Below are 115,343 nucleotides of genomic sequence, written 5' to 3'. Positions count from 1 at the left end.
GATCCATTTCTGCTGCGGCTGACTCACTCGGCATGGCGCAACCCTCGCTTTCGGAAAATATTGCAAAACTCGAACGCAGTCTTGGCGTCAAGCTTGCGATACGCGGCGCGCGTGGCGTGGAACTGACCGAAGCCGGTGTCGCACTGACAGCACGCGGCAAGCAGATTCTACAAATGTCGGAAAGCATGGTCGAAGGCGTGCAAAGCATTGGCACCTCGACAACTGGTCAGGTGACTGTGGCGTTGCCCCCTTCCGTAGGGCTCGTGCTGTCGGTGCCGCTGGCAGAAACGGTTCAAACTGAAATGCCGTCGATCAGGATGCATTTGACCGAAGCGATGTCACGGATCATTCTGGAAAAAATCGACCGGGAAGATGTCCATATCGGTTGTGTCTATGAAACGCCGGATCCGTCTCAATTCGTGACCCAACCACTTTATACTGAAGAGTTGTTTCTATGCACGGCCCCCGACAATTGGCCGGGAGAAATCGGTTCGAATGGCGTGGCTCTTCAGCCCGTGCCAGTCGACGTACTTGAAAAGCTGCCCCTCGTGATGCCCAACAATTCGCATGGCGGACGCACCGTGGCGGAAAAATATGCGCGCTCGTTCAACACCTCGCTGAACGTGGTGATGGAGATCGATCCTTTGCCTTCGCTCATTGAAATGGCCTGTCGTGCCAGCGCCTATACAATTCTCTCCGAGGCCGCTGTCATGCATCATGTCAACGCCGGAACGCTAGCGCTCGTCCCGATTGAAGGCGTCAAGATGGAGCGCACGGCTTATCTTGTGCGCAAGCGTTCTCGCCCCATGTCACGCGCGGCGTTCTGGGTTCAAAACATGATTATCAGCATCACCGAAGAGATGATCCAGCGCTACAAGCTTTCTGCGAGATTACACCCCGCGCGTGAAAACAGTGAGACAGCCTGAAGGTCGCCTCAAGGCTTTCCGGCTGTATTCCCCCCGTCGACGGGCAGCACGACGCCGCTGATGAAGGCTGCATCGTGAGACCCCAGAAATGCCACTGCCGAAGCAACATCTTCGGGCCGCCCCACACGGCCTAGTGGATAGTTTTTCAACACCTCCGCGATCCGCTGCGGATCGTCGAAATAGGATTCTGTCATGGGCGTACGGATCACCGCAGGTGCAACTGCGTTGACGCGAATACCCTTCGGCCCAAGATCATAGGCGAGCTGTTTGGTAAGGCCCACCACACCGTGCTTTGACGCCACATAAGCTGCACGGTTGCGGCTGGCGACAAGCCCGGCAGTGGAGGCAATATTAACAATCGCTCCGGATGTACCCGCCGCAACAATCTGACGTCCGAAGGCCTGCGCCATCATGAATGATCCCGTCAGATTGATATCCAGCACGCGGTTCCACTCCGAGATCGGCAAATCGAGTGGAGCAATGATTTCGCGAATACCTGCTGAATTCACCAGCAGGCCAATGCTGCCGAAACGCGCCTTCACATTGGCAAATGCGGCCTCCACGGCCTGACCATCCGTCACGTCCAGACCAAGGGCAAAGGAATCTCTTATATCCACACCTTTGGCTGCGATTTCGCGCAGCACACCTTCGCTTTTCGCGGGATAAAGATCAGCAACCACAACGCTCGCGCCCTCGACTATCAAGCGCTCAACCGTTGACTTTCCAATACCGCTCGCGCCTCCGGTTACCAGAGCGATGACACCACTATATCGTCCCACTTTATCCCCTCCATCAGAAACATTTTCAGGATAGAGCGGTGCGTCGAACCCGCCAACAGGAACAGCCAGCGGTTCCGGCTATCGCTGCTATTGCCTCATCCGCTGTATGCCCTCGGGATAGCGAGACTATCATGAGAACACACGGTGATAGTTTGAGTACACATCGTCGCGATGTCGATGCGGGTTACATTCAGGCGGCTGCCCATAGCCTAAACCTTATGGGCATCTAGGACCGGACTTTACCAGCTTTCACAAGGGTTTACGCGTCGCAATTTCCGGCCGACAAAAAGCACAAGCAAAAGCAGATTGGCCTTGGGAGGGCCGTATCCATGAAACCTATGCGCTCTGTTCTCTTTGTTCCCGCCCATCGCGAAGGCTGGGCAGTCAAGGCCATGCAGAAGGGTGCAGACGGGGTCATCATCGATCTTGAAGATTCCGTACCGACCCATCTCAAAGCACAAGCCCGCGACGTCGCTGCTGCTACCATCCGCGAGCTTGCGCAGTCCTACCCGGATCGCGGGGTCTATGTACGCCTGAACAGCCTCGACACCGGTATAGCTGGAGACGATCTGGAGAAGGTCGCTATCGCAGGATGTCACGGCTTTGCACTGCCAAAAACTTTCGGCTCACGCGATATCATCGCATTTGATGCGCTCACCACACATTTCGAGCGCAAGAACGGGGTTGCCGAAGGCACGTTCGAGTTCGTGCTCAATCTCGAAACTGCGCAGGCCTATGCCGATTGCGAGAACATGATCAATGCCTCGCCCCGCTGCGCGACACTGTTTGCTGGCACCGCGCGAGATGCGGATGTTTCGCGTTCCATCGGTTTCGAGTTCAGTCCTGACGGGCAGGAAACGCTCTATTTGCGCTCGCGTGCTGTACTGGCCAATCGTGCGGCAGGCAAAAATCATCCCCTGGTGGGCGTCTGGCAAGACCTGAACAATCTGGAAGGCGCATGGAACTTCGCACGCCAGAACCGGGCTCTTGGTTATCGTGGCATGGTTCTCATCCATCCGTCGCATATCGAAGTTGCCAACGAGGTTTTCACTCCTTCGGAACAGGATGTCATCTTCTATCGCGGCATGATCGAAGCCTTCAACGAAGCAGAAGCCAAAGGTCTCGCCGCCCTTCTCTATGAAGGCCAGCACATTGACTATGCGCATATCAAAACTGCGCGCGAGGTTGTCGGCCTTTACGAAATGCTGACCGCGAGCCGAAACGTTGCCTGATCCCTTCGAGATTCCATCAACTTCGCTCCACCCGAACAGAGGTGGAGAGCGCAGGAGAACAAACTGATGAAGGGCATATCCGAGTTCGGCAGCGCCAAAGGCGCAGCCTGGATCCCTCCCGCAGAATATGTCGCCCGCAGTCGCCTGGCGAAGGCCATGAAGGGCTGGGAACATGATACGCTGAGTGACCTGCAGCGCGCAGCCATCGACAATCCTGACTGGTTTTGGGCGGCGGCGGCAGACAATCTCGGCATCAATTTTACCCGGCCATGGGAAACGATACGCGACGATAGCGCCGGCAAGGAGTTTCCACGCTGGTTTGTCCGCGGAGAATTGAATGCGTCATGGCACTGTGTCGACCGCCATGCAGAAAACCCCGATTTGGCTGATAAGTCCGCCATTGTCTATGAAGGCGATCAGGGTCAGACTCGCACCTATACCTATCGCCAATTGCGCGATGAGGTGGTGCGCGTGGCGCGTGGTCTTGCCGATCACGGTGTCGTCAAAGGCGACCGCATCGGCATATTTGCACCCGTTTCGCCTGAAGCAATTGCGACCATTCTAGCCGTTGGTCGACTGGGCGCAATCGCCGTTCCGGCATTTTCCGGCTACGGCCCTGAGCCACTGGCGGCGCGACTTAATGCTTGTGAAGCAAAGATACTCGTCACGGTGGATGCGACCTCGCGGCGCGGCAAAGTCGTGCCGATGAAAGATATCGCCGATCAGGCGCGCGCACTTGCGCCGTCGGTCGAGAAACTGGTGATGATCCGTCACTCCGGCGTTGATGCGCCTTTCGATACCGCTAACGATATAGAGTGGGCGGAACTTGGCACCGCCGATAATCGCCCGGTTCCACCCGTTGCGATGGAAGCCAATGATCCACTGCTGATCATCTTCACCTCCGGCACAACCGGAGCGCCGAAGGGGATCGTGCATTCGCATCTCGGCTATCTTCTAAAGCCGGCTATCGATTTCGGCTATGCCTTTGACATTCAGTCGGACGATACCGTTGCCTGGATTGCCGATCTCGGCTGGATGCTCGGCCCGTTGATGACCTACGGTATTTTGCAATTCGGTGCCACGGCGGTGTTCATCGAAGGTCTGCCGGATTATCCAATCGAAAATCGCCTCTGGGATATTGTCGAACGCCATAAGGCAACGCTTCTCGGACTTGCACCGACGGCAGCGCGCGGCCTGAAGAACGGTGCTCCCACGGAAAATATCTCAAGTCTGCGCGCCTTTATCTCGACGGGTGAAGCATGGGACACTCCAACCTGGCAATGGCTGTTCGAGACGGTCGGCGAAAAGCGTCTTCCAATCCTGAACTATACCGGCGGCACCGAAACGGGCGGCGGCCTCCTGAGCTGCTACACCATCGCGCCACAGAGCCCCGGCAGTTTCTCCGGCCCACTTCTGGGGCAGGATATCGACGTGCTGACGCCTGATGGCGCCCGTGCCGAAGGAATCGGTGAGCTGTGTGTCCACAATAGCTGGCCAGGCATGACCCACGGCTTCTGGAACAACAATGAGCGTTACAAAAACACCTATTGGACACAATTGCCGGGCACCTGGCTGCATGGCGATCTTTGCTCGGTGGACGCGCAAGGCTTCTGGCACATCCACGGTCGCTCGGACGATACGATCAAAGTTTCCGGCCGACGCATCGGCCCTGCTGAAATTGAATCTGCCCTCGTCACCCATCCGCAGATCACCGAAGCTGCGGTCATTGGCGTTCCGGATCAGGATCGTGGCCAACGCATCGTCGCCTTTGTTACTTTGACCAAAGATGCTGCGGCCCTTGATGAGGCGGACGCATCCGCCTGTGTGATCAAGGCGGTTGGCAAGGCAATGGCCCCTTCAGCGCTCATCGCAGTGCCGGGCCTGCCAAAAACCAAAAACGGAAAAATCATGCGGCGCGCAATCCGCGCCCGTTATCTCGGCGAGCCGGCGGGCGACATGTCCGCGCTGGATGCCGCGACCCCTCTCGATCTCATCCCGGTCATGGCCTGACCGAAAACGGAGTAATGCGCATGGCATTGGACACATCAGAGCTAGACCTGATACGCGAGTCGATCCGCAAGATCGCCGATCAGTTCGGTAACGATTATTGGAGCAAAAAGGACAAGAACAAGGAATATCCCTGGGACTTCAAGCAAGCGCTCGCCGATGGCGGCTGGCTCGGCATTTTCATGCCCGAGCAATATGGCGGCATGGGCCTTGGCATGCAGGAAGTTGGCATCGTCCTGAACGAATTGGGTCAACGTTGCGGCTTCAACGGCAATTCGGTTCTGCAGTACTATGTCTTCCCTCCGGGCCCAATCATTCATCACGGTTCGGAAGAAATCAAACAGGAATTCTTGCCGAAACTGGCAAGCGGCGAAGAGATGATGTGCTTCGGCGTGTCGGAACCGGACAATGGTGTCGACACGTCGCGTCTTTCGACCTTCGCAAAAAAGGCAGGCAACGGGCGCTATCTCGTCAATGGCCGCAAGGTGTGGATTTCGAATGCGAAAAACGCCGACCGCATCCTGTTGTTGACGCGCACTGCGCCACGCAATCCTGAACGTCCCTATGATGGGATGACCCTGTTTCTGACCCGACTGAAGGGCAAAAAGGGCGTCGAGATCAATCGTATCGACAAGATCATGCGCAATGCCGTTGACAGCAATGAAATGGTCTTTGACGATTTCGAAGTTTTCGAGGGCGAAATCATCGGCGAAGAAGGCAAGGGCTTCCGGTGCCTGCTCGATGGCTTGAATCCGGAGCGTATTGCTGTGGCCTTCACCGCCATCGGCCTTGGCCGAGGTGCTCTGAACCTCACGGTACAATACGCAAAGGATCGCGTCGTGTTCGATCGCCAGATCGGCAAGAACCAGGCTGTTGCCCATCCGCTGGCCGATGCGTGGATCCGTCTGGAGGCTGCCGAACTGATGGCGCAGAAAGCTGCCCGCCTATTCGACGAAGGCTTGCCCTGCGGCCCCGAGGCCAACGCCTCCAAGTTTCTGGGTTCGGAAGCAGGCTTCAATGCTGCTGACTGCGCCATGCAGTTTCACGGCGGCTACAGCATGGCCACCGAATATCACGTCGAGCGTTACTGGAAGGAATCCCGCCATCTGAAGATCGCTCCGATCAGCCAGCAGATGGTTCTGAACTTCATCTCCGACAAGGTTCTCGGCCTGCCGAAATCTTACTAACCTCATCAATTGTGGGGGCCACACAAGGCCCCCATACGACCATCCAACCTCATCCAAGGTATGTTATGCGCGACGCCTATATCTGTGAGCCGCTCCGCACGCCCGTCGGGCGTTATGGCGGCACGTTGAAAGACATCCCCACCGCCGATTTGGCTGCGGCCGTTGTGAAAGCGCTTGTCGCTCGCTCAGGGATTACCTCAGGCGATGTTGACGATGTCATCTTCGGCCAATGTTATCCCAATGGTGAGGCTCCGGCGATTGGCAGAGTTGCGGCGCTGGATGCTGGGCTTGATATTTCGGTTCCCGGATTACAGCTCGACCGCCGTTGCGGATCAGGCCTGCAAGCCGTGATCGACGCCGCCATGCGTGTACAGACAGGGATCGCCGATCTGGTGATTGCAGGCGGCGCGGAAAGCATGAGTCAGGCGGAACACTACGTTCTGGGCGGGCGATTTGGCCTCAAGGGCGACAGCCAGCCATTCTGGGACCGTATCGCGCGCGGGCGCATCACGGCTGGCGGGAAATATTACCCCGTGCCGGGCGGCATGCTCGAAACGGCCGAAAATTTGCGGCGCGAATATTCGATACCACGCGAAGAGCAGGACGAATTCGCCGCAAACTCTCACGCCAAGGCGATCAAGGCGATCGAGTCCGACATCTTTGCCGAAGAGATCGTTCCAGTCGAAATCAAGACGCGCAAGGGCGCCGTTCTATTTGAACAAGACGAACATCCACGCGCCGATACGACCATCGCCTCGCTCTCAGCATTGAAAGCCGTGATGTTGAAGTATGACGCTGACGCGACGGTCACGGCTGGCAATGCATCAGGGCAAAACGATGCAGCGGCCGCATGCATCGTGACGACATTGGAAAAAGCAAAGGCGATCGGTCTGCGCCCGCTCGCAAAACTCGTGACCTGGGCAGCAGCTGGTGTCGAACCCTCCCGCATGGGCATTGGTCCAGTCCCTTCCTCGGAAAAGGCACTGGCGCGTGCTGGTCTCGCCATGACGGACATGGACCTTATCGAATTGAACGAAGCTTTTGCCGCACAGGTGCTCGCCTGCACGCGTGAGTGGAAGCTGACCAAGGCCGATTTCGAACGGCTCAACGTGAATGGTTCCGGCATTTCGCTTGGCCATCCGGTAGGCGCAACCGGTGTGCGTATTCTTGCGACCATGCTGCGCGAACTGGAACGTCGCGATGGCCGTTACGCGCTCGAGACGATGTGCATCGGCGGCGGTCAGGGTCTGACGGCCATTTTCGAGCGAACCAAAATATAAGAATTCCGGAGGACAGACAGTGATCAAGCACTATCAAGCTAAATATAGCCACGCGATGAAGTTCGAAGAAAACGTGCCTGGCGTTCTCGAAATCATCTTCGATGGCCCCAATCTGAATGCTGTGGACGAAAAGCTTCACACCGATATTCCTGAAATCTGGCGTGACATCGACCGCGATCCGAAAGTTCGCGTAGCACTGGTGCGCGGTGCGGGCAAAGCCTTTTCAGCGGGCGGTGATTTTGCGCTTATCGAAGCGCAGAACCGAGATTATGCAACACGAATCAAGGTTCTGCGTGAAAGCCGCGACCTGTTCTATAACATGATCAACTGCAGCAAGCCGATCATTTCGGCCATTCACGGCGCAGCAGTTGGTGCAGGTCTGGTCATCGCATTAATGGCCGACATTTCGATCGCCGCCAAGAATGCGAAAATCGTTGATGGCCACACACGGCTAGGGATCGCAGCTGGCGATCATGCGGCAATGGTCTGGCCATTGCTGTGCGGAATGGCAAAAGCCAAGTATCTGCTTTTCACGTGTGACAAGATCACCGGCCAGCAGGCCGATGATTATGGCCTTGTTTCGATGTCGGTTGACGAAGACAAGCTTTTGGAAACAGCACGCGATGTCGCCCGAAAGCTCAGCTTCGGCGCGCAGGAATCGATCGCCTTCACGAAGCACTCGATGAATATGTGGTACCGCCAGAACGCAGGAATCTTCGAAGCGTCGCTCGGCTACGAATTCATCGGTGTCTCGGGCCCCGATGTTATGGAAGGCGTCGCCTCCCATCGGGAGAAGCGAGCACCTGTCTTCGTGCGGGAAGCTTAATCCTCAAATTCAGCGTAAGGCCCGCATTGTCTGCGGGCCAGCCTTTTTTAATGCCGGAGGGAGGCCGCTATGACAGATCTGGAACTACGGCTGATCCGCTTGGAAGCGGAAGCAACAATTCGTAACGAACTGGCGCGTTACGCACGTTCAGTGGACCGCAAGGACTGGAAAACTGTCCGCGACTGCTATCATGAAGACGCAACCGATCAGCATGGCACCTATAGTGGAGGCCGAGATGGCTTCATTGAATGGGTGGATGCGCGCCATGCAGCGACCAGACGTTCCGTGCATTTTTTGGGCAACATTATGATCGACTGGATCAATACGGAGAATGCTTTTGTCGAGACCTATTTTGTGGCCATGAAGCGTCAGGACGACCCCGAGCCCGACATAACAAGCCGCGATGATCTGATCGTCGGTCGCTACCTCGATCATTTTCAAAAGCGCGAAAACAACTGGCGGGTCGCCAACCGAATGGTTGTTTACGATCTGACCCAGAAGCTGATTGCCGATGGCAGCGAGCCGCCAATGAATGGCAGTCGCGGACGGCGGGACAGCAATGACCCGGCCATCGCCTTTCGTGCGAAAATCGCGACGCAATAGGTGCAGTGACGCGGCCACTTACCGAGGAGAGTGTGATGAGTGCAGGCCAGCGGCTTGAGGGAACCCCGGAACCGCATGGGTATATTGAAACGCGTGACGGTCTGAGCATCGCCTATGATCGTTATGGTGACGTAAACAGCCCTGCATTGGTTCTGCTTCATGGGGGCGGCCAGATGCGCGCTTCATGGGACGGGATTGCCCGAAAACTTGTTGATGCCGGGTTCAGTGTCACCACGTTCGATGCACGCGGGCACGGCGACAGTGACTGGTGCCCAATAGGCGACTATGGCCAGCTGAAACTCACAATTGATCTGGAAACGATCCTCTCGAAACTCCACATTCGCAAGCCGATTCTGGTCGGCGCGTCCATGGGTGGAATGACGGGAATAGTCGCGGCAGGCGCCGGACTAGAAGTCGCTGGACTTGTGCTTCTCGATGTTGCGCCCATGACCGAGGAGAAGGGTTTCAATCGCATCCGCTCCTTCATGAGTTCAGCGCCCGATGGTTATGAAAATCTTGAAGCGGTGGCACTTGCCGTTGCCCATTATCGCGGTGAACCGCCGCGCCAGCCAGGACGTGGATTGGTCCGCAGCCTGCGGCAGACGCCGGATGGTCGTCTGCGCTGGCACTGGGATCCGCGTCTGCTTGCCAGCCGAACCGCCGAACTGGAGGGACGGCGCAGCAGATTGTCGGATGCATTGGCGCGGATCGAAAGGCCGGTCTTGCTGCTGCGCGGAGAGCATTCGGACTTTCTCTCCGAGGAAGGGGCGCGGGACTTTCTGAACATCGCCCGCAATGGAAGATACATCTGCATCAAGGGCGCGGGGCACATGGTGCAGGGCGAAGACAATGATCCGTTCATCACCGAGATATTGAACTTCGCGCGTGCATTACGAGATGACGCGCGTCTGGCGTCAGCGCCTTCCTGAAATCGGACAATTCTGTTCTTAAAAACTGCCGGGATCGGAAAGTCGATCCCGGCAGTTTTGGGTGTGTCCTTCATATGGCTTGGCAGCCACATTACGATAGCGGGGAAAGCTTGCACCATTGCGAGACAGCAGATTGCTTCTCGCAGCTTGTTATCAGGCAGCTTCAACCTTGACCGGGCGCTTGAGCATCAAGCCAGTACGGCGCAGCGAGACGACCAGCTCACTGCGTTGATTGATGCCGCGTAGTTCAAATTCGACAATGCCAGTGCCCGGACGAGACTTCGATTCACGCTTCGAAATAACCTCCGTTTCGGAGTAAATCGTATCGCCGAAGAAAACCGGCTTCGGAAATTTCACATCGGTGAAGCCGAGATTGGCAAGTGTGGTGCCAAGGGTCATTTCGTTGACGCCAACACCGCACACAAGTGTCAGTGTGAACAGCGAATTGACAATCCGCTTGCCGTAAATGGACGTCTTGCAATATTCCTCATCCATATGCAGCCACGCGCAATTATAGGCCAGCGCCGAAAAGAGCAGATTGTCCGTTTCGGTTACAGTGCGCGTGATAGCGTGCCGATAGGTTTTTCCAGGTTCGAGGTCTTCATAGTATTTTCCGGTGGCCAGTTCTTCGTAATTGACGGACATGGGCTGTTCTCCTCCAGCAGAATTATTGATGGATCGGCACACGTTTCATCCCTCGCTCAGTCGTCCAGTTGCGACGGAAGGCGAGATATGCAGGCCGTGCGATAAGACTATCGACCGGATCAAAAGCGGCCGTGGCTTGACGATACGATCACTTCTGCCGGTCCCGCAACGATGTTTAGGCAATGTGGGGGCTAACATAGACCCTTCTGTTTTGTGTTATAGGGAACGCCTATAATCTCCCATTCACCTGACGAGCAAAATCAAACTTGCTGCTTAACAATACCCTTTGCCAAAGCATCAGCGATCTGCGTGTCGTCAATTCCCCAGTCCTGCAAAACGGCTCGCGACTGCTCACCTTCGGAAGGGGGAGAGAGGACAAGTTCGCCCAGACTGCGCGAGAAACGCGGTGCGGGAGCGGGATGGGCAACACCATTAAACATCTGGGTCGCGCCTCGGGCCACATTATGCGGATGGCTTGCCGCTTCTGAGAGGCTCAGTACTGGCGTGACGCAAGCATCGGTGCCATCGAAAACGACTTCCCAATTGGCGCGCGTTTTTGTGGCGATTATGTCGGCAAAGCGCTGGCGCAGTGTGAGCCATTGACTACGGTCATTTTGAGCCGGAAGACTTTGCGGATCAAGACGCAGACCTTTGAGAAACTCAACGTAAAAACGCGCTTCAATACAGCCGACCGCCAGCCAACCGCCATCCAGCGTCTGGTAGGTCGTATAATAAGGCGCGCCTCCATCGAGAATATTTCCGCCTCGTTCCGGATTGAGTTTGCCGGCTGCTTGAAATCCGTAAAACACCGTCAAAAGCGACGTCACGCCGTCCACCATCGCCGCATCGACAATCTGCCCCTCGCCTGACCGCTGTGCTTCGTAATGGGCGGCGAGCAGCCCGAATGCTAGATACATCGCACCACCGCCATAATCGCCCACCAGGTTTAATGGTGGCACCGGCGCGTGTCCCGCCTCGCCGATCATCGACAATGCTCCCGTCAAAGCAATGTAATTGATGTCGTGACCGGCGGTCAGGGCAAGCGGACCGTCCGAGCCCCAGCCGGTCGCCTTGCCATAGATGATCTTACGTTGGACAGCGCGGCAGGCGTCATAGCCGATGCCAAGCCGATCCGCGACGCCGGGCCGCCATCCTTCCAGCACGACATCGGCCTTGCCTACCAGCTCCAGAAACAACCCGCGTCCCTCAGGCGATTTCAGGTCGATTGCAACCGAGCGTTTGTTGCGCCCGCGCAGCTCAGCGCTGGTTTCATGGGCGATGCCAAGATCGGTATCGACTGTGCGATCCACCCTGATCACCTCCGCACCCATGTCGGCAAGCAACATGCCGGTGAAGGGAACTGGACCCATTGCGGCAAGCTCGATCACCCGCAGGCCTTTTAGTGGTCCGGTCATAGTCGTTCCTCTCATGAAGTCCGTGAGATGTCTGTTCTCCAACACATAGCCTGCGCTGAGGAACCCATTCTAAAGTGTGGTTGCCAGTCCGCCATCGACGGGGATCATAGCAGCCGTGACATAGGCCGAAGCAGCGGAGGCCAGATAGATCGCGGCGCCCGCCATATCATTCGGTCCCGTCAGGCGCTTCAGCGGAACCGGTTCGATCAGCACCTCTTCGCCCTTTGTCTCTAGTGAGTTGGCCAGCATTTTCGACGGAAACAAGCCGGGAGCAATGACATTGACGGTGATATGCTGCGGCGCAAGCTGTGCAGCCAGATGGGCCGACAGATGGTGCACCGCCGCTTTCGATGATGAATAGGCATAGGTTTCGTGCTTGGGCACATGAAAAGCATCAATAGAGCCAACATTGATCACCCGCGCTGGAGCGCCATGACGACCGGCCTTCGCCAGCATCGGCACAAGGTCACGAATGAAGAAGAAAAGCCCTTTCACATTGAGATCAAAGACCTTGTCCCATCCACTTTCGGGATATTCGGCCAAAGGGGCCGCCCAGATGGTGCCAGCATTGTTGATCAGCACATCCAGACTGCTCTCATGTTGCGACAGATCAGCGATAAATGCCTTGCGCCCTGCTTCCGCAGACAGATCTGCCGAAAGGCCTTTGCAATGACCGAATTCCGACAGGCGTGCAGCGGTCGCGTTCACCTCTTCCGCCCGACGGGCGCAGATATAAACACGCGCGCCAGCCTTTACAAAAATCTCGGCAATCGCCTCACCGATGCCGCGGCTGCCACCGGTGATGACCACGCTTTTGTCGCGCACACCGAATAGTTCTTCAATTACAGACATGATAGGCCCTCAATCACTCAAACAGGTTCTGCTAGTTTTTCGGTCGCGCTTTCGACAACACCGCGCGCGAGATAGTCCTGCAATTGGGCATCCGAGAGCCATTCACGCAGGACTTCGGTTGTTCCATCGCCAATCTCGGGTGCGGCACCAGGAATATGCGGACGCGCACCACCAAAGCGCCACGGCGGACGAACGAAGCTCTGGCCATCCCGCGGGGTTTCCAGCAAATCCAACCACTCCGTCTGTGGGTGGTATATCGCTTCAGCTATCGTCAGAACCGGCGCGAAAGGCACATCCGCTGCTGCCAGAATGGCTTCCCATTCAGCACGGGACCGTTTGAGAAATTCCGTTTCCATAAGGGTTTTCAGCTGAATATAATTGTCTATCCTATTGGGAAACCGCGCAAATTCGGGCCGCGAGATCAGATCTTCACGCCCGATCGCGCGCGCCAGCGCCTGCCAGAACTTCTCGGACGACGACATATGCAATGTGATCGAACCACCGCTAGCTGTGGCAAGACAGAAATTCTGCGCCTGCGGATGGCGGCTGGATCGCGTGGGCACAATGTCCTCATCGAAATGCTGCACAACCGCATCCACAGTCAACACCGACATGGCTTCAAGCAGCGAAGTCTCCACCACACGTGTACCCGCACCTGCCCCCGTATCGCGCCCAACCAGCGAAGCCAGAATTCCCATTGCCGAAACCACGGCTGTCATGAGATCCGCCACGCAGGTTCCGGACAGGCGGGCATTACTCTCATCGTTCATGATTGAGTAAAAGCCAGACATGCTTTGGCCTATGGAGTCATATGCTGCGCGATCCCGGAAAGGACCGCCGTCACCAAAACCCGAGACCGAAGAATAGACCAGCCGTGGGTTCAGCGCTAGGAGCGCCTCACGGCCCAAGCCCATCGCTTCCATTTTACCCGGACGCGAGTTTTCCATGAAAACATCGAATTGGGGCACCATCTGCTTGATCAAAGCCACACCTTCGGGCTTTTTCAGATTGATGACCACCGACCTTTTGCCAACATTATACTGACGAAAATATTTGGAACCGGTGCCAATACCCCGTCGAAATGCCTCACCCTTTGGCGGCTCGATCTTCACCACCTCGGCTCCCAGCGCACCCAATAGCGCCGAAGCATAGGGCCCCGAAATATAGGCCGTTGTATCCAGTATTCTCAAGCCTTTAAGCGGAGATGCCATTGCTCTCATTCCCATATTGATATGCTTGCCAAGGTGTTGGAAGCCCCGGCTATTCCAGCAGTCGGCGCGCAATCACCTGCGCTTGGATTTCACCGGCGCCTTCGAAAATGTTCAGAATGCGCGCATCGGCCAAAAGTCGCGAAATGACGTATTCCTGCGCAAAGCCGTTGCCGCCATGGATTTGAAGTGCACTATCGGCGGTAGTCCACGCCACGCGAGCAGCCAGCAGCTTCGCCATGCCCGCTTCCAGATCACAGCGCTCACCACCATCTTTGCGGCGCGCCGAATAATAGGTGATCTGACGCGCTGCCATGATCTCAGCAGCAGCAACCGCCATCTTTCCCGAAACTCGCTGGAAAACTCCGATCGGGCGACCGAACTGCTTGCGCTCCTGACTGTAACGCATGCCCTGCTCCAGTGCAGCCTGAGCCACGCCCACGGCACGCGCCGCCGTTTGAATGCGCGCGCTTTCGAAGGTTTGCATCAATTGCCGGAAGCCCTGACCAGTCACACCACCAAGAAGATTCTCAGCCTTGACGTGGAAACCGTCGAAGGACAGCTCATATTCCTTCATGCCGCGATATCCGATCACCGGAATTTCGCCGCCCGTCATGTTTTCAGACGGAAAGTCCTCCGTTTTTGTCATGGCCTGCTTTTCAGCCAGCAGCATCGAAAGGCCGCGATGATCCTTGGAACCGGGTTCAGTGCGCACGAGAAGCGTCATCATGTTGGCGCGTGCGGCATGGGTAATCCACGTCTTGTTTCCGGTCACGCGCCAGTCACCCGCCGCGTCCTGTTCTGCCCGTGTGCGCAGACTACCAAGATCAGAACCCGTGTCCGGCTCAGTGAACACCGCTGTCGGCAACACCTCGCCAGACGCCAGCTTTGGCAGCCACTTTTCTTTCTGAGCGTCAGTACCACCACCAATGATCAGCTCGGCAGCAATTTCAGCGCGCGTACCAAGGGAACCCACACCGATGTAGCCGCGGGAAAGTTCTTCCGATACGACAACCATCGATTCCTTGGGGAGCCCCATCCCTCCCCATTCTTCCGGAATCGTCATCGCAAAGACGCCCATTTCGTTCAGATCCTGAATGACCGAATGCGGGATCAGTTCGTCTTTCAGATGCCACTCATGGGCGTGAGGGATAACTTTATCTTCCGCATAACGGCGGAAGATATCTCGCATCATGTTCAGCTCTTCACTCTGTCCGGTCGTGCCGAAGCTGGCAACCGGACCCGCATCGACGATCAGCCGGTAAAGGGCTTCACGCATCTCCGGCGTGGAACCGCTGGCGATAAGTTCTTTGGTCGCATCAGCTGGTTCCCACTCGATACCAAGATCGGCAATGCGGGCATATTCGCCCTGCCACATCGGAATACCGCCGCGAATATGGTTGAGATATTCACCAAAGGTCACCGACAGGATCGCGCTATCGATCTCAGTGAATTTTCCTTCCGTCGACAGATTGCGCGCCCAGCCCGCCATCTGCTCGAGCGCGCGGGCGTAGGTTGCAAACCATGCCAGCGTGTGGGCGGCATGTTGCCGCGCATCGAGCAACCGATTCGAAATCTTGCCGTTTTCGGCCAGTTCGTGCTTCAGCTTGTCTTGCGCGCGCACCGTTAGTGCATTGACATCCGCCACCGCCGCTCCGGCGCGGGCAACAAGGAGATCACCTGTCAGGCGGTTCCAGCTCATATCGTTCATGACAAACTCCTTAGACAGGGTCCCACGGAAAAACGTCAGCCGAGACATCCGGCTTGGCAAAACTGCTGCGAAGTGCTGGCAGGCCGTGGCCAAGCAAACTCTCCTCATCCCAGCCCTCGCCGCGATGAACGGACCGGATCGGACGAATCTGGTTCATGAGGAACAGTTCGTTGTTGCGCACCGAGAAAATCTGGCCTGTGATGTCTGCGGTTTGATCGGAAAGAAGTGCGTTGACCAGCGGCACGATTTTCTCGGGCTTCATCTGGCGCAAACGATTGATGCGTTCCTCCTGTTCAGCGCTATCGGCCTTGATGTTGGAGGTCATTCGGCTCCAGGCGAACGGCGCGATGCAATTTGAGCGCACATTCCAGCGTGCCAAATCCAGCGAAATCGATTTCGACAAGGCCACCATTGCGAGCTTTGCAGTGGCATAATTGGCCTGCGCAAAATTGCCGATCAGACCGGAGGTCGATGTCATGTGCAGAATGGAGCCCGAATTTTGTGCCCGGAAAACATCGGCAGCAGCGCGGCTCATGTTGAAAGCGCCATAGAGACTGACCTTCAACACCGCATCAAAATCAGCAAAGCTCATCTTGTGGAAGAACCCGTCGCGCAAGATGCCTGCATTGTTCACCAGACCGTCAAGACGACCAAAATGATCCACTGCGGTCCGCACGGCGGTTGCGGCCTCGTCAGGCTCGGCAACGGAACCAGTCGAAGCCACGGCCTCGCCGCCAGCGGCGATAATCTCATCAACCACCCGGTGCGCGACACCCACATCCCCGCGCTCGCCCTGCAAGCTTGCGCCGATGTCATTGACGACGACTTTTGCACCGGCTTTCGCGGCACCAAGCGCAAGCGCGCGGCCAATGCCACCACCCGCGCCCGTAATCAAAACTACTTTGCCCTCAAGCATCGCTTATTTCCTGACTGGATCAAAATGTCTGTGTAAGTTCGGGCAAGATGGCAAACAGGTCACCCACCAGGCCGTAATCGGCAATCTGGAAAATCGGCGCCTCTTCGTCCTTATTGATCGCCACGATAATCCTGCTGTCTTTCATGCCGGCGAGATGCTGGATCGCGCCGGAAATGCCAACAGCTACATACAACTCGGGCGCAACCACCTTACCGGTCTGGCCGACCTGCCAGTCATTCGGCGCATAACCGGAATCGACCGCAGCACGGCTGGCGCCGACAGCGGCATTCAGCTTGTCCGCCAGCCCTTCTATCAAGGCGAAATTCTCTTTCGAGCCCAACGCACGACCACCCGAAACCACTATCCTGGCGGCGCTCAGATCGGGTCGCTCTGAGTGAGCGAGACGATCCTCAACCCATACAGCGCTGACTGTATCGGGGCCTGCACTCACCGCCTCAATCTGAGCGGACGCTCCCTCGCCCACTGGTCGGAAACTCGCGGTGCGCAGGGTAAAGACTTTTACCACGTCTTTCGAGCGAACCGTTTCGATGGCGTTGCCCGCATATATCGGTCGCGAAAAGGTATCGACGTCATGTATCTGCATCACATCCGTCAGCATCATGACATCAAGCTTCGCCGCCAAACGTGGAAGCAAATTCTTTGTCGATGCGGTCGATGGCGCTGTTATATGACTGTATGAATGAGCTAGCATTTGGAGCAGTGCTACTGCCGGCTCAGCCATCTGCCGTGCATAGGCGGCATCATCCGCCACCAGAACTTTGGTTACGCCGTCAAGCTTCGCCGCTTCCACGGCTGCTTGCTCCAGACCCTGCCCCAGGAGCAGGAGATGCACCTTGCCCAAAGCTTTCACACCGCTGAGCGCTTTCGCTGTTGCGTCTTTACCGAGCGTGTTGCCGGTTACATCTGCAATAACCAATACTGTCATCTGAACACACCTGCTTCATCTTTCAACTTGCTGACTAGCTCGGCCACAGAACTCACGCGAATACCGGCCTTGCGCGCGGCGGGTTCAACCACCCGCAGCACTTCAAGGCGTGGGCTGAGATCAATGCCAAGATCTTCTGCCTTGATGACATCCAGCGGCTTTTTCTTGGCCTTCATGATGTTGGGAAGCGACGCGTAGCGCGGTTGGTTCAAACGCAGATCAGCGGAGATAACGGCAGGAAGAGCCATCCGCAACACTTGGAGACCGCCATCAACCTCGCGGGTTACCACGACGCCACTGTCCAGAAGTTCGACCGCCGAAGCGAAAGTTGCCTGTGGCCAGTTCAGCAAACCAGCGGTCATTTGGGCAGTCGAGCCAAGATCGTCGTCTATCGCTTGCTTGCCGGCAATGATCAGATCCACGGCTTCGCGCTGTGCGATTGCTGCGATCACTTTAGCCACAGCCAATGGTTCGATGCTGCGCCCACCATCGGCTTCCACCAAAATCGCACGATCAGCACCCATAGCAAGACCGGCCCGCAACACTTCTTGCGCTGCTCCTGGCCCAACGGACAATAGGATAACTTCGGCAATCTGGCCCTTTTCCTTATGCCGGATCGCCTCTTCGACGGCGATCTCATCGAAAGGATTGATCGACATTTTGACATTGGCCAGATCGACCCCGGAGCCATCTGGTTTGACCCGTACTTTCACGTTGTAATCAATCACGCGTTTGACGGGGACGAGAACTTTCATCGCTTATTCCCTTTCCCAGGCACAGCACCCGAAACCACTGCACTGGATGTCATGCGGCTTCCGCCTGCATGCATGGTTTGCCGAATTGTTGTGTGTGAAGACCAAGTGCACCGCCTTCCTTTTGCTCAAAGCGGATCGCAAGTGGTACGTTAGCGAATGCTGGCGCAACGCCGCGGAAACTGAAGCGACGCAATGGACGCCCGAGAACATTTGCGGCTTTCGCTGCCAGCAATGTTGCCTGTAGTGGCCCATGCACGACCAATGCCGGATAGTTCTCCTCGGCCTGCGCGTAGGGCAGATCGTAATGGATACGATGACTATTGAAGGTCAGTGCAGAATACCGAAACAAGAGCCGCGAATCCGGCAGAAAATCGCCTTCTTCCCGCGCTGGAGCAGGTGGCAGGACTGGAGTTTCTGCCGCCTGCTCTGCGGGGCGATAGACGATATCCTGCCGTTCCCTGATGTGCAGTTGGCTATCGACATAAATCTCGTGTTCGACAGTGACGAAGACCAGACTACCCGAGCGCCCGGACTTCTCTTTCACATCCGCAATACGGGAAAGACGGGTGAATGCCTGACCAGCGCGCAGGGATTGATTGATTTCCAGCGCTCCGCCAGCCCACATCCGGCGCGGCAAGGGAATAGGCGGCAGAAAGTCGCCCTTTGGCGGATGTCCATCCGTACCAAGCGTATCCGTCGGATAGGTCTCAACCCCGGCGCACCAATGAAATCCCAACGGCAAGCTGCCCGATGGATGATCCAGACCCAGCGTCGCATCAAACCGGGCAATGGTCGCCGTATCAAGCACGCCATCGCGACTGACTTCGCGGCCGATATAGCTTGCCCAAGGATCAGGCTCGGACATGGCGCAACTCCTGCTTTAGAACAGACAAAGGCAAGCGGGCAGGCGAAGGCCCACGCTATAAACGCTGTATCTGCTGATAGTTTCTCCTCCAGTCCGGTGACTGGTCCCTAGAAGTAGGTCTAAGCGAACCCGTGCGTTTTGACCAATAGGCATATCCGATAGACAGACAAAGCCTTGGCTATGTGCACGATGAGCAAGAGGAACATGGGCTGCCACTTAATGCAGTCATTTACCGATTAGAGTGAAAAAAGGCACCGTTCTTATGGTGCCGCCAACCGGGAAATCGGACACACGTACTGCGATCATCACCAGCACAAAGGTTTGAACAATCGGGCCGAGAAATATCATCGACCGACAAGACGGCGAGAACGGGTCATGAAGCGTTTCAAGTCAGCACGACACTTGGAGCGTTCCGCATCCATTTACGACCCGATCTACAGCCTTCATCATTTTCCCCGCGAGCGCTTCACCTCTGCCACTCACCGCGAACTGCGCAAAGCCACCAACACTGTCTGGCGCGATATCGCTGGCCTGTAAACTGCCCAATCACGACATAATAGATCAACACGCATCTGCACACAGGTTAAGGTTACGGTGCCGTTGAAACAGCTGAACTGCGTTGGCGAAATCTGTGTCTGACGCTGACAGACCGATAAGCTTAGTTGGTATTTCGCGTGAGGGTAAATTTTGTTTTATGAAATCAGAGATTATTTCGGGGGCACATCGAGTGGATGCAGGTGTATCGGGCAGCATCGAAAAATTTTAATGGACATCTTCCGTGATCGGTTTTGTTAGCCTAGTATTGTCTTCCGCCGACAGCCATTCTCTCGTCTTTCGTCTGGCGTTGGAAAATGCCTTTGCCGTTGGGCGATGTGCTGATTGCCAGTCAGGTCATCGGATTCTGACGACCAGAATGGGGCCGTTTTCTGTCCGGCAGCTTCACGCTAGGAACAGGGCCAGAGCGGACGTTCGAACCCTCGAGAGATTAACCGGATCCGGCCTATTCATGTGTGAGGTCCCCAGTTCCGACCAGCTTCAGTACGATGGGGGCTGGAAGGTCTGCGGCTTTGGCAGACGTGATCCGCGGGTCCCCTATCGGGCAGCGGAAGAACTCGAGAAAAAATCGGTAGGCTGTCCAATTGCAGGCAGCGTGAAGATCGTTGTTCGTTGAACCTTCGATTCTCGTCGCAGATGCGCATCTCATCTCGCCTTTGGCATAGTCGAAAACAAACGCGGCGGGAGTAACTGCCAACATCTTCTTGCACTGTCCCAACAGTTCGTTTCGTTCCTTGGCGCTCATCTGTTCACCCGGCTCATGTCGCTTAGCCTGCACAAGGACTGCCTTCGAATATGTCTGCAGGGGCGTGTCAACTCGGACGTGGATGATCATGTCGGCGCCAATGCGCTTCTCCTCCGCGGCCACCCATTTGCGATGACGCAGTATCGAACTCGACCAATTGAGCCCACCGATGTCACTAACACTTTCTGCGGAGAATTCGGCATCGAGACTGCCTATCAGAACACCGGTCAAATCGTCCTCATCGGTCACGAGACCGTCGCGGTATTTTGTCATCGCCTTGGAGACGGCTTGCTCGGCAGAGTGGGCTGCAGTCCGCATCGCATCGTGAAAACCCATTTAGCGTTCTGTCGGCCTTTCATCCGTTTACAATAAAGCGCCTATCTGTGACGCATCCCACTACCTGAAGCCTTTTGGAAGGGAGGATCGACTCCCTCGAACAACGCTGAGCTTGTAGCACGGAAATGCTTTGCCTCAAGCCGGCAATGGTTTCCTAGCGACAAGATTGGGCCACTGGCGGACGGTCCGATATCCGGAGACGAGCCCACTCAGGCGGACAGTCATAATTCTGTATCCGAGAGGCTTCTGAATCTGGAATCGAAAATAAAAATCGAATATTTGCGGCGCATCGAATTGTGTGACTGTGGCGTACTTAACAACAATAGTGGGTCCAAGATCGGCGGTAGCCCTCTGCCGGGTTAAGGCTGCATTTGGTTTGACCTAGAACACAGTACCAACTTTGCCGATCCACGCGTCATTGCGACATATAGGTTCTTGGCATCAAGCTCATGAGCTTCGAGGATGACGCAAACGTCGGCTTCAAGACCTTTAAGCAGCAGGGTGCTACCTACGGAGCGTTTGGCGAGAGGGCGTCCTATGAGGCGGTGCTGTTCTCGTATTCGGACCGCGGCATCGTAGAACGTATTGCCGTCCGTACCGTCGCATTGCTCGAGTGCTTTCACGCAGGCACGAACAACGGCAGGGCGATGCTGTCGTACACCGCCTAGCTTGTTAATTTCCACTATCAGATTGGCCGCTGATTTCGAGGATGGATTGGCGCAGAAAGAAAGGGCGGCCTGTTCGGCATCGGAGGCGGCTTTGCGTGCGGTTCCATTTTGTAATGAGCGGTCGCGCGCAATGAGGTCGGGTGTGCCGACATTGGTCATGACCTCACCGGCGAAGGTCGTGAGCTTCACAAAGGCGTCAGTTGCCCTGAAGTCAAAACGTTTCGCAAAATCAACAAAATCTCGCAGATCGACATTTTCGACGGTGACTGCGCCAGGTGTACGGCTTGCCATATCCCGCTGACTTTGCGGGCTGGTGCTGCGTCCGATAATCAGCACGCGACCCTCAGCTGTCGGAGGTGTCGTCCGTGCCGCCCGCATCTGCCTCACCATGTCCTCTGTACCATCCAAATGAACCCAGCAAAGCTCTGCGGGGGCAGTGGTAAGATCTATCGCTTCGCTGTTCAGAAGCTTTTTGCGCACCTTCAACAGCCAGCGCCCAAAATCTTCTTTGCCGGCGTTGATCCAACGCCACGGCGTTTCAAGTTCACCGGAAATGGGGAAATGTTTGCATACATACTCATCCCAACTCGCCAGTTGATCACTTCCAAAACCGAAGATGGCCTGCATGGGATCGCCTAACACACAGGTCGGCAGCGTTTGCGCCGCATAGGCGACGACGGCATGCTGTCGAATTGAGCAGTCCTGATATTCATCGACAATCAGGCGTTCATAACTCGCTGCGAGGACCTCGTTGATATGTCCGGCCTTCAGAAGATTCATGGCGGCGACGCGGATATTGGGATAGTCGCTTCTGGCGTTCGCCAGTTTCAGAATGTTCGGGTCGTACGCACCACGTTGCGGAAACATGGAGATGAGCCTCATGGCCCACCCGTCTATGGTTGAAAGTCTATAGGCATTATAGGGAACGCCGGCTCTGTTGCAAATTTCGATTTTGGCCAAAAAAGACGGTTGGTCGGGACGACGGTTACCTGGCAGCTTGACGATTTTCTAGACTCTGAGTGAGCAGTGCTACAGCCTCCGTCAGTGCGCTCGGTCCGATGCCGAAAGCCCGTTCAACGATGCGGGCTTCTCCACGGACATCGCCGGTGAGATTGAAAATCGCTGCTTGGCCCTTGCGTAAGGCGCGCATCACCTCGAATCCCTTGATCGTTGCGTACGCCGTTTTCAGCGTCTTGAATCCTCTCACAGGCTTGATCAATTGTTTGAGCTTGCCGTGATCGGCCTCGACGACATTATTCAGATATTTGACCTGCCGGTGTATAAGCTCTCCCGGGCATTTGCCTTCGACCTTCAGTTCCGAGATCCCGATCCCGTAGGTCGGCGCCTTATCGGTATTGATGACCGTTGGCTTTTCCCAATCCTTCAAGCCATTCAAAGCCTTGCCGAGAAATCGTTTGGCTGCTTTGGTATTGCGTGTCGGCGACAGATAGAAATCGATCGTGTTGCCGAACTTGTCGACGGCCCGGTACAGGTATGTCCATCTACCGCGAACTTTGACATAGGTTTCATCGACACGCCAACTCGTCGATTGCGGCCGACGCCAATGCCAGCGTAGTCGTTTTTCAATCTCTGGCGCATATTTCTGCACCCAGCGATAGATCGTGGAATGATCAACAGGCACGCCCCGTTCACCCATCATCTGTTCAAGATCCCGGTAGCTGATCCCATAGCGGCAGTACCAGCGGACAGCCCAAAGAATAATTTTTCCCTGAAAATGACGCCACTTGAAATCGCTCATGAACAGCCTCGCTGAAAATCTTCGGCGTTCTTTCCCCGATCTGCCGTTTTTTTTGCAACAAAGCCCGATCAATCGCGGCGCAGCCTACCAGTACTTCGCCCGCATCACCGATGCTGACGGCGTCAGAGTTTCTCCAAGAGCATTTTCCAAAGCTCTTGGACCATCGTCCTCCCAGACCGAAACCAGCGAATTAGATGTGCCCAGATCAATCCCAACAATCGCCATTCTGCAATCATCCATTCAGTGTCAGCATCAAACAGCGTTGACATCACAACTTTAGAAGAGTTCGATTCACGTTGAGTTACTTTTAGGAGAAATGCTTTATGTCATCATCCATATCCAAAATAGCGCCAGATAAAAAAGCGGAATCACCAAATTTTTCAGATTCTTTAATCAAACGATCTCTTAATGATGAAACATCCACATGAAACCTGCGAACCAAGTGTCCTATGGCATGAGCACATGCCGCGATAACATCTTCATCACGCTGGTCCAAACTCCTTTCAATCACTACTACAATTTCATTATGATCGTCGGAGTAAAGGGACGCGCCGATAATTTCCTTTGCGTTCATTTAAACTTACCTTGCTAAACGACACCAGCACTGCGAAACGCTATTCTGCATCCGCCGGAATAGCTCCCTATTTGCCCGGGAACGGATGTACCAAAGGCGTCGCGGTTACCAACAACGAGATGAACCTGGAGGGGTCCTTACTGCGCCGAGAGATATTTCATAAGCTTAAATTTAAACTATCAGCCGATCGAAACTCAGGAGATGATGTTGAAATTACATCCAGACAAGTCCAACCAGTAATTAATCTGAAATGCTTGGTATCACAATATACTGCCTTAAATGCATCTGACTGTTGTTTCCAAAAACTTGAATCTTTAACCTCATAGGCGAAATGTTCCGGGATCAAACCAACATTCATATCATCTTCGTATTCCGTACTCAATGCCATCTCATCAAGTATTCTAACGATCTCTACCTGTTCAAACCTAACTTCCGCACATTTATTCCCTTCATCTTGCATAGAAAAATATGAAATTAATTCCTTTCCCACCCAAACCAATTTCAAAAGATCGCTTTTGCTCGACTGAATATTCATTCCTATTTCTATAGGTATATATATAGCCATATTTTTATCTCTTACTTTTCGTTCACTTTAGCGAAAACTTTACTGTCTTTCCATCAGGGCCAACATATTGAGCACCATTTCCGCTAGTCGAAGACCTCGTGTAGATCGTATAGCGAGAGGTCCCCTTGCTTAAAACAGTAAAGCTTCCGTTTTTGCTAGTACCTGAACTGACAACTTTATAACCGTTCGATATAAGATTGTTCTTGAACTGGTCTGCCGTAACATTCGTATTCACGTTGGGCTGCTTAGCGCTCTTAACCGTGCCATCCGTCGCAATCGCTGTACACGTGGCTGCGTTCGCGTGAGCAGATGGAACAATCCAGCTGAATGGACTAAAGTTGCTCGAAGCATGCCCGGTGCAATCGCGTAAGCCTGCGATCACTTTCGGGTCCTTCATGTAAGGTTCTAGCTTACGCGCGTCCGCACGTTCTTGTGGTGATAGGTCACCATTCGCCAGCATGCGATCAAGAACCTGACCTAGTACCTGCGTAACCTCCGCCCCCGCCTCCAACGCCGCCTTGACCGAGGTATCCGACAGATAATACTCGATCTCGACATGCTTATCCTTGGTGATCTCGTAAGCTTTTTTGGGCTCGCGGTTGAGGGCAGCCAGGTCTTCGGTCTGGCCGCTCGCTTCGAGATCTGCCTGTTTGTCCTTGTCACGGATAATGATCTCACCCGGTCCGACGGTAGCGCGTACTTGCTGGCGCGTATCGTCGAGTTGGTACGTACCCTCGGCAGTTATTCGTGGCTGTGATGTCTGATCCGGCTGCTGTTCCTTGTTGCCGTCAGCATCCTTCGGCGTCAGGTCGATATTGGCCTGAATATCGAAGCCTTCATATTTCTTCGAGCCGGAGAAGTCCTCATGCGTGAGCGTACCCGTATCGAGCTTCAGATCACCACTTTCGGAGATGATCTTGCCTGCGCCCAGATGCGTGTTGCCCTCGACGGTCAGATCAACCCCGCTCAATTACGTCACAGGCTTCCTCGATAGCTGGCAAAGCATTCAAACCTTTTCAAATCCAACCTGAACCCATATCGCTGGTAAATTTTTTCATTGGCCTCAACATCAATCTTATATGCCCCATACATAAGGGGGTCTTCATCCGGAACACATAAGGTTTCCCGAAAGAACTGGAGATCACTTTCTTCAAGCTGCAACATCGTCACTAGCTCATCGCGGTCCCGATGAAACAAATCAATCACCAAACAAATCGCCATTCTGCTCGCCTCAAGTCTTCGTTGTTCTTCCGGGCTTTGGTGGTTTAGTTTGCTCACCCGTTTTCGGATCGAACTCTCCTAAATGCTTCTTGCCCGTCTTGTCATATTTTTCAAGAGCACCGTGCTGGTAATCCCATTCATAGATGTTGCCCTTCTTATCGGTCCAACGCTGCCGTCCTCCCAGTGGTTTTGATGGCACTAAATCAGGGAAGCCTGTTATTTCCCCCGCCGTTTTGGGTGGCGGAAAATATTTTTGATCGCCATTCCCACCGCTAGAGTTCATCACCACGCTCGGTATACCTGCATTGGTGAGTACATAACCCATGTCTTTCAGCTGGCCCGGCGTCATCGGCCGCGTGCCGATCATACCACTGGTAAGGCGAACAGCACCGCCGTCGTCATAGGTCTCAATCGTCAGATTTGCCGTAGTGCCATCGGGGTAGGTTACGAGAATTTGCCGGATCGGCTGGTCGCCCTTGCCAGTAATCAGTACAGTGCTCCCGTCTCCGGCAGTGAACTTCTGATTAATGTCCGTTCCTGCAGCCGTCGTCGACGTCAGAAGAAATGCACCAGCTAGCCCTGCGATTGTTACCCCGGTCGCACTGATCATTCCCCGTACGACACCGGTCAACTGGTCATAGTCAGCCAGACACGTTCCTGCCTGCGTAGGAGAGAAATACTTGATCTGCCCATTTACCGGAATTGCACAACCTGTCTGCGCGTGAGCCGAGGGTACAATCCAGCTGAAAATACTGAAATCGACAGCACCATGTTGCTGGGCACATTGCGCCAAGGCTGCTCGAACATTCGGGTCATCAAGAAACGGAAACATCTCTTTAGAAAGTGCTGCCTGTTCCGGTGTCCGCTTGCCATCCTTGACCATCTGATCAAGGGCATTACCGAAAGTTTCGGCCAACGTCTGGCCTGCCTCCAACGCCGCCTTTACCGAGGTATCCGACAGATAATATTCGATCTCGACATGCTTATCCTTGGTGATCTCGTAGGCCTTGTCGGGATCGCGGTTGAGCGCGGCGACGTCTTCAGTCTGGCCGCTCGCTTCCAGCTCCGCCTGCTTGTCCTTTTCACGGATGATGATCTCGCCCGGCCCGAGGGTAGCGCGTACTTCCTGACGTGTATCGTCGAGCTGATAGGTGCCTTCAGCCGAGTTCTTTGGCTGAGAAGTCTGATCCGGCTGCTGCTGCTTGTTGCCGTCTGCATCCTTCGGCGTCAGGTCGATATTGGCCTGAATGTCGAAACCTTCATACTTCTTCGAGCCAGAGAAGTCCTCATGGGTAAGGGTGCCGGTATCGAGTTTCAGATCACCGCTTTCAGAAATGATCTTGCCAGCACCAAGATGCGTGTTGCGCTCGACATAGACATCCATCTCGCCCTTGGAAACAAGACCGGATTGTTCGCCGATCCAGTTGGTTTCGCCGGAGCCAGTCCCAAAGCCCGGCGAAACACCGGTAACCTTCGGTGTTCCACCGCTCAATGAGCCGCTCACGCCGAATGAGGACGACTCGTTCGAACTTTCACCTGTGTCAGGAACCGAGATGATGTTGAGATCGCGCCCGACATTGGCAGTAATTGTCTCACCTTCGACAACTGCACCCTTCAGATTGGTGTCGCGACCAGATTCAATATTGATATCGCCTGTACCGGTGACGTGGCTGTTAACCTGCGTCGTGCCATTGCTGTTCGACTTACCCGAACTACCGTTCGCACTTCCGGTCCAGCCCCCGGTCGTGCCGCCAAGTCCAATCCCGACAGAATAGCCAATGCTTGCGCCAGCTGATTTGCTGGACGAAGATGAGCTATTCGTCGCCTGCGCGCTTTCCAGATTGATGTCGTTACCAGCTTTCAGGCTGATATCGCCAGCACCGCCGGACAGCAGACCATTTTCGTCATAGCCAGCAACGATCTGTGCGCCATGGCTGTTGATGTCGCCCGATTTGGCTTCAATGGATACGCTGTTGCCGCCGCGAATACCTGTCACAACCGGTATCGAGCTTTCGGCATTTTCCTTCGATTTCGAATATTCGAAGCCTACCCCGATGGAGGCTGAGGCAATATTGCCATAGTTGCCGTTGGCATCCGGCATCACCATAGATGAGAGATTGTTGATCGCATCATAGGCTTTCAGTCCCGCAAAGCCCGCATTGGCAGCCGAATAGCCATCCGACACATTGGCAACTTTGCCTGCAGCATCTGCAATGCTCTTGGCCGAACTGACCAGACCGGTAGAGACTGTAGCGGTGATCCCGGCAAACAGTTCCTCATGCATATGCTCGTAGTTGGTCTTGTCCTGTGCGGCCAGAAGATTGACATCGCGCTCCGCTGTAATGGCGACATCGTTGTCGGCTTCAACTGTGGCGGCCTGAAGGTTCGCATCGCGCCCCGCATTGATTGTGACATTGTTGCCAGCCCGCAAACTGGAGCCCGCATTGGTTTCCGCGCCCTGCCGGGTTTCGTCTTTCGACGAACCGAAACCAATACCGATGGAAGCGCTGCCTTCGCTCGACTTCAGCTGAATGCCAAAGCCCGAACGCTTTTCCTTGTCCTCGGAAGCATAGCTTTCCGCGCCCGGCAGGATGTTGACGTCACGCGCCGCATCGAGTGCGATGTCGCCGCAGTCCTCGCAGGACTTGCCCGCTTCCACTTTCGAGCCGACAATGTTGACGTCGCTCTCACGGGCCTTGATCGAAACATCACCACCCGCCGAGAGCTCGGAGCCGACATTAGCAACAATGCTTTCCTTGCTACTATTTTCTTCCTTGCCCCAGACTGAATAGAAGCCGCCGCCGGAACCGGCACCCAGCCCGGACTTTTTGCTAGAGGATGACGCATCATGCCCCTCCTGCGCGCCGATAATGGAAACGCTATCGCCTTCGATGGCGATATTATCGCCCGCTGTGACTTTCGATCCAGAGATCGCAACATTGTCGCCAGCATTGAGGTTGACATTGCCGGATGCACCAAGCTCGGATGCAATGGTCGTTTCGTCATAGGCGTGGCCCTCGCCGCTCGCCTTCGAGAGCAGCCCGGACTTCGATTTGGACGTATCCGTCTCGGTCGTGTTCTTACCGGAAGCGATGATCAGATCACCACCTGCATCGATATTCAGATCGGCCTTGTTGTCTGCTGTACCGGCCTGAACCTTCGAGGCCGAGATGGTCGTATCCTGGCCGGAACTGATATCAACACCGCCACCGCCGCTGATGGATGAACCGAGAGCTGTTTCCGTCTCGGTGCGGCTATGGGTTTCCTTACTCGAGAATATGCGCTTCGAACTTGTGTCGACCTCTAGATAGCTCGTATCGCGGGCTTCAGCGATCGTGACATTGTCCGTTGCACTCAGATCGACCTTGCCCTTGGCGTCGATCTTCGAGCCAATAATGTTGAGGTCGTGCGCATTATCGGCATCCGATTTGTCGCCTGCTGCAACGGTGACCGAACCGCCGGAATTGATCTCCGAACCGATATGAGTTGTCGAACCCTGTTTGACTTCCGAGCCGTTGGTTTCTGTGCGCTGCTGCGCGACAGTGATATTGATGTCGTCCTTGGCCTCCAGCGAAACGTCTCCGTCCGCACTGACCTTCGATCCAGAGATCAGAATATCATCGCCAGCTTTGACGTTGGTATCGCCACCGGAAGAGAGGCTGGACCCTGCCGCCCAGGTCGAATCCGTTTGCGACATGCGGGTGCCAGCAACGCCGTTGACCTTTTTATCCACCCCTGCCGCGACAACATTGACGGAACCCTGCTCGGCCTCAATGTCGAGATTGCCTTTTGCAGCCACATCCGACCCGATGATGTTCACGTCGTCTGTCGCGGTAATCGTCGTATCACCGCCCGACTGCACAGTCGTGCCGATCACATTATCCGAACCATTATTGGTTGCTTTCGCCGTGTCGAGCGTCACGCTCTGCCCGGTCAGGCTAACATCGCCACCAGCGTTAACCTCCGCGCCACGCAGTGTGAGTGCATCGCCCGCGGTAAGGCTCGCATTGCCACCGGCCTGAACACCACTGCCGGATTTGACGAAGGTCTCGCCGCCGATCTGCATCGTTCCAGCCGCAATCGTGAGGCTTTTGGAAGCATTGAGCTGAAGATTATTGCCAGCATTAAAGCTGCCGCCCGTCGCCGTAATATTCGTCGCCGCGAGCTGCAAATCCGTCTTGGCTAAGATCATGCCCGAATTGTTGACGTCGCCGACATTCATATTGACCGTATCGCCGGAGATGATGGCACCGGCAACGGTCAGATTGGCTTTGTCAGCATCTGCAATGTAGACAGTCGGGACCAGCACCTCGATGCCGTTGATCGTCTTTTTCTCATACCAGACCATCGTCTCTGTTAGATTTGCGATGAGGTCAGGCGAAAGCTTTTCTCCAATGGTCAAGCCATTGGCCGCTGCAAAATCAGCGCCGCGATCCAGCAGAACCTTCATTTGCTCGATTGTATCGCTACCGGGAATGAACGAGCTAGCGCCCAGTCCCTGATTGATCAACTGCCTTAGCTGCTGATCGACAAGCTGGTTTTCAAAATAGGCGTCGCCCAGGAAGGGAACGGAATGATCGGGATTATAACCGACACGATTGATGAAATAGCCGGAGCCATAGAACTTACCGACGTCGAGGAACTCAGCACGCGTCTCGTATAGAAAGACCTGTCCGGGAATGGTGCCGCCAAAGCCGCCGGAATTGGGCTTCGGTGCGCTAGATCCAAGCGCAGCGATGATTTCCGCAGGCGATAAAGGTAAGCCGCCCGCTTGCAGACCATTACCCGAAACAGAAATGCCCTTTTCGGCCAGCAGGTTGGCGATTGCCGGGTTTGGCGTGAACAGCGCGCCTGCAGCAGTCAGCCCGTTGAGCGCTGCGGTCGGATCGCTGCTGGAAGGTGCGGACGAAAGCTGTGCCCCACCAGCAATAGAACTCGTGGCAGCGTTCGAATTGACGCTGGCAAAGCCGCTAATGTCCATATTGCCAGCGGCTTTGATATTGCCAAATGCTCCGCCGACAATTGTCTGGCTCGTGACGCGTGAATTGCCTTTATCGAGATCATTGACGGCGTCGTGATCGTCATTTGCATCGTAAGCCTCGCAGCCGCCTGTCGCTTCGCAGGTCGATGTGACGGTCTGATAAAGCGCCACGCCCTCATTGTTGAGCACAGAACCAGTCAGCTTCGCATTGCGACCTGCTTCAATGGAGCTATAGGCATTGTTCTGGATCGTGGCATCGATATTGAGATCACGCCCTGTCTGAATCAAAGCCTCAGGCGAAAGAGCGCTATCGAACTGCTGCTTGTGAATTGTCTGGCGCATCTGGGTGCTGTCATCCCAGGCAAATGTCCAGGCAAACGCGTCGTTTCTATTGACGATAATGACTGCCTTGCTTTGCAGGTCCGGTGTCAGAATAATGTTGCCGTCAGCATCCGTCGGGTAATTTTCCTTCAAAAAGCGCTTCATCGCTTCGACGCCGTGAAGGCTGTCACCCCAATTCCAGGGTACATTCTCTTCATAGGATGCGAGGCTGCGCGTCCTGTAGGATGTTCCATCCGCAAATGTAATGACGCCATAAAGCTGGCTCATCCATTCCAGACCCGCATAGTCTTCGCCCGGATAGAGATTGAGCGGCGCATTGGTATCGGAATTGACGAAGATGTGCCCGAGCGGCTTACCCCAGGTGGCCGGGTTGAGCACAAATTTGGATATCTCGTTGTCGGCGACAACAACAGTGGACCAGGTCGGCGTAGAAACTCGCCTGTTGGTCAGATTGGCTGTCGTGATCGTGGCATCGCGCCCAGCCTTAATGAGACCGGAAACATTGGTAATGGAATTGTTGCGTCCGCCAGCCGCATTCGCGGCAATGGTCAGGTCATTGCCGATAAGGATTGCGCCCTGATCGTTCAGCAGATCGCCTGCAACATAGAGGCGACCATTTTGCCCTGCATAAACAAGGCCGCTCGGTGTGTTGGTAAAGTTGCCCGAGATGTTGAAGGTCAGATTGTTGTTGGCGGCGAGCTGTCCGGTGTTGGAAAGCGACGCCAGCGTCAAAGTGAGGTCATTGGCGGCAAGGAGCGCGGTGGCCGATGTCGTGGTTACCGTCGATGCTGTGATCGCGATGTTGCCGGTGCCGCCATCTGCAGTCACTGCCCGAATTTTTGCGTTCGAAGCGTTTGCAGAACCCGAGAGGTTCAATGCAATGCCGCCGAAAGTCAGCGTGGAATTGGTAAGGTTAGCGCTGGCCGCATTGACGATCAGCGTTCCAGCAGTCGCAAGCCTGGAGCGATTGTTGCTAAGATCAAGGCTTTGCAGCGTAAGGGCAATATTGCCCTTCGCGACGGTATTCTTGTCGAGGCTGATTGTCCCCAGAATCGCATTGAGATCGGCAGAGGCAAAACTCTGCAAGCTGCTATAAGAGATATTCTGCTGGGCCTTCGCCTTGAGATCGCCACCGCTCAGCAACTGATCAGCAGTGATCGAGCCACCAGTCGCTCCAAGGGTCATCTGGCCTGCACTGGCCGTACCCGTTTTCAGGATAAGAGAACCACCCGCAGTGGTCGCACCACCGGATTGTTCAGTGGCAGCAAAATCCACGCCGGATACAAGCGTTCCGACATTGATCGCACTGGCATTGAGCGTCGCGTTGCCACCTGCCAGCGACTGGCCGGACAAAGTGAGCGTGCCGCCTGCAGTCAGGTTGAGGTTGCCATGTGCAATCGTGTTCGCCGAAAGATTGCCGCTTGCCGACGCTGTCGTACTACCTGACGATAGAAGACGGGTTGCGGTGACGTTACCAGCTGTAGCCGTAAGGTTAAGCGTATGCGCGGTGCTACCTGTTGCGATATTGCCCTTGGCCAACGTAACCAGATCCACGCCTGCGACGACCGTGCCGATATTGATCGCCGGGCCCGTCACAGAAACATCGGAACCGGACAGCAATTGACCACTGATCGTCGTATTGCCTGTAATCGTTGCCGTGTCGTTGCTGGTAACATTGGCTGCAAGGAATGTCCCGGCATTGACCGTCAGAGACCCCGCCGACAGCAATGTTCCAGCATCGATCCGGCCGCTCGCCGTGAGGACCGTTTGCCCGGCATTAAGGACAAGTGCGCCGCCCGCCTGTTCTGTCGCCATGAAGTCGACACCGGAAACAAGCGTTCCGATGTTCATCGAGCCCGCCTTGAGCGTGGCATTGCCGCCTGCCAGAGACTGAGCGGAAAGCGTGAGCGTGCCGCCCGCGGTAAGATTGAGGTCGCCGTGCGCAGTCGTATTGGCGGAGAGGTTGCCCGTTGCAGTGGCAACCGTGTCGCCGGATGACAGAAGACGCTGCGCTGTCAGATTGCCAGCCGTCGCCGTCAGATTGAGCGCATGGGCCGCGTTTGCGAGAACGACATTGCCCTTTTCGAGCGCTGCCGGATCGACACCGGCAACAGCCGTGCCGAGATCAATGGAAGTCCCCTTGATGGTAATGTCAGAACCGGACAACAGCTGACCGCTGATCGCCGTCGTGCCGGAGATATTGGTCGTGCCATGACTGGTGACATTTGTGGCTTTGAATGTAGCCGCATCAGCAAGAACATTGCCCGCCGACAAAAGCGTGCCGACATCAATCGTTCCGGCTTGCGCTACAAGTGTTGTGTCTCCAGAATTTCCGACGACAATGGCACCATTGGAGGACTTGCTTGCAGCAAAATCGACGCCGGAAATGATAGCGCCAGCCTTGATGTTCGCACCCGTGACGCTGATGCCACCGCTACCCAGCAACTGGCCTGAAACATTCGTATCGCCCGCAATCGTAACGATGCCGTGGCTGGTCACGTTTTGGGCTGTAATCGATGCACCTGAAAGGTTCAGGTTTCCGGCAGAAAGCAGCGAAGCAACATCAACACTCCCCGTAGTCGCAAGGCGCATGTCGCCCGTCGAACCAATCTGGATAGCGCCATTGGCCGCGTTTGTTTTGGCAACATCAACACCGGAGACAACATTGCCCGCTTTCAGCGAACGCGCGGAGGCAACAAGTGCACCACCAGACAGAATGTCACTGGTCGCGATGTCAGTCCCGGCGGTGAGCGCCATATTGTTGAAGCTGACAAGCGAGGCAGCGCTGATCGCACCCGATGTGGCAGTGATATTCAGCGCGCCGCCACCCGCTTTGCCAGTACCAGACAGTGCGATGTTGCCGGATGCTGTGGTCAGACTGGTCGAACGATCGGCATTGACCTGGCCAGCTGTAATGCCTTGGCCCGCCTGAAGGTTTACATTCTGTCCGGCAGAGATATTCCCTGTTGCAATCGCACCAGACGAAGTCAATTCAATATTGCCGAGGGATGCAACATCCGCACCCACGGAAAGCAAACCATCGCCATTACCCAAAATGACATCTTCGTCGGCGGATACTGCTTCCAAAGTAATGCCTTTGGCTGCTTTCACGACCACACGTTTTTTCGACGTTACCTTTTTGGCTTTGACCTGCCTGCTCTTCGACTGGATGGAAACACCATCACGACCGGATGCATTGCCAAGCGATATCTTGCCATCGGCAGAGAGCGTCAGCTCACCTGCGTTCGCGGCCATATCATTGCGCATGCGTACGCCAGCACCCTTGTCGGTGACGACGATCTTGATCCGGTCCGCTTGCATAGCACCAAGAGCCGAGCCATCGATGGCGAATTCACCCGCATCGTCGGCACCGTCCAGAGCAGTGGCTTCACCGGTAGCGTAATTGAACTTCTGACGCCCCGCAGAAAGGCGCAGATTCTTGCCATTGACCGGACCGTCGATTTGAATGCGACGTGACACAATATCGAACAAATCAACAGCACCGTCGCCCGAGGCAAAATTACCGCCCTTCGACCCAAAGGTGACGTCGCCGCCCTGAACCGTGAAACCAGAGAGCCGCCCTGTGCCGTCAATGTCCGGCGTGCCTGTCGTCAGCGTTGCGCGCGGCGTGTTGATAAAGCCGCAGCCATCGCATGTGATGCCGTTCGGGTTGGCAATGATAACATCGGCGCGACCGCCGAACACTTCTGTGGCACCCTGAAGCGCCGAGCGATTGCCGCTCGTCACTTCATTCAGGATAACCGACGCAGGACCACTATTCTTCAGATTGGCATTGCCGGGCGTAACACCACCGAGTTTCGAAGTGCCAAATTCCCCATTATGGTTGTTGAGGATCAGGCCCGGATTACCGACATTGAAGTCGTTATACTTGTTATGTGACAGTCCCTGCCCATTCGGCGTTACGATATCGACGAGCGGCACACCATTTGGCGCGGCCCCGACGCCCGGTTGATTACCGATAGGCGCGCCTGTGTCGGGCGCAACCTGCGCCTGAACCAGCATTGGCTGGAAAACCAGAAGCCCACTTAAAAGTGTGGCGACAGACTGACGAGCAATCCGGGCTGTGAGACGCAAGACGCGCCTACCAGCTCCAGAGCTTGCTTCGTTTAAAACCGATGCGCGGATAGATTTGCATTTCATCAGTCTGTTCCTCAAAATCTCTGGTGAGGTGAATCTAAAAGTTCCAGGGCACCAATTATTTTGGCGTCAACCACGTCTTCGTATTGACGGTGAAATCCTCTGCGAGCTTTTCCGCCAGATGTTCCTGGCTCTTGGTCATTGCTGCATTGATGGCCATGGCGACCACAATGCCTAAACCATCACCCTTCACACCACGGTTCTGGCCCACAACGCGCGGGTTTTGGGCGATCAGACGTCCCGTCTTGATGTCTTCAAGACGAACCGTGCCCCTGATCCAGCTGTCACTGCTCAAGATCACACGGCCCTGTTCGGATGCGAGATCGGCTTGCTGCAATGTGATTACCAGACGCGCCGGGGTGGAACCGCCTGGATAACCCGTCAGGTCGCGAGCTGCGACTTTGCGCAAGGCAGCGGTTACAATGGCAACCTGTTGTTCGGGCGTTTTGCCATTAATCATTGGCAAGCCTGTGCCGACGTCGGGCGTTGCTTCGACCCTGACTTCAGCAACTCTGGTGCCTTTCAAAGCTTCCAAAAGACGCGGGTCGCGGCTGGCGCAACCTGATAGAACGAAGACGCCTGCAACGACGATCAGGACCGCCTTGATCAATCCCTGCCCCTTCAAACTCACTTTCGAAAACATGCATTCCCCCACGTTGCACCTCACCACTGCAGTGATGTGCTAACAAAAAACAAATCTTTTGAACTGGTGTCGGCTGTACTCTTGATGATGCGCGAATAGCCGATATCGGCCCCGATATTGCCGCCTGCCAGACGTGCACCGACTGTCCAGCCGGACACATCGCCGCCTTCTATGGCGAAACGGTCCTGACCGAACACGTGGCCGTAATCGAGAGCCGCATAGGGCCGGAATTCGCCCAGACGCTTGGTCAGAAGCTCGCTATCTTTCCATGGCAATGTGCGCCATGTGATCTCGTTGCGGGTGAACAGGCCATTATTGCCAAACAGGATGCTGTCGCGCGTACCGCGCACGTTGGAATAACCGCCCAGTGAAATCTGCTCGGCGCCATAGAGGTTGTCTGGCGAATATTGCCCGTTGATCAGCGTCGAGAACTGCAGGTTTTGGTTTGCAAGCTGGAAGGGCTTGGTAACATTGATCGTGCCGGTGAATTTGGAGAATTCCGGTTCAGCATCACCCGCGCCGGGATCACCGCGTTTCGTTGCGCCAAAGAGGCCGAGCCCCTGATTATAGCTCAGATCGAACACCCAGAGCCCACCCAGCATGCGGCGTGAATGAGAAATCCCCAGATTGGCGACGGAGTATTGCCGACTGCCGACTTCGATCAGATTGCCCATCAGGAAATTGTTGGTTTCCTTATAGGCAATGCCTGCATTGAGTGTGGTGATGGAGTTCTGATCGCGCAGAATGACGCGGTCGACATTGAAACCGAGCTGACCGGAATCGCCCGATGTGTCGATATCGCCATAGTTCCCCGGAACCGAGCTGCGATATTTGTAATATGAGCCGTTGAGCGTGAAGGTCCAGTAGCCGTATGGAACGCTGATCGAACCTGAAATGCTGTTGCTTTGACCGACACCATCATTGGGCCATGGATAGTCCGGCCCGCTATGCTCATAGGTCAGCGAAACGAGATCGTTCAGATTGACCAGATTATCCATGCGGAACGATATTGATGAGCGGGAATAGCCCGTCGATTTCTGGCCGAGATTGTTATTCGCAATGGAGAAATGCCACGGCAGACCGGGCTTGTTCTCAACATTGAGAATGGAGGCACCCGGCTCCTTGCCCGGCAACATCGACGTCTTGGCATTGTTCGATGACAGGCGATTGATCTGATCAAGCCCCTGCTCAACATCGCGGATATTCGCCGCCCTGCCTTTCATACCCGGAAAGGCGGTTGCCAGGAGCCCGGGATAGTCTGCTGGCTTTCCATTCAGATAAATATCGGAAAGCGTGCCTTCAGCAGCGACAAGGCGCAGAACTTTGGTGCCTGCAATATCCTGTTCGGGCACATAGACGCGCGACGTGATATAGCCCGCATCCATGTAGAGATTGGTAAGGTCTTTCAGAAGAACATTGATATCGGCAAGGCCGATGCACTTGTTGCGATAGGGCGAAAGAACCGGATCAAGTGCAGCCTTTGAAAGCAGCGTTACGCCTTCAACATCGACTTGGTTGATTGAAAAGCATGGGCCTGTTGCAGCGCCCGTCCCCTCCTCGCCCTGCTCGGGCCTGACGGATGATCCGCCGCGTGGCGTGGCTTCGCGCAAACTATCTAACCGCTTATCCAGACCCTGTTCCGCCTGACGACGCATGAAGTCATCGGCAGGCGAAGCCGCAGGATTTGGAGCCTGAGCAAAGACGCAAGTCCCAGTCATGAGCAGGGAAACAGCCAACGCAAGGCCAAGCTTCGCCGGGCGAACAGAATATATCATATCTGCTCCCGATCAGGCCTTTGATGGCTTTTGAAGTTCTGCGAGCGCCTTGGTCAGGCCCTTCAATGAGAATTTGAGATTGATGTTCTGGCCGTTCATCAGACGAAGTCGAGCCTCTCCGGCAGACCCCTTCTGCAACGCTGCCAGCATCTTGCCGTCAAGCTTCTGCTGCGCCCAGCAACCTGCCTGATTACAATTGCGATAGGGAACCGTCACCACGTCCTTGCCATCAGCAGAAAAACCGAGGCCAATTGGCAAAACGACATTGAGGGGCACAAGTGCTGTCAGTAACAAATCATTGTCAGAAGGCTTTTTGCCAGCTTCAGGCGCTGTCTTTGCAATGGCCAGCGTGAGAACGTTGACGTCCTGGTCGCCCTGCTTCACCTGAGAGATCTGTGCAACCTCACATTGCGCAACAGATTTGCCGTCCGAAGCCTTCACATCAACACAGCGATAATACCAGTCATCGAAACGGGTGGATTGAACAGCAGGCGTTTCCGCCGCAACAGGCGCATCCTGCGCCGAACCAGCAGTTACACTCACCAGAAAAATAGACGCAAAAACGCCTGAAGACGTTAAAGTCTTGACAAAATGCATTCCCAATAAATCCCCAATTCAAACGACTTGTCCCTCAACAGGTCGGTAGATCATCAAAAAAGAAGTGAACAATAACGCTCCACTTCCGAGACCTTATTCGTATTGAACCCAAATGCATTTGGTTGCACTGCTGTATAAAGTGGCCCTCGACACCTCCCGCATGGCAGGAAAACAGTAAATACAACCCTTACTAGAGCTTTATCGAATGCGTGATTTTGTTCACTGAGTCAACATCAGATGGCGAAATTCACCAAGGAATTAGACTTTTTACCAATACAATACTTAGGAAGCTTATTATCTTTGGCGTCGGCAACGTGAAACTCTGAATGCACCCAACCCGTTCTAACGAACGCAACGGGACGCAGATTGCTGATCAAGAAGCGAACCTGCCGCCCGAGCATAGACCCCTCGCCTTGAAGGGATATGAACCTTCGTGCCACATTCTCTGCTTTAACACGATTTTCAAGTTTACTAAAATAAATTGACAATTTAGTAAATTGTGCGAAGTTTAGCCATCGTTTTGCAGATAGGATCAAATCCATGAACAGTGCGGCTCTCGTACAATTAGCCCTCGACGCACAAACATGCTCTCAAAAAGAGCTCGCAGCACTCCTGAAAGTATCACCAACCCAAATCAGCAAATGGAAAAAGGGCGAGCATATCTCGTCGGATATGGCGGATCGATTGCGCGCACTCGCCAAAATCGAGGATCTTGATCCCGAATTTGTCACCTGGACCGGATCGGTGGAATACGCAAAAAAATGGAACCGTCTTCTACGATTTCTGGCTGATCTCATTTCGGAAAATGCGGAAACCGGGTACCACACTGCACCGTTGGAAGAGGACGAGTTCAACCAACTGGGATGGCAGACGTTTCTTACGCTTCGGGAAATGGGCGTAGCGATACCAATCAGCTTTCCGAAGGAACTGGATTTTGACTATGAGGCTGATTTCGCTGACGACGATGACAGTGTCGAACTACATATAGAGGCTCTTGAAGCCCATCCTTTCACGTCACTCATAATGTCGATCTATCACGCTCTTAACGACGTATACGGCTTCTATGCGGCTTACGTAGAAGAGATCATTATGGATGACGAGCTCGAACTCTTCGATTCCCCCGCCGGGAATATCGAGCCTTGCCTTATGGACCTAGCCGCATCCAAGATAGAAGTAGACCGGACCTTAGCACCAAAGTTCAACACGTTTCGATATCAGACGCGTAAGGATTACACGAACTGGCTGAACTTTGCCAAGCAACGAGCGTATAGGGGCGGTGTTCCGCTTCGCGCCGAACTGTTGGACCTGGTGTATTCATCCCCTGGCGAACTTGGATCCGAGGCGGAGCTTGAGAGTTTCGGACGAAACGCTATTCGTTTGCATCCCGACATATATATGAACGAATTATTGGTCGGCATGCGCGCTATCCATAAAATTCTCCCTGCAATCATCGTAAAGCTCGGTATCGAAGACGAGATCAGCATCGATCCATCTGTTTTCACCGTCGCAGGATCGGACTAACCTCTGAACGGCAGAAGTAAACATCAGCGCCCTGATTTTTAGATCAGGGCGTGTCACTTGAAAGAACATAAACCTGATCATCGCGTATATAATTTGGATCATAGCAGACATGTACACGCCCTCTTATTCTCAGCCTTCAGCATTGATTAATCAATTCGCATTAGCAGCCCACGCCCGGCAAGAAGCCGGTCAATTTAGCAATTTGGGCTGCAATGAAAACACAGACTTCTTCACCTCTTCAATTTCGGAATATGATCTCTGAATTCTGCGACAAACGCGTCAGGCCGCATGTGTCCGAAGAAATACTCGATAGGACCAAGTCATATCTCGATGATCTGATCGTCCAGCACAGAAAGCCTCCGATGCGCAGAAGCCAGATAGACTGGTTATCATTCGCCTCGGAAAGCCGGATTGATTGCGAATTAACGGAGAAGCTGAAGAATATTATTCGGCCTGCATTAGAAGCCCTAATTCGATGGGTCGACAATAGCGTTCCCCAATCCGATCAAACTGCGCCAAAACATAAAATACGTGATCGTCGCCCCGCCGTGCGTTTGCCAAAGCCGGACCGGGCCCCGGCCTCGGTGAGAATTCCTGTTCGTCCAAAGTCGCCCAGTTTAGCGCCGGCGGATCCTGTTGAGGAGTTTCCGGAACCGCTGTTTGCGTGGACCGAAGATCCGCAGACTTTCCAGCAGGCCTTGAATTATCATATGCGCAGGTTCGGTGAGACCTACTGGCGCCTCCACCGAGCAATTATAAAACAGCATGAGATTTTCGACATCCGCACGATATCGAATTGGGCGAATGGAACGAAGACGCCGCGCTCTGCCGATAGCTTCGATGTACTTACGAGAATAGAACAGCGATATCGTCTCCCCGAGGGTTATTTTAAATCCAGACTGCCTCATCAGGCACGATCAATATACGGTCACGAGCTCGGTAGCGATGTTAGTGCCGCCGAACGGCGGCGCATTGTCTGGCATTTGCCAGACGACTTTAATCAGCTTTCCTTTAGCAAACGGGAAGAGATCCTCGAATGGGTCCGGCGTGTGATCATATCGGGCTCGACTGATTATCGCCGGTTTCAGAGGAAGGCGTCCAAACAGAGATACGCGATCCGGTTCCCCGGAATTTCTTACGGCACGGTATTGTCACCACGCGTCAGATCAGAAACTTTGGATTTCGAGGGCAGTCTGGATGAAGATGATTTTATCGAAGATCCCGATTTGCTCGCGGGCGTCGTAGACGCTCCTCCCCGCCTGGCAATGGAGATGGCCAACCTTGTCCGGTTTAAAACAGCAACCCTGACATCAGTCGGTTTTCAGAGAAACGGTGTTTGGGGAGAAGAAACTGCGTCTCAAAAGGTTGAGCATCTTGGACTTTTATTCGGCGCCCTTGCTGCTTCTCCAGATAGTGAAGTCAAGGGGCGCGGCATTCCTTTGCGGCAAATAACGTTCGGTTTGCTCGTCTTTCCTGGTATTTGGGACTGGTACCTTCAGTGGCGAGAAAAGCGACGCGGCTTTTACACATCGTGGGAGCAGGATATGCTGAGCGCAATACTCGGCATGACACGCCCGGAAACCGGTTGGATGTGGCAACATGCTGAATTAGCCAGAGGTCTGCAGCCTGTTCCAGGATTGGTGACAGCAGAAGAAATCGATTTTGCACAGCAGGATTGGCACGGGGCATGCGCGGAGTGCTTTAAACATGCAACACATCGCTCCAGAGAAATCCAGCGCGTGATGCGCGTTCACCGGGATCCGTTCGAACCGATCATGTGCGTTCTGGAAGCCGATAGTCCACTTGCCGAATATCGAAAAATCACGGACGAGATAATTAAACGATTGCCCGACGAGAACCGCGATCCGGGCACGCTGTTTGTCAAAACTGTAAAATCAAACAGCAAGGATGCAGCCTATGACCAAACGACATTCTACGAGGCTTGGCGGCTCACAATTCAGCGATACGGTATCTATAACCCTTATACCGACCGGGGCGCTATAAGGGGATTGCTTCCCCATGGTCCGCACAACGTCCGGGACGTCCTGGCTACTCATATCTTGAAGCAGACTGGCTCCTACGAACAGGCCAGCTATGCAATCCAGGATACGCCGGACATGGTGGCGAGTCACTACGGGAGATTTTTGCCCCAGGATAAAGCCGCGCTGGCCGCCAGGATACTCAATCAGGTCTGGATGGAAGTGTGAATGAGAACAGTGCCTGACATTCGCCGTTTTATAGGAGCGGTGCTGCACGCAGGCGCTCTCTCACTTCATCGAAGCTCAAGCCGAACCTCGCTAGATACTTGATCAGGCGATCTGCTTCATTGGCGCTCTTCTTTTCCTGCCGCGATTGCGCAAAGAGAACGCGTCCGGACGCATTGCCGATTGGCTCCCACCGCAAGTTTTCAAGACCGCGGAGAGTTGGGCTTTGTCGAAAAGATCAAGCCTATTCCAGCCCGTATGAAAGGTTCGGTGAGCCGGTCATTCTTCCGGGATCAATGGGGGACAGCACATGGCTTCTTGCCGGATGCGGGTCGGTGGATTTTCTGGAATCGGCGGCCCATGGAGCGGGACGCAAACTGTCACTGCAAAAATCGCCGTCGAGAACGCATACCAGTCACGACTTGCGTATGTTTGGACCGGTCGATCCACAAAGCCCGGCTTTGCGAGATAGGCAGATATCCTTGGCGAAATTCATGCACGCCTGATGAAGCATAGGCCGATTTCCATTTGCTCATAGACCGGAGTACTGACCTCAAATCACTGATAATACGTTGGTGCCTATCATTCTAACGGTCCTGTGCGAGCTGAAAAATGGTTCAATCACAGACGGAACTCAATAACCTCTCTCCTAACCAGTTGGCCACCCCGATAGTTTGACCACTGCCGGAAACTAAAATGAGTCAACGATTTGCATGAGCAAAGATATAGCTACGCCATCGGTACTCTGATCGACCCAAGGCATCGTTTCTTTCTGAATAATCAATGCAATCTAGTCCGGCTCTAGCCGCAGCTTCTAAGACCTGTGCGTCAGGGTGCGCATAAAAAATATCGACCGGCTCATTGGGCATTGGATTTCGGACGTCAACGGCCAGAAGACCAGTATCGGCTAGAAGATGCGCCATCCTCTGAAAGCTATTCCAAAAATCACTGTCGTCGAGCAGCATTAACACTGCTGAGCACAAAATGAAGTCAAACGGCGGAATTTTGTCCAAAAGCGCAAGCTTTGGAAGACGATCGTCAACCCAGGTCACTCCCTTGACACCGTTCGCTACTGCGACACGCCGGAACGCCATCGACGGTTCAACCGCTATGACCTCTAACCCCCGAGCAGCGAGCGCTCGTGCATCGCGCCCGCTACCAGCTCCTATGTCGAGAACCCGGCCTTCAACCGGAAGATGTAGGGCAAGGTTTGGATGGACGAGATCGAAACTGACGGCGTCGTATTGCGGCCCGAAATCAGCAGCCAGCCGATCGTAGTAGGCGACAGAATCAAATGACGTTCCCGACGCCATCAGGGTGTTGCCTTCCCGGCAGCACTTTTGGTGAAATAAGCCGATGGTCCCCAGCTCGTCACGAAAGAGCCGACTGCAGCAAACAGTAGCAGCATGCAGAAGGTGCCGACGATGATGAAATTTCCTCCGATCTTGCCTTTGCCATCATAGCTGCGGATGTCAGCGAGCACTTTCTGCATCACGTATCGCAGCCTGATGAGCGCGATGATCATCAGAAGGTTTGATATTCCAGCAAAGATAAGCAACATCGATCTTGCTCGATCACTGACTTCGAAGCTTCCAACCGCAAACCACAACCCGCCAGTAAGCGTCATTATGATAAGGGGCGATTGCCATAGAAACCCGTTGAGCGAACGAAAGTCCTCGCAACGCTGTTCGTAAATCACGTTCGGATCAGGTGGTTCATTCGTTAAACCGTTTGACATAATAACCTCACACTTCGATTCTGTTTAGCATCGAATGCTCGCTTAGTGCAGGAAGTTTTTGAAATGACCCATCCGATCTATCTCGATGGTTTTGCCACTCTGCCGCTTGCGCCTGAAGCTCGCGACGCGATGCTTGCCGTTTGGGCGCACCCGGGAAATGCTGGTTCGTCCAACGTTTCAGGCGAGATTGCCGCCCGCACGATTGCCGATGGCCGCGGATCGGTTGCCGACCTGCTTGGCGCCGTTGCAAGTGAGATAACCTTCACCTCGGGTGCTTCCGAAGCCAACAATCTCGCGATTTTGGGCGTGGCACGCGCCGCTCGCAGACTCCAACCCAATCGGAAACGCGTGCTCGTTTCGGCAGTTGAACATAAGTCCGTCTTGGAACCTGCACACGCCTTACAGTCCGAAGGGTTCGAAGTCATCATTGCTCCCGTCGATCGTCGCGGCCGGCTTGATCTTGCCGAATTCGCGAAGCTTGTCGACCATGACCTCCTCCTTGCATCAGTGATGACGGTCAACAATGAGACCGGCGTCATCCAGCCGGTCAAGGAAGCTGCTGCCTTCGCGCATGAGAGCGGCGCGCTCTTCCATAGCGATGCTGCGCAGGCTGTCGGCAAGATGGACGTCGACGTCGTCGAGCTTGATGTCGACTACCTCACCGTTTCGGCGCACAAATGCTATGGTCCGATGGGCATAGGCGCACTGTATGTCGCCGCATCGGCGCCAAAGCCGGTTCCCCTGACTTTGGGCGGTGGCCAGCAGAGCGGTCTAAGGCCCGGAACTGAACCCGTCGCGCTCGTTGCAGGCTTCGGTGCGGTAGCTCGGGTTGCAATGGAACGGCTTGCATCCGACCGAGAGCATTGCTCGGGGCTGATTGAGCAGTTGCTTCAGACGCTTCAACAACGTCAACTTCGCTTCCGACGGGTCAGCGGTGATGCGCCAACGGTTCCAGGCACGGCTTCCATCCAGCTCTTCGGCGTCGATGCAGACGAGCTCTGCGCTCGCATCGCGCGTCAAGTATCGCTTTCAACGGGCTCTGCATGCACGTCAGGTCAAATCAAATCCTCTCATGTTCTTGAATCTATTGGGCTTTCTGAAATAGATGCTCGTGGCGTTATTCGGATTCTCTGTAATCGCTACCAGAATACGGAAGAGATATTAGCGGCTGCCGGACACATTGTTGATGCCGCCGCGCTGTCTCGCCTTGAAACTGGAGACGTTCACCAGTAAGATCCCTTCATGGGAAACGCTACGATAAAGATCGATTCGAGAGGGCAGTTTGCGGGACACGAGACGTTCCCGCTACGGCTGCTATGGTTGAAGAAAGCCTTCGATGCAGTCGGCAGCGGAGCCGATTCCAGAACATTTCAGCAACAAGATGCAATAACTCGTTTTGGCGTCGGGCGCAATATGGCGGTTTCCATGCGCTATTGGGCGCTCGCTTCGGGCTTCTTCGTCGAAGTTGATCGCATGATTGTACCAACCGGGCTTGGTCAGGCCATTCTCTCCGACGATGGTCTCGATCCATACCTCGAGCAATCAGCGACGATTTGGCTCGCTCATTGGCATATTGCCAGCACGCCTTCGATGACAACAACTGCTTACTACGCGTTCAATCTGCTTAACGCGATCGAGTTCGATCCGGCCATGTTGCTCGACCAGCTCATGGCCTTAGTCGAGAGCAACGGATGGCGGGCAACGCGCGGAACACTAAAGCGCGATATCGAGGTTTTCTTGCGCAGCTATGTGCGGCGCGCGGATACTCTCAATGAAGACGCAGCAGAGCCTCTGTTAGCCGAGCTTTCATTGATCCGAGAAGCTCGGCTTGGTGGCTGGTATGAGTTTGTTCGCGGTCCCAAGCCGGGCCTCCATGATGCCGTTTTCGCTTACGCGCTTGGTCAGTTTTGGGAACGATCCGGCGGCGCGACCACATTGACGGCTGAACAGATCTGTTATGGAGCAGGCTCGCCAGGCCGCGTTTTCAAACTCGACGAAGACAGCCTGGTTTCCCGACTGATGCGGCTTGACGATCTGACCGCAGGTGCTTGGCAATGGGTCGATACGGCCGGTCTTCGCCAGATCCAGCGCACTTCCGAGTTCGATCCGACGAAGGTTCTTTCTCTCGCCTACCCACGCAAACTTGACCGTCAGATCGCAGCATGACCAAGCTTTCCAGTATAGTTTCCATCGATCGCCGTTTCGCGCGATCGGCCCGGCTCGATGCGGACCTGAACGGCACGCCGCCATTGGTCGGATACGTTTTGCAGGCAAGTGTCGCTAAAGCTCTGCGTATCCTTGGTGAGAGCCAGCGGGACCACCATCAAGGTGCCTACACTTGGACCGGTCCTTATGGCGGCGGCAAGTCGAGTGCTGCTCTGCTGCTTGCGAACCTCGTGGCCGGCACGAAGAAGAATCGGAAAATTGCTCGAGATATTGCGGGGGAGCTTCTCTCGACGCTGTTCAACCAGGCGTTCGCGGAAACCAGCGGCCCTTGGAAAGTCGTCGCCGTTACCGGAAGCCGGACACGGCTCCGCGACGCCATCGTTGAAGCCGCACGCAATACCCTCGGCTGGTCTGAGGACACCGCGTCACAGTTCGCAGCAAGCGATGATCGCCTCATCAAGGCTTTAATCGCCGGGGGCGAAGGCGCGTCGAGCGGAACCCTCCTCATTCTTGACGAACTCGGTAAGCTTCTTGAGCACGAAGCACTCGAAGGTGGAGACGTCCATCTGCTTCAGGACCTCGCCGAACGTGCGTCACGTAGCAACGGCCGTTTGGTCGTCATTGGTATTCTTCATCAATCGTTCGACCAATACACGGCGCGTGCAGCGCGCGACGCGCGCCAGGAATGGCGTAAGGTTCAGGGCCGCTACCAGGACATCGGGTTTCTTTCGGGCGCTGACGAAACAGTTGCGCTGCTTGGCCGAGCCATCGCCGCTGAGCGCGCTGATCACAATGCGTCCGGCGCCCGCAGTGTTGCGGAAGCGGTCGCCAAGCGCCGTCCGACGGACGTTGAAGTGTTGGCGGAAGCGCTTGCGCAGACATGGCCTCTTAATCCGGTGAGCGCACTTCTGCTCGGACCGATCTCGAGAGCACGGTTCGCGCAAAACGAGCGAAGCGTCTTTGGCTTCCTGAGTTCGGCTGAGCCGTCCGGCTTCAGGGAGTTTCTGGAGGTGACCGATCTCGAGAGCGGGACCTACGATCCTTCGATGCTCTGGGACTATCTCGCCGCTAACTTCGGAATGGCCCTTACCGCGGGTGTGGACGGCAACCGCTTCAGCCTTGCATTTGAAGCGATCGAGCGGGCCGGTGTCAAAGGAACTGGTCTGCACGTCGCCCTGACGAAAGCGGCGGCGATCATCGAGTTTTTCCGCAACGGTTCTGGGGTCGTGCTCGCAGACGACTTTTTGAGCGCGTCGGTACCTGGATTTGGGGCAAACGCCGTCAGCGGAGCGATCAAGGATCTCGTTGATTGGGCTATCCTGATCCGGCAGCCACGCCTTGGTGGGTATGCGCTATTTGCCGGCAGCGACTTCGATCTTGAGGAAGCCATTGGCCGGGCTATCCAACCGGTGGATTCACTTGAGCTTTCCGACATTCCGCGCCGCGTCGGCCTAGGCTTTGCGACGGCCAAACGGCATTATTTCCAAAAAGGCGCGCTTAGAACGTTTGAGATAGCGCTGCAGGTCGTCGGCTTGAACGACACGATCGCGTCCTTGACAAGCGGTATTTTGGCCCGCCCTCTTCATGGCAGTGGCCTTCTGCTATTGCTCCTCGGCGACGGTTCTTTGACGCCGAAATCAGTCAATCAACTAGCGCAGAAAGCCGCCAAAGCGCTGGCGAATGAGGAGCGTGTGATTGCCGTAGGCGGCGCAAATGACAGCTCTGCCCTCCGAACAACTGCAGCAGAGTTGTTGGCCGTCGAACGCGTTTTCCGTGAACACCCGCAGCTGGAGGGTGACCGGATCGCGAGGCGCGAGATTGCCGCAAGACAGTCCCACTGCATCGATCAGCTTCATCGGGCGCTGGAAACGGCATTTGAGAACGCAAGCTGGTACCTGGCACCTCAACCGAGCCAAGCCATTCGCGCACCGCTAACGGTCGTTGCAAGTGCGCTGGCCGACGCCGGCTACTCTAAGGCGCCGATCATCAAAAGTGAGTTGCTCCAGCGCGATAAACCATCATCCAATTCGATGGCGGCTCTGCGTGAGCTTGCTCATGCAATGGTCACGTCGTACGCGCATGAGCAGCTGGGAATGACCCAATATCCTGCAGAGCTCGGCCTCTATCTTACCTTGCTTCGGCCATTCGGACTGCACAAGGAGATCAAGACCGGCGTGTTTGGCTTTTCGGAACCGGACGATAGCCAAGAGGGAGCATCGCTCCGCCCTGCGTGGGAGGTAATCGATCTTGCGGGTGAAAAGCCTCTCGATGCTGTCTATGCGGAGTGGGCTCGGCCACCCTATGGCATCAAAGCCGGTGTGATGCCGGTATTGGCGCTCGCCTACATGCTCGCAAAGCGCGAGAGCGTCGCTGTTTATATCGACGGGGTTTATCAAACAGCAATCGATGATGTCGTCGTCGACAAGCTTTTACAGAAGCCTGGTCTCTTTCGTTTGAGGCGGATAGACCGGTCCGTGCGCGAAACCGCGTTTCTCAGTGGGCTCGCGCAGTTGCTCGGCCTCGACCATGACGGCGCGTCATTGCCCGTCGCCGCGGCTCTCTTTCAGCGTTTTGAAGAGCTCTCACAATTCGCAAAACGTACCACCAACCTTGATCCATTGGCCGTGAAAATCCGTGGGATCGTGATGAAGTCAGACGATCCCGAGCGTCTCTTGTTTGACGATCTTCCGGCCGCTCTCGGTGAAGAGCTTACCCCGGGAGCCGTCTATCATGCCCTTCAAGCAGCTGAAGCGAGCTATCCTGAGCTTCTCGAGGAGTTGCGTTTAGCACTTGCCAAGGCGCTCGGCATTGATGTCGTGAGCTTCGAAGGGATCGCGGAACGTGCATCGCTGCTTAAAGGCCTAACGAACGATTATAACTTCGACGCCTTTGCAGATCGCGTCGCAGCGATAGAGCTTGGGAAAGGCGATATCGAGAGCACGGTCAGCGTTTTGTTGCATCGCCCTGCCCGGAATTGGTCCGACAGAGACCGGCATGAAGCTTTGACGGAAATTGCGCGATACGGGCGCCGTTTCCGGGAGCTTGAGGCTTTGGCGATCGTGCGAGATCGACGCTCTCAAACCGAGGCCCTTGCACTTGTCGTCGGGCTCGACCCTAAGACACCGCCCTTGATGTGCAGCTTCGAACTGAGCGAAAGCGAAAAGATGGCCGCCGCAGGAATCGCTGATCGCTTGGTGGCTTCGCTCAGATCAGAAAACAAAAGTGGACGACTGCAGCTTGCTGCATTGGCGCGTGCAGTCGCGATGATGGCAGCCGATGGCGAAGATGAGGTTGGCAGACAATGAGTGAGGAACGTCATATCCTGGGTCTCTCGGGCGGGCGCGACAGCGCCGCCCTCGCCGTTTACATGCGACAGCATCATCCAGAGCTGCCGATTGAGTATTTCTTCACGGACACCGGCAAGGAACTGCCAGAGGTCTATAGCTTCCTCGACAAGCTCGAGGGTTTCCTTGGTCGGCCGATCCTGCGGCTTAACCCCGACCGCGACTTTGATTTCTGGTTGGACGAGTACGGCAATTTTCTCCCCTCGCCCCGCACCCGCTGGTGCACGCGACAGCTGAAACTTCGGCCGCTGGAACATTGGCTGGAAAGGGATCTGAAAAGCGGGACAATTGTCCACTCCTACGTCGCTATTCGCGCCGATGAGCCGAGCCGTGAGGGCTATCAAGCCACACACCCTAACATGCAGGTCCATTTTCCACTTCGCGAAGCAGGAGTCGATCGCACCGGCGTCATCGAGATACTTGAACAGTCAGACGTCGGTGAGCCGGCCTACTATCAATGGCGTTCCCGGTCGGGGTGCACATTCTGCTTCTATCAGCAGAAGATCGAATGGGTGCGGCTTGCCGAACATCATCCGGATCGTTTCGCCGAGGCCGTCGATTATGAAAAGACCGCGTTACGCGATGGCTCGCCGTTCACATGGAGCCAAGGTGAAAGTCTGACGGAGTTGATCGCGCCTGACCGGGTAGAACAGATCAAGGCGGATTACGAGAAACGACGGGAGCGGTTGCGCCGCGGCCGGAAGGTGAATCCTCTTTCCGGCAGGACCGCAGAAACGGTTGATGACGTCTATGGTCTCGATGAAGCAGCAGCGAGCTGCGTGATCTGCCACAAATAGCCGGCTACCCGACCTGTTGCGAGGGGTACCGGCGCCATAGATTAGCTTTTTGATGAAGCCGGGCGAAAATCATACCAGCCTCCTCCACTTCCTCATCTCGCATCAGCGAGAGCGGTATCAGCATCCCTGCGTTAGTTAGGCGCAATCTGATTAGGCACTGTATGAGAATGAGCAGCATACGAGACACCGTGTAGAACCGCGCGATTCCCCAGTGCTTTGGATAGCCGTCTAGTGGGATCGGATCCGAACCGTGCACCACATAGTTCCTAAAGACGCGCCCCAGTTCCGCAGCGGCAGAGGCTGTGGTGAGCTTATACTTGGTCTCTATCGCAGCGACCTCGTCTGCCAGGGGGGCTGCATATAGGCAGCACTTTCGAGCAATACGGTAAACGTAAGAAAGCGCAGGGATTTGATCGACTAAGCTGGCATGCTCTGCAAAATGCTTTCTAGCTTGCACAGGAAGCTTTTCGCGCTTGTAGGCAAAGATGTTTGACTGCCTTATAGCGTCTTCGTATGCCATCCAGACGAAGTTGAAGATCGTTAAAGCAGCGACATATTCTGACGCGGCGACCCGATCTTCCTCGTCACGATCCCAAGCGCTTTCACAATAAAGGCCGGCATCTGATTCATCAATATATGACGGATCTGCGAAGACGTCTTCAATGCTGGCAGCCATTTGCAGGGGAAACGCTACACCTGGCCACGGATATTGCGTATCATCGCAGCCATCAATCAAGCCGAAGTGTCCCGCCGAAAATATCCCATGAATTAAGTTTGCTATGTGTTCGCGGAACGGATATAGCGTCGCCATCGTGCAATCCGGCTTCCCACAACCACACGTGAAAATTCGAGTTGCGGGCTGGGTAGCGGATTGCTCTCTCTTCATCTGCTACCCGCGTCGCTCAAGCAAATTGAATTAACTGCAATGTCGATATCATCATCCGACAAGAACGGCGCTTGGGCATATATGATCGCTGGCTCGCCACTGAGTCTTGCCGCAAGGTGACCGAGCCCTAAGAGCTGTTCTGCCCCCTTCACTCCAAGTGCGATCTCGGATGTTCCAACGCTCGCAACTTTCAGGATCAATCTGTTGCCGAGGTTGTCACGTAGTTGCATTGGCATGACGTTCGCGTCGGGTCTTTGCGCTGCAAAAATCAGGTGCATGCCTGCGGCGCGCGCCTTCACGCCTAGCCGCGATATGTTGGATGTCACCGCGATCTTGTAATCTTCCGTCAGCATCCACTCCGCAAACTCGTCATGGACCAAGAAGACATATGGCAGCCGCTCAGCAGTCCCGACTTTGGAATTGAATGCTCTGATGTCTCGAGCACCCTTGGACCGGAACAGCTCGTAGCGGCGCTCCATCTCTGTGACGAGGTCCTCCATAACCTCAACCGCTCGCGTTTGGTCGACAATCACCCCTCCCTGCAGATGCGGCAATCTCTCGATTGCCGCGTAGTCCACGCCCATCTTCGGATCGATAAGGTGGATGTGCGCGAGATCACTGGAGTTGGTCGCAGCGATGTCGAGGAGCAAGGCCTGGATCAGGACGGATTTCCCCGACCCCGTTGCGCCCGCGACAAGCGTGTGGGGTTCATGCTGTTGGCCGCCGGCGAATGGGCCACCAAGGTTCAGATAGAGGATATCGCCGTCAAGTTCCTTCAGGCCGAGCACGAACGACGTGTTCACTCCCGCGGCATTGCGATTAATCTTCCGTCGGCCCCAAACATCCCAAAGAGAAACGACCTGTCGCTGCGGACGCGCTACTCCAACAACGATCTCGCCCGGCAATGGCGAAATCGAGATTAGCCTAAGCCCATGCGTCGTCAGAAGGGATGATTGTTTCGCTTCGATGTCTTCAACGCGCAGACGATCCGACCCCAAGAAACGGATGAGTGCCGCATTTGGGGTCAGGCGCATCCCGACGATCTTGGCTTGAAGATTGTAGCCGAGCAGTGCGGCGCGCAACTTTTGTGCGGTGCTGTCCAGCCATTCACGTTCATCCGCCGAGTTTTCGCGTGCTTTCTGCGCGCGAGCTTCGATTAGGGCAGCAAAGCCGACGTCAACGCCGGCGCTGGAAAACTCGTCCAACGTCGGAGCAGACGTTTCGCCGCTCGGCGACGCTGGAGCCCCCGGTTGCGTGTTTGGCAAAGACCATACTGAAATGGCCGATTGGTCTTCGCCGTTGATTTGGGTCGAGACTGGGGCGGGGGCGATTTCCCCCTTCGACAGACCGCTAGCGCCGCTCACGGCGACTGAATCATTACCGTTTGTGCCGGATTCTACGGCCTCAATAACCTTTCCGCCTTCGGGATCGCCCTCGTCGTCATCCTGATCATAGTCATGGCTGATGAGCTCATCCATTCCCGCAATCGGATGCTCTTCTTTGATGGCCTTCGTCCAATCAACCCGCGGGGCCGGATGACGATAGCTGACCGATTTCCATGTCTGCTTTTCGCCAAGCTGGGCCCGCAGTTCGGTTAGGCTTTGTTTGGCCTCGTAAGCCTTGATCAGTTTGCGAAGCCCCTTGCGCGTAAAAATTTCCTGAAGGCCCATCTGGATTTCCGGCAATTCATCTTGTTCTCCCGGCGAACTGCCGTCAGTCGCCGGGCCGGAAACGAAAATGTGCGAGTAACCGCGCAAATCGATCGGTACAGCACCGCGGCGAATGCCGTCTCGAACGCGTTCGAGAAGGTTTGCCTGGCCCAACGCTGCTGTACCGTCCAGCAGCAAATCGGAGATTCGGGAAAGCCAGAGGTCGCGATCGAGGCGTCCGGGATCGCCAAACAGAGCGTCATCGATACGGGCAACGGTCTGTCGCAATTGGCTGCGTGACTTGCGGCTCGCCTCCGCTAAACCGGATTGGTCGACGTATTTCGCTTCGGTCACGATCGCCCTGAGCTTCGGAAGACCATCCTCGCCTGTCGAGAGACTGATGCCAAGGATGTCGGCGATGCCTTCTTCTTTTTGCCCAAGCCATTCCGCGTAATCATCGAGGAGGAACCAGGCAACGGCTGCGCGTTGACCAAGCTCCTCTTCGACAAGCGCCCGGCTCAGCACCAAACCGATCAATTCGCCGGCCGAGACGCCCCGTTTGGCTGCCCGCAGAACGATATCGCCCGAAATGGCATTGGCGTCTTCGATCATTCGTCGCGCGAGACCTGCAAGGCGGTCGTCGTCAAGACCCAAGGAAAGTTCCGCAAGCCGCCGCTTGACCAGCACGCGAAGCATTCGCAGCTCCGATGTCGACGACACGACCATGTTGCGGCCGTGCGTACGTTGGCGACGATACCGGATCACGTTGATCCCTTGGGCAGCAAGTTGCCGCTTGTCGAGAAGATCGTCATAGGTGGCGACCCACTCCGCCAGTTTATGCACCTCATCGAACATTCCCTTCAGGCCGCCATCCTGGAACGAGATTTGGCGGGCTGGCAGATAGTGCTCGTCTGGACCATGCGACTGGCGCCGAACAACGTTCGCGACGGCGTCGATATACGCCCAACCAGCATCTGGCTGGCGCGGGCACGTCAGGTAGCTCGTCGCCTTGAGTTCGTCTTCGGCGGTGACCCGCCGGTACGACCAGCGGGCCGGTACGTGCTCCAGCAAGGAAGGATTATCCCGCAAAGCCGGAACCGGAAACCACTGTTCACGCGCCTGACGGGACACAACGTCGTGCAGGAACGCTACGTCTATCTCGCGTGCTCCGCCCGACTTTGATCCGCCCGCGACGTCGAGCATGACGCCGATACGCAGCTTCGACATGAAATTCCGCGATGTCTCGCTGACCACGACCGCATCGGGATCATTTTCCGATCGTTCAAGCAGCTCGGTGTAGACTCCAGACAAGCGAGCCCGGTCGCGATGGCGGACCAGCACATTGCAATGGACTTCTTCCTGGTCCTGCACCGAACTTAGCGCGCTCACGGTTGCGAGCGGCAACCCAGCCGCATCGCAATTGTAGAGCATGATGCTGAGGTTCGACCGCTCATGCGGCTGCAGGTCGAGATAGCGTTCGAGCAGCGCGCGGATCTGTCTTGCGGCCTCGGACGGATCGACATCTGTGGTCGCCTCAGACGGATCTCGGACCGGCCGCTCGACCAGACTGTAGTCGTTGACCGTGCTTGTTTCCGTGAGCAGGACAGGTTCGCTACCATCGTAGCCGACGGCCACTTCAGGGTAGAGCGGATGGCTGAGTTCGTCGCGGAGATCGCTGAAAAACAGACGCGAGTCGCCGAAGTTCACATCGACATCCGACAAGAGATAGTCGGCCAAGCCTGCCACCGATCGCATTTTAGCCGCGACGCCAGCCAGGCGCAGTGGATGCCAAGGTGCGACAATGGCTGACGGCGCGCTCCCCAATACTTCGATCGTCCCGATCCGCAGCACCGGCTCCCAGATGTCGCGGCGGTTGAGATCACCTATGGCACTCTTGGCCAAACTGTTCAGCAGCCCGCCGTAAGCGTCAGCCTGCGCGATGAGGGTGGCAGACGCGTACCCGGACGACTGCAGTGATGTAAGTGCGTCGGTATACAAGGCGACGAATTGCTTCCACGCCGCAGCAATGTCATCAGCGCCCGCCGGTGTGATCCGGCCGGCGTCCCTTGCCTCCTTCAGGAGTTTTGGGAACTGCTTCGCAAGGTCGAGGCCGGTGCTGGTGCGTGGGATAAGCGTTCCCGCATCCTGCCCGAAGGCTGGTTGCAGCGTTCCCGTATCGCTCAGCGACACCGACTGGAGGGCGCCCTTTCGACTAACCGCGAGACGCGCAACGCTGCTGCGTCCAAACGGGCGCTTGATGAGACGGCCGAGATCTTTCGGCAGTTCCAGACCGATGGCTGCCGGCTGACCGGTCCAAACGAGCTGAACGGTTGCCCGCTCCCGTCCGGCTGTTAGCGCCACATCGAATTTGATCTGCAAGGCACTTCGTGCCGTCGATTCATTTCGCCGGTACTTTTTTTGACGTGCTTTCGCCCGATCGAGCACTTCTTCGTAGCTAAAGAGATGCGGCACGTCCCATTCGACGGCTGCGCCGAGAAGCGCGGGCAACCCTCTGTAGCGCAGCCCGAAATACAGGCCAACGTCAGCATTGAGGTCGAGCCATTGGTTACGCGATCGCCTGGCCGACTTAATGCTCAGTTTACGGGACCCGCCTCCGAGGTTCACCTGTCCAAAGAGACGTTCAATGACTCGCAACAAGCCTTCGAGGAAATCGGTGCATTCGATCGGGCGACCGAAGACGAAGCGCTCCCACTTGACCCTGAGAGCCTTGTCTTGCCCGAGATCATCCCTGTGGGCCTCGAAGAATTCGCGATCGTCCTCACGCGTCTCCTTCAGCGATCGGCCCTTCAGAACGCGGAGGTATTCGTTGTCGGCTGGACTCACTCGGTCGGGAAACGTGAACTCGAAGAAATTGATTGTCTCTTGCGCGAGCGAGGTTTTCTTCAGCTTTATTCCGGAAAACAGCTGAAGAACGCTCTCAGCCTCCCATTCGAAGAGGCTGAGCGCTTCTGCTCCTGGGCCCCAGCCCGGCGCGGCCTCAATGAATGCATCGATGGCAGGATGGACCTCCGCCGGGATATCGTCCCGCACCTCGGCGAACTGCTCTCTCAACTCTTCATTTTCGATAAGCTGGCGATTGGGGCGCTGCTTAACCATCAAGGGTTTGCGCTCAACGACGAGCTTTTCGAACAGCTTTTTCCACCGACGCGGGACTTCGCGATCGCGTTCGCCAAGCCCCAGAAAGTAACCGCTGTCGCGCGGCAGGCGCAACGCCGGCAATGCCCATCCGAGGGCATCGGTGACCGGTACCGCATCGGTTTCGATACGCGTTCGGGTCATGGCGACATAGGTTGCAATCTGGTGGAGCGTCCAGTCATCGGCCGCAGTCAGCCCCTTCAACGCAGCCATCCAGGTCGCGATCTGGCTCGCGCTCAGACCAAGGCCGACGGCGGCGGCCTCGACCCAAGGTCCCGGCTCTTCCGTCAGCTGTTTCGCGCCGATCAGGGTCACATCCCCGAGGGAGGCGCCTTGGTCTTCGTCCGTGTTGGCAAAAAGAAGTGCCGGACGGTTATAGTCGGCGTGCCGGATCGCCACCATCCGCTCGTCCGTCATCACGCTGTCCGGTAGTCCGAAGGGTGAAACCAGGCTACGCGGCAACGCAATGTTCAGAAGCTCGGTGGCTTTCGCATCGGTGAGCAAGGCATGGGTGATCGCAGCAACCTGCTCGCCGGTCAGACGATCGAGAAGATATCGCGCCATGCCATCTTCCGGCGAGAGCGCGTCAAGACGCAAACGGATCGATGTCGCGCCGGCGGCGCCAATGAGATCTGAGGGGTTCACTCGGCTCTCGCTCTCTGGAATGGGTTTTCGACGTAGGCGCAGCTGTCGGATAGGCGTCTGAGGAGACCGAGGCTTGCCAATCGCTCTTCAAGGCGATGCGCATTGTCTGAAAAGTCTTCCTGATCTGCGGTCCCGGCATCGACAAATGATCGTGCCTGAGCATCCCCAATGACGATCCCGTACCGATGATGTAAGCGCGCCAGGAAGTCTTTGAATTCGAGCCTGTTATCCACGCACGCGACGACGAGGGTCTTCAGCAACCGATCGGTCGGTGCGTAGCGCACGCGCCGGCTCGATCGACGTGACGACAATCCGATTGCCCGCGACCATGTCGCATGAATTTTGCCAACGTGCTGTTTATGACGGGTGGTGGCCTTCCTGAGCAGCTCGTCAAGCAGTTGCTTCGGATCACCGACAGTCTCGTCTTCGTCCCCGTCTGGCCATCCGAACTCGCGCTGCATCAGGTCACTGGCCCTCAAGACGGGTTCGTCAGATGCAACGGCGGCCATCCAGGCCGGCGTCTCGGCTATGCGCATGACAAAGCGCTCGATCGCCAGTTGCGGCAGCATGTTGTTGTGTTGATAGGAGTCGGCCGAGAGATCCCGCACAACGGACTTTCTTGCCGAGACGATTTCGCAAACAAGTTCGACAGGAGAACGGTCAAGCAGCTCTCTAGCCCGATCGAGTTGATAAAGAAGCAGATTGAGGCCGGCAGTGGTTACAAGGTGCGGAATAGCGTCATGGCCCGGAATGGGCAGCTTCAGGATCGAAAGCCAATCTTCGGCCATCCGATCGAAAACAAGATGCTGCGAACACGGCAGATAAGCGCCCCCACGTTCTGCCTTGGCGAGCTGGACATCCCCCTGGAGCGCGCGCGCCATTGCATCATAGGTCGCCGGTTGATCCAGAAAACGGGAGGTCAGTAAGACGCGAAGCTCGTCAGCGTGCTTGCTCCTGCTTAACATGAGGTAGAGGATTTCGCCGGTGCGGGCGAAAAACCGGCGATCGTTCGAGACGCTGCCATTCGGCTTGACGTTGACGTCTTCGAACAGAGAATGCGGCCCAAACGGGAAGACGAATTTGGAGCTCCACCGCTTGTTGCTCGACCCTTCGATTGCTGAGCCTTGAAGGAAGCTCAAGACGGCCGCAAAATCGTCGAAAGTTTCAAAGCGATCGCGTAGATACCTGAAATCAGGCTTGTCGATGCCGCCTGCGGTTTCCGCCATCTTATCGAGCCAAAGTGACCATGCCGCGTCGTCTGACCCTGCTTCCGCGCGAACAGTCATCACATGGGGATTGTTGAACACGAGGTTGCGCAGGCGCAGCTGAAGCTGCGGCTTATACGAGAGGCTGTTATAGGTTTCCTCGCTCAGTGCCCGGCCTTCGCGGTGCTCCGACAGGAGCACCGTCAGGAACTCGAGGAATGTCAGCCACGGTGACTGCTCGTCATGAAGGCGGTGTCCCCAGATCGCTTCGTCGATCCAATAAGCAGGCCCGGTGCGTTCTTCAAACTGGGTGGGGCGATCAAGAAATTCCATTATCATACTCGCACAATCACGCGTCGCGGCTGAGCGCGGCCATCGGAATTGATATCGATAAACCGCAGAACAAGTTCTCCGTCTGCCGTCACGTCGTCGCCATCGAGCTTGCGGCGGTTTTCGGTCTCTCGCAGCAGCCTCGCTTTGAAGGCGAGTAGGTCTTCGTGGCACTCAAGCGAAAAACTACTGGGCAGGGCACCTTCGGCGACGCGCCCGAGAAACTCGAACCTGGTCGGCGACAATGCCAGGAACACCGGAGGAATTTCGCCACCGCGCACGAGCTTGACCGAAACTCCGAAGTTTCGGCCGGCTTTGTCCGGAACAATGCTGACCTCTTCGCCGCTCGCACGAGGCACGGAGATGATTTCGTCGAGCAGCGGACTGCGCTTCGACTGCGAAAAGCTGCCAGACGTCGCAAGCACAAGCTCATCCTGGTTCTGAACCAACATCCCTGTGAAGATACGATTCAGTCCGCGAACGATCATACTAAGCGCCTGCCGGGGAGCCGCTTGTCCGGCAGAGATTTTCTGTGCTGTTTCGAGGTACAGGCCCGCATAACGGAACACGCTGAGGTCCCACAGATCGTACTCGTCGATCTTGGAGTCCGGCATCGTAAAGAACAGGCGCTGCCGTTGGGCGCGAAGCGCTACAAGGAACGCAGTGCGTTCATTGGGATCCGCGCCCTCGAGGTAAGTGCGTTGAGCACTGGTGAATGCGGCCGTCGCTCCGTACACAGAATCCGAGACGACAAGTTCATCGTAGTCGACCTTATAGGCCGGATCGTCAGCGCCATAAACGAGCAGATTATCAACCCGGTTGCTCGTCTCCGCGCCGATGCCGAATGCATTGAGCTTCCGAAAAAGCTCCGTCTTCTCCGCCCTGCTCGGCTTCAGATTCTCACCAAAAATATTGCGGTAGATGCTTGCTAAATCGAGGTGGCCGGCATCCTGCAGTGCAGGGACGTCGGCGCATGTCATCAATCCGTCCCGGGCGTCGGGATGACCGAGGAGACTGTTGGCGATCAACGCCAGGAGCTGACGCACCGGAAAATGGCTTCCGTTGCGCTCGCTGAGTTCAATGACCGCGGCTAGTCGCTTTTTGAAGGGATCCATTTGGCCGACGCCCATGAGCCTTCGGCGATTTTCGAAGATGGGACAGATAGAGTCGTCGCTGCGCGCGGAGCAGCCGTCGCATCCCTGCCAACCTTCGTGCTCGGTTATCGCCTCGATGATCGCCGTTATCATCTGAGCCGCCGGAGATCGGCTGAGGTCTCTGAGCTCAAGACGAATTCCGCCGTCGTTGGTCATGCCCGTAACCAATAGGTCTTCGACAACCCGGCTCGCCCGCTCGATTTCAGGCGTCTTCGGCGCGGATTTGAGTTTCTCGAGCAGCTGCCCGTGATTGGCTGCAAGGAGGTAGGATGTTGCGGCAGCCGGGTCAGCGATGTCGGCTGAGAATTCAGCGATCAGCGATGCACTTTCGTCATCGCGGAGTTCGCTCAAATCTTTGACGACCACGAGGGAGTGGCTGTCGCCAAGGTCCAGACGCTGAACCTTGGCGCCTTGGCTCCAGAGGTTCACGTCGCCCCCGAGCTCGATCCAGACCTCCCGGCAATGATATGTTTTTCCATCACCGGCCGTCCCGGTGATGATGTACGAGACTGGCGAAGGGCCGCGAAAGTTTTCAACGAGCTCGTCGCGAAGTGGCGCGGGAAGCGCAATCGGCCGGATCTTATGCCGCCGGAGCGCGCGCTGTATCGTCTCGTCATACATATTGTCATTTGTAGGGATCGGCCCGTAGTTTCTAAGAAAACGAACCCACGCATGAACCGAAGGTGTATCTGACAAGCCCCGCCTCCAAAATCTCTTCCAATTTAAGTCAGAGAATTGATTCGCCTATAGTTGATAGAGAACTACTTACCCAAACCAGCCATTTGTATCTTCCGTGGTTTTCCGACGCACCTTTGAAATTTTTCGCGAGCTTTGTGAAAATGACCTCAGCGGAAAAACACATCGACGAGTGGGCTGCCCGATCTCCTTGCCCCTCTAGGTCTCCTGCTTAATCAAAGAAGATCTATCGAAGCCCCCCCCAATCGTGCGGTGCTTCCCGAAAGGACGGCTCGATGTTCTTCTCCGATGACGAGGTCAATCTGTTTCACAAGTCGGGGAGGAACGCCCCTCATTTTGATATAGAGTTGAAACCGATGGGTCCCGAGCGACCATTCTCCTGTTTGAAAGCCCGTTTGAGCTGTCGGTGACAGTTCCAGCAACAGCGCTTCCTTACTCCCGGGCAAAACAGCGAATTCAGCGGGATGTTGTGGCTCATAGCGCCTCTCGCCGTCAGGGCCGACTATCTTCATCACCAACCACTCGACGATTGCCACTCCCAAGCCGCCATTGACGATCGTCACCGGAACTTTCAGCTCGAAGGAGCGAACACTTGCCTGTTTTGGCTGATGTAGCTCCACGATATCCCAGAGGACCTCGCAATTTGCCGCGAGCTTCTGCTCGATCGCTTGTGGGTAGGACGCCGCGACCCACTGCAACAGCATTCCGTCAAATTGCTCTCGCGTGTGTTCTCGGCCGTAGATCGCGCCATCCGTGACTTTGCTGGCAAGCAAATCTACGATGTCCGCGCGAACGGCATATGGAACGCCCGGAACACCTTTCTCCGTGAGGTACGCGTCAAGCCTATTGCTCGCCTGCTCCATGAGGGCCAGAGTATCGAGAGCCCTAGGCGTCGGGACGCGCACGTTGTGAAACGGCTGGTCGTCGATAACACTCTGAGCTATCGGTCCGGCAAGTAGAATCTCGTAGTCGTCCGCGTCCTTCGAATCCGCCAAGTCCTTGCACCAACCCTCAACCTCGCCCCTACCCATCTGGTTTTTCGAGGACTTGACCTGTTGCGCGCGTGTGCGACCGACGTGACGCCAGAGGATATCTACCTTGTCATTACTGGAGTCCGGCTCAATAATTACTGACTGCCAGTCGTTGTGCTTGCGGTCTAATGCCTCGAGAACCGCAAGCAAGGTTTGAATGGCAAAGCCCCGTATTGCCTCACGTCCGCCCATGGACAGCCCCGATCCGATCAGCAAAAAAAATAGGGTGCATTATTCCTCGCTTTCGTCGAAGAAATCCAAGGCGATGCCACCCCAAGTCTGACGGAACTCCATCATCAATGACCTCATCTTCGCGGTATTCGCTTCGTCCTCCATCCGCCCCCAAGCAGCCAGAAGCAGCAGGAGCTGCTGAAGGCGCGGATCGTCGCTCGCCGCGTGAGCTTCGCCCTCTTCCGGCATATCCGAGAAAAGCTGTGAATGAACGGGATGGCCGGTATTTAGCGTGATCATTATCAAGCCGCCGGTTGCGTTAACATCGAAGAAGCTCGTTCCCCCAAGATCGGCATGTCGGAAGCGGTATTTAAGTGCCTTGGCGACATACTGGACGGCGATCTGATCGGCCACCGCCTTGTCGATCCCATCCGTTTCCAACTGCGCACTGATAGCTTTGGTCCGTTCCTCTGTCGGTTCGCTTTCCTGCTTATCACTCTGGCCGGTGTTACCGCGGAGGGCACGGCGCTTAGCGACCGATTCCGTCGCAACGATTTCAGCGGGCGACCCAATGACTTCAGCCTCGCTCTCGGCCTTCTCGACCTCCTTCATCTGGCGGATCGTCCTGCGCATTTTTCGCAAGAGCTTTTCGATTTCCGCGCTGATGAGATACATCGGCATGCGCGGGTCCTCGTCTATTTCGAGGAGGTTTTGGTATTGCTCGGCCGTCATGCCCTCCGCCGCCGCGTCCTCTTTTAGATATCGAGGCACAAAACCTGTCGCAGCCTGCTTATTGTTGGTGACCCCGAAGACATCATCGAGCGCGGGTTCGAAGTCTACTTCGATACCCCACCAACGTTCTCGGGGATCATAATTATTTTCGAAACTGCGGTTTAGCTCAAGCTCGCGGCCTGCGCGTACAACCGATATGCCGAGATTCTTGCGCGCATGCTTACCGATCGGCTTATCACCGCCACCGATCCGAACCTCGGGTTGGCAAATCGATGCCGTTAATTTGACCGGGTGCTCTTCACCGCGAAATCCAACATGAATCGTGAACGGCTCCGAAAACAACTCAAACGCGGGCTTTTGATCATATGGCGCGGGGCTGCTACTTGGCGCCATGAGATACAGCGGGTCATTGGGCCGAACTTGGCTGTTATACCCCGGCTTCAGAACGGAGTTGGAAATCTCCTCATAGGACGCCAGTCGGATCTTGGTCTCACCACGCGAGATGAATTTCCTGTACACCCTACCAACGATGAATTCGGTGTGTTGGAGGAGTGTCTTGCTCTGCTTCCAGGAAACGCGGTCCAGATGGCTCCATACGACGAGCGTCCCGTGAGACTGCACACGGGACGCAATCATGCTGAGCCAGTCCGTCGGCAACGTATCGATGGTGGGCTCAGGGACTTGGGTCATCTCGCCTCGTTCAATGGCGCCGACATCCAGATAGCAATGCAGGATTTTTCCGTCACGCCAACTCCACACGTCCACGCGCTTGCACTGGGAAATGGACGAGTTCGGCAGACCCATCCCGAATTTGCCGATCCCCTTCTGTTTGCTCTTGGAGAGGTGCGTTCCGTTGCCGAATTGGAGAGCACGTCGCAACGTGTCCGCATCCATTCCAGCCGCATCGTCGAAGACACCGATCCTGGACAAGCGCGTTCGCCCGCCCTCGGTCGGTGGCTTGTCGACGCAGATAAGCTCTACCGTGGTGGTGCCGAAACTTTCCAGACCTGACTGGATCGAGTTGTCCACCAGTTCGGCGATGGCATGCGCGGTGTCTTTGTACCCCGATGATCTCATTGCTGAGATGGAAAGGTTTTGCGGTATCACATCGAAAGTCATTTTGTCGTCTCGCTCCAATGTGTCGTTGCCTTCACCAACTCCGGATATCCGGGTATCCCATCATCGACGATGATCAGTTTGAGCGTTCCCTGCGCCCCCGACCTTCCGCTCGCCAGTCGGCCGAAGGTCTCACTTAGCTTGGTGGCGGAGACAATCGGCGTTGAAATAACCACTGCAGTGACCTTGGGCACATCTTTGCCCGAGATGAGAACCTCATGGACACACAGGACCTGAGTTTCGTCTTGTAGCTGGTACCTTCGAATTTGTTGAAGCCGGGCGTCGGAGGGCATCTCGCTTGTGACGGTTATCGCGGTGCTGCCGTAAAACGAAAGGATGCCGCTGAAAGTCTTGGCCTGTTCTGCAGTCGAGGCAAAGAAAACCACGTTGCCGCCGGCTGCCACCTCACTGACAATGCAGTCGACGAGTTCAGCGTTCCTCGACATGTCTTGTGCGAGCCGATGGTGTTCTTCGGCAGTAACGTCAAATACACCCACTTTCGGCACTTCGTATGTCGATTTCGGCCGTAGAAGCTCGAGTTCGAGAGCATCAACCTCATTCGCCTCGAACAAGGCACGCACAGGAGAGCCATCCCCAATCGCAACACTCGTGCCGAAAAGCGTAAGAAATGCGGAGCGCCCGATGGCCTGAAGCCCCTCTTTGTCACTCGGACAGATCCCGACGACGCGCAACCCACCTACCCTGTCCATCGCGTGGAAGACGTCGGCGAATGGCGGAATGTCTAGCAGCGAGGCGTCGTGCAGAACAACGACCGAAGCGCGCCTTACAAACGGTGCCAGCTCCGGATCAACGACACTTACGCCAGCAACGAATTGCTCGACGTCGAAAACGAACATTCCATCCGCAACGTTCGACAAATCGGGAAGACGTTCCCGGCCGAAGGCGCGCGTCACCGTAACGGGCCTAGTCCCAATTTTCTCCCAAGCAGCGACAAGCTCCTCGAATGCGTCCTCGCATAGCTGCTCACCCGACGCGAACCAGAGAATTGTCTTGCCGTCGGCCTCGGCTCTGAACAGGTCGGCAGCCGTTACTGCCACCATCCTCAGTTTACCCGCGCCGTACGGCATATGGACCAGCACTTTCGCGTCCGGCACATTGAGGGCTTGCCGCAGCTGACGATACCCAGCCGTCTGGTGCGGCCTCAGCAGGTCGTTGGGCGCCGCCTGAAGGCTAGCTGTCACTGGCGATTCTGCAAAGCTCGTCGCCAGCGATAATGAAAAGTACGACAGGAACTTCTCAAGCTTTGCTGGATTGGTAACCGCACCCCGCAATGTCGGGATTGGATCGGCCGTCGGTAGCCGCAGGACCTGGCAGATTTCTACTGCCTCAGGAACAGTTAACCGTTCGATCACGGCTTCCCGGATTGCCGGGTCCATGAGGGCAGCCGCCTCACCGGACGTGTGGACCAAAAATTCAGCTAAGCCCGGTTGACTGACCGCTTGGGGTTTCAGCCGCCCTAGCAGCTCGACGGAGGACTTGCCCGCCAACTGCTTCAGCCGATCTAGCGGCACGCGAGCCAATATCTCGGTGATCTTCGGCGCCAAAACTAGTCCCCCGAGCCGTGTGCCGCCGGACAGCCCGGGTAGTCACAGTGCCTCCGCCGCGTCGGAAACATTCAGACGCGAATCGTCAGAAGGAATGAAGGATTCGAGTGTTTACTGCAACTGCTATTCAACCTCTTGGGGCATCAATGGTGAATATTATTTAGAAAAGGCATGCGTAGCGGCAGCTCGACCGTAGGAAGCGACCCCATACGCCGGCTTGCGGGACGGTGCAGGCAATCTGCTCGCCGGACTAGATCGGCGAACCTCTCCGCAATGTACGGGCGAGCCCGAAGACGCTCCTCCAGATGACTAGGTCCCCACACGTCGACCCAAATGCCTTTCTGTGCCAGTCCCTCGCAATAGTTGAATAGGTCGTTCGACCATCCTGGATGAGCGACAAGCAAAAAGCCATCGGCGTTATGGCGCTCGATCGTATCTCGCACATCCTGGACATCGCTTTTCCCGACGGTCTTTTTGCGCGACTTCACTTGGACGATGACTTTTCGTCTTCTGACGGCGGTTTCGTAATGCACATCTCCGCCAGGCAACCCCGGCGGCGTTACCCACTCCGCTATAAGATCTCGCCCTTGATCCCGTTCGAATGAGGGACCTGCCGCCCTCACCCACTCAAGGCCGGATTCCTCGGAGAGGATGGCATCAACCAATGCTTCGAACCGCGTCGGGTCGAGAGGTGTATTCCAAATCCACCGTACGCCGACGAGAAAGATCGCCGATTGTTCTGCATTCTGGCGTTCCCATTTGGCCTGAAGCTCATTGAACCGCGCCGCGTCGAATCGCCCGGCGAGCGCGACGATGGTACGCTGTCCGATTAGCACGCAGTGGGAGTCCACCGGGATGGTCATGACCTTGTGCGCATCTACCGAACCCTCAACCCGCCTTAGGATTTCCATTCCTTTGCGAATTGTCGGCTGCGGCTGATAGTAGGATGCCAACTCGTCAAGCGCATCTCGCGCATCGGGCTCAAGGCGCACGATCGACACCGAATTGTCCCCAGCGACGAGATATTCCCAGTTCGGGTTCTCTCTTGTGATCCAGATCCAATCACTTGAGCCCAGAACAAGGTCTTCGAGGCCCGCGATCCACTCTGGTTTCGGCTCTTCCCACCAACGAGGCTCGACAACGTCGGCAGGGCCGAAGTGAAACGCATCCCATAGTATATGCGCAATCCAGGCGGTGTGCGCTGCAAGGCGTGGCCCAACCAGCTTACTCTCTATCTTCTCCTAGAGCCGAGCTAACGGCTGGGTGAAAAACATGAACCGACTATAGATCTCGGGCGCGCCTACCATTCCGACATCGAGCCAAACTTCAGGCGACGACGCTCCTGTTGCTCTTAGTGCGGCCGCCCACATTAATCCGAAGATGTCGTGTATATCCGTTCGGCCGCCGCCGCCGTCCCAGGGAAACGAGCTAAGGCGGACCGCTCCATAGAAGATAACGCCGCTGGAATCGCCTCCTTTGATCAGACGAAAAGGGAAGTGGTCGTCGCCTGCACAGGGCTGTAAGGCGAACAATTTATCAATAGCCGCGGTGTTCATTGCAATCCCCTAGAGCGCACGTCTCCGATACGCGTGGTCAGCTACCAATATCGAAGAGATCTTATTTTGGACTGAGCAAAACGGCTCCGGAAGTGCTGGCGATACTTCGCGTGTAGCTTGGCCCGCTAAAGTACCCCCCATGCCCGAAACCTCCCCCTCCCCGTCATCTCCCGCAAGCCCAACTCATCGAAGATCCGCAGAGCCGCCCGCGGCGTGATGTCGAGTTCGGCGGCGATCATTCCGGTCGAAACCAGGGGCCTCGCCAGCACCAGCTCGATCAGACCGGGCAGTTTGGACGAGGCTCGCCTGCCCGTCAACCGCCGTTCCAGCATCTGCCGCGCCAGCAGCAGCCGGTCATGTTCCTTGAAGCCGAGCTCAATCCCGGCCATCAGGCCCTCGAGACTGGCGGTGAGCCGGGTTTCAAAATTGCGATGCCGCCGCCGTTCGACGCGGATAGTTTTCAGGCCGACATTGAAGGCCAGCAGATGTGCCTTCGTGGTCAGTCCGTTGCGCCGCAACAGGGATGACGCCAACAAACGACCCAGCCACGGCGCCCGCTGCAAAACTGCGAGCTCGTTCCAGGCATCGAGCGCCAAGAGTGCCTGCAACACCGGCGGCAGATCGCGGATCGAACGCAACACGGTTCGCCATTCCTCCAGCCGTTCCTCTTCATCCCAATCGGGGTCGCGGATCAGCGGGTCAATTTCCGGCTTCGGCAACCGCTGCGGCTGTCTCGCTTTGGCGAGAACTTCTTGGGACCGTGCCAGAACCGCGTCAATCGCATCGAGATTGATGCCGGGCAGATCGAGCCCGTCATCCCAACGATTTTTCCGCCCTTCCCCGTCCTGATCCCGCCGATTGACCGCCGCATCGTGCACCCCGGCGTTTTGGGGTTCTGCGAAGATGCCACCACCAGGAGATGGTGCAGGCCACGCCTGCCCACCAACCCGGAGACTGCGCAAGCCGTTCGGGCTCAGTGCCCAGTCCGGCGCCTGCGTGGCAATGCGCCGGCGGGTCTGCAACACGTCGCGGGCGATGGTGAGCTGGTGGCTTGGCGAGCGGATATCGGGGGCTGCTTCATGCAGTACGAGATCTTCCATCTCGACCAGTTCGCCGTCGAGCCACAGCGACGCGCAGGCATCGGCAAAATGCAAACGTTCGATCAGCCCTGTGCCGACCGGAGAACGGGCAAGACGCTCATCGAGACGCGCCAGCGGCTGCAGCAAGGTCTTCAGGGGCAAATCGTCTAGGTCATAACCCATTGAAAATATGATAAACAAATTCTCAAACGGACACCAGTTATTATTTACTGTCCGGCACTGCTGATGCTGTTAGGTTGGGCTCTAACACCCGATAAGTATAGGTTATCGATGGTGATTGATTTCGAGGCCCAAATCGGTGAAAGTCAGGGCAAAGCAGTGCCGCAGAACGCCGCTTTCAGCGCAATCAAGGAGTTTTGCCCGTGCCATCAGCCCAGGTTTCAGCCGTCGAACGCCGCGCCGAAAGGCTCGATACGATTGCCGCCCTACTGCCGATGGATCGCCGCGATATGCTGGCGGATCTTCTGACCGATCAGGACGTCGAAACACTGCGCCATCTGGTCAATGAAGGCATGGGCGAAAACACGCTGCGCGCGCTGACCTCGGATCTGGCCTATCTCGAAGCCTGGTCGCTGGCCGCAACCGGTAGCCCCCTGCCCTTCCCGGCGCCGGAAGCCCTGTTGCTGAAATTCGTCGCGCATCACTTGTGGCGGCCGCAGCAACGCGAGATCGAACCCGATCACGGCATGCCAGCCGATGTGGAAGCAGACTTGCGCCGACAACGCTTTTTGCGCGCGGCCGGACCGCATGCACCGGCCACCGTCCGTCGTCGGCTTGCCAACTGGTCGACGCTCACCCGCTGGCGCGGGGTGGAAGGATCGTTTTCCTCGCCTGCCGTTAAATCGGCCATCCGGCTTGCGGTGCGCGCCCTGAACCGGCCGCGAGCCGCAAGAGTGCCAATGCGATTACCGGCGATATTCTGGGCAAGCTGCTGGTAACCTGTTCCGGCGAGGATCTCACCGCTTTGCGGGACCGGGCTATCCTGATGGTAGCCTTTGCCTCGGGCGGGCGCAGGCGCAGCGAAGTCGCCGGCTTGCGCGTAGAACAGCTTGTCAAACAGCCCCCTGTCACCGATGAGGACGGTTCCCCCCTGCCCTCTCTCGGCGTCCATCTTGGTCGCACCAAAACCAGTGGTACCGATCAGGACGAAACCGTCTATCTGACCGGCCGACCCGTCGAAGCCCTCACCCGCTGGCTGGAAGCAGCCAGGATCGACAAGGGCAGTGTGTTTCGAAAAGTCGATCGCTGGGGCAATGTTGCGGCGCGAGCGCTCGAACCAAGCGCCATCAACCAGATTGTCAAACAGCGTGTGCAAATGGCAGGCCTCGACCCAAGTGAGTTTTCCGCCCACGGCTTGCGCTCCGGCTATCTCACCGAAGCGGCCAATCGTGGCATTCCGTTGCCTGAAGCCATGGAACAATCTCGCCATCGCTCCGTGCAGCAGGCGTCCGACTATTACAACGACGCAAAACGGCGCAGCGGGAGGGCGTCGCGGCTATTGTCGTGAGAACATGGCAGTGAACCGTGAAAGACGTTGAATTGGGGTAAATCATCGATTTACTTTACTTAATAAATGAACGCTGTTGGGATTTTATCCTGTCGTAACCCACAACATCTGCTGGCAGTGCAGCAATTGCTGATGTACAAAGCAGCATCGCAGTGTCGTGCTGCGTTGCAGGGGGCATGAAATGGGGCGACAATTCTCGACAACCAGCTTTGCTGGCACATCTTTTTCAACTCTACGACGCAGATTTTGGCTCTCTTCGGCCTACTTTCTGAAGTATTGGGATATTAAGACGCCCGCTAAGGTATGGATCTGTACCCTATCCTGCACGGCTGTGCTGCTTTGGTTTCCATCGATTCGACCCGCTCACGCTCAACAAATAACAACGACGTGGACGGGAAACGCTGGTAATGAATGGGACAATGCCGCAAATTGGTCTGGAAACATTCCAGGAAACGCGGACATCGCGTCAGTTGTCCAAGTGGTTGCGGGTGCTAATCAGCCAATTATAGGGACGGGCGTCACTGCACTGGTTGACAAACTTTACCTCGACCAAGGCAATATTCTGACGGTGAGTAATGGCGGCAGTCTGGTTGCCACGGACCTGATCAGCATTGGCCGACAGAACAGCATCTCATCTACAAGTTTTATGCGAGTAGTTTCAGGCGGCTCGGTAGAAACTGACCGGCTATTTATCGGCGACGGAATCAATGAAGGATCGGTTCTCGTCGACGGGACGGGCTCTACACTAACCGTCAACCTTTCAACAACAAGCAGCAGAATGGTTGTAGGAGCGTGGGGCGACGGCGAGCTTACTGTCGCAAATGGAGGTGTATTATCGGTAGGGGGCACAGGCCTCCTTGAACTGGGCTATGGCGACTCTGGATTGGCCGCCGGTGTATTGCGCATTGGTGATACCGGTTTAGCTGGTTCGGTAACGGCGCAGGAAATCCACTTCAATAAATCGAACTCTCAGATCATCGCTGATTTTACGGATAATTCTGTGCTTGGCGCTATGATTACAGGCACTGGGTCGGTCAAGAAGAGCGGCGTCGGCACGCTGATACTCGGCGGAGCCAACACGTATAGCGGTACCACCAATATTGATGGCGGTATATTGCGCGCCGGTTCCGTGAATACGTTTTCGACCAATAGCGCCCATGTAGTATTCGGCAGCGGTGTACTTGATCTCAATGATTTCAATCAAGGCATAGGTTCTCTCGCGGGAAGTGGAACCGTTGGTCTCGGTAGCGCAACTCTAACGACTGGGGCAGATAACTCAGATACGTCCTTTAGCGGCCTCATTCAGGGCACCGGTCAACTGATTAAAACCGGCACAGGCACGTTTACTCTGACTGGAAACAATATTCACACCGGCGGAACCGCAATTTCGGCGGGAACGCTCGTCGCCAAGCATGCAGACGGTAGCGGTGTCATCGATGCGCTGGGCACAGGCATGGTCACCCTCAACGGGGGCCGACTGCATTTTGCAGCAGGAGATTCCACGCTCAACAGCTATCTTGTTACCGGCGGTACAACGAGCACGATCAGTGCGGAGACGGGCACCGAACTATGGCTCAACGGCTCAGGTAGCCAGCGTTTTTACCTGCAAGGCGATTTGGTGATCGGTGCAGCTGATGGAGCTGGTACGGTGGTCATGGACGTTAAAGGCGCCCTGACAAGCTCTGATGCGACCATAACTGTTGCGTACGGACGCCTTGCTAACGGCAATGGCACATTGGGTAGTATCGTAGCTTCCGCATTTGCAACACGTGTGGCGTCAGGGGCAACGCTTGATCTATCTACATTCAGCAGCACAATTCGCAACTTGCAGGACACAACGCCCGGCAGTGGCGGAACGGTATCGTGGACGAGTAATCCTCTTTACGTATATGGCGGTAGTTTTTCGGGCCAATTCGAAAGTCTGCTGGGTGGTGAGCTCGTCAAGGATGGTGCTGATACGCTTCTCCTCAATGGTGACAACTACGCTTTCAGTGGCACGACGACAGTTGCAAATGGCAAACTAATCGTCGGCGATGTCAATAACAGCAGCGCTGCGCTCGGCGGCAATATCACCGTTTTATCCGGCGCCATCCTTGGCGGTTACGGCTCGGTCGGGGAGACCACAGTTCAGTCGGGCGGCATCCTGTCGCCCGGCAATTCCATCGGCATCCTGACCGTAGATGGCAATCTGACGCTTCAGCCTGGCTCTGCCCTTGAGGTCGAAATTGCGGCAAATGGCGCTTCAAATCGCCGTTCTGATATTGTGGGTGTCACCGGTATGGCCACAATATCTGGCAGTACGGTTTCCGTTACCGCCATCGATCCGCAAACCAGTTATCAAAGCGGCCAGAACTATACCATTTTGCACGCAGATAGCGGAATCAACGGGACGTTTGGAAGCGTAATCTCGAGATCTGCTTTTCTCGATCTGAGTGTCAACTATTCGGCAAATGATGTTCTTTTAGAGATCGCCGTCAAACAAGATCCCACAGGTCCGGAACCATCCAACCCGGGCACGACAGAACCCGAGACACCTGGCCCCGGAAAGCCCTCCCCTGCCCTCTTCACAACTGTGGCCCAGACCCGCAATCAGCTGGCAACCGCAGGCGGTCTGGATACCCTGGCGCAGACGGGTTCGTCACTGGCCTTGTACAATACCCTGTTGATGCTGTCGGCCGATGAGGCGCGTGCGGCCTTCGGCGGGCTTTCCGGCGAGGCGTATGCTTCCGCCACGGGCGTTATGATTGATGACAGCCGGTTTATCCGCAATGCAGCCCTTGGGCGCTTGCAGCAGGCGTTTGGCGGCGCTCCGGCAACGCCGATCAATGCGCTGTCCTATGCCGGAACGCAGAAGGATGTTTCGGCTTCTGCCTCCGCTATTGATGCCGTGGCCCCTGGCGGCATTGCTCCGACACACAATCTCTATACCGCCTGGGGCTATGCCTATGGCGCATGGACAAGACAGGACGAGAACGGCAATGCGGGCGCTGTAAAATCATCTGTTGGCGGTTTTGTCACCGGTATTGATGGTGCGGTCCTCGACACATGGCGTCTCGGCCTTCTGGCAGGCTACAGCCATTCCAGCTTCGATGTGGATGATCGCGCTTCATCGGGCAGCAGCGATAATTATACCCTCGGCGCCTATGCGGGAACCGAATGGACGCTCAACAATGGCCATGCCTTGGCGTTCCGGTCCGGACTTGCCTATACATGGCATGATGTCGACATGAACCGTTCTGTCGCCTTCCCCGGCTTTGCCGATAGTCTGGCCGGCGATTATGATGCCGGAAGTTTCCAGCTCTTTGGCGAACTTGGCTATAAGATTCACTATGGCAAAGCCCTGTTCGAGCCTTATGCGGGTCTTGCCTATGTTCGCCTGAAAACCGACGGATTTGATGAAAAGGGACAAACCGCAGCAGCTCTAACCGTTCAGTCCGGCACGACGGATACCAGCTTCTCAACACTCGGCCTCCGCGCATCGACAGAGTTTGTTCTGGGCAGCATCACGGCAACAGCACGAACCGATCTTGGCTGGCGACATGCCTATGGTGACATCACGCCGGTTTCCACCGCTAGCTTCATCGGCTCGGATGCCTTCACGGCCTTCGGTCTTCCGATCGCCGAAGATGCAGCTCTCATCGGAGCAGGGCTTGATTTCAAGCTGACCGACGATGCCACACTCGGCATCTCATATAACGGCCAGTTCGCATCCGGCTCCAAACAACACGGGTTCAACGCCAAGCTCAGTGTCGGTTTCTAACTTCTAAGTGAATGTGCAAATCTAAAAGTGCTGACGAACGGCAGGTTTGGGGCCCACAGCAGACGGTCTGTTTCCCCATAACGCCTGAGTTAACGATAAGCCAAGCCGTCATAAGGCCGTCGCAGTTAGAACGCTATTTTAGAACGTCATGTTGATTTCAATAGTTTCAAGATTTCCCGAAGAGACATACCCAGCCAAAAGCCAGAGAGGCGAACTGACATGGGTATAAACTGCCGCATCGCTGGACCCGACGACAAAAGCATCATTGCCGACTTGATCGCTGAGCTTCAGTCATTCCATCGTCTGCCAGCGCAATCCCGCGACGAAATCCTTGCGGATATCGATAACATGCCCACCAGTTTTGAGGTGTGGCTGGCAGAAGACGGGAATAAAATTGTTCTCGGCTTCGCTCTGGTAAGCCTTTATCCTGGACCGGGTATTGCGGCTGGTCTTTATCTTAAAGAGCTTTTTGTCACATCAGCTGCCCGAAAGGGCGGGGTTGGTCGCGCTCTTATGCAAGCCTTGGCCCAGTCAGCATTAGGAAGAGGTTTCCAGCGCATGGATTGGATGACAACCTACGACAACGTTAAGGCCCGCTCATTCTATGATCGTCTCGGATCTAAAGCGAATGAAGACAAAGTATTTTATCGCCTGGACGCTGATGGGCTGATGAACATCGCCAAGCAGAAGGAGCGTTCCGAATTCTGGCTAGAGTTCACAGTCGGTACTAGTCAAAAGAGCACGCTCTTGTCTGTTAATGACCACGGAACGGACGACAGTTATGAGGCCCGAAGCGCTCGGTCCGGTTTCAGAGTGATACTCGCTTCACAATTACGAACCTGACATGCAATCGTCATGTAAAGCAGATATGGGCGCAGAGTAATCCAGAACCGTTGACTGTATCAGTTTGCTTTCAGTCGTGTATTAAGCGGACTTCATTCTTAGCGCTGTGCTTTAGGATCGTGCGAATGAAACTTGTGACCGGAAACTCGAACCGTCCCCTTGCTGAAGCTGTCGCCGCCCACCTAAACCTTGAACTTACACATTGCACAGTTACGCGCTTTGCGGACCAGGAAGTGCACGTCCAACTTCATGACAATGTTCGGGGTGAAGACGTCTATATCATACAATCCACAAGTACGCCTGCAGACGGCCATCTTATGGAATTGCTGATTATGACTGATGCACTCCGCCGTTCATCCGCTCGGCGCATCACCGCCGTCATCCCGTATTTTGGATATGCTCGTCAGGACAGGCGCACTATCGGACGCACACCAATCTCGGCAAAACTGGTGGCGAACATGATCACCGGCGCTGGCGTCAACCGGGTTATAACCGTTGATCTTCATACCGATCAGATTCAGGGATTCTTCGATATACCGACTGATAATCTCTATTCAGCTCCGGTTATGACGCTGGATATCGAAGCACGTTTCAGGGCAAAAAGCGCGGTGGTCATCTCACCTGACGTTGGTGGCGTATCCCGGGCACGCGCCATTGCCAAACGCACTGGAACTGGCTCTGTTGCAAAAAATCGGCTGATCGCGGAAAGAACGCCGAATATTTTCAGCGAGGCTGTTCATGAGCGATTTCAAGTGGCGTCATTTTCAGAGAGAAATTATTCTTTGGGCTGTCCGCTGGTACTGCCGCTATGGGATCAGCTACCGGGATATTGAACAGATGATGGGTGAACGGGGCGTGCCTGTTGATCATTCCACGATCTATCGCTGGGTGCAGAAATATGCGCCAGAGATTGAAAAACGACTATGCTGGCATTGGCGTCGGCCGCAATCGACGAGTTGGCGTGTCGATGAAACCTATGTCAAAGTTCGCGGTAGATGGCCATACCTGTACCGGGCCGTCGACAAGTTCGGCAACACGATCGATTTCTATCTGTCGCCGACGCGCAATACCAAAGCAGCCAAGCGATTTCTCGGCAAGGCTTTGAATGGCTTGAAGGATTGGGAAAAGCCAACGGTCATCAATACCGATAAGGCGCCGACCTACGGGATCGCGATCTCGGAACTGAAGGTCGAAGGCAAATGCCCGGGAGAGCTTATACACCGGCAGGTCAAATATCTGAATAATGTCGTCGAGGCCGATCACGGCAAGCTCAAACAATTGATCAAGCCTGTGAGAGGATTCAAGACGCTGAAAACGGCGTACGCAACGACAAGGGATTCGAGGTGATGCGCGCCTTACGCAAGGGCCAAGCAGCGATTTTCAATCTCACTGGCGATGTCCGTGGAGAAGCTCGCATCGTTGAACGGGCTTTCGGCATAGGACCGAGCGCACTGACGGAGGCTGTAGCACTGCTCACTCAGAGTCTAGAGAATCGTCAAGCTGCTAGGTAACCGTCGTCCCGACCAACCGTCATTTTTGGCCAAAATCGAAATTTGCAACAGAGCCATATTTGCGGCATCACTGATGCTGGTAGTAGCAATGTATCTTATAGAGCAACTGGAACTCTTACCCATAATGGTTGATGCCTGAGCGCGGAACGTCAAGATCGTAAACGATGTAAACGATAGTATCGATAGGCTGGCGCTCATTGCCCGCACGGGATTGTACTTGATCAAGATGCCTAGCGAGAGCGATTAAATGCAGCTCAAGAGACATTATCGAGGAATGTCAGCGTCGGCACAAAGAACAGGCAACCAGTTACCGCGCGACTGAAATCGAGAATATGGTCGTATGTGCCAGGTGGATTCCCGACAAACATATTCTCCAGCATTTTCTCAATCCGAGATGGAGAGCGCGCGAAACCGATGAAGTAGGTGCCAAACTCACCTCTGCCGACTTCACCAAACGGCATATTGTCACGCAAGATTTGAAGCTGCTCCCCGTTTTCCTCGATATTCGTCAGGACGTTGTGGGCATACGGCTTCTTTTGTGACTCAAGCTGTTCGATATCGGAAAGCTTATGCCGGCCGATGATATTCTCCTGTTCCTCGACAGTGACCTTGTTCCATTTGTCCAGATCGTGCAGGTATTTTTGCGTGATGACGTAGCTGCCGCCGGCAAAATCCCGATCTTCCGCACCGATAATTGTCGCGGATAAGGCAGCTTGGTCGACAGGGTTCTCCGTGCCGTCAACGAAGCCGAGAAGGTCGCGATCATCGAAGAACTTGAAACCATGGACTTCATCGACAACTGACACGTGGCCCGAAAGCCGCTCCATGAGATGGCTTGCAAGTTCAAAACACTGATCCATGCTACTCGCACGGATATGAAAGAGAATATCGCCGGGCGTAGCTACTGCCATATGCACGCCTCGAATTTCGCGAAACGGATGCAGCTCCTTCGGTCTTGGTGCACCGAACAGACGGTCCCACGCTTCAGATCCGAACCCTGTTATGCAGGACAGCTGGCCATCCAGTCGGCGAAATCCAACACCGCGAACCAAACTGGAGATGTCCGCGCATAAATCACGCACGGCCACTTCAGCTTCTGATCCCCGGTTAATCATCACAATGAGAAAAATTGCCGCTTTCGTCAGTTTGCCGACAACTGACTGTGAAACGGGAAGCGAAGAAATACCGTCTGTGCTCATCGAGATTCCGTTCCGGCCTTTAAGTTTTAGCGTTTACTGAAACTAAGCTTCAGGCCGCTTTCTTTGCAAACATTCTTTTCAGACACCCTGGACCATTCGATTGTCAGGCATAAAAACAACGCTCCCTGCCCATGCGAACCATATTTCAACTGCAGAAGGCCATTCAGACACGCACCAGACCGTTCCTTTTTTGTTCCTAATGTTCTAATGAATATGTCAGATGAGCGCTTCGGCGGAGAATCCGTGATCCGGTGATCAGAAGATGCATGCGTGACGAGGACACATGGCAGCGGCCTACCTGGAAAAACTGAATGATCGCCAGCGCGAGGCAGTCGAGCATGGCATTGCCATGCCGAATGGCGCGATTGGTGGCCCGCTTTTGATTATTGCTGGCGCGGGATCGGGCAAGACAAACACATTGGCGCATCGTGTTGCTCATCTCATCGTTAACGGCGCCAACCCACGCCGGATATTGTTGATGACATTCTCACGCCGGGCCGCGTCCGAAATGGCGCGGCGGGTTCAGCGCATCTGCAAGCAAATGCTTGGCGACAATTCGGCTGTCATGACCGATGCGCTTGCATGGGCAGGAACGTTTCATGGCATGGGTGCAAGGCTCCTGCGAATTTATGCCCAGCAGATCGGGCTAGGCGCCGACTTTACTATTCACGACCGGGAAGACAGTGCCGACCTCATGAACCTCGTTCGCCATGAACTGGGTTTCTCGAAAATGGAAAGCCGCTTCCCAACCAAGGGCACGTGTGTTGCGATCTATTCGCGCGTGGTCAATTCCGAAACTTCAATCGGCGAAGTTCTGAAGAACGCTTATCCCTATGTGCTCGGCTGGGAGGAACAGCTAAAACAACTCTTTGCTGCCTATGTTGAGGCCAAGCAGCACCAGAACGTGCTCGATTACGATGATCTTCTGCTCTACTGGGCACAGATGATGTCGGACCCAGAGCTTGCTGACGATGTTGGCAACCGCTTCGATCATATTCTGGTCGATGAGTATCAGGACACGAACCGTCTTCAGGCATCAATCCTGATGGCGCTGAAACCAAGTGGTCGTGGTCTGACGGTCGTCGGTGACGATGCTCAATCCATCTATTCCTTCCGCGCCGCAACTATTCGTAATATCCTCGACTTTCCGCAAGAGTTCTCGCCGAGACCTGCTGATATCATCACGCTTGACCGCAATTATCGCTCAACGCAGCCGATCCTTGCTGCCGCTAATGGCGTGATTGATCTTGCCCGCGAGCGATTTACCAAGAACCTCTGGACCGATCGTCAATCCGAACAGCGGCCAATGCTCGTGACGGTGCGAGACGAGAGCGATCAGGCGAACTATATCGTCGAGCAGGTCCTGGCAAATCGAGAAGTAGGCGTTACGCTTAAGCAGCAGGCGGTACTATTTCGCACGTCAAGCCACAGTGGCCCGCTTGAAGTGGAGCTGACCCGCCGCAATATCCCCTTCGTGAAATTCGGTGGCCTGAAATTCCTCGACAGCGCGCATGTGAAAGACCTGCTTGCTACCTTGAGGTTTGCTCAGAACCCACGTGACCGTGTTGCGGGCTTCCGCCTTTTGCAGATGCTACCTGGTGTTGGTCCCCAGACGGCTGGCAAGATTCTCGACACAATTGCCACGGACCCCGAACCGCTCCAATCGCTCGCCGAAATTCCACCACCGCCCCGGAGTGGCGACGACTGGCCGGCCTTTATCGATCTACTTTCAAGTCTTCGAAAAATCGAAGGCGGATGGCCGGGAGAAATCGGTCTGGCACGCAACTGGTATGAACCGCATCTCGAACGTATTCACGAAGATGCCGATACGCGAAAAGCAGATCTGGTTCAACTTGAGCAGATTGCCAATGGCTATCCAAGCCGCGAGCGGTTCCTCACCGAACTGACGCTTGATCCTCCTGATGCAACGAGCGATCAGGCAGGTGTGCCACTTCTTGACGAGGATTATCTGATCCTCTCCACCATCCATTCCGCCAAAGGGCAGGAATGGCGTTCCGTTTACATGCTCAACGTTGTCGATGGTTGCATGCCATCGGATCTAGGAGCGGGAACAACGGCCGAGTTGGAAGAAGAGCGTCGTCTACTTTACGTCGGCATGACGCGAGCCCGTGACAAACTCACGCTTATCACACCACAGCGGTTTTTTACCTATGGTCAAAATGTGAAGGGTGACCGACACGTTTATGCTTCGCGCACGCGGTTCATACCCAGCTCATTGCTTCATTTGTTTGAGAAGACGAGTTGGCCGAAAGTTTCCGCCTCTGCGAGCGAACGCAGCGCGCGTGATGTCCGCATAGATGTTGGCGCACGGATGCGAAGCATGTGGAAGTAAGTTAGGTTCCTGTTAGGTACCCGTAACTGTAGTACCATTGGACTGGCTTATTTTGGGCTATTGTCTGTTGCAGCTTGCATTCTGAAAGTCGCTAATCCGCTCAATACAATGACAGCAGCCCCAAGCAGTGTCAGTGCGTCCGGTATTGAGCCAAAGACAAGGTAGCCCAGCCCTATCGCCCAGATCAGATGGGTATAGGAAACAGGTGCGAGGCGGGAAAGCTGTGCTTCTGGCCTGCGATAGGCAATGGCGATGGCCACATGCGCTGCAAGCCATAGCACCCCCATCAGCACGGACATGGCGCCTTCAAAGCAATCGGGAACGACAAACACAAACGGTTGGCCGATTGAAAGTATCACAAGCCCGCTCATTGCCGAATATGCCAGTGTCGTTTCAAGTGAATCGACCAGAACGGCCTTGCGTGTCATCACCATTGCCGTTGCCCAGCAAGCCGCGGAGGCGATGGAAAACAGTGCTGCTGGATTATAGGCAGCCAGGCCGGGGCGCAGAATGACGATAACCCCGATCAATCCGCCTGCAACTCCAAGCCAACGATACCAGTTCACGCGTTCTTTCAACAGAAAAACGGATAGAAGCGTGACGAATGCCGGGGAAAGAAAGACCAGCGCCGTGGCTTCGGCCATGGGCTGCAACCTCAGCGCCATGACCAACAGGATCGTCGCACCCGCCATGCCAAACCCGCGTATGATCTGGGCACCCGGTCGTGCGCTTGGTTTTGGCAATCCTTTTCGCAGACAAAGGACACCGAACAACGTCGCCGCCGCGAGATAGCGAAACCAACCTATCTGGATGGGGTGAAAGCTCACTGACAGCTTCTTGGCGATTGCATCCGAAGTCGCAAAGAGTGCCATCGCCAGCAGGCACAGGAGAAGGCTCTCCCTGCCCTGCCAAAGCACTCGTGGACTTATCCCCCTGCCAAGGGTGGCGACGTAGTGAGCAATCATGGTCGCACTTCAGGACTTTCGGACTTCGAGAACGACACCTGCCTCGTTGCGCGTATCGAAGTAGCAAAAGCCACCGCCATCTGTCCGTTTGCCTCGAGCTATGACTGGCAAGCCGAGGCTGCGACCACGCGCTTCGGCTTCGTCGCGGTCTTCGACCTCAAAGCCGAGGTGATAAACACCTTCACCCCTTTCATCGAGAAACCGCTTTTGCGGCGAGTCCAGAATACCGGGGTCGCACAGTTGTACCTGGACATTGTCAAGGTTCACGCACTTATAGCGCATAGCCTTGGATGCTTCCTTGTTGGGAACCTCAAACTCCAGATACTCGCCCGACTTAGGGTAGTCGAACCATGGTCCCACCCCAAGGCTTTCATAATAGGCTACGGCCTTCTCAAGATCTTTGACGACGATGCAGATATGGTGAAGGTTCTGGAAGATAGTGTTCATGTGGATTTCTCGATATTGGAAAATTGACAATAGTTTTCACTGCTCCCGGTTTCAGAAACCGGGAGTTGGCGTTCATCAGGGGATAGAGTGTTGACTAGGTCAGGCTAAATCTGGATTGCCGGTTCGACGATCGCCATGGTCTTTTCAACATGCTCACGCGCTGCCCGCTCGGCCTGATCTTCATCGCGCGCAATCAAAGCATCGACGATCTTTCGATGCTGGAGATTTGTCTTCTGCACTTCCTCATTCGAAAACAGGATCGGAACCCGCAACATCCAGTAGTGAAACTGTGTTCGCTCGTGGAACTGCGCCAGAAACATATTGTCTGCACTGTCTACGATCAGATTATGAAACTCATTGTTCAGGCGATTGAGTTCAGGGCGGGTCATCCCCTCTCCCGGCTCCATGGCTTCAATCAGGCGCTGAAGTTCATCGAAGGTTTCCGATGATGCATGACGGGCAGCGAGCCGCGCTGTTGCCCCTTCAATGGCCGCACGACTTTCGAATATGGCGCGTATCTGGCTGCGGTCGACATTCTCGACAACCCATCCCCGCCCCGGACCGAGCAGTCCCTCGCCTTTCAGCAACAAAAGAGCCTCGCGAACCGGCGTGCGACCAACGCCAAGCCGCTCACACAGTTCTTCTTCGAGTAAGCGCTGGCCTGGCTTCAGCTCTGAGCCCAGAATCATGCTGCGGATGCGAGTCCGAACATCTTTTCCGATAGGCTCACCGCCAGATTCTTTCTTTGCCGCCATTTTTCAGTCTCCGAATCATCCGGGCATTGTAGAGGCAGGCAATACCCGCGCAAGAAACTGTCGCGCCCGCTCGCTGTCTGGATTGGTGAAGAATTTTGCCGAAGGCGCATCCTCAGCCACCTGCCCGCCTTCCATGAAGATCACGCGATCCGCGACATCACGGGCAATCGCCATGTCATGGGTCGCGATCACCATAGTCTGGCCTTCCTCGGCCAGTGCACGAATGGTGACCACCACTTCTTGTGCCAGCTCCGGATCAAGTGCACTCGTGGGTTCGTCAAGCAACAGGACGCGAGGCTGCATTGCCAAAGCACGGGCAATAGCAACGCGCTGTTGCTGACCGCCAGATAACGCTGAAGGGTAGGAATCCGCCTTCGTTTTCAGCCCGACCTTGTCGAGCAGCGCCATCGCAACTTCAGCGGCTTCGGCTCTCGGACGCTTCAAGACATGCACAGGGCCGCTCATGACATTCTGGATCGCCGTCATGTGACGGAAAAGGTTGAAGTGTTGAAACACCATGCCAATTTTTTGCCGCTGGCGGCTGAGTTCACGATCGGAAAGCTCATGCAATGCTGTAGCGGTTTCCTGATAACCGATCAGTTCGCCATAAACATAAATCCTGCCGGAGCTGATGCGGTCGAGATGATTGAGGCAGCGCAGCATGGTCGACTTTCCGGCACCCGAAGGTCCTAGCAAGGCAACCACCTGGCCCGCAGGAACATCAAAGCTCACCCCGCTGAACGCACTCACGGAACCCCAGTTCTTTGACACATTGATCGCCGATACTGCCGGCATATTTTTGGCTGGCGCGCTCATCGTTGCGGGAATACCTTTTCTAGCGTGGTCTGGATCGCGGTCGCAAAGGCAGTCATCACGAGATACCAGAAAGCTGCCACTGCAAGCAGTTCGACAACGTGGAAATTGGAGGAATAGATGTCCGTCGCTACACGCAACAACTCAAGATAGCCGATGGCCGATGCAAGCGAAGACGACTTCAGCAGCATGATATACTGATTGCCTGCCGCCGGTATGATGATCCGGCCGGCCTGCGGAATGACCACTTGCGTCAGCACTTTTCTCTGCGTCATGCCCAATGCTGTTGCAGCTTCGCGCTGCCCCTTGTCCACGGCCAGAATACCACCGCGAATGATCTCACTCATATAGGCGCCTTCAGCCAGACTGAGGCCTGCCAGCGCGGCGAGAAAGGGCGTTACAACCGAGGTCGTTGGTGCATCGATAAGCGGCAATTCCATGAAGGGAAGAGCGATATAGATGCTGGGAAACATGATCGGTACGGCATTGAACCAGAAGATAAGCTGGATAAGCATCGGCGTGCCGCGAAACAGATAGACATAGATCGCGGAAATGCCGGACAGAATTGGGTTTCCACTGACGCGCATCAAAGCCGAGACAAATCCGATCAGCGTGGCAATAATCAAAGCCAGTGTTCCAAGGACCAGCGCATTGATGGCACCCATCACGATCAGAGGACTAAAAATATAATCTCTGAAGACTGCGAAATCGAGAATCTGCGCCCGCAATGACGCCATTGCGATAGACGCGACGCAGGCCAGGACAATGGCGCCTAAAACCCACGAGCCCCAGCGGCGCCTGTGAATGATCGGCAAATTGGAGGTTTGGTGAACAATACTGGCATCCATTGCCCTGGTTCCAATGTCAATTACGTTTGCTTGCAGGCAAATTGATTGTGATGTCCGGCAGAACGCCGCCGCCTACGCCCCATTTGTTCATGATGGATTGATAAGCGCCGTCAGCCTTCATTTCCTCTGTCGCTTTTTTGACCGCATCCCGTAAGCCGCTCTGGTTTTTCGCAAAGCCCCAGGACGTGATGTAAGGTGTCAGGATGTAGTTGCCGCCGGCGATCGCATATTTTCCGGGAAACTGTGACCCCATGTAAACGAGCGCCGGAAAATCACCCAGATAGGCGTCGACGCGTTTGAGATCGAGCTGCATGCGCGCGTCAGGCGCGGAAGGCAACTGGTCTGCAACAATAGCGGCTGCGCCATTCTTCTGACATGTAGCAGAGGCTTCTTCGACCTTGGCCATGATGACCCGGCTTCCCAGAAGCGTCGCAACCTTCTTGCCGCAGAAATCGGCAATGGTCTTATATTTGCTTTCGTCTTCAGCACGCACCAGCATGCTGCCTCCCGACATCATGTAGTTGACGAAATCGAGTTTCTGCTCACGTTCTTCGGTATCACTGATACCACCGGAAGCCATGTCGAAGCGCTTTGCCTCAATACCCGGGATGAGTGCAGAATATTCGGCTTGAACGAATTGCATTTTCAGATTGAGCCGCTTGGCAATTTCCCGCAGCAGATCGGCGCTCGCACCACTGACTTCCTGGCTCCCCGGCTCGCGAAATTCAATGGGTGGAAATGTCTGTTGCGAACCAACGGTGAGCGTGCCGCGGTCGCGAATTTCCTGCGGTACCAGGGATGCCGCATCTTGCGCAAAAGCCTGTCCGGACGCGATCAAGGTTAGTGCGCAAACAGCGCTCATAAATGAAAGTCGACGTTTATTCATTAAAAGTTCCCCACTCTTTGTTTTTATCTTTGGTGTTTAAGGCGATGGGGAGCCCATCGCCTTAAAATGCCTTTACCGTGTTTCCGCACCCCGTCCCGGTATCTTGGACGGATTGGGACGATCGGCGCGTGGGCATTCCGCAGCCGCGTCGAAAACGCCGGTGACCTTGTCAATATACTCTTGCGGGAAGTTCCATTGCTTCAGGCCCGCCGGAATGTGCTCCCAGTAGAAGTTTGGCGGACGCATTGCAATGCCCGGCGTAATGAGGCGGTAAGTCCAGCAATCGTACATCTTGCCATCATCGCCATAGACGGTGACGCAGCAACGTTCGAAGTCGTCATAATCTTCTTCGAAGTGTTTTTCATCATGCTCGAACACAACGCCGAATGCCTTTTCGCCATAAGCTTCCGCCGTGTTGAGAAAATGGCACCAGCCACGATCCTTGCGCTCACCCGCGGCATGGAAACGCAGAGCGTGATTGGCCGCATAACCCTTCGTGATCGACTTGGCCTCCGGCATATAGCGCCCGACTTCGATGTCGTGCAGCCAGGTGCAGTAAGCGAAATAGTACATCATTACCTCTTCCAGAATGACAGCAGACCGACAGCTACCGCCACCTAAGTTTACGTGTTTCACAGGCACAGACATGCCCCGCAGAACGGAACTGGCCTCAACCTTTTCCGTATACATAAAAATATATTTTAGCGTATATTTTTGTCAAGCATGATTGTTCGCCGATGCGGAAAATATAATTTCGGGCACGGAGAGGGGAAAACCGACGGTCGGCTCGAACGTCGTTCGGCTGTATTTTCAGATACGAAAACGCCAACCTGTTGAACCTGCAGAAGGGAAAACCGCTATGCAATTTGAATTCGCGCACACGCACGCCTATCCAGGATGCAAAGTCCGGGTCACTGACGGGAATGTTGATACGGAGACGGTCGTAATGTTCAGCGATGGTGTTGTCACGCAGGGGAAATATGAACACCAGACAGATTCTATCCAACTGGCCATATCGTCTTACGAAACAGCAAGAGGCACAAGAATAGCTGAGAAAGTCTGGATATTACGACCTGATGTCAAACAAGGTCATTGGAAAGTCTCTGCGAGACTACCGACATAATGAGACTGATGAGTAAACAGAGAATTCAGACGGTCAGGTGACTTCTTGCCTTTGGTGTGTCAAGCACTTCCGCCGGACCATCCAGAACGATTTCGCCCCGATCCATGATGTAGACGTAATCAGCGAGTTCGCGACAGAAATCGAGATATTGTTCAACCAGCAGAATGGCCATTCCAGCTGAGTCCCGCAAATAGCGGATTGCACGGCCAATATCCTTGATGATCGACGGCTGAATGCCCTCTGTCGGTTCGTCCAGCACAAGAATTCGCGGCCTCAACACCATGGCGCGACCGATGGCAAGCTGTTGCTGCTGTCCGCCGGAAAGATCGCCGCCGCGACGGGGCAGCATGTCCTTCAACACTGGAAACAGACTGAATATCTCATCGGGAATGAACCGTTCCGAACGTTTCAAGGAAGCATAGCCGCTTTCCAGATTTTCCTTCACTGTCAAAAGCGGGAATATTTCGCGCCCTTGCGGAACATAGCCCATACCCCGACTGGCGCGTGCATAGGGCGGCAGGCTTTTCATATCCTCATCGCCAAAAACCACATTGCCGCCACTCAGCGCCTGCTGCCCGGTAACAGCGCGCAGCAGACTGGTCTTGCCGACCCCGTTGCGACCCAGAACACAGGTAATGCGTCCAGCCTCAGCCTTCAACGACACGCCGCGCAAGGCCTGCGCCGCACCATAATGAAGGCTCACATTTTCAACGCTCAACATGATGCGCCCCTTAGCGTCCAAGATAGTTTTCGATCACTTTCGGATCGGAGCTGACGAAATCAATAGACCCTTCCGCAAGCACGCTGCCCTCAGCAAGACAGGTCACCTTCACGCCCAAATCGCGAATGAAGCCCATGTCGTGCTCCACCACCACAACCGAACGTGTCTTGGCGATCTCCTTGAGAAGAATGGCCGTTTCAGCGGTTTCCGCATCCGTCATGCCTGCCACCGGCTCGTCAACCAGCAAAAGCTTGGGCTCCTGCGCCAGAAGCATGCCAATTTCCAGCCACTGTTTCTGACCATGTGAGAGATTGGCAGCCAACTCATCGCGGCGCGCCCAAAGGCGCACCGTCTTCAATATTTCTTCAATGCGGTCGCGATCCGTCTTGTCCTGGCGATAAAGAAGCGTTGCAAAAACCCCACGCTTGCGATCCAGCGCAAGCTCGATATTATCCCAGACCGTGTGGCTCTCGAATACCGTCGGCTTCTGGAATTTGCGGCCAATGCCAATCTGGGCAATGTCGGCCTCGTCCTTCCTCGTAAGATCGATATCGCCTTCAAAGAATACTTCGCCTTCATCCGGCTTCGTCTTGCCGGTGATGATATCCATCATCGTGGTCTTGCCGGCGCCGTTCGGGCCGATAATGGCCCGCAACTCGCCCGGCTCAATGACGAAGGACAGTGAGTTCAGTGCTTTGAACCCATCGAAGGAAACCGACACGCCATTAAGATAAAGCAGACTGTTGGTAGTCTCGCTCATGATGCCCCTCACTCCGCAGCCGTTGCTTGCAGTTTGGTCTCGTCTCCCGATGCGGTCATTGCGGGTTTGCGTGACGCCATCAATGCGCGGAACGTGCCGACAATGCCTTTTGGCAGCAGAAGCGTAACGACGACGAAGAGCGCGCCGAGCACGAACAGCCACATTTCCGGGAAGGCCGTAGTGAAGACGCTTTTTCCGAAATTGACCAAAACAGCGCCAATCACCGGCCCAATAAGCGTCGCCCGACCGCCCACGGCAGTCCAGATGACGACTTCGATAGAATTGGCCGGAGCGAATTCTCCCGGATTGATGATGCCGACCTGCGGCACATAAAGCGCGCCCGCGACAGCCGCCATCATCGCGGAAACCGTGAAGATGAAGAGCTTGTAGTTTTCCGGCCTGTAGCCAAGAAATCGTGTGCGGCTTTCCGCATCGCGCACGCTGACCAGCACCTTGCCGAATTTCGATCTGACCACCGCCGAACTGAAAATCAGCGCTATAGCCAGCATGACTGCTGAAGCAGCGAAAAGCGCGGCGCGCGTGCCGTCCGCCTGAATGTTGAAGCCCAGAATATCCTTGAAATCAGTCAGGCCGTTATTGCCGCCGAACCCCATTTCGTTGCGGAAGAAGGCCAACATCAGCGCATAGGTCATTGCCTGCGTAATGATCGACAGATAGACGCCGGTCACGCGGGAGCGGAAAGCGAACCAGCCGAAGATGAAGGCCAGAGCGCCTGGCACCAGAAGCACCATCAGAAATGCAAACCAGAAATGATCAAAGCCGTACCAATACCATGGCAATTCCTTCCAGTTCAGGAAAACCATGAAGTCAGGCAGATCGGGATTACCATAAACGCCGCGCGCACCGATCTGGCGCACCAGATACATGCCCATGGCATAACCGCCGAGCGCGAAAAAAGCTGCGTGACCCAGCGAGAGAATGCCGCAGAAGCCCCAGACCAGATCGAGCGCCAGTGCCAGCATGGCATAGGTCAGATATTTACCGAGCAGCGACACCATATAGGTCGGCACATGCAATGGATGATCCGCTGCCGTCAGCAGGTTGAGCGCCGGAACAGCCAGGGCGGCGGCAATCAGGATTGCAGCGGCGATGAATATACCACGGTCGAGCGTTCGGAACAGAAATGCCGTGATCATGCTTCCACCGCCCTGCCCTTGAGAGCGAACAAGCCGCGCGGGCGCTTTTGAATAAAGAGAATGATGAGCACAAGCACCAGTATCTTGCCGAGGACAGCACCCGCATAGGGTTCGAGGAACTTGTTCAGGATGCCGAGCGAGAAGGCGCCGACCAGCGTGCCCCACAAATTGCCGACACCGCCAAACACCACCACCATGAAACTGTCGATGATATAGCCCTGCCCAAGATTGGGCGACACATTGTCGATTTGTGATAGGGCCACACCCGCCATACCAGCGATACCGGAACCAAGCGCGAAAGTGAACGCATCGACATAGGGTGTGCGAATGCCCATGGACGAAGCCATGCGTCGGTTCTGGGTAACAGCACGCATTTGCAGACCGAAATTGGACCGTTTCAGTACCGCAAGAAGCGTGAAGAAGACAGCAAGCGAAAACACGATGATCCACAGGCGGTTCCAGGTGATGGTCATGCCACCCAGTTCGAAAGCGCCTGACATCCATGTTGGATTGCCAACCTCGCGGTTTGTCGGCCCGAACACGGTTCGCACCGCCTGTTGCAAGATCAGGGAAATGCCCCAGGTCGCCAGCAGTGTTTCAAGCGGGCGACCATAGAGAAACCGGATGACGCCGCGTTCGATCACCAGACCGACCAGCGCCGTAAAGAGGAAGGCCAGTGGCAGGGCGATGGCAAGAGACCAGTCGAACAGCCCCGGATAATTGGTGCGGATCACCTCCTGCACCATGAAAGTGACATAGGCGCCCAACATAACCATTTCGCCATGCGCCATGTTGATGATGCCCATGACGCCAAAGGTAATAGCAAGGCCGATGGCCGCAAGCAGCAGGACGGAACCGAGCGAAAGACCGTACCAGACATTCTGTCCGGCATCCCAGAAAGCCTGCCTTTGCTCGATATGAGTGATGGCGCTGTCGAGTGCCTCGGCAAGTTCAGGCTGCGCATTGGCGCGCGCCGCATTCAGGACCGACAGTGTGGAACGGTCGCCATTATCCTTCAGGAACTGCGCCGCCTTGAGCTTGTCATCGAGCGGGCGGGCGGATGCCAGAAGTGCTGCAGCCTGCGCCTTCTCCAGAAGTGCACGAATTGTGCCATCCTGTTCCTTACCAAGTGCTGCTTCAATCGCGTCCAGTGCGTCCGCATCGGGGCTTGCAGCGACAATTTCAGCAGCGTTAAGGCGCTCCGCCCGGTTTGTACTCATCAGCGTCAGCCCGCCAAGAGCCGTTCGAACCGCGCGGCGGACCGAATTGTTGACCTTGACCTTTTCCAGTGCGCCTTTGGGCGCTTCACCTGCCGCCTCATCGCTAACAGGGTCCGTGAGTTGCAAGCTCGCAGCCGAGGCTTTGGTGATGAACACCTTGCCATCGGATTTGCGCGCATAAAGATTGCCATCGCCAAGCGCGTTCAGCACAGGCACGACGCGCGTGTCGCCCGTGCTTACGAGAGCAGAAATCCGGTCCTGCATCTGGGCAAAACTCGCCTTGCCCAAAGCATCGACAAGCCCTTGAAACTCATCCGCTCGAGCTGTCGTCGCGATCGCGGCAAACAGGACAGACAAGACGAGCAGGACGGCTCGTATCCGGCGCTCCATGGCTGACTTCCTTGAATAGAAATGCATTCTTAATTTTGACCCGTTCGGATCTTTGAACTGCAAGGGGCAGGCGCCGTTCTCACCTGCCCTCTGCATCCCCCGTCTATCAGGAGCCGCCCTGACCGCCGCACTTGCCCGTTGCGACATTGAAATTGCCGCAAGACATCGGCTTGCGCCAATCGGAGATCAGGTTCTTGGAATCCGGCAGATAATCGGACCATTCATCGCCAACAATCAGACCCGGCGTCTGGCTGACAATTTCGAACTGACCGTTCGACTGGATTTCTCCAATCAGCACCGGCTTTGTGATGTGGTGGTTCGGCATCATGGTCGAATAGCCACCCGAGAGGTTCGGCACAGACACACCGACCAGCGCGTCGATGACCGCATCCTGATCGGTCGTGCCAGCCTTTTCAACGGCCTTCAGCCACATGTTGAAACCAATGAAAGATGCTTCCATCGGATCGTTGGTGACGCGCTTGTCATCCTTGGTGAAGGCATGCCAGGTTTCGATGAATTTCGCATTGGTTGGGTTGTCCACGGACTGGAAATAGTTCCATGCCGCAAGATGGCCAACCAGCGGCGCGGTATCGATACCAGCCAGTTCCTCTTCGCCAACCGAGAAAGCAACGACCGGAATATCCTCGGCCTTCACGCCCTGGTTTGCGAGTTCCTTATAGAAGGGCACATTGGCATCACCATTGACGGTCGAAACCACAGCGGTCTTCTTGCCCGCCGCACCAAAGCTCTTGATGGCTGCCACTTCCGTCTGCCAGTCGGAGAAACCGAACGGGGTATAGTTGACACGGATATCGTCCGGCTTCACACCCTTGGAGACGAGATAGGCTTCAAGAATCTTGTTGGTCGTGCGGGGATAGACATAGTCGGTGCCTTCCAGCACCCAGCGCTCAACACCCTCGTTCTCCATCAGATAATCGACAGCGGGGATTGCCTGCTGGTTTGGTGCGGCACCGGTATAGAACACGTTGCGTTCGGATTCCTCGCCTTCGTACTGCACCGGATAGAACAGGATATTATTGAGTTCCTTGAAAACCGGCAGAACCGACTTGCGCGACACCGACGTCCAGCAGCCAAACACGGCGGCGACCTTGTCCTGCGAAATCAGTTGGCGGGCCTTTTCCGCGAACAACGGCCAGTCCGAAGCCGGATCGACAACGACAGCCTCAAGCTTCTTGCCAAGAAGGCCACCCTTCTTGTTCTGCTCTTCGATGAGCATCAGCATGGCGTCCTTGAGCGTCGTTTCCGAGATAGCCATCGTGCCGGAAAGCGAATGAAGAATGCCAACCTTGATCGTATCTTCCTCAGCGAGCGCACCGGAAAGGCTGGGGATGGCGAGCGCGCTTGCAAAAAGTGCGGCGAGCATCTGCGACCGGAATGTCATTGCGTGTCCCTCTCTGTTGGTTCTCCCGGTTCTCCGGGTTATTGCCAACTATTGGGGAGAGGACGCCGTTTCCTTATACGTTAAATGACGTAGTTACCGGGGGGAAATATGCATTAGAACGAACTTCAGGTACCCGGAGATGTGCGTGAAGTTCGTTCTAACTTATTGGCTTCATGCATCGAGCTTCCCAAAAACCGATACCGGCTTTCGGGCCGATGCATTATTGACTTAACCTGCTATCTCTCTTTGAAACGGCCACAAGGAGCCGGAGGGGAAATGGAGCGGCATGGCAGCGCGGCAACGCATCATCCCGGTCAGAAGGGAATATAACCGCTGGGTCGCGGACGAAACGCTGGAAGATTACGCGCTGCGCTTCACAGCAAAAAGCGCGCGCCGCTTTTCATCCAATCGCATTGCCCACACAGCTATCGGCGCGATTTCCTTCCTCGCACTTGAGGCAATTGGCGGTGCCATCACCCTGTCCTACGGCACCAGCAACGCCATAGCCGCCATCATTGTCGCCAGTCTTGTCATGCTGGCGGTCGGTCTGCCCATCAGCCGCTATGCCATCCGCCATGGCGTCGACATCGATCTGCTGACCCGTGGTGCAAGCTTCGGCTATATCGGTTCGACCGTCACTTCGCTTATCTACGCGACATTCACCTTCATCCTGTTCGCGATCGAAGCCTCAATCATGTCAGGCGCGCTGGAACTGGCCTTTGGTATCCCGATGTGGATCGGCTACGTCATCAGCGCAGTCGTGGTGATACCGCTCGTCACCTACGGCGTGCGGATGATCAGCCGTTTCCAGATCGCCACCCAACCCTTCTGGATCGCGCTTAATATTCTCCCCTTCATTTTCATCGCGCTGGTCGATTGGGGAAAATTCGATCTCTGGCTGACCTTCTCCGGCATTCGTACAGGCTTTACCGGCGGGGAAAGCGCGCCCTTCGTGCTGGCACAATTCGGTGCCGCCTCAGCGGTCATTCTGGCACTGATGGCGCAGATCGGCGAGCAGGTCGATTTCCTGCGCTTTCTGCCACCGGAAGGCCAGCGCAAATGGCGGCACAAGATTGCCGTCTTTCTTGCCGGACCGGGCTGGGTCGTTCTGGGTGCGCCAAAATTGCTTGCTGGTTCGTTTCTGGTCGTGCTGACGCTGAGCGCCGGCATTCCCGCTGATGTGGCGGCCGATCCGGCGCATATGTATCTGACCGCTTTCGGCTATATGATCCCGTCGCATATGGCTGCGCTGCTGCTGACTGTCGCCTTCGTCGTGGTCTCACAATTGAAGATCAATGTGATGAACGCCTATGCCGGATCACTGGCCTGGTCGAACTTCTTCTCCCGCCTGACTCACAGCCATCCGGGCCGCGTGGTCTGGCTGATCTTCAATGTCAGCATCGGCCTGCTTCTGATGCAACTCGGCATTTACAAGGTGCTGGAACAAACGCTCGGAGTTTTCTCCATCATCGCCATGGCGTGGCTCTGCACGATTTCCGTCGATCTTTTTGTCAATAAGCGTCTCGGTCTCTCGCCGCCCGGCATCGAGTTCAAGCGCGCCCATCTTTTCGACATCAATCCGGTTGGCACCGGCACAATGACCATTGCCTCCATTACAGCCCTCGCCGCCCATTTCGGTGCGTTCGGCGCCATGGCTTCTGCGCTCGCACCCTATATCGCGCTGGTGGTCGCCTTTATCGTCTCTCCACTGATCGCCTGGAAGACGGGCGGCAAATATTACCTCGCCCGCAAGCCGCGCCAATCGTGGCAGAACAAGCTCGCCATCACCTGCTCGGTTTGCGAACATGATTTCGAGCCGGAAGACATGGCGTGGTGCCCCGCCTATGCCGCTCCGATCTGCTCACTGTGCTGTTCGCTCGACAGCCGCTGTCACGATCTCTGCAAACCCAAGGCACATTTGCGGGCGCAGAGCGCCGAAGTCGCGCATGCGCTGTTGCCCGCCGCGGTCATTGAAAAACTCTCTACCCGGCTTGGGCGCTATGCCGTTATAGTTGCTGTTTCGGTCACATTTCTCGGCACTATCCTCGCGCTGGTGGCCTATCACGCCGGAGCTGCATATCCGGAAACCGCGCAAGTGGTGAACCGCACGATCCTGATCGTGTTCTTCGTATTGGCGCTGATCGCGGTGATCGTCTGCTGGTTCTACGTGTTGGCCCATGACAGCCGCATCGTCGCCGAAGAGGAATCCTCCCGACAAACCGCCCTTCTGCTGAAGGAAATTTCCGCGCATAAAAAGACCGACGCCGCCCTGCAACAGGCAAAGGATAATGCCGAAGCCGCCAACAGGGCGAAGAGCCGCTATGTCGTCGGCCTCAGCCATGAACTCCGCACCCCGCTCAACGCTGTTCTGGGCTATGCGCAGATATTGGAGCGTGACGAGACCATTCCGGCAGCCCGACAACCTTCGATCAAGCTTATCCGCCGCAGCGCCGACCATCTGTCGGGACTGATTGATGGGCTTCTCGATATTTCCAAGATTGAAACCGGGCATTTGCAGGTCTATTCCAACGAAATCAACCTGCATGATTTTCTCGACCAGATCATCGACATGCTGAAGCCGCAAGCTGAAGCCAAGGGCATAACATTTCGCTACAGTAAAATCGAAACGCTGCCGCAATATGTGCGCACCGACGAAAAGCGCCTTCGCCAGATACTGGTCAATCTTCTGACCAATGCGATCAAGTTTACCGAAAAAGGCGAAGTCGCGCTTGACGTCAGCTATCGCAATCAAGTGGCCACCTTCAGGGTTATGGATACCGGTCGTGGCATTGCAGACCAGGATCTGGAACGCGTCTTCGAACCCTTCCAGCGCGGCGAAGCCGATCATACCCGTCACCTGCCCGGCCTCGGTCTTGGCCTGACGATCACCAAGCTCTTGACCAATACGCTGGGTGGCGAACTATCTGTTACGAGCACTTACGGCAAGGGCTCAACATTTCAGGTTCGCCTGATGCTGGGCGCCATCGACCGCCCGGTCAATCTGGCTGCACCAACCCGCAAGATTCAGAACTATACCGGTCCGCGCCGTACCCTTATCGTGGTTGACGATAATGACGATCACTGCGCCCTGATGCGCGAAATCCTGTCGCCGCTCGATTTCATCGTCTTGACAGCGAAGAGTGGACCGGAATGTCTGACCTTGATCGAGGGCATTCGCCCCGACCTCTACTTCATCGATATCCGCATGCCGGAAATGAATGGCTGGGAACTGGTAGCGCGCCTGCGTGAGAAAGGCGAAGTGGCGCCGATCATCATGCTTTCGGCCAATATCGGTGACGGAACCCGGCCCGACACCTTGCCCGACAACGCCCACAACGACACATTGACCAAACCATTCGATATAAGACAGATCCACGCCAAGCTTGCCGTACATCTTGGCTTCGAATGGATCTACGAACAGGTTGAAGAAAACAAATCCGCCCGTCGACCGACAGTCATAGACAGTCCCGCCCTTTCGGATTTGCACGATCTTATTCGTCTCGGTGAAATTGGCTATGTGCGGGGGATTGAAGCCAAACTCACACTTCTCGCGCATGACGAAAACCTCATCCCCTTTGTCGATAAGGCAAGGGATTATATTCGCGCTTTCAACATGTCAGGCTACGATATGTTTCTGCGCAATCTTGAACAGAAACTGGACGACGAGCCATGACCGTACGCGATACCGTTCTCATCGTTGACGACTCCCCCCAAACGCTTGGCTTCCTGACAGAAGCGCTGGAACAGGCCGGATATTCCGTTTTGATCGCGACATCGGGCGTTGCCGCCCTTGGCATTGCGGAACGTATCACCCCGGACATGATACTGATGGATGCAGTCATGCCGGGAATGGACGGCTTCGAAACCTGCCGGCAGCTCAAGGCAAATCCAGCCATCTCGCAAGTACCGATTGTCTTCATGACCGGCCTGACCGAAACCGAACATATCGTTCACGCGCTTGAAGCCGGTGGGGTCGATTATTTGACCAAGCCGATCAATATCGATGAATTGCGCGCGCGCATAAAAGTCCACCTGACCAATGCACGCTCTGTGCAAAGCGCACGTGTGGCGCTTGATGCCAGTGGTCGGCATCTTTTTGCGGTTGACCGCGACGGAACAATTTTATGGTCCACCCCACAAGCCGTGCGCCTGATGGATAGTGTCAGCGACAACGGTAAGGGTCAGGTGCTTTTACAGCAGAAATGCGCGGAGCGACTTCAAGCGCGAAACCGACGCGAAATTGCTGATGATGTGCCTGAAGTCATCGCGGCCAACGGCCAGATTTCGTTGCAGCTGGCCCATCTTGGCTCTACTGGCCCAAATGAGTTTCTGTTCCGCTTGACGGCGATCAGTGAAACCGGCGAACAGGATATGTTGCGCCGCCATTTCGGCCTGACGGCGCGAGAAAGCGATGTGTTGCTTTGGGTCGCACGCGGAAAGACAAATCGTGACATCGGCACTATTCTCGACCTGAGCGCTCGCACCGTGAATAAGCACCTCGAGCAAATCTATGTGAAACTGGGTGTCGAGAACCGTGCAGCAGCAGCCGTGAAGGCGACTATAGTTGTTTATAAGTAAAATATCTTTCAATAATTATTATTATTGAAATAGCATTGATCGATTATATATTTCACCTCATAAATCCATCGCGCATACTTTAGTAAAATTAAATACAACACAAACTCGTGATTTTTCTATCTTCATTTTCAGCGTATATTTCCTTAAATTTATCCGATATTAGCTTTGTATCCTTTAGAAAGAATTCATACGCGAATATTATCAAATCTTTATTTCAATAAACCTCCCCGTGAATAAAAGAAAAGCGGGAACTATAAATAATGACCGAAAACAAAGGCTCCGCAATATTTGTTTGCTTCGCCGATTGAATATCACCGCGCTTTTTAGGCGCTTGCGGTGAAGCCGTCTTTCACCATTCATAATCAGGACCGATATGGACATTGATAGAATACGCCAGCAGGCCTATGCCATGCCGCTAACCAGCCCGGCCTTTGGTCGGGGCCCGTTTCGCTTCTACAATCGGGAATTTTTAGTCTTAACCTACCGAACGGACATGGATGCTCTCCGGGCAGTAGTACCTGAGCCGCTTGAGGTCCATGAACCCATTGTACATTACGAATTTATTCGCATGCCAGATTCCGCCGGATTTGGTAGCTACACTGAGAGTGGACAAGTTATTCCGGTTAGCCTTCATGGTGTCAAAGGCAGCTACACCCACGCCATGTATTTGGACGACCACGCACCAATTGCGGGTGGCCGTGAGATCTGGGGCTTCCCCAAGAAATATGCACAGCCTCGTCTGGAGGTAGTTCAGGATACCTTGATCGGTACTCTGGATTACGGCCCAGTGCGTATTGCCACTGGCACCATGGGTTACAAATATCAGGAAATGGAACAGGCGAAACTGCTCGACGATATGAAGCGTCCCGGCTTCCTGCTCAAAATCATTCCGCATGTGGACGGTAATCTGCGGATTTGCGAACTGGTTCAGTACCACATGGGCGATATTCGTCTGAAGGGAGCCTGGTCTGGACCCGGCGCATTGGAACTGCATCCACACGCACTCGCACCAGTCTCACAGCTACCAGTACGAGAAGTATTATCCGCAAGTCACTACGTCGCCGACCTGACCCTGATGCATGGTCGCGTCGTTTATGACTACCTCGCCTGACGCTGGATGACTGACATCAACCAAGTTGTACTGTGCGGTTGGTGTTATCCAACATCCTTGCTCTGATTATTTGTTCAAAGGAATAGTAGACATGTCTTTGAAAAACAAAGTTGCGCTCATTACCGGCTCTGGTAGCGGCTTGGGCAGAAGTATTGCGTTGCGATACGCTCAGGAAGGAGCGAAAGTCGTCGTTTCCGATCTGTCGCCGGACGCAGTTGCCAGGACCGTGGAAGACATAAAAGCTCTGGGAGGAGAGGCTTTTGGCACTATCATGGACGTGTCGGATGAAGAACAAGTCGATACCGCTGTAAAAGATGCCGTCGCTCATTTCGGTAGGATTGATATTCTTATTAGTAATGCGGGAATCCAGATCGTTCGACCAGTTGAAGAATTCACACTGGCTGAATGGAAAAAGATGCTGGCCGTCCATCTGGATGGCGCGTTTTTAACCACGCGTGCATGCCTTAGGCATATGTACTCCCAAAAGCAGGGCAGCATCATCTATATGGGATCTGCGCACGCTAAAACAGCCTCCAGGTTGAAGGCGCCCTATGTAACGGCAAAGCACGGGCTTCTCGGATTATGTCGTGTTGTGGCCAAAGAAGGTGCAGCGCGGGGCGTAAGGGCCAACATGATCTGCCCGGGTTACGTCCGTACCCCGCTGGTCGACAAGCAAATCCCGCAGCAAGCTGCCGAATTGGGTATCTCGGAAGAGGACGTCATCAAGATGATGCTGTCAGAAACCGTTGACGGCGAGTTTACGACAGAGAAAGACATTGCAGATGTCGCGGTTTTTCTGGGTGACTTTGAAACAAACGCACTAACAGGGCAATCCCTGCTCGTGAGTCACGGCTGGATGATGGAATAACGTGGATAGTTTTGATCAAGAAACTGACATGCGTGTTCACCAAACTGCTTCTCATCATAGCATTCACCAGAGGATGAGTAATGAAAGAGCCTATTAGAAGAAATCAATATTTTTCTCCTTTAACCCAATACATAAGATGCCGCTTACCGGTGACCATCGCATTGACGGCCTGCCTGTTGTCCGGCGTCGCGCATGCCGCCACTATACAAACAGATCAACAGCAATATGCGAAGCAATGGCAGCAAGAACACGGCGCTCTAACCGCTGCTCCACCGCCTGCCCTTGCGACTTTTCTGGCTGAGCATGCAACCAAGCCTGTATCTCACTTTGATACCCTCAGCACCCGCGAGGGGCTAGCGCAATTGACACATCAATACACCACGCCTCCGGCTGAAAATCTGACGGTGGTTAATGTGGATGTCGAAGCGGACGGTCGACGCATTCCGGTCCGTATCTACCAAAACAACGCCAGCAAACCGACATCGACCTCAGCGGGACAGAGCGATGAGAAGGCGCCGGGCGTTCTGTTCTTTATTCACGGCGGCGGACATCTTAGCGGATCGGTCAATGTGTATGACCCTGTGGCTCGTCACCTGGCCGTAAGCACTGGTAACACCGTAATCGCTGTTGATTATCGGCGGGCACCGGAAAACCCATTTCCGGCGGGGCTGGACGATGCACGTGCCGTTCTCTTACAGGCCTATCATCTGCTGGATCAACAGAACATCCCCTATCAGCATCAACTCACGCTGGTCGGCGACAGCGGCGGAGGGGCGTTTAGCGCCACCTTGACCGCAGAGATGCAAACCTCCCAGCCTGACCTTATCAATCGTCTTGTCCTTATTTATCCGAGCCTCGATTACACACTCAGCTGGCCCTCGGTAAAAGAGAACGGCACAGGGAAACTGCTGGATGAGGCGAAAGTGCGATGGTACTTCGATCAATACTTTCAACATAACGAAGACCGTATTGTGCATTCCCCGCTTAACATGTCGGTGACAAAAGCGTGGCCCCCGGTGCTATTGTTCAGCGGTGGCCTTGACCCGCTGCGTGATGAGGATTTTGCTTTTGTGGCCCGGTTGAAAGCCGATGGCATCCCAGTAGAACACGTACACTTTCCAGACGTGGTGCACGCCTATCTCATGCTGGAAAACCTGGTGCCGCAGGAAGCCAAAGCGACATATCAGGCTATTAGTGAATTCGTCCGGCAAGACCGACCTACCAAAAACTGAATTGGCCGAGCCTACCTCTGCTGAAACGCTTAAGAATGGCGGCGCGATACACAGCGCTGCCATTTATTATTGGACTTTAAACCAAGCAAGGGCAGTGCGCACAAGACGCACAACCAGATCACAAGGCGGATGAAGGGCCCATCATAGTGAGGTTAGTAGAACGGTCGGTTCCAGCTTGGCTGGGCCTTGATAAGGATTGGCATGAATGGCCAATATCCATAAGCACAAGGTTGCGCTCAGTGTGTATATGAGGAGAGCGACGCGTCCTGCACGAATTCTATCCGAATGCGTGGAAGCAATGGTAATAATTGTCATGATCGTCAATGAAATAACAAGATACCATTTATAGGAATCGACAGATGTGGCGCCAACAGACAGCCGCATGCTTCTCGCGTCTTGCAGAATATCAAGATCATTCAAAAGATGCGAAATGATAGGTGTCGGAATGTTCTCCCTGCTCATCTTCAGTATCACGTCGCGGATAGTCTGGAGCGATTTTTCAACGGAAGAAGCCGGTGACAGGTTGATGTTCTTGGTCCATTCGTCGTCAACAACGGCAGTTCGGTATCGCATCAAAGCTTCACGCAGTGGAACGGCCCCGATTTCTGGAGAATCCGCGATGCCGACAAGCCGAACGATTGCAGACCGCTCATCGCTCGTCGCCTGATTTGCCTTTGACGTAATCGCCCAGATATCCGCCGCCACGAATCCAAGCGCAAGCGCCCAAGCCGTCGCCACTGTAGCGATGAATGCACCTATTGGTATGGAGAGCGGGTCACGTTTTGCATAATGTGCAAAGACATACAGCATTCCTCGCCCGAACAGAAAGAATGCCCCTCCCAGAGCGGCAAAGGCAAGGAAAGACATGTAGACGGAAAGAGAAAAGATCGTAACCATTCAACAGCCCCGACTTCTATTTAATTTCCGGATTTATTGTTACGGCATAGACTTTTTATCGACAATGGCGATTGCCATTTTCTTAAGTTGCAGGACCATAGTCGCGCATTTGACCTACGTCGCCTGAGCGCGGTATTTTCACCGAAGCAATCAAAACTGCTCGTCACTTCCCCGACCGCAGGGTCCCAATCTGGAGAACCACCATGCTTAAAAATCTGTCGATAGCAACGACCAGCGTTTTACTGCTTGGCGGCTTCGTCAGTTCTGCAACTGGCGCTTCGATTGGGGCGGGAAACCCATATCCCGTCAGCCATTATGTTTGCAAAGACGGCACGAAACTGGCGGTGAGGCTGATGGGCGAACATGCTTCTGTTTCGGTGAACGGCAAACGGGCAATTGAGCTTGCCGCTGTGGGAGAAAAAGGAACGCGTTTTTCAGACGGCCAGCACACACTGACCATCACGCAGGGGCAGTTATCGTGGCGTGTTGGTCAAGCCAAAACGTCGGCATGTACTGGTGGTTGAGTGTCTCCGCTGGCGGAATTTGAAAATTGCTATTAATGAAGTCGACAGTGCCATCGGCAGCCTGTCGGGCCCGGAATAATCATACGAGATTTGAATGAAATTTCTTCACACGGCTGATTTGCATCTGGGTCGGCAATTCAATGGAATATCCCTGGAAGCGGACCACGGCGCGGTTCTCGATCAGATTGTCGAGGCGGTCCACGTTCATCAGCCAAATGCTCTCATCATCGCGGGCGACATTTTTGATCGCGCAGCACCTCCGGCAACAGCGGTGCGCCAGTTCAATACGTTCATGCGGCGCATTTCAAAGGAGACAGATGCAGCCGTTTTGCTGATTGCCGGGAACCACGATTCCGCCGACAGGATTGAATCCATGTCGGTGCTGACCGACACCAGACGGGGCATCATCCGCGGAATGATCTCTGCCGATGAACGTCCGTTTGTGCTTCATGACGATCACGGGCCCGTCGTCTTTTCCGGCCTGCCATTTTCCTATGAATATGCCGCACGCGAGTGCTTTGGCGACGAAACACTGGCCACGCCTGAAGATGTCTTGAAAGCGCAGGTTGCAGCGGCACGGAAGCATGTACCCGATGGCGCACGTTGGGTCATACTGGCCCATGCTTTTGTGGCTGGTGCAGAGCCAAGCGACGCGGAGCGGCCACTTGCTCGCGTTGGCGGCATTGAAACCGTCAATCCGGATATCTTTTCTGGCGCTTCCTATGTAGCGCTGGGACATTTGCATCGTCCGCAAACAGCGGGCGGCGATCACATTCGCTATTCCGGTGCCCCCCTCGCCTTTGGCTTCGATGAAGCGGACCATGTGAAATCCATGAATCTCGTCGAGATTGATGCTGACGGCGCAGTGACGATCGAGGAAATTCCGTTTCAGCCCATCAGGCAGGTACGGATCCTGAAAGGACGGCACGCGGAGCTTCTTGCTTTCCCTCGGTCGGACGATTTCATTAAAGCCATTTTGACCGACGAGACACCAATTATCGAGGCCATGAAGCGGCTGCGCGAGGTGTTTCCAAACGCTTGCCAGCTGACATACCAGCGCGACGAGCGTTCCATTGCGCAAAAATCCCTTTCGATCTCTGACTTTCAGGCGATCAAACCAATGGATCTGGTTGCGGCCTTTGTCGAACAGGTTCGTGCTGATCCAATCACGGAAACGGAGCGCGATGTCGTTGAAACAGCCTTGAGCGATCTGCATCAGTCGGAGGGCACGGCATGAAACCCGTTCGGCTGACAATGCAGGCCTTCGGGCCATATAGCGAGCAAGAGACCATCGATTTCCGCGATGCCGTAGATGCTGGTCTTTTCGGCATTTATGGCCAGACCGGTTCCGGCAAATCGACAATTTTCAGCGCCATGACTTTCGCTCTCTTCGGTGAAGCCGCGAAGGCAGAGCAGGAAACGCCAAGCCTGCGGTCCGATAATGCTGACGCAAACCGTCCGACCGAAGTCGAGTTTGTGTTCGATATTGCGGACCGCCGTTACGTCGTCCGCCGCCGACCTGAGCAGTCCCGACCAAAGCAACGCGGGAATGGCGAAACCAGAGATCCGCATGAAGCCTGGCTGTTCGATGCAACAGGCATGGCGCTCGATGACATCACCCCGGAGCGTCCGGGCAAAGTGATTGAAGAAAAGAAAGTCGGCCCAGTTGGAAAAGCCATTGAGGATTTGCTTGGCTATGGTGCCGACCAGTTCCGGCAGATAGTGCTTTTACCGCAGGGGCGGTTTGAAGCTTTTCTCGCCGCCGATACCAAGGCGCGTCTTGGCATCTTGCGCGATCTGTTCGATGTTTCCCTATACCGCCGGCTGGCAGCGCGGATGAAAGCGGATGCCGAAGCCGTCGAGCGACAGTTTCGCACGGAACGGGAAGTATTTGCGCGTCGGCTGAATGCAGAAGGCTTTGAAAGCCTCGACGCTCTCAAGTCGGGCATCGAAGAAAGTGAAACCTCTTACTCAGATCTTGCGAAAGTTGAAATAAACCAACGAGAGGCCCAGAAGAAAGCGTATGCAGCGCTTGAGGCCGCGAAAGCACTGGATCGTCTGTTTGAGACAGCCATCAAGGCCTCGAATGAGGTAACTGCTCTACAGCAACAGGCTTCCGAGATTGACGCTATCGCCAAAAAGCTGCAATCCGCCGAGCGTGCTCGTCTGTTGCTCGATGTCGAACGGCATGTATTGGAGACAACAACAGAGCTGGCTGCAGCAGAAACTGCCCTTAGTGTATCGGTTCAAAAACTTGCCGCTGCAACCGCAGCTGAAATACGCGCCCGGGCTGTACATGAGAATGAGGAGGCCAAGGCCAGCGAAATTGACCAATTTCGACGTGAAATTGAAACGATGCAGCGTCACCAGCAAACACTTGAGCGCTCCATCGCCATATCGCAAGCCATTGCACAGGCAACCGATCAACGCGGAAAAAGCCAAGCGTCTCTGCAAAAGAGCCTGGATGCAATTACCGCTCTCCTCGCTCGCAAGCAAAGGCAGCAAGATGGGTTGAAAGCAGCTCGCCTGACTGCGAGCAAGCGACAGGAACTGCTCACAAAACGCACTCAACTCGAACATGCAATTACGCAAGCTGAGGTCGTTGAGAAAGTTCACGCCGACGTCGCATCGTCAAAGGCGCTGGTCGATACACTATCTGCGCGTCATCTCGGAGAGCAGGAATCCGCAAGCGAAGCGAAAAGCGCCTTTATCGAAGCGGAGCGGCAACTTTCCAGCGCACAAGCTCTGCATCTGGCGAGCAAACTCGTTCCCGGAGAGCCTTGCCCGGTTTGTGGCGCCAGTGATCATCCGATACCTGCAACCGGCAGCCCGCATCACGCAGGGCTGGATGCCGCTTTTCGTCAGACGAAGGAACTTTGGGAACAGCGGCAATCAGCCGAGCGCAGTACGCATGCAACTCTTGTGTCAGCGCAAAGTATCCTGGTTGAACGGCAGAAGCGCTTGGCTGAACTGAATCCTTCCGAGCGCCCATTGGTGGAACTGCGGGCAGAACTTGCCACGATAAAACATGATATCGAAGCGCTTGGCCCTGTTCTGGACATCGCTCGTGCCGAAGGGCAATTGGAAGAGACAGAAGAGCGAATAGTTGCGGATGAAAAAATCCGCGATCAACATCGCTCTGCACTTCAGACGGCGGAAACGGAACTGGCAACTGCGCGAGTGCGCCTTGAAGAAATGCTATCCGATATCCCGGAAGAACATCGCGAGGCTACCCGTCTTGCCGAGCTTATCACAAGTCGTGCTGATGTTCTCACAAGACGGGAAACTGCACGAAAGACAGCTCGCGAAACTGCTACGACAGCTCGCGAAACCGCGTTATCTTCCATGAAGGAACAGGAAAGCGCGCTAGAGCGGATGGAAGAACAGCGTCTTCGGCGGAGCCGTGCGCAAGACGAGTTCGCTTCACGCTTGGAAGCTGCAACGCTGACCCATGAAGAATATCTCGCGCTCAAACCCGCTTTCGCTATGATCGATCAGGACCGGGAGAGCGTTGAGAATTACCGCCGTACCTTGTTCGTGGCTGAAGAGACGGCGCGTAAGGCCAAGGAGGCCGTCACAACGCTTGATCGCCCTGCCCTGCCGCCCTTCGAGATGGCATTGCAGGAGGCGGATATAACGCTTCAAAAAGCGCAGGAGGATCTGGCAACTGCGGCAGCGCGCCGTGATCAGTTGAACAAGTTGCTGGCCGAACTTGCCGATACGATCAGCCGGCTGGAAAAAGCGGAAGCAGAAAGCGGGCCATTGCGCGAACTGGCTGCACTGTTTGATTCCAAAAACTCCCATAATCTCGATCTCGAGACTTTTGCCATAGGTGCAATGTTCGATCAGGTGCTGATCGCCGCCAATCAACGCCTTAACCCGATGTCGGCCGGACGCTATACGCTGGAACGCGCGCTCGAAGGTTCGGGGCGCGGTCGACGTGGTCTCGGCATTCAAGTGCATGACACTTACACCGGGAAACCTCGGCCAACAGCCACGCTCTCCGGTGGCGAGAGCTTTATTGCCGCTCTCGCGCTGGCACTTGGCCTTGCGGATGTCGTCGAAAGTGCCAACGGCAAGGTCCGTCTCGATACCATCTTCATCGATGAAGGCTTTGGCAGTCTGGACACCGAGAACGGCACCGGCACACTCGATCAGGTCCTGCAAGCGCTGAACACGCTGGTCAGCCAAAACCGTGCGGTGGGGCTGATTTCGCATGTTCCGTTGGTGCAAGAGGCCATCCCGAATGGCTTTTACATCCGGAAGGACCTTTCCGGGAGCCGTGTCGAGCAACGCGGGATGATTTGATCGGTGCGCCTGCTCACACAGTCGGCAGGCCCAAGCGAACGGCATAAGCCGTCAACTCAGCAGAACTGTGGAGATTGAGCTTCCGCATCAGGTTTTCACGGTGTTTGCGTGCGGTCAAGGGGCTGATCCCCAGTCGTGTGGCAACATCCCTTGCCGTCAAGCCCTGCGCGACCAGCGCCAGAATTTGACGTTCGCGGCGTGTCAACGGTATCGGCGACAATATATCCGACGGCGGTGGAAAGCCGCTGTTCCGCGGAGACCCTGTGACAGCAAACCGAATGGCCTGCGCCAGATAGGTTTGGCCATTTCTGACAGCTTCAATGGCCGCACCGATTTCTTCCGGATCGCCATCCTTGGTCAAATAAGCGCTGGCACCCGCTTCCATAGTGGCGCGAATCGTTCTGGGTTCGATATTTGCTGTGAGAACCAGAATTTTCAGCCGAGGCGCGACAGTTCTTATATCCGAGATGAACTGAATGCCCGCAACGCCCGGCATACCAAGATCGAGAACAAGCAAATCCGCCCCGACATTGCGCACATGCTCCATGACGGTCGCTCCATCCCCCGCCTCCGCGATGACAGACACATTGTCCATCAAGGAGATCAGAAGCTTCAGCCCCTGACGCACGATAGCGTGGTCATCGGCAAGAATGGCGGTCAGGGGACGGGTCATCCGGCTGTGGTTTACCTTATATTGGGGTTTACTGACGCAAATCGTTCTAATCACAACTTATTGGCATCAAGTTACTGATCAATAAAGTATTTAAGTATATCAATGTGCAACGGTGGACAATGCACCACGCGGGGCAACACATCGGGGGGAAGTCTGATGCAGGAAGACAGGATACGTCAGGCTCTCACCGAACTTCTCTACCGCAATTCCTATGGCGTCATTATTTCGAACGTCGTCATTTCTCTTGGCGCGATCTATGTTCTGAAAAATGCCGTACCCATGAACTGGATCATCGGGTGGCTCGTTGCACTTTACTCGCTGACGGCCATCCGTGTCTTCGCATCCAGGCAATTCTTCAGCCGGCAAATGGATCCGCACTCGATACAACGCTGGGCCTGGCTTGCCGCGAGCTTTTCATGGATATCCGGTCTTTTATGGGGCGGGCTTGGCTGGGCGGGGTTTCTGCCTGAAGCGCCAATCGTTCTGTCCTTCACCGTCATCGTATTGACCGGCCTTGTCTGCGGCACAGTCCCCTCACTCTCGGCATTTCCACCAGCGCTGGTCGGTTCGATCATCGCGACCGTTATTCCGATAGCCGTGCGCTGCATCACGACCGAAAGCGAGATTTCCAGCGCCTTTCTGTTTCTGTTGACCGCGCTGGTCGCCATCAATCTCTATTATTGCCGGATCACCTATCGCATGCTGCACGAGACCATTCGCTTGCGACTGGAAAACGAGAATCTCGTCGGGGGATTACAGGAAGAAACGGACCGCGCGCAGCGGGCCGATCGCGCCAAGACACGCTTTCTCGCGGCAGCAAGCCATGACCTTCGTCAGCCGATCCATGCGCTGAGCCTGCTCATTTCCACGCTTGGCGTTTTGGGGCAGCGCGGCAATGTCGCTTCCGGCGATGCGCGCGATCTGGCCGCAAAAGCGAAATCCGTCGTCAACGATCTGAGCGGACTGTTGAACGAGTTGCTCGATATTTCGAAGCTGGACGCGGGCATTGTAACGGTGGTCAACGAGCCGGTGGCCCTATCCGCCTTGTTTCACGACCTGCACGACGAATTTGCGCTTGAGGCCGAGCAACGCGGTCTTCAATGGCATGTCGTTGAAAGCAATCTTTGTGTCGACAGTGATCCGATGATGCTCAAACGCATCCTGAACAATCTTTTGTCCAATGCTTTCCGATACACGAAACAAGGCCGCATTCTTCTCGGCTGTCGCAGACGTGGCGATACGGTTGAAATTCAGGTCTTCGATACAGGCCCCGGTATTCCGGCCGATCAACAGGCAAAGATTTTCGAGGAATTCGTTCAGCTACAAAATCCGGCGCGTGACCGGTCGCAAGGTCTGGGACTGGGGCTCGCCATTGTTCGGCGTGCAGCCATGCTTCTGAACCACCCTTTAAAACTCGTTTCTGTTCCGGGTTCGGGCTCCATGTTCTCGATCACCGTGCCCAAAACGCGTGACAAGGACCTTGCGAACTTGGACATGCATGTGCCGCTCGCCGTGGAAACATCGCTGGGCATTATGGTCGTTGATGACGAGAAGGATGTTCTCGATGCCATGGCGCGATTGCTTACCCTAGACGGACATCAGCTTTACCTTGGGCGATCAGCCGCGGAGGCACAGGCATCATACAAGGCAGCCCTTGAGATTGGCGACGCTCCGGTGGACCTGATCATTGCCGACTATCGGCTGGGTGACGGCATTACCGGTCTCGACGCTATTCAATCATTGTCGAACGCTGTTGGGAACACGGTGCCAGCCATTATCATCACTGGCGATACGTCTCCCGCACGATTGAGAGACGTCAATGCCAGCGGGGCCCTTCTTCTGCACAAGCCCATCGAAGTCGATGAATTGCGCGACGCCATTGCCATCGCACGTTCTGCTGCGGTCAAAACCTCACCCTGAACACGGCATTCACACCCTGCTGATAGGCATGGGAACCGATTTGGCCCGTGTAATTAATGCCAAGTGTTGAGCGCGGAGAGAGATTGAAGTTCAGACCTGCCTCGACAAGAGCTGCATCCTTGGCGATAGGCGCGCCATAAACTGTAAAGGCAGAAGAACCAAGGAAGCTGTTTGTGGAACTTGTGTCGATATCACCATAGGCATGACGCCAACCTATGGACCCATGCGCAATTGCAGATACATTGCCCAGCATAAAGCGCCTTGAAGCGCGCAAGCCGATGGTGGTGAATGCCGTGTCCATCGTATCGCTATTGACGGAAAGCCGCGCGGCTGTCCGTCCTGCTTCATTGAAGCCATCCGTGTGAAGGTGGACATAAGCCAGATTGGCAAACGCTTCCAGCGGCGCATCATCCCTGCCCCACTGATAGGCAAGCTCACCAAAGGCCTGAAACGTACCGGCATGATAATCGCTGTTCAAGCTATCTGAGAAGCCCGGAAAATAGGCTGATCGGTCCAGCTCGATCTCATGCCAGGTATAAGCAAGCCCCGTCCGCAACGCGACGGCATTGCCATTATTCAGCTTCCAGGACGTTCCGGCATAGGCTCCGAGTGTATAATTGTCGCTTTGTCCGGATGATGCGCGGCCATCCACATTGAACGTTGTTCTACTATAGCCGGCTAATAATCCAAGGCGCCAGTTATCGAACACAGTGCCATCTACGCCCGCTACGAAGCCACCAGTATTGTAGTCGAGCCGGGCTGCGTTACCGTTTCCATCGATTGAAGCCCAATTGCCATAGCCCTGAATCCAGACATCATACCCTTGCGCGGCAGGCGCTGGAGTGATTGTGGCAAAAGCGCCGGGTGCGGCAGCATTGGAGCTCTTCTCTGGCCCATAGGAAAGGACGGTCATCGATGACGGTAGCTCAAAGCCCTCGGTCGTTCGCAAACGACTATTCATAGCATCACGAATAGCCGAGCTGCCTTCAATGAGTGCCGCTTTCGTCGACGCATAGGCCTCGCCAGACAGAAGATTGAAGGCGGAGCGCGCCTCATCGGGGCTCAGCATCAACAGTTTGTTGTAAAGCTCAAGGGACTGTCCCGACTGCTGGAGCGTATCCAGCGCCCTTGCCGTCGCTACCTGGTTTTTCGTTTGCGAAACAGTTTCGAAGATTGCGGGTGGCGTGCCCGACGTAGGATCGGTATCCCCGCCATCTTTAACAGCAATCGTCAACTTCACGCTGTTGAGGTCATAGGCCTCATTTGCGATTATAAAGGCGGATTTTGAAACCGTATCCTGAAATGTGCCGCTTATACCGCCATCCGATGTAAGGATCGTATAGGTTTGCCCATTCCGATAACTCGTTGCGGGATCAAGGGCGGTTACACTGACGGCTCCGCCCAAAATCGTTGTTGATCCGGAAACGCGCGTGAGATCACTCGCACCAGCGCCTGCAATTTCGACAGCATAGGTCGAACCGCTTTCAAGCGTCAGGTCGCCATTGATCATCAATGTGCCAATCGAATTTCCAGCCGAAAGTGTTCCTCCGGTTAGAACCGCGACCGTTGATCCAACGCCCGAACCGATGGTACCGTGCCCGCCGATCAGAGCCCCGTCTCCTACAATAAACGAGCCTCCGAGCACGGCATTGCTATGGCTAATGTCCGATCCAACAATCAAGCCGCCAGCGGCAATGTCAGTCACTCCTGAGAATGATGCGCTTTCACCATTATAAGCGAGCGTTCCGGTTCCAGTTTTGAGGAAGGTCCCCGCGCCGGTCACTGCACCATCGAACTGCGCGCCGGTCGATTGATCGAATGTCAATGAGGCAGCGCTCGCAATTGAGACGTCGCCTGAGAAGCGCTCAGCGCCGGAAGTCAGATTACCTTGTTGCACAATCCAGTTGAGACCCGATGTGCCATTGAGGATAAGGCTGCCAACCCCGTCCTTGATTATCGTGCCTGCCGCTCCACCAGCGCCCGCAATATTGCCAGCAAAGCTACCATCTGCTGTCTGTTCGAAAACGACGACACCTGCATTTGCAATGTTGCCTGCGATAGTTTCAGAATTGCCGATGAGACGACCGGCCCCAACAATTGTGTTGCGATAGCTATTGGCAGCGTTTGTGAGTTGGAGCACACCTGTACCCGTTTTCACAAGATCGCCCGGCCCTGAGATGACACCGCTCACGACGAGATCGGTATTATCTGCGACATCCAGTATGCCTGCCTGCGCCAATGAAATTGACCGGGCGGTCTGAAAACTTGCGGTCGTTGCCAGTGTCCCACCATTGAAAATCACCCCCCCTGATGGATCGCCGAGATTATCATCGTTCGACACCTGCAAGACACCGCCCGTTATCGTGGTGCCGCCTGTGAAACTATTCACTCCACTGAGTGTCAACGTGCCGCTATTAAGCGCCAGCGACAGCCGACCGCTGCCGCCATCCTGGATTATACCGGAGAACATCGACGGGCCGACAGATGAGCCGTCAACGGTCAGAACACTGCTCGTCGCGGCACCATTTTCCATAACACCAGCCCCGGCGCCAACACTATTGATGGCTCCGACGATTGTACTGAATCCATTGAGCTTTATCGTCCCGCCAATGCCACCCGCCTGATTATCAAAGTTAACGCCCGCATTTGCCGTCAGTGCATCATTTGCCAACACATTGAGCGTGCTGTTGCCGTGAAAAGTCTGCGTGCCGCCACTAAGGCCGCTGGCTGCAGAAACATTGAAAATGCTACTGTCATGGAAATCCTGCGTGCCACCATTGACAGCGTTTGCGGTCGAAGCATTCAGGACACTGGAATTATAGAAATATTGCGTGCCGCCGCCGATCGCGCCGCTAGCTTCGGCGTTCAATATGCTGTCGCCATTGAAGTACTGCGCACCGCCGCTAACGGCGTTGACTGCTGTCAACGTCATAACGCTGTTGGCATAGAAGCTCTGCGATCCGCCGCTGACCGCGTTGGACGACGTTGCATTGAGGCGACTACTACCGTTGAAATATTGCGACCCGCCTGCGACGGCATTTGCTTCCGAGGCGTTCAGTGCGCTGGTGTCGTAGAAAATCTGCGTGCCACCGTTTAATCCGCTGACGGAATCCACATTCAATGTGCTCGTATTATAAAAGTACTGTTGCCCGCCGCTGAGACCTCCAGCGGCTGTTACGTTGAGTGAGCTACTGGCGTTGAAATACTGCTCGCCGCCATTAACCGCATTTGCAGCCGATGCATTCAGCGCGCTGGTGTCATAGAAGCTCTGCACACCGCCCCCAACCACAAATGTTGCCGAGGCGTTGAGACTGCTGTTGCCATTGAAATATTGCGACCCTCCGCTGATCGCATTTATCGCCGTGCCGTTCAGAGCGCTGGAGTCATAAAAGACCTGCATGCCGCCACTGATCGCATTGGTCGCAGTCGCGTTGAGCGTGCTCGTATCCTGAAATGACCAGTTAGGGCGGGATGTATCGGAAAAATAATCGGCGGAGTTCGCGTCGATAGTCGTAGAACCCGTGCATGGCGACGCTGTACATACGGTCTGTGCGTTGGCAGGTGTCATCACGATGATACAAGCCCCGACTGACAGGAGGCGCACCATAGCCCGGTTGAAGAATGGACCCGCGAAAACAGACCTGCGTCTTTGCTCGCCGTTAGAGGAGGCCAACTCTCTATTTGATCTAATGAGATACGCAACCAACACACGTCCCCCTACCAATAAGCCGGTGAACGTGCGCAAGAATGCAGGACGCCTGTGTGTTCAGTCCGACTTGAATTCTAGAGCCCACATGTCTTCTGGAACAGGAGAAGCCGGAGCTCAGAAAAATCTGCTTTCAATATCCATCTTGTAATTTACGCGTACCGGCAGAGAAACATGTTCAATGTGCAATGTTGGCTAACCTAATCGAAGACTCCCAACGTCAGTGGTACGCCTTTCTTGGTAGCGGAATACGCGTACCCCCGTACGGAGTTAACCAAACGGGGATCATGATATTGTGAAACCTGTTCGAAGATATCGCGCGTCGAAGATGCAGGCTCGTAACGCTAAGAACCATCATGCAAGTCCGACTGTAGATTTTTGACTGCAAATCAAATATGATTCTATTTGTCGGAAACGGTCTTGAAGCTTCTTCGCTCGGCCAATTCGAATTGTATCTTCTCTCCCAAAACACCGAAAGATAAACAATCGCCCGAGCTAAACTGAAGCTCGCCTTAGGTTTCATTTGGGAAAATTTAGTTCACATTTTCAATAAATTAATTGCACCTAGCTAGAAGCTCAAAGAGACCCCTAATGAGGGCATATCTACGATTTTCGTTCCTCGCTTTTCACCAGCGCATCAGTGGCACTTTGCAGGCACCTGATTGAACGTCATGTTGACCACGCAACTGTCCTTTCTCTTCAGATTGGCTCAGAATGAATGGCAGGCCGATCCAAGTGGGGAAGCAAATAAAACTCATCATATCCGCGCTGTATGGCTCGAAAGCCATTATTGAAAACCGTATACAAAGTAACCTTTTATGATGTAGCCTCAATTGGTACAAAACTGCGCGGAGTCGGATAGTAGCGATGTCCAAGTTTGCTGATGAGTTTGATCTCCCTCCCCTCCCCCAAGCTCGGATCGGATATGCACGACCATCAATGGAAGATCCGTTCAACGCGACCCAATTATCCCGACTACAGAACGCGGGCTGTATCAGGATCTATCAGGAGCACGCTGCTGAAAAATTTCAATCGCGGCCAGCACTCGAAAAGCTTTTGAGCCATCTCGTGACCGGAGACACACTCGTCGTCCTGAAGCTCGACCGGGTGGTCCGTTCTGTCAGCCACTTGGCCGTGCTCATCAGAGATCTCACGGACCGTGGCATTCACTTGCTTTCACTTGACGACCCACTCGACACTTCCGGGCAAGCATCCGCACTGCAGATTCTGGATGTGGTCGTTAACCTCGAGCATGCCCTCAAGGTGGAGCGAACAAGGGCTGGCATGAAGCTGGCAAGAGCCCGTGGCAAGCTCGCTGGCAATCCGGGATTGCGTGAGCGCCGTCCAGAGGCCATCAGCAACATCGTAGCAGCGCGTAACCGCGCCTATATGGAACAGCTCGTTGCTACAGCACCCACATGGCTACCGACCGTTTCGCAGCTTCGCCCCCAACACAGCTGGGAGAATATAGTGCTGACGCTTAATCTCAGAGGGCAGAACTGGACGGTCGAAAGATTGAGACGAGCCATCCGCAAACTTGTGCAAGAAGGCCTCGCTGAGCCAAAGCTACTCACCCAGGCAAAGCGCCGGATACCCGATGACTATTTCATCAAGCGCGTTGCTGCGATCGCCATCGCTGATCCAACTCTCTCTTTACGAGCCATTGCTGCGAAACTTGATGCAATGGGCGCGAAGCCCCCGCGCGGCGGTGGTAAATGGCAGGCCGCTTCGATCAGAAACCTCTTGGAAGACGCTCGCCGTTTCGGCTTCATTCGAAATTGACAGCTGTCAACGAGCTTTCCGAAACAATGAGACGCGCCTTAACGTGCGAGTTAGCATCTCTCGCTATAAGCCCACGCTTGTCCCAGTCTTTGTGCTTACAAAATCGCGACATCCGAATTGTTCGTCGCGCCGACTGAACTTGATGAATGACAAACGGACCCGTAATCCCCTGCCTTATAGATCGATCAGTGATCACTCTTGACGCCGTTTAACGTCACCGGGAAGAAGTGGCGTCTTCCCGCCATTCTAAATTATCTCGGCATCATTTGATAACAGACCCCACCCCCTTGAGAATCGGATAGAATTGCGCGAGCCAAAAAAAGGAGCTTTGCTATGAGCGTTGCGTTCGCCAAGGAAGAGAGCGCGGAAGCAGCTTCGGAAACAATCCTGCCGGATCGCGAAATTTCTCTCCACCCCAATCTGGTAACGGAGGAGGGGTTGCGACTTCTGCAGCAAGAGCTTGCGAAAGCGCGGGTAGCATTTGAAGCGGCAAGTGCCATCGAGGACATTTCCGAGCGGCGGCGTCAAACAGCGCACCCTCTACGCGATCTTCGCTATTATGCTGCGCGTCTTCATTCCGCTCAGCTAACGCCTGCGCCTCTATCTCCAACCAATATTGGTTTCGGCTGCGTTATATCCTTTAGTAGAGACGGTCGTCCTGCTCAATCCTATCGCATTGTCGGCGAGGATGAAGCAGACCCGAAACGCGGCACCATATCATTCGTTTCGCCGCTGGCACGATTGCTTATGGGCAAAGCAGTTGGTGATATGGCTTCACTCGGAGATCAGGAGATTGAGGTTCTGGCCATTTCCTGACGGAGCGCAGCCTCATCTGGCCCGCCCTTCGGCATGTTAGTCGGCTCCAATCTGCGTAATACAAACAGGTCAGCGCATTCGCGCGATGTTGACAGATGTCAATAAACAGAAAAGCTTTCCTAGAGTATCTTGGAAGCTGCTAATTTTGAAACGCTATAATTTCTGTCAGGCTCGTTCTTTGCTTTGCTTGACGTTAACTATTCATTAACTAAAAACAAATTGCGGTGAAGACAGAATCGGGGCATCTTCGTCAGCGCATATTTGTTATGTTTTACTGAATATGCGCTGATAAGGACGAACCAATGCATCAAAACCCGACAGCATCTCCACAACCTCATAGCAGCCTTCAGTCCTTGATTGAAGCCGACGCTGAAGAGCTGTCGAAGCGACTTCAGGCGCATCAAATGCGCATTTTTCCGCCAACAGCGCAGAAGTCGATCCGCTCCTTTACACCTGCTGAAGCGGCATCCTTCATCGGCGTCGCGGAAGGGTACCTCCGTCAGATCGTTTCGGAAGGGCACGGACCTGCTCCGCAAAGCAATGGTCGGCGGATGTACTCCATTCAAGACATTCATGCCATACGGCAATTGCTGGACGACAACTCGCCCAAAACCCACGGTAAATATATCCGTCATCGCCGCAATGGCGAGAAGTTGCAGATCATTTCGGTGATGAACTTTAAAGGCGGCTCAGCAAAAACCACCACGTCAGCCCACCTCGCCCAATATCTGGCGCTGCGTGGTTATCGCGTTCTGGCAATTGATCTCGACCCCCAGGCCTCTCTGTCTGCGATGTTCGGCCATCAGCCTGAACTCGACGTGCGGGTCAATGATACGCTCTATGGCGCCATTCGCTATGATGCGGAACGGCGCGAGATTACCGATATTGTCAGATCTACCTACACACCCGGTCTGCATGTCATTCCGGGCAATCTCGAGCTGATGGAATTTGAACATGAAACGCCAAAGGTTCTGGCAGAGCAGAAGAACGAAGCAATGTTCTTCTCGCGCATCGGAAGCTGTCTCGCAGTCGTTGAAGATCTCTATGATGTGGTTGTGATCGACTGCCCTCCGCAGATGGGCTTTCTGACACTGTCTGCTTTATGCGCCGCCACATCCGTGTTGATCACTGTTCACCCACAGATGCTCGATGTCATGTCGATGAACCAGTTCCTGCACATGACATCGGACCTGCTGGCGGTGGTTGAGCGAGCAGGTGGCAATACACAATATGACTGGATGCGCTACCTGATCACCCGCTATGAACCAAACGATGCGCCGCAGAACCAGATGGCTGGTTTCATGCGCTCAATATTTGGCAATCGTGTGCTGGAAACGCCAATGCTGAAGTCGACCGCCATTTCCGATGCAGGTCTGACGAAGCAGACACTTTACGAGGTTGATCGCTCTGCCTTCTCGCGCGGCACTTATGACCGCGCATTGGAATCGTTGACATCTGTCAACGCCGAGATTGAAGACCTCATTCGCCAGACTTGGGGGCGTAGCTAATCATGGCACGAAAGAACATTTTCGACTTTTCCGATCAATCAGAGCCCTCGCAAAAAGCAGAGAACCATTCTGCAAGCTCGTCCGTCGAACAGGCGCGGCCGCTTGCCGGTATGGAACGAGACCGTGCAAATCGCCCGGCAGCGCTCGGCGCGATTTCGCAATCTCTCGAAAAGATCAATGAACGCTCTGCTCGCGCTGATGAAATCGAGCGTCAGCTTTCCAATGGTCAGACGATTATCGAGCTTGATCCCAATCTGATCGACAGTTCATTCGTCTCTGACCGACTGGGATTTGACGACGAAGACCAGACAAAGCTCATCGAGCAAATCCGCGAGAGCGGACAGCTTGTGCCAATTCTCGTGCGTCCTCATCCAGACAATTCTGATCGATTTCAAATAGCCTATGGCCACAGACGTGTCGCTGCCATCAAAGCTCTTGGCATCAAGGTCAGAGCAGTCGTCAAGCAGCTCACGGATGAAGAGCTGGTCATTCACCAGGGGCAGGAAAACAACACACGATCCAACCTCTCTTTCATCGAAAAGGCATTTTTTGCCTACACTTTGGAAGGGCAGGGCTATTCTCGTGAGACGCTTTATCAGTCGACAGGCATTGATAAAGCCGTCCTGTCGAAGATGATTACGATCATCAAGTCTATACCCGAAGAAATCGTCCGCAAGATTGGCCGTGCACCGTCCATCGGGCGCACACGCTGGGAAGAGTTTGTTGGCCTTTTGACAGTTGTCAGCGAAGCCATTGCAAATGACGCCATCCAAAGCGTCGACTTTGCCACCTTGTCTTCAGATGATCGATTTCAATTCGTATTCGATAAGCTCAAAGCATCGACATCCAAAGATAAGCCTCAACGGGATGCCGGTCACTCACCTGTTCTTGGTGAGGGTATTCAACCCGTAACAATCAAACGAGCTGGTAAGAATGTACAGTTCACCTTCAATGACAAAGCGGCTCCGCAATTTGCCAACTTTATCCAGTCGCGTCTTGAAGAACTCTATGCAGAGTATAAGGCCAGCGAGACATCCAAATAGCTGATGAAGCTCCGGCTTCAGAGCCACAACATACGGATACGTAAACCAGGAGAACGAACCGCAAAAGAAAAAGGCCCCCAACACGTTGCCGCATGGAAGCCTTCCTCAGATTTAAGCACTCAGAGAATCGCATTTCCATGAATCAGTGTCAAGAGTCATAAGCGTCTTTATGGCGGGTGGATTTCTTTTGCCTGAAAAAAGGTAAGAGGAAATGCAAATTCTGGAGTCAATAACGTCCACATTTCGTGGGCGAAAGATGACGCTTGGCCAATTCAAGCTTTCATCATCAACACAATCGGATGGAAAGTCGGTCAACCGTTGGGCGATCTATAAAGAGCTTTGCATCGCCAAGTCAGTGTTCGGGATCAACGACCGCTGCCTGGCCGTGATGAGTTCGCTATTATCGTTTCTTCCCGATAACGAAATCAGTGCCAAGAACGGTCTTGTTGTTTTCCCATCCAATCGACAGCTCTCATTGCGCGCGCATGGAATGCCCGAATCCACTCTGCGCCGCCATATCGCAGTGCTCATCGAAAGTGGGCTCATTGCGCGCCGCGATAGCCCTAATGGCAAACGCTATGCTTATAAAGACGAAGCAGGGCAGGTAGAAGAAGCCTTCGGCTTTTCATTCGCTCCACTTCTCGAACGCTCAGATGATATCGCCCAAGCAGCCAAACAGGTTCAGGCCGACGCGGTGCTACTTAAACGCACGCGCGAACAGATTACATTGCAACGCAGGGACCTTGCTCAGATGATCGATGCCGCGCTTGCTGAAATGCCGTTATCTGACTTCTGGACGACAGCGCATAGGCTCTTTCGTGCGATCGTAGACGCTATTCCGCGTCGTGCTTCCGCACCAGAACTAACGACCATTCTCGAAAACTTAACTGAATTACGTGCAGAAATAGATAACACTTTGATCCATAATGATAATACTCAAGATATGAGCGCCAA

The 115,343-nt window shown here is 55.1% G+C and carries 82 protein-coding genes and 4 pseudogenes (2 of these 86 cut by a window edge); 37 read left to right on the top strand and 49 right to left on the bottom strand.

Going from position 1 to position 115,343, the window contains the following annotated elements:
* Window positions 1-926: the 3' portion of a LysR family transcriptional regulator gene (locus tag FGI60_RS06520; protein WP_138784450.1), read on the top strand. Its footprint begins 73 nt before the window's first position; only the last 926 of its 999 coding nucleotides appear in the window; its start codon lies off the left edge, out of view; its stop codon occupies window positions 924-926.
* Window positions 927-934: 8 nt separating this feature from the next.
* On the opposite strand, the gene FGI60_RS06515 is transcribed toward FGI60_RS06520, so the two are convergent.
* Window positions 935-1,705, bottom strand: coding sequence for an SDR family NAD(P)-dependent oxidoreductase (locus tag FGI60_RS06515; RefSeq protein WP_171058715.1), 771 nt, complete (start codon window positions 1,703-1,705; stop codon window positions 935-937).
* A gap of 329 nt (window positions 1,706-2,034) precedes the next feature.
* On the opposite strand from FGI60_RS06515, the gene FGI60_RS06510 reads away from it, so the two are divergent.
* From FGI60_RS06510 to FGI60_RS06480, 7 genes are all read left to right on the top strand, one after another.
* Window positions 2,035-2,937 carry an HpcH/HpaI aldolase/citrate lyase family protein gene (locus tag FGI60_RS06510; protein ID WP_138784448.1) on the top strand — a complete coding sequence of 301 codons (903 nt, stop codon included), beginning with the start codon at window positions 2,035-2,037 and terminating at the stop codon, window positions 2,935-2,937.
* A 66-nt stretch (window positions 2,938-3,003) separates the two neighbouring features.
* Window positions 3,004-4,947 carry an AMP-binding protein gene (locus tag FGI60_RS06505; protein ID WP_138784447.1) on the top strand — a complete coding sequence of 648 codons (1,944 nt, stop codon included), beginning with the start codon at window positions 3,004-3,006 and terminating at the stop codon, window positions 4,945-4,947.
* A gap of 20 nt (window positions 4,948-4,967) precedes the next feature.
* The gene (locus FGI60_RS06500) at window positions 4,968-6,131 is read left to right on the top strand and encodes an acyl-CoA dehydrogenase family protein (RefSeq protein WP_171058714.1); all 1,164 of its coding nucleotides are present in this window, start codon (window positions 4,968-4,970) and stop codon (window positions 6,129-6,131) included.
* Between the two features lie 65 nt (window positions 6,132-6,196).
* Entirely contained in the window at window positions 6,197-7,411 is a 1,215-nt protein-coding gene (locus tag FGI60_RS06495; RefSeq protein ID WP_138784445.1) for an acetyl-CoA C-acetyltransferase, read from the top strand.
* A 19-nt stretch (window positions 7,412-7,430) separates the two neighbouring features.
* Window positions 7,431-8,237, top strand: coding sequence for an enoyl-CoA hydratase/isomerase family protein (locus FGI60_RS06490; protein WP_235889751.1), 807 nt, complete (start codon window positions 7,431-7,433; stop codon window positions 8,235-8,237).
* Window positions 8,238-8,306: 69 nt separating this feature from the next.
* Entirely contained in the window at window positions 8,307-8,840 is a 534-nt protein-coding gene (locus tag FGI60_RS06485; protein WP_138784444.1) for a nuclear transport factor 2 family protein, read from the top strand.
* A gap of 35 nt (window positions 8,841-8,875) precedes the next feature.
* Window positions 8,876-9,769 (top strand): alpha/beta fold hydrolase, encoded by an 894-nt coding sequence (locus tag FGI60_RS06480; protein WP_138784443.1) that lies wholly within the window; start codon window positions 8,876-8,878, stop codon window positions 9,767-9,769.
* 153 nt (window positions 9,770-9,922) lie between these two features.
* Here FGI60_RS06480 and FGI60_RS06475 read toward each other — a convergent pair whose 3' ends face one another.
* From FGI60_RS06475 to FGI60_RS06435, 9 genes are all read right to left on the bottom strand, one after another.
* On the bottom strand, window positions 9,923-10,414 hold the full coding sequence (locus FGI60_RS06475; protein ID WP_138784442.1) for a MaoC family dehydratase: 492 nt from the start codon (window positions 10,412-10,414) through the stop codon (window positions 9,923-9,925).
* Window positions 10,415-10,674: 260 nt separating this feature from the next.
* Window positions 10,675-11,829 (bottom strand): CaiB/BaiF CoA transferase family protein, encoded by a 1,155-nt coding sequence (locus tag FGI60_RS06470; RefSeq protein WP_210238416.1) that lies wholly within the window; start codon window positions 11,827-11,829, stop codon window positions 10,675-10,677.
* A gap of 69 nt (window positions 11,830-11,898) precedes the next feature.
* Window positions 11,899-12,681 (bottom strand): SDR family oxidoreductase, encoded by a 783-nt coding sequence (locus FGI60_RS06465; protein ID WP_210238415.1) that lies wholly within the window; start codon window positions 12,679-12,681, stop codon window positions 11,899-11,901.
* Window positions 12,682-12,698: 17 nt separating this feature from the next.
* Window positions 12,699-13,892, bottom strand: a complete 1,194-nt coding sequence (locus tag FGI60_RS06460; RefSeq protein WP_171058713.1) for a CaiB/BaiF CoA transferase family protein — start codon at window positions 13,890-13,892, stop codon at window positions 12,699-12,701.
* Between the two features lie 49 nt (window positions 13,893-13,941).
* Entirely contained in the window at window positions 13,942-15,591 is a 1,650-nt protein-coding gene (locus FGI60_RS06455) for an acyl-CoA dehydrogenase family protein (RefSeq protein ID WP_138784646.1), read from the bottom strand.
* Between the two features lie 19 nt (window positions 15,592-15,610).
* Complete coding sequence (locus FGI60_RS06450) at window positions 15,611-16,516, bottom strand: SDR family NAD(P)-dependent oxidoreductase (protein WP_138784439.1); 906 nt, start codon at window positions 16,514-16,516, stop codon at window positions 15,611-15,613.
* A 19-nt stretch (window positions 16,517-16,535) separates the two neighbouring features.
* Window positions 16,536-17,462: an electron transfer flavoprotein subunit alpha/FixB family protein gene (locus FGI60_RS06445; protein ID WP_138784438.1), complete on the bottom strand. Its 927-nt coding sequence runs from the start codon at window positions 17,460-17,462 to the stop codon at window positions 16,536-16,538.
* The gene (locus FGI60_RS06440; protein ID WP_138784437.1) at window positions 17,459-18,217 is read right to left on the bottom strand and encodes an electron transfer flavoprotein subunit beta/FixA family protein; all 759 of its coding nucleotides are present in this window, start codon (window positions 18,215-18,217) and stop codon (window positions 17,459-17,461) included. The genes FGI60_RS06445 and FGI60_RS06440 overlap by 4 nt, the downstream gene beginning before the upstream one ends.
* Window positions 18,218-18,266: 49 nt before the next feature.
* A complete protein-coding gene (locus FGI60_RS06435; RefSeq protein WP_138784436.1) occupies window positions 18,267-19,082 on the bottom strand; it encodes an FAS1-like dehydratase domain-containing protein in 816 nt (271 codons plus the stop codon).
* A 300-nt stretch (window positions 19,083-19,382) separates the two neighbouring features.
* Between FGI60_RS06435 and FGI60_RS26735 the strand changes: the two are divergent.
* A pseudogene (locus tag FGI60_RS26735) lies at window positions 19,383-19,619 on the top strand (IS6 family transposase); the annotation flags it as partial.
* A 463-nt stretch (window positions 19,620-20,082) separates the two neighbouring features.
* Here FGI60_RS26735 and FGI60_RS06430 read toward each other — a convergent pair.
* The 3 genes from FGI60_RS06430 to FGI60_RS06420 form a co-directional block, all read right to left on the bottom strand.
* On the bottom strand, window positions 20,083-20,718 hold the full coding sequence (locus FGI60_RS06430; protein WP_138784435.1) for a hypothetical protein: 636 nt from the start codon (window positions 20,716-20,718) through the stop codon (window positions 20,083-20,085).
* Window positions 20,719-21,077: 359 nt separating this feature from the next.
* A complete protein-coding gene (locus tag FGI60_RS06425; protein ID WP_138784434.1) occupies window positions 21,078-22,268 on the bottom strand; it encodes a UvrD-helicase domain-containing protein in 1,191 nt (396 codons plus the stop codon).
* Window positions 22,269-22,371: 103 nt separating this feature from the next.
* The gene (locus tag FGI60_RS06420) at window positions 22,372-23,145 is read right to left on the bottom strand and encodes an IS6 family transposase (RefSeq protein ID WP_138784433.1); all 774 of its coding nucleotides are present in this window, start codon (window positions 23,143-23,145) and stop codon (window positions 22,372-22,374) included.
* Between FGI60_RS06420 and FGI60_RS26850 the strand changes: the two genes are divergently transcribed.
* The gene (locus FGI60_RS26850; protein ID WP_445433035.1) at window positions 23,144-23,425 is read left to right on the top strand and encodes a hypothetical protein; all 282 of its coding nucleotides are present in this window, start codon (window positions 23,144-23,146) and stop codon (window positions 23,423-23,425) included. The two genes, FGI60_RS06420 and FGI60_RS26850, sit on opposite strands and share 2 nt — an antisense overlap.
* 27 nt (window positions 23,426-23,452) lie before the next feature.
* On the opposite strand, the gene FGI60_RS06410 is transcribed toward FGI60_RS26850, so the two are convergent.
* The 8 genes from FGI60_RS06410 to FGI60_RS06375 all read right to left on the bottom strand — a co-directional run bounded on the left by FGI60_RS06410 (window position 23,453) and on the right by FGI60_RS06375 (window position 38,001).
* Window positions 23,453-23,719: a hypothetical protein gene (locus FGI60_RS06410; RefSeq protein WP_138784431.1), complete on the bottom strand. Its 267-nt coding sequence runs from the start codon at window positions 23,717-23,719 to the stop codon at window positions 23,453-23,455.
* Window positions 23,720-23,876: 157 nt separating this feature from the next.
* Window positions 23,877-24,284 carry a hypothetical protein gene (locus tag FGI60_RS06405; RefSeq protein ID WP_235889750.1) on the bottom strand — a complete coding sequence of 136 codons (408 nt, stop codon included), beginning with the start codon at window positions 24,282-24,284 and terminating at the stop codon, window positions 23,877-23,879.
* A 22-nt stretch (window positions 24,285-24,306) separates the two neighbouring features.
* Window positions 24,307-25,254 (bottom strand): hypothetical protein, encoded by a 948-nt coding sequence (locus FGI60_RS06400; RefSeq protein WP_138784430.1) that lies wholly within the window; start codon window positions 25,252-25,254, stop codon window positions 24,307-24,309.
* A gap of 5 nt (window positions 25,255-25,259) precedes the next feature.
* Window positions 25,260-25,505: a DUF7683 domain-containing protein gene (locus tag FGI60_RS06395; RefSeq protein WP_138784429.1), complete on the bottom strand. Its 246-nt coding sequence runs from the start codon at window positions 25,503-25,505 to the stop codon at window positions 25,260-25,262.
* Between the two features lie 10 nt (window positions 25,506-25,515).
* Complete coding sequence (locus tag FGI60_RS26400) at window positions 25,516-34,989, bottom strand: hemagglutinin repeat-containing protein (protein WP_235889749.1); 9,474 nt, start codon at window positions 34,987-34,989, stop codon at window positions 25,516-25,518.
* Between the two features lie 55 nt (window positions 34,990-35,044).
* Complete coding sequence (locus FGI60_RS06385) at window positions 35,045-35,629, bottom strand: hypothetical protein (protein ID WP_138784428.1); 585 nt, start codon at window positions 35,627-35,629, stop codon at window positions 35,045-35,047.
* A gap of 20 nt (window positions 35,630-35,649) precedes the next feature.
* The gene (locus FGI60_RS06380) at window positions 35,650-37,404 is read right to left on the bottom strand and encodes a ShlB/FhaC/HecB family hemolysin secretion/activation protein (RefSeq protein ID WP_138784427.1); all 1,755 of its coding nucleotides are present in this window, start codon (window positions 37,402-37,404) and stop codon (window positions 35,650-35,652) included.
* 12 nt (window positions 37,405-37,416) lie between these two features.
* A complete protein-coding gene (locus FGI60_RS06375; protein WP_138784426.1) occupies window positions 37,417-38,001 on the bottom strand; it encodes an invasion associated locus B family protein in 585 nt (194 codons plus the stop codon).
* A gap of 540 nt (window positions 38,002-38,541) precedes the next feature.
* Between FGI60_RS06375 and FGI60_RS06370 the strand changes: the two genes are divergently transcribed.
* From FGI60_RS06370 to FGI60_RS26780, 3 genes are all read left to right on the top strand, one after another.
* Window positions 38,542-39,522 carry a helix-turn-helix domain-containing protein gene (locus FGI60_RS06370; protein ID WP_138784425.1) on the top strand — a complete coding sequence of 327 codons (981 nt, stop codon included), beginning with the start codon at window positions 38,542-38,544 and terminating at the stop codon, window positions 39,520-39,522.
* Between the two features lie 212 nt (window positions 39,523-39,734).
* Window positions 39,735-41,729: a hypothetical protein gene (locus tag FGI60_RS06365; protein WP_138784424.1), complete on the top strand. Its 1,995-nt coding sequence runs from the start codon at window positions 39,735-39,737 to the stop codon at window positions 41,727-41,729.
* Between the two features lie 293 nt (window positions 41,730-42,022).
* Complete coding sequence (locus FGI60_RS26780; protein WP_374843058.1) at window positions 42,023-42,232, top strand: hypothetical protein; 210 nt, start codon at window positions 42,023-42,025, stop codon at window positions 42,230-42,232.
* 195 nt (window positions 42,233-42,427) lie between these two features.
* Here FGI60_RS26780 and FGI60_RS06355 read toward each other — a convergent pair whose 3' ends face one another.
* Together FGI60_RS06355 and FGI60_RS06350 are read right to left on the bottom strand one after the other, a co-directional pair.
* Window positions 42,428-43,039: a class I SAM-dependent methyltransferase gene (locus tag FGI60_RS06355; protein ID WP_138784422.1), complete on the bottom strand. Its 612-nt coding sequence runs from the start codon at window positions 43,037-43,039 to the stop codon at window positions 42,428-42,430.
* The gene (locus tag FGI60_RS06350; RefSeq protein WP_138784421.1) at window positions 43,039-43,464 is read right to left on the bottom strand and encodes a hypothetical protein; all 426 of its coding nucleotides are present in this window, start codon (window positions 43,462-43,464) and stop codon (window positions 43,039-43,041) included. Before FGI60_RS06350 ends, FGI60_RS06355 begins: the two co-directional genes overlap by 1 nt.
* Before the next feature lie 63 nt (window positions 43,465-43,527).
* On the opposite strand from FGI60_RS06350, the gene FGI60_RS06345 reads away from it, so the two are divergent.
* Genes FGI60_RS06345 through FGI60_RS06330 form a run of 4 tightly spaced genes read left to right on the top strand, consistent with a single transcriptional unit; the run spans window position 43,528 to window position 49,771 of the window.
* The gene (locus tag FGI60_RS06345; protein WP_138784420.1) at window positions 43,528-44,697 is read left to right on the top strand and encodes a cysteine desulfurase family protein; all 1,170 of its coding nucleotides are present in this window, start codon (window positions 43,528-43,530) and stop codon (window positions 44,695-44,697) included.
* Window positions 44,698-44,706: 9 nt separating this feature from the next.
* A complete protein-coding gene (locus FGI60_RS06340; RefSeq protein WP_138784419.1) occupies window positions 44,707-45,630 on the top strand; it encodes a DUF4007 family protein in 924 nt (307 codons plus the stop codon).
* Complete coding sequence (locus FGI60_RS06335; protein WP_138784418.1) at window positions 45,627-48,935, top strand: ATP-binding protein; 3,309 nt, start codon at window positions 45,627-45,629, stop codon at window positions 48,933-48,935. Before FGI60_RS06340 ends, FGI60_RS06335 begins: the two co-directional genes overlap by 4 nt.
* On the top strand, window positions 48,932-49,771 hold the full coding sequence (locus FGI60_RS06330) for a phosphoadenosine phosphosulfate reductase family protein (protein ID WP_138784417.1): 840 nt from the start codon (window positions 48,932-48,934) through the stop codon (window positions 49,769-49,771). Before FGI60_RS06335 ends, FGI60_RS06330 begins: the two co-directional genes overlap by 4 nt.
* A 4-nt stretch (window positions 49,772-49,775) precedes the next feature.
* Here the strand turns inward: FGI60_RS06330 and FGI60_RS06325 are convergent, their stop codons facing one another.
* The 10 genes from FGI60_RS06325 to FGI60_RS06280 form a co-directional block, all read right to left on the bottom strand.
* A complete protein-coding gene (locus FGI60_RS06325) occupies window positions 49,776-50,582 on the bottom strand; it encodes a hypothetical protein (protein WP_138784416.1) in 807 nt (268 codons plus the stop codon).
* Window positions 50,583-50,653: 71 nt separating this feature from the next.
* Complete coding sequence (locus FGI60_RS06320; RefSeq protein ID WP_210238412.1) at window positions 50,654-56,107, bottom strand: FtsK/SpoIIIE domain-containing protein; 5,454 nt, start codon at window positions 56,105-56,107, stop codon at window positions 50,654-50,656.
* Complete coding sequence (locus FGI60_RS06315; protein ID WP_138784415.1) at window positions 56,104-57,645, bottom strand: hypothetical protein; 1,542 nt, start codon at window positions 57,643-57,645, stop codon at window positions 56,104-56,106. The genes FGI60_RS06320 and FGI60_RS06315 overlap by 4 nt, the downstream gene beginning before the upstream one ends.
* A 2-nt stretch (window positions 57,646-57,647) precedes the next feature.
* Window positions 57,648-59,492 (bottom strand): hypothetical protein, encoded by a 1,845-nt coding sequence (locus tag FGI60_RS06310; protein ID WP_210238411.1) that lies wholly within the window; start codon window positions 59,490-59,492, stop codon window positions 57,648-57,650.
* 215 nt (window positions 59,493-59,707) lie between these two features.
* A complete protein-coding gene (locus FGI60_RS06305) occupies window positions 59,708-60,715 on the bottom strand; it encodes a hypothetical protein (RefSeq protein ID WP_138784414.1) in 1,008 nt (335 codons plus the stop codon).
* A 39-nt stretch (window positions 60,716-60,754) separates the two neighbouring features.
* Complete coding sequence (locus FGI60_RS06300) at window positions 60,755-62,545, bottom strand: ATP-binding protein (RefSeq protein ID WP_138784413.1); 1,791 nt, start codon at window positions 62,543-62,545, stop codon at window positions 60,755-60,757.
* The gene (locus FGI60_RS06295) at window positions 62,542-64,107 is read right to left on the bottom strand and encodes a DEAD/DEAH box helicase (RefSeq protein ID WP_138784412.1); all 1,566 of its coding nucleotides are present in this window, start codon (window positions 64,105-64,107) and stop codon (window positions 62,542-62,544) included. Before FGI60_RS06295 ends, FGI60_RS06300 begins: the two co-directional genes overlap by 4 nt.
* 143 nt (window positions 64,108-64,250) lie before the next feature.
* Entirely contained in the window at window positions 64,251-65,108 is an 858-nt protein-coding gene (locus FGI60_RS06290; RefSeq protein ID WP_138784411.1) for a restriction endonuclease, read from the bottom strand.
* 240 nt (window positions 65,109-65,348) lie between these two features.
* A complete protein-coding gene (locus FGI60_RS06285) occupies window positions 65,349-65,663 on the bottom strand; it encodes a hypothetical protein (RefSeq protein ID WP_138784410.1) in 315 nt (104 codons plus the stop codon).
* A gap of 125 nt (window positions 65,664-65,788) precedes the next feature.
* A complete protein-coding gene (locus FGI60_RS06280; protein ID WP_138784641.1) occupies window positions 65,789-66,934 on the bottom strand; it encodes an RHE_PE00001 family protein in 1,146 nt (381 codons plus the stop codon).
* 263 nt (window positions 66,935-67,197) lie between these two features.
* Here FGI60_RS06280 and FGI60_RS06275 point away from each other — a divergent pair.
* The 5 genes and pseudogenes from FGI60_RS06275 to FGI60_RS06255 all read left to right on the top strand — a co-directional run bounded on the left by FGI60_RS06275 (window position 67,198) and on the right by FGI60_RS06255 (window position 74,384).
* Window positions 67,198-68,270, top strand: a pseudogene (locus tag FGI60_RS06275) (site-specific integrase).
* Between the two features lie 181 nt (window positions 68,271-68,451).
* Window positions 68,452-72,030 (top strand): autotransporter domain-containing protein, encoded by a 3,579-nt coding sequence (locus tag FGI60_RS06270; RefSeq protein WP_138784409.1) that lies wholly within the window; start codon window positions 68,452-68,454, stop codon window positions 72,028-72,030.
* A gap of 219 nt (window positions 72,031-72,249) precedes the next feature.
* Window positions 72,250-72,873 (top strand): GNAT family N-acetyltransferase, encoded by a 624-nt coding sequence (locus tag FGI60_RS06265; RefSeq protein ID WP_138784408.1) that lies wholly within the window; start codon window positions 72,250-72,252, stop codon window positions 72,871-72,873.
* Between the two features lie 125 nt (window positions 72,874-72,998).
* Window positions 72,999-73,538 (top strand): annotated as a pseudogene (gene prs, locus FGI60_RS06260) (ribose-phosphate diphosphokinase); the annotation flags it as partial.
* A gap of 73 nt (window positions 73,539-73,611) precedes the next feature.
* A pseudogene (locus FGI60_RS06255) lies at window positions 73,612-74,384 on the top strand (IS6 family transposase).
* 254 nt (window positions 74,385-74,638) lie between these two features.
* Here the strand turns inward: FGI60_RS06255 and FGI60_RS06250 are convergent.
* Complete coding sequence (locus FGI60_RS06250; protein ID WP_138784406.1) at window positions 74,639-75,583, bottom strand: Dyp-type peroxidase; 945 nt, start codon at window positions 75,581-75,583, stop codon at window positions 74,639-74,641.
* A gap of 283 nt (window positions 75,584-75,866) precedes the next feature.
* On the opposite strand from FGI60_RS06250, the gene FGI60_RS06245 reads away from it, so the two are divergent.
* Window positions 75,867-77,936, top strand: a complete 2,070-nt coding sequence (locus tag FGI60_RS06245) for an ATP-dependent helicase (protein WP_138784405.1) — start codon at window positions 75,867-75,869, stop codon at window positions 77,934-77,936.
* A gap of 47 nt (window positions 77,937-77,983) precedes the next feature.
* Here the strand turns inward: FGI60_RS06245 and FGI60_RS06240 are convergent, their stop codons facing one another.
* The 12 genes from FGI60_RS06240 to urtA all read right to left on the bottom strand — a co-directional run bounded on the left by FGI60_RS06240 (window position 77,984) and on the right by urtA (window position 89,405).
* Entirely contained in the window at window positions 77,984-78,901 is a 918-nt protein-coding gene (locus FGI60_RS06240) for a DMT family transporter (RefSeq protein ID WP_138784404.1), read from the bottom strand.
* A 9-nt stretch (window positions 78,902-78,910) separates the two neighbouring features.
* Entirely contained in the window at window positions 78,911-79,348 is a 438-nt protein-coding gene (locus tag FGI60_RS06235; RefSeq protein ID WP_138784403.1) for a VOC family protein, read from the bottom strand.
* A gap of 104 nt (window positions 79,349-79,452) precedes the next feature.
* The gene (locus tag FGI60_RS06230; protein ID WP_078340242.1) at window positions 79,453-80,103 is read right to left on the bottom strand and encodes a GntR family transcriptional regulator; all 651 of its coding nucleotides are present in this window, start codon (window positions 80,101-80,103) and stop codon (window positions 79,453-79,455) included.
* A 15-nt stretch (window positions 80,104-80,118) separates the two neighbouring features.
* The gene (locus FGI60_RS06225; protein ID WP_328592645.1) at window positions 80,119-80,853 is read right to left on the bottom strand and encodes an amino acid ABC transporter ATP-binding protein; all 735 of its coding nucleotides are present in this window, start codon (window positions 80,851-80,853) and stop codon (window positions 80,119-80,121) included.
* Window positions 80,854-80,915: 62 nt separating this feature from the next.
* Complete coding sequence (locus FGI60_RS06220) at window positions 80,916-81,764, bottom strand: amino acid ABC transporter permease (protein WP_078340244.1); 849 nt, start codon at window positions 81,762-81,764, stop codon at window positions 80,916-80,918.
* Between the two features lie 16 nt (window positions 81,765-81,780).
* On the bottom strand, window positions 81,781-82,650 hold the full coding sequence (locus FGI60_RS06215; protein WP_138784401.1) for an ABC transporter substrate-binding protein: 870 nt from the start codon (window positions 82,648-82,650) through the stop codon (window positions 81,781-81,783).
* A gap of 72 nt (window positions 82,651-82,722) precedes the next feature.
* On the bottom strand, window positions 82,723-83,226 hold the full coding sequence (locus FGI60_RS06210) for a gamma-glutamylcyclotransferase family protein (protein WP_235889748.1): 504 nt from the start codon (window positions 83,224-83,226) through the stop codon (window positions 82,723-82,725).
* A gap of 572 nt (window positions 83,227-83,798) precedes the next feature.
* On the bottom strand, window positions 83,799-84,494 hold the full coding sequence (gene urtE, locus FGI60_RS06205) for an urea ABC transporter ATP-binding subunit UrtE (protein WP_138784400.1): 696 nt from the start codon (window positions 84,492-84,494) through the stop codon (window positions 83,799-83,801).
* Between the two features lie 10 nt (window positions 84,495-84,504).
* Window positions 84,505-85,254, bottom strand: coding sequence for an urea ABC transporter ATP-binding protein UrtD (urtD, locus tag FGI60_RS06200; protein ID WP_138784399.1), 750 nt, complete (start codon window positions 85,252-85,254; stop codon window positions 84,505-84,507).
* Between the two features lie 8 nt (window positions 85,255-85,262).
* Complete coding sequence (urtC, locus tag FGI60_RS06195) at window positions 85,263-86,411, bottom strand: urea ABC transporter permease subunit UrtC (RefSeq protein WP_138784398.1); 1,149 nt, start codon at window positions 86,409-86,411, stop codon at window positions 85,263-85,265.
* Window positions 86,408-88,021 carry an urea ABC transporter permease subunit UrtB gene (urtB, locus tag FGI60_RS06190; protein WP_138784397.1) on the bottom strand — a complete coding sequence of 538 codons (1,614 nt, stop codon included), beginning with the start codon at window positions 88,019-88,021 and terminating at the stop codon, window positions 86,408-86,410. Before urtB ends, urtC begins: the two co-directional genes overlap by 4 nt.
* Window positions 88,022-88,127: 106 nt before the next feature.
* The gene (gene urtA, locus FGI60_RS06185) at window positions 88,128-89,405 is read right to left on the bottom strand and encodes an urea ABC transporter substrate-binding protein (protein ID WP_374843059.1); all 1,278 of its coding nucleotides are present in this window, start codon (window positions 89,403-89,405) and stop codon (window positions 88,128-88,130) included.
* 304 nt (window positions 89,406-89,709) lie between these two features.
* Here urtA and FGI60_RS06180 point away from each other — a divergent pair, with 304 nt between their 5' ends.
* From FGI60_RS06180 to FGI60_RS06160, 5 genes are all read left to right on the top strand, one after another.
* A complete protein-coding gene (locus tag FGI60_RS06180) occupies window positions 89,710-93,096 on the top strand; it encodes a hybrid sensor histidine kinase/response regulator (protein WP_138784395.1) in 3,387 nt (1,128 codons plus the stop codon).
* Window positions 93,093-94,001: a response regulator transcription factor gene (locus FGI60_RS06175; RefSeq protein ID WP_138784394.1), complete on the top strand. Its 909-nt coding sequence runs from the start codon at window positions 93,093-93,095 to the stop codon at window positions 93,999-94,001. Before FGI60_RS06180 ends, FGI60_RS06175 begins: the two co-directional genes overlap by 4 nt.
* Before the next feature lie 373 nt (window positions 94,002-94,374).
* Window positions 94,375-95,112 (top strand): acetoacetate decarboxylase, encoded by a 738-nt coding sequence (locus FGI60_RS06170; RefSeq protein WP_138784393.1) that lies wholly within the window; start codon window positions 94,375-94,377, stop codon window positions 95,110-95,112.
* A 91-nt stretch (window positions 95,113-95,203) separates the two neighbouring features.
* Entirely contained in the window at window positions 95,204-95,980 is a 777-nt protein-coding gene (locus FGI60_RS06165) for a 3-hydroxybutyrate dehydrogenase (protein WP_138784392.1), read from the top strand.
* Between the two features lie 80 nt (window positions 95,981-96,060).
* A complete protein-coding gene (locus tag FGI60_RS06160; RefSeq protein WP_138784391.1) occupies window positions 96,061-97,212 on the top strand; it encodes an alpha/beta hydrolase in 1,152 nt (383 codons plus the stop codon).
* Between the two features lie 141 nt (window positions 97,213-97,353).
* On the opposite strand, the gene FGI60_RS06155 is transcribed toward FGI60_RS06160, so the two are convergent.
* Window positions 97,354-98,109, bottom strand: a complete 756-nt coding sequence (locus FGI60_RS06155; RefSeq protein WP_138784390.1) for a bestrophin-like domain — start codon at window positions 98,107-98,109, stop codon at window positions 97,354-97,356.
* Window positions 98,110-98,312: 203 nt separating this feature from the next.
* Here FGI60_RS06155 and FGI60_RS06150 point away from each other — a divergent pair, with 203 nt between their 5' ends.
* The 3 genes from FGI60_RS06150 to FGI60_RS06140 all read left to right on the top strand — a co-directional run bounded on the left by FGI60_RS06150 (window position 98,313) and on the right by FGI60_RS06140 (window position 102,941).
* A complete protein-coding gene (locus tag FGI60_RS06150; RefSeq protein ID WP_138784389.1) occupies window positions 98,313-98,633 on the top strand; it encodes a hypothetical protein in 321 nt (106 codons plus the stop codon).
* 94 nt (window positions 98,634-98,727) lie between these two features.
* On the top strand, window positions 98,728-99,870 hold the full coding sequence (locus FGI60_RS06145; RefSeq protein ID WP_138784388.1) for an exonuclease SbcCD subunit D: 1,143 nt from the start codon (window positions 98,728-98,730) through the stop codon (window positions 99,868-99,870).
* Window positions 99,867-102,941, top strand: coding sequence for an AAA family ATPase (locus FGI60_RS06140; RefSeq protein ID WP_138784387.1), 3,075 nt, complete (start codon window positions 99,867-99,869; stop codon window positions 102,939-102,941). Before FGI60_RS06145 ends, FGI60_RS06140 begins: the two co-directional genes overlap by 4 nt.
* A 13-nt stretch (window positions 102,942-102,954) precedes the next feature.
* On the opposite strand, the gene FGI60_RS06135 is transcribed toward FGI60_RS06140, so the two are convergent.
* Window positions 102,955-103,614: a response regulator gene (locus FGI60_RS06135; RefSeq protein WP_138784386.1), complete on the bottom strand. Its 660-nt coding sequence runs from the start codon at window positions 103,612-103,614 to the stop codon at window positions 102,955-102,957.
* A gap of 156 nt (window positions 103,615-103,770) precedes the next feature.
* On the opposite strand from FGI60_RS06135, the gene FGI60_RS06130 reads away from it, so the two are divergent.
* A complete protein-coding gene (locus FGI60_RS06130) occupies window positions 103,771-105,534 on the top strand; it encodes a hybrid sensor histidine kinase/response regulator (protein ID WP_138784385.1) in 1,764 nt (587 codons plus the stop codon).
* On the opposite strand, the gene FGI60_RS06125 is transcribed toward FGI60_RS06130, so the two are convergent.
* Window positions 105,518-109,102, bottom strand: coding sequence for an autotransporter domain-containing protein (locus tag FGI60_RS06125; RefSeq protein WP_235889756.1), 3,585 nt, complete (start codon window positions 109,100-109,102; stop codon window positions 105,518-105,520). The two genes, FGI60_RS06130 and FGI60_RS06125, sit on opposite strands and share 17 nt — an antisense overlap.
* A 1,005-nt stretch (window positions 109,103-110,107) precedes the next feature.
* Between FGI60_RS06125 and FGI60_RS06120 the strand changes: the two genes are divergently transcribed.
* The 5 genes from FGI60_RS06120 to repC form a co-directional block, all read left to right on the top strand.
* The gene (locus FGI60_RS06120; protein ID WP_138784383.1) at window positions 110,108-111,022 is read left to right on the top strand and encodes a recombinase family protein; all 915 of its coding nucleotides are present in this window, start codon (window positions 110,108-110,110) and stop codon (window positions 111,020-111,022) included.
* 333 nt (window positions 111,023-111,355) lie between these two features.
* On the top strand, window positions 111,356-111,838 hold the full coding sequence (gene greA / locus FGI60_RS06115; RefSeq protein ID WP_138784382.1) for a transcription elongation factor GreA: 483 nt from the start codon (window positions 111,356-111,358) through the stop codon (window positions 111,836-111,838).
* A 302-nt stretch (window positions 111,839-112,140) separates the two neighbouring features.
* The gene (repA, locus tag FGI60_RS06110; protein WP_138784381.1) at window positions 112,141-113,346 is read left to right on the top strand and encodes a plasmid partitioning protein RepA; all 1,206 of its coding nucleotides are present in this window, start codon (window positions 112,141-112,143) and stop codon (window positions 113,344-113,346) included.
* A 2-nt stretch (window positions 113,347-113,348) separates the two neighbouring features.
* Complete coding sequence (gene repB, locus FGI60_RS06105; protein WP_138784380.1) at window positions 113,349-114,389, top strand: plasmid partitioning protein RepB; 1,041 nt, start codon at window positions 113,349-113,351, stop codon at window positions 114,387-114,389.
* A gap of 211 nt (window positions 114,390-114,600) precedes the next feature.
* Window positions 114,601-115,343: the 5' portion of a plasmid replication protein RepC gene (gene repC, locus FGI60_RS06100; RefSeq protein WP_138784379.1), read on the top strand. 481 nt of this gene lie beyond the right edge of the window; only the first 743 of its 1,224 coding nucleotides appear in the window; its start codon is at window positions 114,601-114,603; its stop codon lies beyond the right edge, outside the window.

Source organism: Brucella haematophila, assembly GCF_005938105.1.
Taxonomy (GTDB): domain Bacteria; phylum Pseudomonadota; class Alphaproteobacteria; order Rhizobiales; family Rhizobiaceae; genus Brucella; species Brucella haematophila.
The sequence above is the reverse complement of the archived record's forward strand: the minus strand, read 5'-3'. Positions and strand labels throughout refer to the sequence as shown.

Coding starts and splice junctions, on each gene's coding strand:
- FGI60_RS06495 (WP_138784445.1), top strand. CDS start 6,197: ATGCGCGACGCCTATATCTGTGAGCCGCTCCGCACGCCCGTCGGGCGT.
- FGI60_RS06475 (WP_138784442.1), bottom strand. CDS start 10,414: ATGTCCGTCAATTACGAAGAACTGGCCACCGGAAAATACTATGAAGAC.
- FGI60_RS06330 (WP_138784417.1), top strand. CDS start 48,932: ATGAGTGAGGAACGTCATATCCTGGGTCTCTCGGGCGGGCGCGACAGC.
- FGI60_RS06335 (WP_138784418.1), top strand. CDS start 45,627: ATGACCAAGCTTTCCAGTATAGTTTCCATCGATCGCCGTTTCGCGCGA.
- FGI60_RS06305 (WP_138784414.1), bottom strand. CDS start 60,715: ATGGGCGGACGTGAGGCAATACGGGGCTTTGCCATTCAAACCTTGCTT.
- FGI60_RS26850 (WP_445433035.1), top strand. CDS start 23,144: ATGAACAGCCTCGCTGAAAATCTTCGGCGTTCTTTCCCCGATCTGCCG.
- FGI60_RS06235 (WP_138784403.1), bottom strand. CDS start 79,348: ATGAACACTATCTTCCAGAACCTTCACCATATCTGCATCGTCGTCAAA.
- FGI60_RS06385 (WP_138784428.1), bottom strand. CDS start 35,629: ATGTTTTCGAAAGTGAGTTTGAAGGGGCAGGGATTGATCAAGGCGGTC.
- FGI60_RS06175 (WP_138784394.1), top strand. CDS start 93,093: ATGACCGTACGCGATACCGTTCTCATCGTTGACGACTCCCCCCAAACG.
- FGI60_RS06265 (WP_138784408.1), top strand. CDS start 72,250: ATGGGTATAAACTGCCGCATCGCTGGACCCGACGACAAAAGCATCATT.
- FGI60_RS06140 (WP_138784387.1), top strand. CDS start 99,867: ATGAAACCCGTTCGGCTGACAATGCAGGCCTTCGGGCCATATAGCGAG.
- FGI60_RS06345 (WP_138784420.1), top strand. CDS start 43,528: ATGACCCATCCGATCTATCTCGATGGTTTTGCCACTCTGCCGCTTGCG.
- FGI60_RS06145 (WP_138784388.1), top strand. CDS start 98,728: ATGAAATTTCTTCACACGGCTGATTTGCATCTGGGTCGGCAATTCAAT.
- FGI60_RS06240 (WP_138784404.1), bottom strand. CDS start 78,901: ATGATTGCTCACTACGTCGCCACCCTTGGCAGGGGGATAAGTCCACGA.
- urtC (WP_138784398.1), bottom strand. CDS start 86,411: ATGATCACGGCATTTCTGTTCCGAACGCTCGACCGTGGTATATTCATC.
- FGI60_RS06410 (WP_138784431.1), bottom strand. CDS start 23,719: ATGAACGCAAAGGAAATTATCGGCGCGTCCCTTTACTCCGACGATCAT.
- FGI60_RS06470 (WP_210238416.1), bottom strand. CDS start 11,829: ATGACCGGACCACTAAAAGGCCTGCGGGTGATCGAGCTTGCCGCAATG.
- FGI60_RS06365 (WP_138784424.1), top strand. CDS start 39,735: ATGAAAACACAGACTTCTTCACCTCTTCAATTTCGGAATATGATCTCT.
- FGI60_RS06350 (WP_138784421.1), bottom strand. CDS start 43,464: ATGTCAAACGGTTTAACGAATGAACCACCTGATCCGAACGTGATTTAC.
- FGI60_RS06460 (WP_171058713.1), bottom strand. CDS start 13,892: ATGGCATCTCCGCTTAAAGGCTTGAGAATACTGGATACAACGGCCTAT.
- FGI60_RS06220 (WP_078340244.1), bottom strand. CDS start 81,764: ATGGATGCCAGTATTGTTCACCAAACCTCCAATTTGCCGATCATTCAC.
- FGI60_RS06135 (WP_138784386.1), bottom strand. CDS start 103,614: ATGACCCGTCCCCTGACCGCCATTCTTGCCGATGACCACGCTATCGTG.
- urtA (WP_374843059.1), bottom strand. CDS start 89,405: ATGCTCGCCGCACTTTTTGCAAGCGCGCTCGCCATCCCCAGCCTTTCC.
- FGI60_RS06435 (WP_138784436.1), bottom strand. CDS start 19,082: ATGTCCGAGCCTGATCCTTGGGCAAGCTATATCGGCCGCGAAGTCAGT.
- FGI60_RS06325 (WP_138784416.1), bottom strand. CDS start 50,582: ATGGCGACGCTATATCCGTTCCGCGAACACATAGCAAACTTAATTCAT.
- FGI60_RS06245 (WP_138784405.1), top strand. CDS start 75,867: ATGGCAGCGGCCTACCTGGAAAAACTGAATGATCGCCAGCGCGAGGCA.
- FGI60_RS06430 (WP_138784435.1), bottom strand. CDS start 20,718: ATGGGTTTTCACGATGCGATGCGGACTGCAGCCCACTCTGCCGAGCAA.
- FGI60_RS06375 (WP_138784426.1), bottom strand. CDS start 38,001: ATGCATTTTGTCAAGACTTTAACGTCTTCAGGCGTTTTTGCGTCTATT.
- FGI60_RS26780 (WP_374843058.1), top strand. CDS start 42,023: ATGGGGGACAGCACATGGCTTCTTGCCGGATGCGGGTCGGTGGATTTT.
- FGI60_RS06150 (WP_138784389.1), top strand. CDS start 98,313: ATGCTTAAAAATCTGTCGATAGCAACGACCAGCGTTTTACTGCTTGGC.
- FGI60_RS06160 (WP_138784391.1), top strand. CDS start 96,061: ATGAAAGAGCCTATTAGAAGAAATCAATATTTTTCTCCTTTAACCCAA.
- FGI60_RS06270 (WP_138784409.1), top strand. CDS start 68,452: ATGGGGCGACAATTCTCGACAACCAGCTTTGCTGGCACATCTTTTTCA.
- FGI60_RS06445 (WP_138784438.1), bottom strand. CDS start 17,462: ATGACAGTATTGGTTATTGCAGATGTAACCGGCAACACGCTCGGTAAA.
- FGI60_RS06230 (WP_078340242.1), bottom strand. CDS start 80,103: ATGGCGGCAAAGAAAGAATCTGGCGGTGAGCCTATCGGAAAAGATGTT.
- FGI60_RS06120 (WP_138784383.1), top strand. CDS start 110,108: ATGTCCAAGTTTGCTGATGAGTTTGATCTCCCTCCCCTCCCCCAAGCT.
- greA (WP_138784382.1), top strand. CDS start 111,356: ATGAGCGTTGCGTTCGCCAAGGAAGAGAGCGCGGAAGCAGCTTCGGAA.
- FGI60_RS06300 (WP_138784413.1), bottom strand. CDS start 62,545: ATGACTTTCGATGTGATACCGCAAAACCTTTCCATCTCAGCAATGAGA.
- FGI60_RS06155 (WP_138784390.1), bottom strand. CDS start 98,109: ATGGTTACGATCTTTTCTCTTTCCGTCTACATGTCTTTCCTTGCCTTT.
- FGI60_RS06425 (WP_138784434.1), bottom strand. CDS start 22,268: ATGAGGCTCATCTCCATGTTTCCGCAACGTGGTGCGTACGACCCGAAC.
- FGI60_RS06355 (WP_138784422.1), bottom strand. CDS start 43,039: ATGGCGTCGGGAACGTCATTTGATTCTGTCGCCTACTACGATCGGCTG.
- FGI60_RS06505 (WP_138784447.1), top strand. CDS start 3,004: ATGAAGGGCATATCCGAGTTCGGCAGCGCCAAAGGCGCAGCCTGGATC.
- FGI60_RS06210 (WP_235889748.1), bottom strand. CDS start 83,226: ATGATGTACTATTTCGCTTACTGCACCTGGCTGCACGACATCGAAGTC.
- FGI60_RS06170 (WP_138784393.1), top strand. CDS start 94,375: ATGGACATTGATAGAATACGCCAGCAGGCCTATGCCATGCCGCTAACC.
- FGI60_RS06370 (WP_138784425.1), top strand. CDS start 38,542: ATGAACAGTGCGGCTCTCGTACAATTAGCCCTCGACGCACAAACATGC.
- FGI60_RS06395 (WP_138784429.1), bottom strand. CDS start 25,505: ATGGCGATTTGTTTGGTGATTGATTTGTTTCATCGGGACCGCGATGAG.
- FGI60_RS06340 (WP_138784419.1), top strand. CDS start 44,707: ATGGGAAACGCTACGATAAAGATCGATTCGAGAGGGCAGTTTGCGGGA.
- FGI60_RS06510 (WP_138784448.1), top strand. CDS start 2,035: ATGAAACCTATGCGCTCTGTTCTCTTTGTTCCCGCCCATCGCGAAGGC.
- FGI60_RS06450 (WP_138784439.1), bottom strand. CDS start 16,516: ATGCTTGAGGGCAAAGTAGTTTTGATTACGGGCGCGGGTGGTGGCATT.
- urtE (WP_138784400.1), bottom strand. CDS start 84,494: ATGTTGAGCGTTGAAAATGTGAGCCTTCATTATGGTGCGGCGCAGGCC.
- FGI60_RS06130 (WP_138784385.1), top strand. CDS start 103,771: ATGCAGGAAGACAGGATACGTCAGGCTCTCACCGAACTTCTCTACCGC.
- FGI60_RS06250 (WP_138784406.1), bottom strand. CDS start 75,583: ATGAGCACAGACGGTATTTCTTCGCTTCCCGTTTCACAGTCAGTTGTC.
- FGI60_RS06125 (WP_235889756.1), bottom strand. CDS start 109,102: ATGACACCTGCCAACGCACAGACCGTATGTACAGCGTCGCCATGCACG.
- FGI60_RS06285 (WP_138784410.1), bottom strand. CDS start 65,663: ATGAACACCGCGGCTATTGATAAATTGTTCGCCTTACAGCCCTGTGCA.
- FGI60_RS06380 (WP_138784427.1), bottom strand. CDS start 37,404: ATGATATATTCTGTTCGCCCGGCGAAGCTTGGCCTTGCGTTGGCTGTT.
- FGI60_RS06440 (WP_138784437.1), bottom strand. CDS start 18,217: ATGAAAGTTCTCGTCCCCGTCAAACGCGTGATTGATTACAACGTGAAA.
- FGI60_RS06165 (WP_138784392.1), top strand. CDS start 95,204: ATGTCTTTGAAAAACAAAGTTGCGCTCATTACCGGCTCTGGTAGCGGC.
- FGI60_RS26400 (WP_235889749.1), bottom strand. CDS start 34,989: ATGAAATGCAAATCTATCCGCGCATCGGTTTTAAACGAAGCAAGCTCT.
- FGI60_RS06315 (WP_138784415.1), bottom strand. CDS start 57,645: ATGGAATTTCTTGATCGCCCCACCCAGTTTGAAGAACGCACCGGGCCT.
- FGI60_RS06405 (WP_235889750.1), bottom strand. CDS start 24,284: ATGGCTATATATATACCTATAGAAATAGGAATGAATATTCAGTCGAGC.
- FGI60_RS06465 (WP_210238415.1), bottom strand. CDS start 12,681: ATGTCTGTAATTGAAGAACTATTCGGTGTGCGCGACAAAAGCGTGGTC.
- FGI60_RS06485 (WP_138784444.1), top strand. CDS start 8,307: ATGACAGATCTGGAACTACGGCTGATCCGCTTGGAAGCGGAAGCAACA.
- FGI60_RS06480 (WP_138784443.1), top strand. CDS start 8,876: ATGAGTGCAGGCCAGCGGCTTGAGGGAACCCCGGAACCGCATGGGTAT.
- FGI60_RS06420 (WP_138784433.1), bottom strand. CDS start 23,145: ATGAGCGATTTCAAGTGGCGTCATTTTCAGGGAAAAATTATTCTTTGG.
- FGI60_RS06215 (WP_138784401.1), bottom strand. CDS start 82,650: ATGAATAAACGTCGACTTTCATTTATGAGCGCTGTTTGCGCACTAACC.
- FGI60_RS06500 (WP_171058714.1), top strand. CDS start 4,968: ATGGCATTGGACACATCAGAGCTAGACCTGATACGCGAGTCGATCCGC.
- urtD (WP_138784399.1), bottom strand. CDS start 85,254: ATGAGCGAGACTACCAACAGTCTGCTTTATCTTAATGGCGTGTCGGTT.
- repB (WP_138784380.1), top strand. CDS start 113,349: ATGGCACGAAAGAACATTTTCGACTTTTCCGATCAATCAGAGCCCTCG.
- FGI60_RS06455 (WP_138784646.1), bottom strand. CDS start 15,591: ATGAGCTGGAACCGCCTGACAGGTGATCTCCTTGTTGCCCGCGCCGGA.
- repA (WP_138784381.1), top strand. CDS start 112,141: ATGCATCAAAACCCGACAGCATCTCCACAACCTCATAGCAGCCTTCAG.
- urtB (WP_138784397.1), bottom strand. CDS start 88,021: ATGGAGCGCCGGATACGAGCCGTCCTGCTCGTCTTGTCTGTCCTGTTT.
- FGI60_RS06180 (WP_138784395.1), top strand. CDS start 89,710: ATGGCAGCGCGGCAACGCATCATCCCGGTCAGAAGGGAATATAACCGC.